This window comes from Pseudomonas sp. GW821-FHT10C09, assembly GCF_059415465.1.
In genome coordinates, this window is sequence record NZ_JBWKNG010000019.1 from 57,672 (window position 1) to 150,250 (window position 92,579).

General features: G+C 60.0%; 87 protein-coding genes and 4 pseudogenes (1 of these 91 only partly in view). 47 read left to right on the forward strand and 44 right to left on the reverse strand.

All coding sequences use genetic code 11. The features are described 5' to 3' along the window. A protein-coding gene (locus tag AC07N8_RS20255; RefSeq protein ID WP_493145770.1) for an ArsR/SmtB family transcription factor crosses the window boundary here: on the reverse strand, nucleotides 1-666 show its 5' portion. The gene continues 90 nt to the left of window position 1, outside the view; 666 of the gene's 756 nt are visible here — the first part of the coding sequence; it begins with the start codon at nucleotides 664-666; its stop codon lies beyond the left edge, outside the window. 82 nt (nucleotides 667-748) lie between these two features. Between AC07N8_RS20255 and AC07N8_RS20260 the strand changes: the two genes are divergently transcribed. After that, complete coding sequence (locus AC07N8_RS20260) at nucleotides 749-1,855, forward strand: cytochrome P450 (protein WP_493145769.1); 1,107 nt, start codon at nucleotides 749-751, stop codon at nucleotides 1,853-1,855. Here the strand turns inward: AC07N8_RS20260 and AC07N8_RS20265 are convergent. Then, nucleotides 1,814-2,677, reverse strand: coding sequence for a LysR family transcriptional regulator (locus AC07N8_RS20265; RefSeq protein WP_493145768.1), 864 nt, complete (start codon nucleotides 2,675-2,677; stop codon nucleotides 1,814-1,816). The genes AC07N8_RS20260 and AC07N8_RS20265 overlap by 42 nt on opposite strands. Nucleotides 2,678-2,794: 117 nt before the next feature. Here AC07N8_RS20265 and AC07N8_RS20270 point away from each other — a divergent pair, with 117 nt between their 5' ends. Both AC07N8_RS20270 and AC07N8_RS20275 read left to right on the forward strand, forming a co-directional pair. Further along, nucleotides 2,795-3,826 carry a D-cysteine desulfhydrase family protein gene (locus AC07N8_RS20270; RefSeq protein WP_493145767.1) on the forward strand — a complete coding sequence of 344 codons (1,032 nt, stop codon included), beginning with the start codon at nucleotides 2,795-2,797 and terminating at the stop codon, nucleotides 3,824-3,826. Between the two features lie 103 nt (nucleotides 3,827-3,929). Beyond that, nucleotides 3,930-4,232, forward strand: coding sequence for a pyocin S6 family toxin immunity protein (locus AC07N8_RS20275; RefSeq protein WP_483839642.1), 303 nt, complete (start codon nucleotides 3,930-3,932; stop codon nucleotides 4,230-4,232). Nucleotides 4,233-4,240: 8 nt separating this feature from the next. On the opposite strand, the gene AC07N8_RS20280 is transcribed toward AC07N8_RS20275, so the two are convergent. The 3 genes from AC07N8_RS20280 to AC07N8_RS20290 form a co-directional block, all read right to left on the reverse strand. Next, a complete protein-coding gene (locus tag AC07N8_RS20280; protein ID WP_483839643.1) occupies nucleotides 4,241-4,579 on the reverse strand; it encodes an FKBP-type peptidyl-prolyl cis-trans isomerase in 339 nt (112 codons plus the stop codon). A gap of 70 nt (nucleotides 4,580-4,649) precedes the next feature. Further along, complete coding sequence (locus AC07N8_RS20285) at nucleotides 4,650-5,168, reverse strand: hypothetical protein (protein ID WP_483839644.1); 519 nt, start codon at nucleotides 5,166-5,168, stop codon at nucleotides 4,650-4,652. 35 nt (nucleotides 5,169-5,203) lie between these two features. After that, nucleotides 5,204-5,938 (reverse strand): hypothetical protein, encoded by a 735-nt coding sequence (locus AC07N8_RS20290; RefSeq protein WP_493145766.1) that lies wholly within the window; start codon nucleotides 5,936-5,938, stop codon nucleotides 5,204-5,206. A 157-nt stretch (nucleotides 5,939-6,095) separates the two neighbouring features. On the opposite strand from AC07N8_RS20290, the gene AC07N8_RS20295 reads away from it, so the two are divergent. Further along, complete coding sequence (locus tag AC07N8_RS20295) at nucleotides 6,096-7,169, forward strand: diguanylate cyclase domain-containing protein (protein WP_493145765.1); 1,074 nt, start codon at nucleotides 6,096-6,098, stop codon at nucleotides 7,167-7,169. A gap of 3 nt (nucleotides 7,170-7,172) precedes the next feature. On the opposite strand, the gene AC07N8_RS20300 is transcribed toward AC07N8_RS20295, so the two are convergent. Further along, nucleotides 7,173-7,481 (reverse strand): RcnB family protein, encoded by a 309-nt coding sequence (locus tag AC07N8_RS20300; RefSeq protein ID WP_493145764.1) that lies wholly within the window; start codon nucleotides 7,479-7,481, stop codon nucleotides 7,173-7,175. Between the two features lie 152 nt (nucleotides 7,482-7,633). Between AC07N8_RS20300 and AC07N8_RS20305 the strand changes: the two genes are divergently transcribed. Continuing rightward, the gene (locus AC07N8_RS20305) at nucleotides 7,634-8,239 is read left to right on the forward strand and encodes a DJ-1/PfpI family protein (protein ID WP_483839649.1); all 606 of its coding nucleotides are present in this window, start codon (nucleotides 7,634-7,636) and stop codon (nucleotides 8,237-8,239) included. Between the two features lie 203 nt (nucleotides 8,240-8,442). Beyond that, nucleotides 8,443-10,254, forward strand: a complete 1,812-nt coding sequence (locus tag AC07N8_RS20310) for a monovalent cation:proton antiporter-2 (CPA2) family protein (protein WP_483839650.1) — start codon at nucleotides 8,443-8,445, stop codon at nucleotides 10,252-10,254. 130 nt (nucleotides 10,255-10,384) lie between these two features. Here the strand turns inward: AC07N8_RS20310 and AC07N8_RS20315 are convergent, their stop codons facing one another. Next, nucleotides 10,385-10,924: a hypothetical protein gene (locus AC07N8_RS20315; RefSeq protein ID WP_493145763.1), complete on the reverse strand. Its 540-nt coding sequence runs from the start codon at nucleotides 10,922-10,924 to the stop codon at nucleotides 10,385-10,387. A gap of 217 nt (nucleotides 10,925-11,141) precedes the next feature. Beyond that, complete coding sequence (locus AC07N8_RS20320; RefSeq protein WP_493145762.1) at nucleotides 11,142-12,071, reverse strand: hypothetical protein; 930 nt, start codon at nucleotides 12,069-12,071, stop codon at nucleotides 11,142-11,144. 278 nt (nucleotides 12,072-12,349) lie between these two features. Here AC07N8_RS20320 and AC07N8_RS20325 point away from each other — a divergent pair, with 278 nt between their 5' ends. Further along, nucleotides 12,350-13,033, forward strand: a complete 684-nt coding sequence (locus AC07N8_RS20325; RefSeq protein WP_140669879.1) for a response regulator transcription factor — start codon at nucleotides 12,350-12,352, stop codon at nucleotides 13,031-13,033. Further along, nucleotides 13,011-14,405: a sensor histidine kinase gene (locus tag AC07N8_RS20330; protein ID WP_493145761.1), complete on the forward strand. Its 1,395-nt coding sequence runs from the start codon at nucleotides 13,011-13,013 to the stop codon at nucleotides 14,403-14,405. The genes AC07N8_RS20325 and AC07N8_RS20330 overlap by 23 nt, the downstream gene beginning before the upstream one ends. Before the next feature lie 137 nt (nucleotides 14,406-14,542). Here AC07N8_RS20330 and AC07N8_RS20335 read toward each other — a convergent pair whose 3' ends face one another. The 3 genes from AC07N8_RS20335 to AC07N8_RS20345 are packed head-to-tail and all read right to left on the reverse strand — an operon-like array spanning nucleotide 14,543 to nucleotide 16,796. Next, complete coding sequence (locus AC07N8_RS20335) at nucleotides 14,543-14,953, reverse strand: SRPBCC family protein (protein WP_493145760.1); 411 nt, start codon at nucleotides 14,951-14,953, stop codon at nucleotides 14,543-14,545. Nucleotides 14,954-14,979: 26 nt separating this feature from the next. Then, nucleotides 14,980-15,777, reverse strand: a complete 798-nt coding sequence (locus AC07N8_RS20340) for an SDR family NAD(P)-dependent oxidoreductase (protein ID WP_483839655.1) — start codon at nucleotides 15,775-15,777, stop codon at nucleotides 14,980-14,982. 2 nt (nucleotides 15,778-15,779) lie between these two features. Continuing rightward, the gene (locus AC07N8_RS20345) at nucleotides 15,780-16,796 is read right to left on the reverse strand and encodes an aldo/keto reductase (protein WP_483839656.1); all 1,017 of its coding nucleotides are present in this window, start codon (nucleotides 16,794-16,796) and stop codon (nucleotides 15,780-15,782) included. Between the two features lie 218 nt (nucleotides 16,797-17,014). Here AC07N8_RS20345 and AC07N8_RS20350 point away from each other — a divergent pair, with 218 nt between their 5' ends. Then, entirely contained in the window at nucleotides 17,015-17,920 is a 906-nt protein-coding gene (locus AC07N8_RS20350) for a LysR substrate-binding domain-containing protein (protein WP_493145759.1), read from the forward strand. 404 nt (nucleotides 17,921-18,324) lie between these two features. Here AC07N8_RS20350 and AC07N8_RS20355 read toward each other — a convergent pair whose 3' ends face one another. Both AC07N8_RS20355 and AC07N8_RS20360 read right to left on the reverse strand, forming a co-directional pair. After that, on the reverse strand, nucleotides 18,325-18,639 hold the full coding sequence (locus AC07N8_RS20355) for a hypothetical protein (RefSeq protein WP_493145758.1): 315 nt from the start codon (nucleotides 18,637-18,639) through the stop codon (nucleotides 18,325-18,327). A gap of 416 nt (nucleotides 18,640-19,055) precedes the next feature. Then, a pseudogene (locus AC07N8_RS20360) lies at nucleotides 19,056-19,331 on the reverse strand (DUF6124 family protein). A gap of 23 nt (nucleotides 19,332-19,354) precedes the next feature. Here AC07N8_RS20360 and AC07N8_RS20365 point away from each other — a divergent pair. Continuing rightward, nucleotides 19,355-19,585 (forward strand): annotated as a pseudogene (locus tag AC07N8_RS20365) (LysR family transcriptional regulator); the annotation flags it as partial. Here AC07N8_RS20365 and AC07N8_RS20370 read toward each other — a convergent pair. The 3 genes and pseudogenes from AC07N8_RS20370 to AC07N8_RS20380 form a co-directional block, all read right to left on the reverse strand. Then, entirely contained in the window at nucleotides 19,497-20,093 is a 597-nt protein-coding gene (locus tag AC07N8_RS20370) for a DinB family protein (RefSeq protein WP_493145757.1), read from the reverse strand. The pseudogene AC07N8_RS20365 and the gene AC07N8_RS20370 overlap by 89 nt on opposite strands. A 92-nt stretch (nucleotides 20,094-20,185) precedes the next feature. Next, nucleotides 20,186-20,384: pseudogene (locus AC07N8_RS20375) on the reverse strand (FAD-dependent oxidoreductase); the annotation flags it as partial. After that, complete coding sequence (locus AC07N8_RS20380; protein ID WP_493145756.1) at nucleotides 20,377-20,505, reverse strand: hypothetical protein; 129 nt, start codon at nucleotides 20,503-20,505, stop codon at nucleotides 20,377-20,379. The gene AC07N8_RS20380 and the pseudogene AC07N8_RS20375, both read right to left, overlap by 8 nt. A gap of 361 nt (nucleotides 20,506-20,866) precedes the next feature. On the opposite strand from AC07N8_RS20380, the gene AC07N8_RS20385 reads away from it, so the two are divergent. From AC07N8_RS20385 to AC07N8_RS20405, 5 genes and pseudogenes are all read left to right on the forward strand, one after another. Then, complete coding sequence (locus tag AC07N8_RS20385; RefSeq protein ID WP_493145755.1) at nucleotides 20,867-21,130, forward strand: hypothetical protein; 264 nt, start codon at nucleotides 20,867-20,869, stop codon at nucleotides 21,128-21,130. Nucleotides 21,131-21,433: 303 nt separating this feature from the next. Then, nucleotides 21,434-24,154: a magnesium-translocating P-type ATPase gene (mgtA, locus tag AC07N8_RS20390; protein WP_493145754.1), complete on the forward strand. Its 2,721-nt coding sequence runs from the start codon at nucleotides 21,434-21,436 to the stop codon at nucleotides 24,152-24,154. 149 nt (nucleotides 24,155-24,303) lie between these two features. After that, nucleotides 24,304-25,959 carry a Na/Pi cotransporter family protein gene (locus tag AC07N8_RS20395; protein WP_493145753.1) on the forward strand — a complete coding sequence of 552 codons (1,656 nt, stop codon included), beginning with the start codon at nucleotides 24,304-24,306 and terminating at the stop codon, nucleotides 25,957-25,959. A 32-nt stretch (nucleotides 25,960-25,991) separates the two neighbouring features. After that, nucleotides 25,992-26,165: pseudogene (locus tag AC07N8_RS20400) on the forward strand (PA4824 family protein); the annotation flags it as partial. Between the two features lie 95 nt (nucleotides 26,166-26,260). Beyond that, the gene (locus AC07N8_RS20405) at nucleotides 26,261-26,563 is read left to right on the forward strand and encodes a DUF2388 domain-containing protein (RefSeq protein ID WP_483839665.1); all 303 of its coding nucleotides are present in this window, start codon (nucleotides 26,261-26,263) and stop codon (nucleotides 26,561-26,563) included. Between the two features lie 43 nt (nucleotides 26,564-26,606). Here AC07N8_RS20405 and AC07N8_RS20410 read toward each other — a convergent pair whose 3' ends face one another. Continuing rightward, nucleotides 26,607-27,536, reverse strand: a complete 930-nt coding sequence (locus AC07N8_RS20410) for a pyridoxal-phosphate dependent enzyme (RefSeq protein WP_493145752.1) — start codon at nucleotides 27,534-27,536, stop codon at nucleotides 26,607-26,609. A 216-nt stretch (nucleotides 27,537-27,752) separates the two neighbouring features. After that, a complete protein-coding gene (locus AC07N8_RS20415) occupies nucleotides 27,753-28,544 on the reverse strand; it encodes an SDR family NAD(P)-dependent oxidoreductase (protein ID WP_493145751.1) in 792 nt (263 codons plus the stop codon). Nucleotides 28,545-28,668: 124 nt separating this feature from the next. Here AC07N8_RS20415 and AC07N8_RS20420 point away from each other — a divergent pair, with 124 nt between their 5' ends. Beyond that, the gene (locus AC07N8_RS20420; protein ID WP_493145750.1) at nucleotides 28,669-29,616 is read left to right on the forward strand and encodes a GlxA family transcriptional regulator; all 948 of its coding nucleotides are present in this window, start codon (nucleotides 28,669-28,671) and stop codon (nucleotides 29,614-29,616) included. Here the strand turns inward: AC07N8_RS20420 and AC07N8_RS20425 are convergent. Further along, nucleotides 29,551-30,453 (reverse strand): MBL fold metallo-hydrolase, encoded by a 903-nt coding sequence (locus AC07N8_RS20425; RefSeq protein WP_493145749.1) that lies wholly within the window; start codon nucleotides 30,451-30,453, stop codon nucleotides 29,551-29,553. The genes AC07N8_RS20420 and AC07N8_RS20425 overlap by 66 nt on opposite strands. A gap of 307 nt (nucleotides 30,454-30,760) precedes the next feature. On the opposite strand from AC07N8_RS20425, the gene AC07N8_RS20430 reads away from it, so the two are divergent. Then, nucleotides 30,761-31,420, forward strand: a complete 660-nt coding sequence (locus tag AC07N8_RS20430; protein ID WP_483839669.1) for a methyltransferase family protein — start codon at nucleotides 30,761-30,763, stop codon at nucleotides 31,418-31,420. A 107-nt stretch (nucleotides 31,421-31,527) separates the two neighbouring features. Here AC07N8_RS20430 and AC07N8_RS20435 read toward each other — a convergent pair whose 3' ends face one another. The 7 genes from AC07N8_RS20435 to AC07N8_RS20465 form a co-directional block, all read right to left on the reverse strand. Next, nucleotides 31,528-32,196 (reverse strand): HAD-IA family hydrolase, encoded by a 669-nt coding sequence (locus tag AC07N8_RS20435; RefSeq protein WP_493145748.1) that lies wholly within the window; start codon nucleotides 32,194-32,196, stop codon nucleotides 31,528-31,530. An 88-nt stretch (nucleotides 32,197-32,284) separates the two neighbouring features. Next, the gene (locus AC07N8_RS20440) at nucleotides 32,285-32,692 is read right to left on the reverse strand and encodes a response regulator (protein WP_493145747.1); all 408 of its coding nucleotides are present in this window, start codon (nucleotides 32,690-32,692) and stop codon (nucleotides 32,285-32,287) included. 113 nt (nucleotides 32,693-32,805) lie between these two features. Further along, a complete protein-coding gene (locus AC07N8_RS20445) occupies nucleotides 32,806-34,413 on the reverse strand; it encodes a GMC family oxidoreductase (protein WP_493145746.1) in 1,608 nt (535 codons plus the stop codon). A gap of 190 nt (nucleotides 34,414-34,603) precedes the next feature. Continuing rightward, a complete protein-coding gene (locus AC07N8_RS20450; RefSeq protein WP_483839673.1) occupies nucleotides 34,604-35,821 on the reverse strand; it encodes a mandelate racemase/muconate lactonizing enzyme family protein in 1,218 nt (405 codons plus the stop codon). A 1-nt stretch (nucleotide 35,822) separates the two neighbouring features. After that, nucleotides 35,823-37,142, reverse strand: coding sequence for an MFS transporter (locus tag AC07N8_RS20455; protein WP_493145745.1), 1,320 nt, complete (start codon nucleotides 37,140-37,142; stop codon nucleotides 35,823-35,825). 84 nt (nucleotides 37,143-37,226) lie between these two features. Then, nucleotides 37,227-38,651: an aldehyde dehydrogenase gene (aldA, locus tag AC07N8_RS20460; protein ID WP_493145744.1), complete on the reverse strand. Its 1,425-nt coding sequence runs from the start codon at nucleotides 38,649-38,651 to the stop codon at nucleotides 37,227-37,229. A 232-nt stretch (nucleotides 38,652-38,883) separates the two neighbouring features. Beyond that, a complete protein-coding gene (locus AC07N8_RS20465; RefSeq protein ID WP_493145743.1) occupies nucleotides 38,884-39,816 on the reverse strand; it encodes a LysR substrate-binding domain-containing protein in 933 nt (310 codons plus the stop codon). Nucleotides 39,817-40,001: 185 nt separating this feature from the next. On the opposite strand from AC07N8_RS20465, the gene AC07N8_RS20470 reads away from it, so the two are divergent. Beyond that, complete coding sequence (locus AC07N8_RS20470) at nucleotides 40,002-41,180, forward strand: hypothetical protein (protein WP_493145742.1); 1,179 nt, start codon at nucleotides 40,002-40,004, stop codon at nucleotides 41,178-41,180. Nucleotides 41,181-41,323: 143 nt separating this feature from the next. Further along, complete coding sequence (locus AC07N8_RS20475) at nucleotides 41,324-42,199, forward strand: LysR substrate-binding domain-containing protein (RefSeq protein ID WP_493145741.1); 876 nt, start codon at nucleotides 41,324-41,326, stop codon at nucleotides 42,197-42,199. Nucleotides 42,200-42,324: 125 nt separating this feature from the next. Here AC07N8_RS20475 and AC07N8_RS20480 read toward each other — a convergent pair whose 3' ends face one another. The 7 genes from AC07N8_RS20480 to AC07N8_RS20510 all read right to left on the reverse strand — a co-directional run bounded on the left by AC07N8_RS20480 (nucleotide 42,325) and on the right by AC07N8_RS20510 (nucleotide 48,834). Beyond that, nucleotides 42,325-43,689 carry an MFS transporter gene (locus tag AC07N8_RS20480; protein ID WP_027924704.1) on the reverse strand — a complete coding sequence of 455 codons (1,365 nt, stop codon included), beginning with the start codon at nucleotides 43,687-43,689 and terminating at the stop codon, nucleotides 42,325-42,327. Between the two features lie 72 nt (nucleotides 43,690-43,761). Beyond that, on the reverse strand, nucleotides 43,762-45,195 hold the full coding sequence (locus tag AC07N8_RS20485) for an NAD-dependent succinate-semialdehyde dehydrogenase (RefSeq protein WP_493145740.1): 1,434 nt from the start codon (nucleotides 45,193-45,195) through the stop codon (nucleotides 43,762-43,764). Then, on the reverse strand, nucleotides 45,192-46,226 hold the full coding sequence (locus AC07N8_RS20490; protein WP_493145739.1) for an aldo/keto reductase: 1,035 nt from the start codon (nucleotides 46,224-46,226) through the stop codon (nucleotides 45,192-45,194). The genes AC07N8_RS20485 and AC07N8_RS20490 overlap by 4 nt, the downstream gene beginning before the upstream one ends. Nucleotides 46,227-46,236: 10 nt before the next feature. Next, nucleotides 46,237-46,749: a formaldehyde-activating enzyme gene (gene fae / locus AC07N8_RS20495; RefSeq protein WP_008043405.1), complete on the reverse strand. Its 513-nt coding sequence runs from the start codon at nucleotides 46,747-46,749 to the stop codon at nucleotides 46,237-46,239. Between the two features lie 366 nt (nucleotides 46,750-47,115). Next, a complete protein-coding gene (locus AC07N8_RS20500) occupies nucleotides 47,116-47,385 on the reverse strand; it encodes a pentapeptide MXKDX repeat protein (protein ID WP_483839680.1) in 270 nt (89 codons plus the stop codon). Between the two features lie 46 nt (nucleotides 47,386-47,431). After that, entirely contained in the window at nucleotides 47,432-48,217 is a 786-nt protein-coding gene (locus tag AC07N8_RS20505) for a molybdopterin-dependent oxidoreductase (RefSeq protein ID WP_493145738.1), read from the reverse strand. Next, nucleotides 48,214-48,834 (reverse strand): cytochrome b/b6 domain-containing protein, encoded by a 621-nt coding sequence (locus AC07N8_RS20510; protein ID WP_483839682.1) that lies wholly within the window; start codon nucleotides 48,832-48,834, stop codon nucleotides 48,214-48,216. The genes AC07N8_RS20505 and AC07N8_RS20510 overlap by 4 nt, the downstream gene beginning before the upstream one ends. 165 nt (nucleotides 48,835-48,999) lie before the next feature. Between AC07N8_RS20510 and AC07N8_RS20515 the strand changes: the two genes are divergently transcribed. After that, entirely contained in the window at nucleotides 49,000-49,941 is a 942-nt protein-coding gene (locus tag AC07N8_RS20515; protein ID WP_493145737.1) for a class I SAM-dependent methyltransferase, read from the forward strand. Nucleotides 49,942-50,008: 67 nt separating this feature from the next. On the opposite strand, the gene AC07N8_RS20520 is transcribed toward AC07N8_RS20515, so the two are convergent. Further along, a complete protein-coding gene (locus AC07N8_RS20520) occupies nucleotides 50,009-50,782 on the reverse strand; it encodes a helix-turn-helix transcriptional regulator (protein WP_483839684.1) in 774 nt (257 codons plus the stop codon). A 111-nt stretch (nucleotides 50,783-50,893) separates the two neighbouring features. On the opposite strand from AC07N8_RS20520, the gene AC07N8_RS20525 reads away from it, so the two are divergent. Beyond that, complete coding sequence (locus AC07N8_RS20525) at nucleotides 50,894-51,997, forward strand: polyamine ABC transporter substrate-binding protein (protein WP_493145736.1); 1,104 nt, start codon at nucleotides 50,894-50,896, stop codon at nucleotides 51,995-51,997. Between the two features lie 177 nt (nucleotides 51,998-52,174). Further along, nucleotides 52,175-53,293: a DmpA family aminopeptidase gene (locus AC07N8_RS20530; RefSeq protein ID WP_493145735.1), complete on the forward strand. Its 1,119-nt coding sequence runs from the start codon at nucleotides 52,175-52,177 to the stop codon at nucleotides 53,291-53,293. Between the two features lie 37 nt (nucleotides 53,294-53,330). Here the strand turns inward: AC07N8_RS20530 and AC07N8_RS20535 are convergent, their stop codons facing one another. Both AC07N8_RS20535 and AC07N8_RS20540 read right to left on the reverse strand, forming a co-directional pair. Then, nucleotides 53,331-53,786, reverse strand: a complete 456-nt coding sequence (locus tag AC07N8_RS20535) for a cupin domain-containing protein (RefSeq protein ID WP_493145734.1) — start codon at nucleotides 53,784-53,786, stop codon at nucleotides 53,331-53,333. A gap of 220 nt (nucleotides 53,787-54,006) precedes the next feature. Further along, complete coding sequence (locus AC07N8_RS20540) at nucleotides 54,007-54,540, reverse strand: winged helix-turn-helix transcriptional regulator (protein WP_493145733.1); 534 nt, start codon at nucleotides 54,538-54,540, stop codon at nucleotides 54,007-54,009. A gap of 100 nt (nucleotides 54,541-54,640) precedes the next feature. Here AC07N8_RS20540 and AC07N8_RS20545 point away from each other — a divergent pair, with 100 nt between their 5' ends. Together AC07N8_RS20545 and AC07N8_RS20550 are read left to right on the forward strand one after the other, a co-directional pair. Further along, nucleotides 54,641-55,276 carry a cysteine hydrolase family protein gene (locus AC07N8_RS20545; RefSeq protein WP_493145732.1) on the forward strand — a complete coding sequence of 212 codons (636 nt, stop codon included), beginning with the start codon at nucleotides 54,641-54,643 and terminating at the stop codon, nucleotides 55,274-55,276. Next, nucleotides 55,273-56,838, forward strand: coding sequence for an aldehyde dehydrogenase (NADP(+)) (locus AC07N8_RS20550; protein WP_493145731.1), 1,566 nt, complete (start codon nucleotides 55,273-55,275; stop codon nucleotides 56,836-56,838). Before AC07N8_RS20545 ends, AC07N8_RS20550 begins: the two co-directional genes overlap by 4 nt. Nucleotides 56,839-56,854: 16 nt before the next feature. Here AC07N8_RS20550 and AC07N8_RS20555 read toward each other — a convergent pair whose 3' ends face one another. After that, nucleotides 56,855-57,790, reverse strand: coding sequence for a Ppx/GppA family phosphatase (locus AC07N8_RS20555; RefSeq protein ID WP_027924718.1), 936 nt, complete (start codon nucleotides 57,788-57,790; stop codon nucleotides 56,855-56,857). 197 nt (nucleotides 57,791-57,987) lie between these two features. Between AC07N8_RS20555 and ppk2 the strand changes: the two genes are divergently transcribed. Further along, entirely contained in the window at nucleotides 57,988-58,905 is a 918-nt protein-coding gene (ppk2, locus tag AC07N8_RS20560) for a polyphosphate kinase 2 (RefSeq protein WP_483839691.1), read from the forward strand. A gap of 312 nt (nucleotides 58,906-59,217) precedes the next feature. Here the strand turns inward: ppk2 and AC07N8_RS20565 are convergent, their stop codons facing one another. Then, the gene (locus AC07N8_RS20565) at nucleotides 59,218-59,652 is read right to left on the reverse strand and encodes a GNAT family N-acetyltransferase (RefSeq protein WP_483839729.1); all 435 of its coding nucleotides are present in this window, start codon (nucleotides 59,650-59,652) and stop codon (nucleotides 59,218-59,220) included. A gap of 233 nt (nucleotides 59,653-59,885) precedes the next feature. Between AC07N8_RS20565 and AC07N8_RS20570 the strand changes: the two genes are divergently transcribed. Both AC07N8_RS20570 and msrA read left to right on the forward strand, forming a co-directional pair. Next, the gene (locus AC07N8_RS20570; protein ID WP_483839730.1) at nucleotides 59,886-60,305 is read left to right on the forward strand and encodes an organic hydroperoxide resistance protein; all 420 of its coding nucleotides are present in this window, start codon (nucleotides 59,886-59,888) and stop codon (nucleotides 60,303-60,305) included. Nucleotides 60,306-60,799: 494 nt separating this feature from the next. Next, a complete protein-coding gene (gene msrA / locus AC07N8_RS20575) occupies nucleotides 60,800-61,309 on the forward strand; it encodes a peptide-methionine (S)-S-oxide reductase MsrA (protein WP_483839731.1) in 510 nt (169 codons plus the stop codon). Between the two features lie 39 nt (nucleotides 61,310-61,348). Here the strand turns inward: msrA and AC07N8_RS20580 are convergent, their stop codons facing one another. Both AC07N8_RS20580 and AC07N8_RS20585 read right to left on the reverse strand, forming a co-directional pair. After that, nucleotides 61,349-62,437, reverse strand: coding sequence for a polyamine ABC transporter substrate-binding protein (locus AC07N8_RS20580; protein WP_493145730.1), 1,089 nt, complete (start codon nucleotides 62,435-62,437; stop codon nucleotides 61,349-61,351). 39 nt (nucleotides 62,438-62,476) lie between these two features. Then, entirely contained in the window at nucleotides 62,477-63,778 is a 1,302-nt protein-coding gene (locus AC07N8_RS20585; protein ID WP_493145729.1) for an NAD(P)/FAD-dependent oxidoreductase, read from the reverse strand. A gap of 147 nt (nucleotides 63,779-63,925) precedes the next feature. Between AC07N8_RS20585 and AC07N8_RS20590 the strand changes: the two genes are divergently transcribed. Beyond that, on the forward strand, nucleotides 63,926-64,837 hold the full coding sequence (locus AC07N8_RS20590; protein ID WP_493145728.1) for a LysR substrate-binding domain-containing protein: 912 nt from the start codon (nucleotides 63,926-63,928) through the stop codon (nucleotides 64,835-64,837). 167 nt (nucleotides 64,838-65,004) lie between these two features. Here AC07N8_RS20590 and ptrR read toward each other — a convergent pair whose 3' ends face one another. After that, a complete protein-coding gene (gene ptrR / locus AC07N8_RS20595; RefSeq protein WP_493145727.1) occupies nucleotides 65,005-65,883 on the reverse strand; it encodes a putrescine utilization regulator PtrR in 879 nt (292 codons plus the stop codon). Nucleotides 65,884-65,983: 100 nt separating this feature from the next. Here ptrR and AC07N8_RS20600 point away from each other — a divergent pair, with 100 nt between their 5' ends. Together AC07N8_RS20600 and AC07N8_RS20605 are read left to right on the forward strand one after the other, a co-directional pair. Continuing rightward, complete coding sequence (locus AC07N8_RS20600; protein WP_493145726.1) at nucleotides 65,984-67,375, forward strand: aldehyde dehydrogenase family protein; 1,392 nt, start codon at nucleotides 65,984-65,986, stop codon at nucleotides 67,373-67,375. Nucleotides 67,376-67,474: 99 nt separating this feature from the next. Next, nucleotides 67,475-68,146, forward strand: a complete 672-nt coding sequence (locus tag AC07N8_RS20605) for a glutathione S-transferase family protein (RefSeq protein WP_493145725.1) — start codon at nucleotides 67,475-67,477, stop codon at nucleotides 68,144-68,146. Here the strand turns inward: AC07N8_RS20605 and AC07N8_RS20610 are convergent. Next, nucleotides 68,143-69,087, reverse strand: a complete 945-nt coding sequence (locus tag AC07N8_RS20610; RefSeq protein ID WP_493145724.1) for an aldo/keto reductase — start codon at nucleotides 69,085-69,087, stop codon at nucleotides 68,143-68,145. The genes AC07N8_RS20605 and AC07N8_RS20610 overlap by 4 nt on opposite strands. Nucleotides 69,088-69,185: 98 nt before the next feature. On the opposite strand from AC07N8_RS20610, the gene AC07N8_RS20615 reads away from it, so the two are divergent. Further along, nucleotides 69,186-69,974: an alpha/beta hydrolase gene (locus AC07N8_RS20615; RefSeq protein ID WP_493145723.1), complete on the forward strand. Its 789-nt coding sequence runs from the start codon at nucleotides 69,186-69,188 to the stop codon at nucleotides 69,972-69,974. Nucleotides 69,975-70,087: 113 nt separating this feature from the next. Beyond that, entirely contained in the window at nucleotides 70,088-70,987 is a 900-nt protein-coding gene (locus AC07N8_RS20620; RefSeq protein WP_493145722.1) for a bestrophin family protein, read from the forward strand. A gap of 2 nt (nucleotides 70,988-70,989) precedes the next feature. Here the strand turns inward: AC07N8_RS20620 and AC07N8_RS20625 are convergent, their stop codons facing one another. After that, nucleotides 70,990-71,967 (reverse strand): NAD-dependent epimerase, encoded by a 978-nt coding sequence (locus AC07N8_RS20625; RefSeq protein WP_493145721.1) that lies wholly within the window; start codon nucleotides 71,965-71,967, stop codon nucleotides 70,990-70,992. 614 nt (nucleotides 71,968-72,581) lie between these two features. Between AC07N8_RS20625 and rfaH the strand changes: the two genes are divergently transcribed. The 14 genes from rfaH to AC07N8_RS20695 all read left to right on the forward strand — a co-directional run bounded on the left by rfaH (nucleotide 72,582) and on the right by AC07N8_RS20695 (nucleotide 89,274). After that, nucleotides 72,582-73,118 (forward strand): transcription/translation regulatory transformer protein RfaH, encoded by a 537-nt coding sequence (gene rfaH / locus AC07N8_RS20630; RefSeq protein ID WP_493145720.1) that lies wholly within the window; start codon nucleotides 72,582-72,584, stop codon nucleotides 73,116-73,118. Between the two features lie 94 nt (nucleotides 73,119-73,212). Then, the gene (locus AC07N8_RS20635; RefSeq protein WP_483840302.1) at nucleotides 73,213-74,316 is read left to right on the forward strand and encodes an outer membrane beta-barrel protein; all 1,104 of its coding nucleotides are present in this window, start codon (nucleotides 73,213-73,215) and stop codon (nucleotides 74,314-74,316) included. A gap of 12 nt (nucleotides 74,317-74,328) precedes the next feature. Next, nucleotides 74,329-74,862 carry a polysaccharide biosynthesis/export family protein gene (locus AC07N8_RS20640; RefSeq protein WP_483839743.1) on the forward strand — a complete coding sequence of 178 codons (534 nt, stop codon included), beginning with the start codon at nucleotides 74,329-74,331 and terminating at the stop codon, nucleotides 74,860-74,862. A gap of 2 nt (nucleotides 74,863-74,864) precedes the next feature. Then, the gene (locus tag AC07N8_RS20645) at nucleotides 74,865-77,177 is read left to right on the forward strand and encodes a GumC family protein (protein ID WP_493145718.1); all 2,313 of its coding nucleotides are present in this window, start codon (nucleotides 74,865-74,867) and stop codon (nucleotides 77,175-77,177) included. 146 nt (nucleotides 77,178-77,323) lie between these two features. After that, a complete protein-coding gene (locus AC07N8_RS20650) occupies nucleotides 77,324-78,715 on the forward strand; it encodes an undecaprenyl-phosphate glucose phosphotransferase (RefSeq protein ID WP_483840303.1) in 1,392 nt (463 codons plus the stop codon). Nucleotides 78,716-78,745: 30 nt separating this feature from the next. Beyond that, complete coding sequence (locus tag AC07N8_RS20655) at nucleotides 78,746-80,086, forward strand: UDP-glucose dehydrogenase family protein (RefSeq protein WP_493145717.1); 1,341 nt, start codon at nucleotides 78,746-78,748, stop codon at nucleotides 80,084-80,086. A 13-nt stretch (nucleotides 80,087-80,099) separates the two neighbouring features. After that, a complete protein-coding gene (locus AC07N8_RS20660) occupies nucleotides 80,100-80,804 on the forward strand; it encodes a WecB/TagA/CpsF family glycosyltransferase (RefSeq protein WP_483839746.1) in 705 nt (234 codons plus the stop codon). A 2-nt stretch (nucleotides 80,805-80,806) separates the two neighbouring features. Beyond that, nucleotides 80,807-81,889 (forward strand): glycosyltransferase, encoded by a 1,083-nt coding sequence (locus tag AC07N8_RS20665; RefSeq protein WP_493145716.1) that lies wholly within the window; start codon nucleotides 80,807-80,809, stop codon nucleotides 81,887-81,889. After that, nucleotides 81,886-82,998 carry a glycosyltransferase gene (locus AC07N8_RS20670; RefSeq protein ID WP_483839748.1) on the forward strand — a complete coding sequence of 371 codons (1,113 nt, stop codon included), beginning with the start codon at nucleotides 81,886-81,888 and terminating at the stop codon, nucleotides 82,996-82,998. Before AC07N8_RS20665 ends, AC07N8_RS20670 begins: the two co-directional genes overlap by 4 nt. Then, nucleotides 82,995-84,332, forward strand: a complete 1,338-nt coding sequence (locus tag AC07N8_RS20675; protein WP_483839749.1) for an O-antigen ligase family protein — start codon at nucleotides 82,995-82,997, stop codon at nucleotides 84,330-84,332. Before AC07N8_RS20670 ends, AC07N8_RS20675 begins: the two co-directional genes overlap by 4 nt. Continuing rightward, the gene (locus AC07N8_RS20680; protein WP_493145715.1) at nucleotides 84,326-85,279 is read left to right on the forward strand and encodes a glycosyltransferase family 2 protein; all 954 of its coding nucleotides are present in this window, start codon (nucleotides 84,326-84,328) and stop codon (nucleotides 85,277-85,279) included. The genes AC07N8_RS20675 and AC07N8_RS20680 overlap by 7 nt, the downstream gene beginning before the upstream one ends. A 15-nt stretch (nucleotides 85,280-85,294) precedes the next feature. Next, nucleotides 85,295-86,713, forward strand: coding sequence for an oligosaccharide flippase family protein (locus AC07N8_RS20685; protein WP_493145714.1), 1,419 nt, complete (start codon nucleotides 85,295-85,297; stop codon nucleotides 86,711-86,713). Between the two features lie 30 nt (nucleotides 86,714-86,743). Beyond that, entirely contained in the window at nucleotides 86,744-87,799 is a 1,056-nt protein-coding gene (galE, locus tag AC07N8_RS20690) for a UDP-glucose 4-epimerase GalE (protein WP_493145713.1), read from the forward strand. Between the two features lie 29 nt (nucleotides 87,800-87,828). After that, a complete protein-coding gene (locus tag AC07N8_RS20695) occupies nucleotides 87,829-89,274 on the forward strand; it encodes a family 16 glycosylhydrolase (protein WP_493145795.1) in 1,446 nt (481 codons plus the stop codon). A 23-nt stretch (nucleotides 89,275-89,297) separates the two neighbouring features. Here AC07N8_RS20695 and treS read toward each other — a convergent pair whose 3' ends face one another. Further along, nucleotides 89,298-91,364 (reverse strand): maltose alpha-D-glucosyltransferase, encoded by a 2,067-nt coding sequence (treS, locus tag AC07N8_RS20700; protein WP_483839753.1) that lies wholly within the window; start codon nucleotides 91,362-91,364, stop codon nucleotides 89,298-89,300. 230 nt (nucleotides 91,365-91,594) lie between these two features. On the opposite strand from treS, the gene AC07N8_RS20705 reads away from it, so the two are divergent. Next, nucleotides 91,595-92,446 carry a hypothetical protein gene (locus tag AC07N8_RS20705; protein WP_493145712.1) on the forward strand — a complete coding sequence of 284 codons (852 nt, stop codon included), beginning with the start codon at nucleotides 91,595-91,597 and terminating at the stop codon, nucleotides 92,444-92,446. The last annotated feature ends 133 nt before the right edge of the window (nucleotides 92,447-92,579 follow it).

The window sequence follows — 92,579 nt, forward strand, 5'->3', positions numbered from 1 at the left end:
TAACGCCTTGCGCCCCGCCGCCGTCAACGTCAGCGCCCGGCTATCCAGATCCTGCGTCACCCATTTGCGCTTGATCACAGATTGCAGCAACGCCGCCCCCAGCGAACCACCCAGATGTGGCCGACGCATGCTCCAGTCCAGACACGGGCAGGCGAAGCGGCGGCGCAGCGTGCTCAGGTCCTTGACCTCGATACCCAGCCCTTCAAACAGCGCCTCGCCGCTGTCGCTCAGCCGATATGCCTGCTCATCGGTTTCCAGCAACCAGCCTTTTTCCAGCATCCGGTCATGCAGTATCACCGCCAGCGTGCCGGCCATGTGGTCGTAGCAGGTGCGGGCGAATTGCAGGCGATCCGGCGTGCGCGAGTGGTACGCCGGTGCGCTGTTCTGGCCAAGCACCATCAGCGCTTCCAGCGCCTGGGCCACGCGCTTGTCCGCCAGGCTGTAATAACGATGGCGGCCCTGCACGTGCAGCCGCACCAGCGCCTGTTCCTTGAGTTTGGCCAGGTGTGCGCTGGCGGTGGAGGCGCTGACTTCGGCAATCGCTGCCAGCTCGGTGCTGGTACGGGCGTGGCCGTCCATCAGCGAACAGAGGATTTTCGTCCGGGCCGGCTCCGCGATGGCGGCCGCGACCTGAGAGACGCCGATGTCGTGTTGTTCTGCGTTCATATTTCGCTCCCGGACGAATCAAGGGTCTTTGGGACTGGAGATAGTAGCAACACTTTCCCCACCCCGAACAAGGCTGCGACCCATGGACCCGATCATCGCTGCGACTCATGTCGACCCTTATCCCTATTACGCGCAACTGCGTGCCGAAGGAGGACTGATTTTTCACGCGGGACTGAACCTGTGGGTGGCCAGCAGCGCCCGAGCGGTCGCCGCCGTGCTGGCCCATCCTGATTGCCATGTTCGCCCGGCCGCGGAACCGGTGCCCAAGGCGATTGCCGGCGGCATGGCGGGCATGGTGTTCGGGCAGTTGATGCGGATGAATGAAGGCGAACGGCAGCGTTGCCCGAGGTCGGCGATTGAGCCGGGCCTGGGGCTGATTGACGCGAATGAAGTCAATGCACTGGTGGCTGCGCGGCTGATCACGCCGGATGCCGACGGTTTGTACAACGCCATGTTTCGCGGGCCGGTGTGCGTGGTCGCAGCGTTGTTGGGGTTCACGCCGGCTCAGGGGCGGACGATCAGTGCGCTGACGGCGGAGTTCGTGGCGTGCCTGTCGCCGCTGAGCAACCAGGCGCAACTCGACGCTGCAGAGGCTGCGGCTGAACATTTGCGGGGTTACTTCGTTGAATTGCTGGATGACCCGGACAACAAAAGCGCGCTGCTCGCCAGGATTCGTGGGCGCTTCAGCGGTGACCAAGAAACGCTCACCGCCAATCTGATTGGCTTGTTTTCCCAGACTTTCGAGGCCACTGCGGGACTGATCGGTAATGCACTGCTGGCGGTGATGAGAAATCCATTGCTGCACGAGGCTCGGGTGGAGGATTTGATTGCCGAAACCCAGCGCTTTGATCCGTCGGTGCAGAACACTCGGCGGTTTGTGGCTGAACCGTGTGAAATCGAGGGGGTGAATGTCCAGTCGGGCGATGTGATTTTGCTGCTGTTGGCGTCGGCCAATCGTGATCCACTGCTGAATGACAGCCCTGATGTTTTTTTGGTGGATCGCCCGCAGCGCCGCAGTTTTACCTTCGGCGCGGGGCGGCATCAGTGTCCGGGGCAAGTGTTGGCGTTGGGGATTGCCAGTGCAACGTTGCGGGAGATTCTGGTGCATCGGTCTGCGCTGGAGCGGCTGACCTGGGAATATCGGCCTTCACTGAATGGGCGGATTCCGGTGTTTCGTGACCAGGCTTGAGACCGAGTTATCGTTCATCGCGAGCAGGCTCGCTCCCACATTGGATCTGCGTTGTTCACAAATCCCCTGTGGGAGCGAGCCTGCTCGCGAAAGCGTCTTCACATTCGCTACATCACCAACCGCCCCACCACAAAATCCACAAACGCCTTCAACTTGGGCATTGCTCTTCAACACCGCACTTTCAGGCCAAGGCACCTCGCTGGCGCCGTTGCGCAGCGGCCAGGCAAACCGGTTATTCCACGAGGTGTGCGTGAGAATCCGATGCCGATGCAGGTCTTCGGGGGACGTGGGCTCCTGCCATTTCTGCAGGTAAGCGGGCGATGCACAGATCACCATGCGATACGGCGGCAATGGCTTGGCCAGCAGATTGACGCCAATCAGCTCGGAAATCCTGAAAGCCAGGTCGAACGACGTTTCGTACAGATCCACCACTTCATTGCTCAAGATCAGCTCAACCTGAATCTGCGGATAAAGCTGCATGAACTCCGCCACCAACGGGCCGACCAACGACACGCCCAGGCTCATCGGCGCGGTAATTCGCAACAGGCCACTGGGCTCCGGGTTCGATGCTTCGACCCGACTAAACGCGTACTTCACCTGTTCCAGCGCCAGCTTGGCCTCTTCATAAAACAATCGGCCCTCGGTCGTGATCGATTGCCGCCGTGTGGTGCGCTGTATCAGCTTGGTCTTGAGGGTTTTCTCCAGGCTCTGGATATGCCGCCCGACCATCACCGCCGACATGCCGACTGCATGGGCCGCATCGGCGAAGCTGCCCGCCTCGACCACCGCGACGAAGACTTCCATTTGCCTGAGTTTGCTCATGAACATGCCTTGCATTAAATACATCAGGTTAAAGGAGTAATAACCGGCGATGCGTTTATCCGCCGGGGCTTTCTCCCTAGAGTCACGGTAATAACACTGAACAACGAGGCGTCATTGATGCAAACCCTACTGGACACGTCACTGAGTTCTTTTGCCCGGGCCGACCTTTTGCAAGGCCCGACACCGATCCAGCGCGCCGAACGCCTCGAACAGCAACTGGGTTTGAAAGCGCAAGGCATCGGCCTGTTCCTCAAGCGCGATGATCACATGCTGATCGGCGGCGGTGGCAACAAACTGCGCAAACTCGAATTTCATCTCGGCGCAGCGCTGGCAGCCGGGATCGATACGATCATCACCATCGGCGGCCTCCAATCCAACCATGCGCGCCTGACCGCTGCCGTGTGCGCCCGCCTCGGGATTGCCTGCGAATTGATCCTGACCCGTTCGGTGCCCAAAACGGAAGTGGACTACGAACTCAACGGCAACATCCTGCTCGACCAGTTGTTCGGCGCAACCCTTCGCGTGCTGGCCGGCGGCAGCGATTCGCTGGCCGAAGCCGAGAAACGTGCCGAACACCTTCGGCTTGAAGGGCACAAGGTGCTGGTAATTCCCACGGGGGGCTCGACACCGCTGGGCAGTCTTGGCTATGCGCGTTGCGCGGCGGAGATCGCGCAACAGGAAAGCGAACTGTGCCTCACCTTCAACCAGGTCGTGGTGCCCAACGGCAGCGCCGGCACCCACGCCGGGCTTGCGGCGGGGTTTGAGTTGCTGGATAGGGGGACTTCACTGGTGAAGTCGTATTCGGTGTTGTCTGACAGAGAGTCGTCAGCGGCCCGAACCCGGCAATTGACTCAGGATGTACTGGCGTTGTTGGGCAGCAGTGCGGTTGTTCAGCCTTCGGGGATCGCTATCGACGGCAGTCAGTTGGGCAACGGTTACGGCCTGCCGACGCCGGCCATGCAGGAGGCGGTGCGCTTAATGGCTCGGGCTGAAGGGTTGCTGATTGACCCGGTGTATTCCGGCAAGGCGTTTGCCGGGTTAGTGGCCGACCTCCGGGACGGGCGTTTCCAGCGCGGGGACAATGTGTTGTTTGTGATGACTGGGGGTACGCCGGGGTTGTATGCGTATCGGGAGGCGTTTCAGGATTGAGCCCTCTGAAATAACAGCCGCAAATTCAGAACTCTCCTACATCTATCAAACGCCCATTGAGATAGCGTTCGCATCGCTTTTATAGGATGAGAGAAGAACGCTAATGGCTCGTATAGCAGAGACACCTTTGGTTCAAAACCTGACGTCGGTCGATGGGCACCCTGCTCATTTTTTTTGGATCAGCGGATTTTTAAAAGGTGATCAGGCAGGTGACTTTCTAAAATACGAACTCACCGTTCCGCCCGAGTCAGAAGCCGTGATACTGGGTGTACTGGGCTGGGAAAACCTTGATCAAAGCGAGGACGGGGACTGTTTATTGACGGCCGGGCAGGTCCAACAAATCGCAATAGCGCTCAATGAGCCGCTACCGACTGAGTTGGACCTTTTCATAGGGCTACGGGGGTAGGTTTTCAGTCAATCATCCCGCGTCAGTACTTCCAGCAATTCAATCTCGAAGATCAGGTTCGAATTCGGCGTGATCGCGCCCATCGAACGTTCGCCATACGCCAGATGCGCAGGCACCAGCAGCTTGCGCTTGCCGCCGACTTGCATGCCGACGATGCCCTGATCCCACCCTTTGATTACCCGGCCAGTGCCAATCACGCACTGAAAAGGTTTGCCACGGCTATAGGAAGAGTCGAATTCGGTGCCGTCTTCCAGCCAGCCACGGTATTGGGTGGTGATCAGCGCGCCTTTGACGGCGGCTTTGCCGTCGCCTGGCTGGAGGTCGATGATTTGCAGTTCGTTATTCATGACGGTGTTTATCTGTTTGCAGAATTCGAGGGGCGTGGTTTTCCCAGAAAATCAGCTTGATGGCAACTATTCAGGTGCCTTTATCGGGGTGGGACAACATTTCCACGACTTTTTTGTCTTCCTTCTGCTTCGCATCGACCGCGAAGTCCTTGCCGAAGATCGCCTCAGGAAGGATCCATTTGCCCGTACTGTTTTTCTGGTCGGTCACAATCCCGATCTGGTCTCCTTTGGTGAAATCAAACCAATGCAGGTCCGGGAACTGTTTCAAGTCGAGGGTTTGGACTGTATTGCCCTCCATCACTTCGATTTTTTTAGTCGTAGGGTCCACGCTGACCACCTCTAGCGGTGATCGAGTAATCAACGATGGCGCCCCGACAACGATGACGTTGTTGTTACACCGTTGGCTCGTCGGCTGGATCTTGCCGTCCGCCGAACTATGGGGTTTGTTTGCGCAATCAACAAAAATGCCTGAGTGGTCCACGGTTTCGTTGCCAAGGTACTGGTCGCCGTTGGGCATCTTCAATATCTGTTCGCCCTGCGCCGCACTCACGAACAGAGCGAGGGTCAGGGCAATCGTCAGTCTGGTCATAGCGCACCTGCCATTAGTCCAGTCCCGCGTGGTGACTATAGGAACTCGTCTAAAAACAATGTTCGGGTCACACGCGGCATATTGGGCACATCCATTTCAACGTAAATCACCTGTTTCTTCGGCACTTGGTACACCGTGCCAAATGAGTCGTAACGTTGCGGCTGCTTATCGGTTTTCATCAGTACCTTTTGAACCAGCACGTAATACGTCTCGTCCGTTTCAATCAGCAGCACGGCTTCTTTAATTCCACCATCCTTGATGACGGTCGCCGTCGACAATTCAGTCGGAAAGTTTTTCGCCTGTTTGTCGTCGAAGTGCAGGCGAATCGGGTGCAATACACCACCGTCGCGGACTTGCTGGGCCTGTAACGTACCGAGGTACTCGGCCAGGACGGACGTGCCCCAGAGACCCAAGACCAAAAAAAGCGCGAATAACACTTTGTGCAGAAAGTGCGCAAACAGCTTGTGGTCCGAAGACCAGCCTCCGTTAAGCGCGACATAGAGGATGGCACCGCCGCCCAGAATGAGAGGGATCCAGCCCCCGAACTGTTTCACAGCCGTCCAGGCAAATGCCAAATAGAAATACAGCGAGATATCCAGCGATACCAGCGGTATGCCGAACGTTTTGAAGTAATAAAACAAATGCAGCCACGAATAGAAAAACAGATAAGCCGCAAACAGCAGCGTCGGCCCACCAAAGTGCGCCGACAACTGTGAGCTCTCCGGCGCAGGTGGTGGGGGCGTCGGGCCAGACGGGGTGACCTGAGTCATGCTGAGGATCTCCTGCCAGACGGACGATCACGAAGCAGATGGCGTGCACGGAAAGTCTAGCGCTCGTCAGGCAGAAAGCGACTGCGACCAAACAGTCCGGTGAACTAACATAAGCACCAACGTTTCCTTCGGTTTAATACTCAATGACTATCCCTGAATGAATCTGGCCTGGACCAGCGCAGCCATCGGCTCAGTTATGCTTGCCCTGCTCATCGCGATGATCTATCGCGTGCGCTCGCTGAAACAGCAATTGGTCGAATGTCGTGCGCTGATTGCCAGCCTGTCCGAGGGCCCGTCCGTGCGCCAGGACGGCGATATCGAACGTTTCAAACGCAGCCAATACTTCGCCCGCATCGGCACGTGGGACTGGGACGTCGACACCGACAAGCTCTACTGGTCGGATGCGATCTACGGCATGTTCGGCTTCAAGATCGGCGAAGTGACACCCTCCTACGCCCTGTTTTGCGCCTGCGTACACCCGGAAGACCGAGCCAGCGTACGGGCCGGGGAACTGCGCTGCCTGGAAACCGGCGAAAACCATGACGAGGAATACCGCGTCGTCTGGCCCGACGGCAGCATTCACTGGCTGCGAGAGACCGGCAACGTGGTCAAGAACGACCACGACGCCACCATCAAGATGATGGGCGTGGTGCGCGACATCACTGAGGAAAAAGCCTCCGCCAGTTACCTCCAGCACCTGGCTCACTTCGACCCGTTGACCGGCCTCCCCAATCGCCTGGTGCTGGAAGAGCGGTTGTCCGAAGCGCTGGAACAAGCGCGCATCGGCGCTACACGGGTGGCGCTGGTGTTCGTCGACCTCAACGGTTTCAAGGCCATCAACGATCACTACGGCCATGCGGCCGGCGACCGTGTCCTGATCACCACCGCCACACGGCTGAAGAAAATCCTGCGTTCAACCGACACCGTCGCCCGCATCGGTGGTGACGAATTCGTAGTCATCCTCCAGGGACTGCCCCAAGGCATCAGCCTGCAGGATGAAGCGCGCAGCATCTGCCAGAAAATCTTCGTCGAACTGTCACCGCCCATCACCATCGGCAACGACCAGCGCCACATCGGCACCAGCCTCGGTGTCGCGGTGTACCCCGACCACGCACCGAGCATGGACCGGCTGATTCATATTGCGGACCTGGCGATGTATGAGGCCAAGCGCAGTGGCAATAATCAGTATCGGTTGGGTAGCGAAAGCCCGGTGCGGGCTCACAGCCAATAGGTCCTAACGCTCCACCGGCGTGATGTCCACAATCGTCCCGTTGGTGATCATCACCATCATGTACTTGTCATTGATTTGCACCCACTGCGCCTGATCCTTCGGGGCTTTCAGGCCTTTGGCCTGCCAGTTGGCGAGGGCTTTTTCGCTGCGTTGGTAGATGTCCGGAGCGCGGTCGCCGATCACCAGTTCGCGGGAGTTGTTGACGCCGGGCTGGACGGTTTTCTGAGGGGACTCCGCCGCCTGAACGACGGGATTGATACCGGCTACGCCAGCGGCAATCGCCAGGGCGGCGATGAGGGTTTTGCAGTTCATGGGTGATCCTCCAGTAATGTCATGGCACCTGAACTCCGACTGTGCTCGCGGTGAATCATTCCTTACTGTTGCGATGAATCTGTGCGGGACTGTACCGGGAATCGCGCCTCGGGTCGGCGTAGGCTGCGTGAATTCACTCAGGATCAACCGCCATGCACATTGCCATTCTGACCTTCGACGGTTTCAACGAGCTCGATTCCCTGATCGCCTACGGCATGCTCAGCCGCGTGTCGCTGCTGGGTGACAAGGACTGGCGCGTGAGCATTGCCTCGCCGACGCCGCGCGTCACGTCCATGAATGGTTTGACCATTGATGCGCACATTGATCTGGCCGAAGCCTGCCAGGCGGATGCGGTGCTGGTCGGCAGTGGCCGCAAGACCCGTGAAGTGGCTGAGGATCCGACGATCATGGATCAGTTGCGCTTTGACCCTAGCCGCCAGTTACTGGCCGCGCAGTGTTCGGGGACCTTTTTGCTGGCCAGGCTCGGCTTGCTCGGTGATGCCCCTGCTTGCACCGATGCCATCAGCAAGCCCTGGGTGCAGGCGGCTGGGGTCAATGTGGTGAATCAGGCTTTCTATGCCAATGGGAATATCGCCACGGCGGGTGGATGTTTGTCGGCGCAGTATTTGGCGGTGTGGTTTCTGGCTCGGTTGAAAAGCACTGAAGCGGCGCGGGAGGTGTTGCACAACTTCGCGCCGGTGGGTGAGAAGGAAGAATATGTGGCTCGGGGGATGGCGCATATCGAGGCGTTTATCTGAGTGATGGGTTGCCCGTCCGGGCGTCTTCGCGAGCAGGCTCGCTCCCACACTGGATCTGAGTCGGGCACAACATTTGTGTTCACTGAAGATCAAATGTGGGACTGAGCCTGCTCGCGATTGCGGTTTGTCAGTCAACTTGGCTGACGCATCCGGCCGCAGCCTTTATCCTTGGCGCTCCGCCGTATCGAGTGTTGGAGTAAGCCATGCCCCATGAAGGCAACCTGTTGCAAGCCGCTGTCGTGTTTCTGTTCGCGGCGGTGCTCACCGTGCCCTTGGCCAAGCGCCTGCAATTGGGAGCCGTGCTGGGTTATCTGTTTGCCGGCGTCCTCATCGGGCCGTCGGTGCTGGGGCTGATCGGCAATCCGCAAAGCGTCAGCCATATTTCCGAACTCGGCGTGGTGTTGCTGCTGTTCATCATTGGCCTGGAGCTGTCGCCACGACGCCTGTGGGTGATGCGCAAATCGGTGTTCGGCGTGGGCCTGGCGCAGGTGCTGCTGACCGGCTCGGTGATTGGTGTACTTGCGCTGCTCGTCTTCGGCCAGCCGCTGAACAGTGCCATCGTGCTCGGTCTTGGCCTTGCCCTGTCGTCCACTGCGTTTGGCTTGCAAAGCCTGGCCGAGCGCAAGGAACTGACCAGCCCCCACGGTCGATTGGCGTTTGCGATCCTGCTGTTTCAGGACATCGCTGCCATCCCGCTGATTGCCATGGTCCCCCTGCTGGCCGGTGGTGACCACACCTCCACCGCTGCTGAAGACTTGAATCACGGTTTGCGGGTACTGGGCAGCATTGCGGTGGTGGTCATCGGCGGACGCTATCTGCTGCGTCCGGTGTTTCGCATCGTCGCCAAAACCAGCCTGCCCGAGGTGTCCACCGCCACGGCATTGCTGGTAGTGATCGGCACGGCGTGGCTGATGGACCTGGTCGGCGTGTCCATGGCGCTCGGCGCGTTCCTCGCCGGGCTGCTGCTGGCGGACTCTGAATACCGGCATGAACTGGAAGCGCAGATCGAGCCGTTCAAAGGCCTGCTGCTGGGTCTGTTCTTCATCAGCGTCGGCATGGGCGCCAACCTCAGTCTGCTGCTCAGTGCCCCGCTTGCGGTACTCGGGCTGACCCTGTTGTTGATCGCAATCAAATTGCCGCTGCTGTTTGTGGTCGGCCGATTGGCCGGTGGCCTGGGTAAAGTCAGTGCGCTGCGTCTGGGTATCGTGCTGGCGGCCGGTGGTGAATTCGCGTTTGTGGTGTTCAAGATCGGCCGTGATCAAGGCCTGTTCGAGCCGCACCTGTACGATTTGCTGGTGCTGACCATCACCCTGTCCATGGCGGTGACGCCACTGTTGCTGCTGCTGTGCGCCCGGTTGTATACACCCAAGGTGCAACCGGTGGTGGTGCCGGAGAAATTCCGCGACATCGACACCGATGCGCCGCGCGTAGTGATCGCCGGCATGGGCCGGATGGGGCAGATCGTTGCGCGGATTCTACGGGCGCAAAACATCAAATTCGTGGCGCTCGATACGTCGGTGGAAACCATCGAGCTGTCCCGCAGTTTCGGCGGCGTGCCGGTGTTCTATGGCGACCCGATGCGCCCGGAGATCCTCAGCGCGGCCAAGGTCGAACAGGCGGAATATTTCATCATCGCCACCGATGACCCAGACACCAACATCAAGACCGCCGAGGTGGTGCATCGGCTGTACCCGCACATCAAAATCATCGCCCGCGCACGTAACCGCCAGCATGTGCATCGCCTGGTGGACCTGGGTGCCGAGGCGATTCGTGAAACCTATTATTCGAGCCTGGAAATGAGCCGGCGCACGCTGGTTGGCCTGGGACTCACCCAAGCGCAGGCGGATGCGCGGATCAAGCGCTTCAAACATCACGATGAGCAGGTGTTGGAGGCCCAGCACGCGGTGTATGACGATGCGGCGAAGGTGTTGCAGACGGCGCAGGAAGCGCGGGCGGAATTGGCTAAGTTGTTTGAGTCGGATCAGTTGGAGGAGCAGGAAGCGGGCAAGATTTAAGTGCTGTGGCGGCAGGTATGCCGCCATCGCGAGCAAGCTCGCTCCCACAGTAGACCGCATTCTCCTGTGGGAGCGTGGCTTGCCCGCGATGAACGATAACGCGGTGCAATGCCAGGCCCCCACCCGAGCATCAGTTGGAAAACACAAACTGCCCCTTGACCTTTTTCGAACCGACAAACCCCAGGTCCGGGAACAGCAACGCCTTCACCCAGGCCACATAAAACACCATGGCCAACGTGATCACCACACCGACCACTGTCATCACCGGATCTTCCTCATACCCCTGAAACATCCGCCCGATCTGGCTGACGGTCAGAATCATGTAAAGGGTGTAGGCCTGCGCCGAGTTCTTGTAGAACCCCCAGGCAAACGCCAGCGGCACCAGCGCCGCAAACAAAGTGAAAAACACCACGGCACCGGGGCCGATCATCGAGCCCAGATAAAATCCGGTGACGGCTCCCAGCAAGGCTTGAAGGCAGGTCAGTGCGAGCAGGATGTTGACCTTGAGCGAGTGTTTTTCCCGCAGCGCCGGATCCGGCCTGGCGCCGATCCAGTAAGCGAGTACCCGGTCCTTGACCGTTCCGCCAGAGAACGCCTTGAACGTCGCGGTTTTGGAGTTCCCGGCGTCGAGTGCCGCCATCAGTTGCCGCTTGATTTCCTTTTTGTCCAACGCCCTGCTCTCCTTTCAAAAACAACCCAGATCAAACCTGTGAGGCATCTTCGCTTTATTGGGGGCCACAAAGCAAAACGCCGCTTCCACCAGAGGTGGAAGCGGCAGAGGCATGAGCCTCAGCGGATCAATGCATGAACAGGGCGATCAGGATAATGATCGGGATCGGCACGCCAAGAAAGAACAGCAGTAATGAGCGCATGATGATTCTCCTGGGTTAGCGGACTGGGGTAGTGGTGACGTAAGTGTCGGTTTCCACGTACACAACGGCGTCCCGACGACGACCGCCAAAGGTAGCGGCAAGGCTGGCGAAAAACGCGCCGATCAGCAGTGCGATGAACATCCACAGCGACGTCCAGGCAGCGACTTTCGCGGCGGTGTCAGCGGCTTGCTGGGCAGCCACCTTGGCGTCGGCCACAGCTTTTTGTGTACGGGCATAGACTTCATCGACACGACGCTCGGCGTCTGCCTGGGTCAGGTTGGTGCGTTGGGCGACCATTTGTGCGAGGTAGGTCCGGTCTTCGGCGCTCAGGCCGTTGTTGCCCAGGCTGCGCACAAAGATGCGCGTCACGGTGCCTCGCGCGGCGTCATCGCTGACGGCGGCCGGACGATCGTCACGGAACAGGCTGTCGACGAAATAGCCGTACTGATCGCTATTGGTATTGGCAGCCGCGGTGCCGGCGGCTTGAGTGGCCGCACTGGCTGCGCCGCCGACCATATTGGCCCCGGCCTGCATGCCACCACTGACAACACTGCTGACCGAGCCGACCACCAGGGTCGCGGTCACCAGCGTCGCCACGCACCAAGCGAGGAAGCCATGGGCGGTATCACGGAAATACACTTCATCCCCGTGCATGTTGGCCCACTTGACCCGCAAGCGACCGGCAATGTAACCACCGGCCCCGGCCGCCAAAATTTGCGTCACCGCCAGCCACACGATGGTTGAAATGCCCAGACCCTTGGCACTCACACCTTCATTGGCCCACGGCGACACCGCCGAAAAACCCAGGCCGAAACCTAGCAGCACCAGGATCAGCGACAACGCTGCCGCCGCAGCGGCCCCGGCGAAGATCGCCCCCCAGGACACACCCGAGAGCGTGCTCGTTTCTTCTGCGACGTTATAGAAACCATCAGAAGATCTATTCATTGTTATATCGCTCCAGGCAGGAAAGATGGTGTTACAACTCTTCAAATGCACCATTGCAGTCAGCGTGCCAGTCGCGTCTTTTAAATATTTCTATGTTTTTCAAAAGCTTATAAAGATTGAACTTCCTTTTCTCATGCAATTTGCAAGGAATGCCTCAACGCAGCGGGTTTTCTGCATTGATCAAAATAATCAGCGCATGAAGTTTTATTTAGAAAGACTGCGATCATTTCTTGGCAAAATGCTGCACATCATTGAGAACCGCTAATCAGGCCAGCCCTATGACCCGCATCTTGACCATCGAAGACGACGCCGTGACCGCCCGGGAAATCGTCGCCGAACTGAGCAGCCACGGCCTCGATGTCGACTGGGTCGACAATGGCCGCGAAGGCCTGGAGCGTGCGGTCAGTGGTGACTACGACCTGATCACCCTCGACCGCATGCTGCCGGAGCTCGATGGCCTGGCGATTGTCACCACGCTGCGAACGATGGGCGTGGCCACGCCGATCCTGATGATCAGCGCCCTCTCCGACGTCGATGAGCGCGTGCGCGGGTTGCGCGCCGGTGGTGACGATTATCTGACCAAGCCATTTGCCACCGATGAAATGGCCGCCCGCGTTGAAGTGCTGCTGCGCCGCCAGAACACCGTGACCGCCCAGGCCACGACGTTGAAAGTAGCTGATCTGGAACTCAACCTGATCAGCCATGAAGCCAGCCGTGCCGGCCTGTTGCTGACGCTGCTGCCGACCGAATACAAACTGCTCGAATTCCTGATGCGCAACACCGGGCAGATTCTGTCGCGCATGATGATTTTCGAAGAAGTCTGGGGTTACCACTTCGACCCCGGCACCAACCTGATCGACGTGCACATCGGCCGTCTGCGCAAGAAAATCGACCCACAAGGCCAGGCCCCACTGATTCGGACCGTGCGAGGCTCGGGTTATGTCATTGCCGAACCCGTCTAAAGGCTGGCGCTCTTCCAGCAGCCGCTTGCTGGCGCTCTACAGTTCGCTGTTCGTGATCTGGAGCGCGATCCTGATGGGCGTCATGTACTACGAGGTGTCCGCTTACCTCGACAACCTGGCCAAGCACTCGCTGATGCAACGCCAGCATCTGTTTTCGCGCTTCCAGGGCGAGCAACTGGTGGACGCCCTCGCCGTCAGCATGACCTTCGACATTCGTGGCATCGATGCCTATGGCCTGTTCGATCACCAGCATCGCTACCTCAGTGGCGCCCTGCGTTTTATCCCCGAAGGCCTGCCGCTGGACGGCAAGATCCACATGCTCCGCGATTGCACCGACTCCGACGACCCGATCCTGCCCGCCGACAGCTGCGATGCGGTAGCGACCCAGACCCGCGACGGTCGCTGGCTGGTGCTGGTGCGCGACAACGGTTCGTTGTTCGCCGTCACCCGGATCATCCTTCATGCGTTGTTCTGGGGCGTGACCTTGACCATCATTCCGGGCATCGCCGGTTGGCACCTGTTGCGCCGTCGGCCCCTGCGGCGCATCCGCGCGATCCAGGCCAGCGCCGAAGCCATCGTCGCCGGGGATTTGACCCGGCGCCTGCCCTTGTCCAACCGGCGCGATGAACTGGACATGCTCGCCACCATCGTCAACGCCATGCTTGAGCGCATCGAGCGCTTGATGCACGAGGTCAAGGGTGTCTGCGACAACATCGCCCATGACCTGCGCACCCCGCTGACACGCCTGCGGGCGCAGCTGTACCGGATTCAGCAGCAGGCCGGAGATGACTCGACGCTCGGCGTACAACTGGATTCTGTGCTCGGTGAAGCCGACACCTTGATGGCGCGTTTTCGCGGGTTGCTGCGGATTTCCGAGCTGGAAGATCGCCAGCGCCGCTCGGGTTTTGTGCAACTGGACCCGGTGCCGTTGCTCCAGGAGCTGCATGACTTCTACCTGCCGCTGGCGGAAGAAGGCGAACTGGTTTTCAAGCTGCAACTGCCAGTGTCGTTGCCAGCGCTTAACGGGGACCGGGCGTTGTTGTTCGAAGCGGTGGCGAATCTGCTGAGCAACTCGATCAAGTTCACGCCGCCGGGGGGCGAGGTGATTTTGCGTGGGGTCAGTGAGGGCGGGTTTACGCGGATCGAAGTGCTGGATTCCGGACCCGGGATTGCGGAGGCCGAGCGCGAAGCGGTGTTTCAGCGGTTCTATCGGGCTGAGGGTGGCAATCAAAAAAGCGGGTTTGGTTTGGGATTGTCGATTGTTGCGGCGATTGCCAGCCTGCATGGGTTTGCGCTGGAGGTCGGCAGCAGCGAACTCGGTGGCGCGCGGTTGGTGCTGGATTGCCGGGAGAGCCTGATCCCGCAGTCCTGACCCGAATCTCCCTGACAAAACAAAAACCCTGTGGGAGCGAGCCTGCTCGCGAAAGCGGACTTACATTCAACAGTGATGTCGACTGTTAGACCGCCTTCGCGAGCAGGCTCGCTCCCACAGGGGGAATTGGGTTTTCGTCAGGCCGGGTAGTTGGCCCGTAAAGCCTGAAGCCCACCCTGATAAATCCCGTCGAACAACGCCACCACTTCTTCCTCACTCACCCCCACAGGCGTGAACCGACCCGACCACGTCACCCGAGCCCCTTGCCCTTGCGCTTCAACCTTGATCGTCGCCAAATACTCAGTCGCCGGAAATGGTGCCTGCGCAATCGAATAGCTGTACGTCTTCCCGGCGTTATCAAACGCCTCAAGCCGCTCGCCGATCACCGCGCCATCCGCGGTTTGCAGGCTGCGCACCCGCCCGCCTTCGCTCAGTTCGCTTTTCGGAATAAACGGCAGCCAGTCCGGCAACGAGTTGAAGCCGCCGATCAATTGCCACACGTCATCGGCCGAAGCCGGGATATCAACAAACGCTGATGCAGTTGCCATGTAACCCTCTCTGTTAATCAAAAAATTCAAATCGCCATGCTGTCGACAACACCGCCATCAACCCGCAATGCAGCGCCGGTCGTGGCCGAGGACAGCGGCGAAGCGATGTACGCCACCAGGTTCGCCACCTCTTCGACATCCGCCACGCGCTGGATGATCGACGTCGGCCGCGCTTTCAGCACAAACGCATCGGCTTCTTCGCGAACGCTGCGACCGGAGGCGGCGGTGGTGTCCTTGAGCATCTGCTCCAGGCCATCGGTCAGTGTCGGGCCGGGCAGGATCGCATTGACCGTCACGCCAGTGCCCGCCAGCCGTTTGGCCAGGCCATGGGACACCGCCAGGTTGGCGCTTTTGGTCACGCCATAGTTGAGCATGTCGGCCGGGATCGAGATGCCGGATTCCGAGGACACGAAGATCACCCGGCCCCAACCCTGCTTGACCATGTCCGGCACGTAATGCCGGGACAGGCGCACGCCGGAGATCACGTTGACCTCATAGAAGCGCGTCCACTCGCTGTCCGGTGTATCGAAGAAATCGACGTCGTTGAAAATCCCGAGATTGTTCACCAGGATGTCCGCGCGCGGCTCGGCGGCGAACAGCACTTCGGCGCCTTCGGCAGTGCCCAGGTCGGCGGTCAGGCCACGCAACTGCGCGTCCGGTACGCTTTGACGAATGCTCGCCAGCGCCTGTTCGACCTTGGCCGTCTCGCGGCCGATCACCACCACCGTAGCGCCGGACTCGGCCAACGCCTTGCTGATGCCCAGGCCAATGCCGGCGGTGCTGCCGCTGACAATGGCGAGTTTTCCACTCAGATCAATCTTCATGCTCAAACTCCTGTGATCGGCAATGGCGCGCGGTCGGAGACCAGTTTTGCCTCACGCATTGCCTGCCAGAATGCGGCGGGAATGACCGCCGACAGCGCGGCAACGTCTTCGGCAATACGCTCCGGACGGCTGGAACCTGGAATCACCGCCGCCACCGCCGGGTTGGCTAACGAGAACTGCAAGGCCGCCGCTTTGATGTCGACACCGTGCGCGGCGGCGATGCGTTTGATGTGCTCGACTTTGTTGATGATCGCCGGGCTGGCTTGCTGGTACTCGAAGTGCGCACCACCGGCCAGAATGCCCGAGCTGTAAGGACCACCGACCACGATCTCGACGTTCTGCGCCAGGGCTGCGTCCATCAAACGTTGCAACGCGCGGTCGTGGTCGAGAAGAGTGTAGCGACCCGCCAACAGAAAGCCGTCCGGTTGCGCTTCGGTCAGATCAAGGGTCAGTTCGCACGGCTCGACCTTGTTCACGCCCAGGCCCCAGCCCTTGATCACGCCTTCTTCGCGCAAACGGGTCAGCACTTTGAACGCGCCGGTGCGGGCCTGGTTGAAGTATTCCAGCCATTGATCGCCGTAGAAATCCTGCGCGATGTCATGCACCCAGACGATGTCCAGACGGTCGGTTTGCAGACGCTTGAGGCTGTCTTCGATGGAGCGCATCGTCGCGTCGGCACTGTAGTCATTGACGATCTTGTTCGGGAGGCCGTGTTCGAATACCCCGCTTTTCTCGCCCAAATCACGGGCCGCAGTGTCTTCGACTTCATCCAGAATGACCCGGCCGACTTTGCTGCTCAGCACGTAGTCGTCGCGGTTGTATCGGGACAACGCGGCGCCCAGACGGATTTCCGACAGGCCCGAACCGTAGAACGGCGCGGTGTCGAAGTAGCGCACGCCGGCATCCCAGGCGGCGTGCACGGTGGCGAGCGCTTCGTCTTCAGGAATCGCGCGGAACATGTTGCCCAAGGGTGCGGTACCAAAACCCAGCGCGCCGGGCAGTTTGTCTTTCAAGCTCATGGGTAATTCCTCTTGAATGTCTCGTGAACCTGTAGGAGCCGGCTTGCTGGCGATGGCGTTGAAACAGTCAACACAGTTATCGCTTGATTAACCGCCATCGCCAGCAAGCCGCCTCCTACAAAGCGCGGTTTTTGCTTTACCGTTGAGCAGATCCTAGATTGCGACGGTCGGACCGTCCAAGACATAATACGCAGCACTTGAGTCCCCAGAGGTCTGACATGATCGACATCCGCCAGCTGCGCTACTTCGTCGCCGTCGCCGAAGAAGAACACGTCGGTCGCGCCGCCGAACGCCTGCACATTTCCCAGTCGCCGTTGAGCCGGCAGATCGCCCAGCTCGAAGAACGCCTGGGGTTGACCCTGTTCGAACGCAGCCAACAACGCATCCGCCTGACCCGCGACGGCCAGACCTTCCTCGCCGAAACCCGCGCCCTGCTGACCCACGCCAGTCGCCTGGAATCCCTCGGCAAACGCCTCGGTCGCGGCGAAGAAGGCGGTTTGTGCATCGGCTACATCGAAAACGCCATGCACGCTGGCGTGTTGCCGAATGCCCTGCGCGTGTTGCGCGTCGAGCGGCCGAACGTGCATGTCGCGCTGTACAACCTGCGCTCCACTGAACAGCTTGAAGGCCTGCGCCAACGCAGCCTCGACATCGCATTGGTCAGCGAACCACCGGCCAAAAATGATCCGGATCTGCTGGGCTTTCAAGTGCTGGACGACCCGATGCTGCTGGCATTGCCTGAGCATCATCCACTGGCCAATCAGACCACATTGACCCCGGCCGACCTCGCCGACCAAGAGTGGATCGGCGTGCAGCACCACCAGAATGTCACCAACCGCGAAGACTTCGTCAGCGCCTGCATCCGCGCCGGCTTCACCCCGGACATCCGCATGGAAGCCACCGGTCCCTTCACAGCCATGGCTCTGGTGGCTTCGGGACTGGGCATCGCGATGATTCAGAAAGGCCTGAGCCGCAACGCTCCGCCGGGTGTGGTGCTACGGGAAGTGCCGTGGATTGCCTTCACCCGACCATTGTGGGCGGCGTGGCACCGGATCAATTTGCGGCCGTTGGTGGAGACGTTCCGCAAAGTGCTGACGGAATCGGAGCCGGTTCATAGCGGCTAAAATGTGCGCCGGCCCGCACATACACCAGATGCCCGAAAGCTTCTTGCCATGGCTCAGGATGCCATCAGCCGATTGAACACCGTTGGTGACCTACTTCACCGGTGGCGCATTGGGATCGGCCGGGGGGGCAGCGCCGCCAAAAACCATGCTTGGTCGGGCTGCAATGGGACGAGTTGTTTGGGGTGTGCGGATTGATTTCGTTCTTTTATTCAAGACGTGCTGAAAACGCCCACGTAAAAAAGAGCGGATCATCCGGCCCTTCTTATTGAAACAGTTCAACGTACTCTATGTGGGAGCAATCTTTCTCAGAACGGCGGAGTATCAGGTGAATTATCTTTGCCTGATACTCCGCTATCGCGATCTCCACAAGTTATGCAACTTGGCTGACTGAAATTGCAGCCCAATCAGAGATCTATTGTTTCGTCTGAAAAAACAATACCACCCGAGACTGATGGCTGCATTGCATGCGCCGCGTGATAGTCTTTCTTAACCTGCTCAAACTTTTCAGCAGTAATAAACCCCCCATTTCCATCGTAATACCACCCCACCTCACAGTCCGCAGCGCACTGCACTGCGAGACCTTTTTCATACATTGCTTCCACCCCAACTAGCGCACCCTCCTCTGCGACTCTATGTATGCGAAAATACCCATACTCCCCTGCATTAGATTCAGACCCAGGAACACCCGAACCGTGATAATAAGCAAGAAGTTTTTTCATCTTAGACTCTCCATATGAAAGGTGATGTATTCTCCAGAAGACAAACCAGACACGACCCACCTATAAACACCGCTCTTATTGCCCAGCCTTCGTGAATAAAGTTAGGGTTTCCAATCTAGGTTGTCACCTGTAACAAATGACAGTTCTTTATAAAATTTTGCAATAACGATTAAACTCATCCGCACAAAAAATATCAGAGAACCGAAATCGGAGTTTTTTCATTTTTATATCCGCCCCCATAACCGAAATCGCTCAACATGACGTGCGCTGACGCCAATGTCTCAAAGGCGTTGACCAGCAGGAATTTAAAAAAAAGGTGACAGACCTATTTACTAAATAGATCTGTCACCTTTACACAATTGTGGCGAGGGGGCTTGCCCCCTCACCACAAGACTTCGCCTCACCACAGATAAGCGTTAGCTATGCGGATCGACGTTATCCAGCATCCGGTTCACCGCCAGTTCACCCAACATCACGGAGTTTTGAATGCCCAGCAGGGTTTCGTGATCGGTGTCGGGGCCGACGAAGTAAATGGTGCTGGGTTTACGCGGGGTGTCTTTGGGAATGACCGGTTTGAGGTAGTAGTCGAGGGCGCGGTCGGCGGCAGTGTTGAGTTTTTTGGAATCGGTGGATTAGTAGGGGGAAACATCGTCGGTGTCGGTTTCTGGCGGGTTGGGTGTGATCTTGAACATAGTGTAGCTCCTTGATTGATGGCTCGTTACTGGCCGGCACCGATATGCTCGCCTCGGTGCCGGATTATGCCGCGTGTGCGTTGATCGAAGGCAGCAACCAGTTGCGTGCCGACGACCCGCCGTTTGACATCGTGCTGTCCGAACTGTCCATGGTCTGGAACGGCGTCAACGATAACGATCCGGCAGAACGCTGGTTGCGCTCGAAAATTGCACAGCACATGGCGGCTCCACTGCCGGGGCATGCAGCGACTTGAAAGCCGTCGGCTGAGTTTCGCGCAGGTACACCGGCAAGTCCGTAACCGGTGGCATGGCCGGGATCTCGAAGTACATCTGGATCACCCAGCCACGGTGATAGCTGGCGTGGTTGACCACATGCATCAGTATCGCGCCAGCACTCATGGTGCCGCTTTCACCGGAGACAAACGTGAATTCGACGGGTTTATCCAGCGACGCTTCGGTCTGGCTTTCGCTCCAGTCGCAATACCAGTGATCAATCTCCCGCTGCGCCATGCGCAGTTCGGCAAGGTCGGCGTGCAACAGATCATGCGAAGTTTTGAAGCCGTGCCCTCGGCCTTCGAGGTGGGCCTGCCAGATGCAGTCCACGACGTAGATGTGGTTCAGGGTGCCTATCATGTTCTTGAACACCGACACGCGATCTTTGCTGACCTCACCCGCCGGCAATGCCGCCAGGCTGTCAAAGAGGCGCTGGTCGGCCCAGTTCTTGTAATCGGCAAGCATGCGGGCCGTACGTACGTTGATCATCAGAGGTCTCCCATGGTGATGGGCGCACTGCAAAGCATAGCCCTCATGGCTCACGGCATCGCAACGACTGATAACCGGCAACTGCTACGGGGTTACGTAAGTTGCTGCACCACCCGCTCGGCCAGTGCCAGGCAACTGGTCAGCCCCCGGTGATTCGATGCCGAACAGGTTCACCAGCCCTGGCACGCCGTGTTCGGTCGGGCCGCTGATGATGAAGTCGGCTGCGGGCTCGTTCGGGCCGGTGATTTTCGGGCGGATGCCGCTGTAGGCCGGTTGCAGGCTGTTATCGGGACAGTGCCGGTTCAAACGCTCGGGCTTGCGCGGCATCCAGCCACTGCAAGTCATCGACGCCAACCACGCCGGCCCCGACCACCACGCAGTCGATATCGATGTTCGATTGTCCTGTGCTCATTTTCAAACCGGCCCTCGCTGCACTCCGTCACCGGAAAGACAACTTACTGTCATTTGGCTGAACTCAATAATCAAATGTGCAACTTTTCCATTTAATACACTATTAATCGGGCTTTTAAGGTTGACGTACTCCACCTCGCTGAGTAAATTGCCCGGGCCTTCGACGAAGGACTTTTTTCAACTCACTACGGAATCCAATGGACACAGTATCTAGTCGCTGTCGGGTTACTGCGAAACTGCAGAATCTGGCACATAACCCAGAAAATGACGGGACTCGACTTTTCGGTCGGGTGAGCTGCGCTAGAGCTTGATGCTCCACCGTAACTTGCCTCACCGGCGTCCGTCCGGTCCAGAGGCATGTTATGAACTTCAACACCACCGTAATGCCCGGCGTACGCGCCTTTGCTTCGACCATGCGGGTCAAGCCCTGCCGTGAGCCTACGCTTGCGAACCGCGCCATTGCGCCGTTTTCCAGCCTTTCTTCCCCTGCCAGGGCACACCCGCGTGCCAACTGGCGCGTCTGCCCGATGACGGGTCGACTTCAGCAACGCTGGAGCCTGGATGACAGCCAGGAACCACCGAGTCGACGCATCGCGCGTCGCTTCCGGTTGCGAAGCCGAGCCTGACGGGCCGCACATTCAATTGATCTGAAGGCACTTTAAAGTCCTTCCCTCAACGGTTTTCTGACATTGGAAACCGACAACTTCTTATTGCCTTTTAAAACATCAGTTAATTGGAGTTAGTTATGGACGAAGCCAGTAGACGGTTCGCTGCCTGTCACTTTCCTATTGATAGCCAGCGAACGTTAAAACAACAAAACATTACTTCTGACATCGATCGCTTGTTTGCGGCTCGACATACATTCGCTCGCCTGTAGTTGGCTGAGCCGGCTGTGTGTCGTGCCGCAAGCAGCGGCAGGAGCACACGCGATGACCACAGTAAAAACCCCCGATTCCCGCACCAAAGGCACCCGCAGCGACAACGCCAAACTGTCGATGCGCGCCGCACGAGAAGCCCAAAACGGCCTGGCCGTCACCCTCGCCAACCTCAATGCAACCCCGGACGGCCTCACCGAACTGGAAGCCGAGGGCCGTCTGGCCCGTGGCGGCTACAACGAAGTCGCCCACGACAAGCCGCCTCACGCCTTCGTCCAACTGCTCAAAGCCCTGAACAATCCCTTCATCTATGTATTGCTGACCCTGGCCGGCATCAGTTTCTTCACCGACTACTGGCTGCCGATCAGCCAGGGTGAAAGCGACGACGCCGACCTGACCAAGGTCATTATCATCATGACCATGGTCACCTTGAGCAGCCTGCTGCGGTTCTGGCAGGAATACCGCTCGGCCAAATCAGCCGAAACCCTCAAGGCCATGGTGCGTACCACCGCCACCGTGCTGCGGCGCGGACAACGCGGCCAGGAGGCGACCCTTCGCGAAGTACCGATGCGCGAGCTGGTGGCCGGCGACATCGTGCAACTCAGTGCGGGTGACATGATCCCGGCGGACATTCGCCTGATCGAATCCCGCGACCTGTTCATCAGCCAGGCCGTGCTCACCGGTGAAGCCTTGCCCGTCGAGAAATACGACACCCTGGGCAACGTCGCCCAGAAGTCGGCCACCGGCAGCGCCGCCGATCAGTCGAACCTGCTCGACCTGCCGAACATCTGCTTCATGGGCACCAACGTGGTCAGCGGCACCGCCAAAGCCGTAGTGGTCGCGACCGGCTCGCGCACCTACTTCGGCTCGCTGGCCAAAGCCATTGTCGGCTCGCGCGTGCAAACGGCGTTCGACCGTGGGGTGAGCAGCGTCAGCTGGCTGCTGATCCGCTTCATGCTGGTGATGGTGCCGATCGTGTTCTTGCTCAACGGTTTTTCCAAGGGCGACTGGAGCGACGCGTTGCTGTTTGCACTGGCCGTGGCGGTCGGGCTGACCCCGGAAATGCTGCCGATGATTGTCAGCGCCAACCTGGCCAAAGGCGCGATGGCCATGGCCAAGCGCAAAGTGGTGGTCAAGCGCCTCAATGCGATCCAGAACTTCGGTTCGATGGACGTGCTGTGCACGGACAAGACCGGCACCCTGACCCAGGACAAGATCATTCTCGAGCACCACGTCGACAGCCATGGCCGGCGCGACGACTCGATCCTCGAACTGGCGTGGCTCAACAGCCATCACCAGAGCGGTTTGAAGAATCTGATGGATCAGGCGGTGGTGCAATTTGCCAACGCGAATCCAAAGTTTAAAGTGCCGTTCGCCTACAGCAAGGTCGATGAACTGCCATTCGATTTCGTCCGCCGGCGCCTGTCGATCATCGTCAAGGACAGCCGCGACGATCATCTGATGGTGTGCAAAGGCGCGGTCGAGGAAATGCTGTCCATCGCCAGTCACTTCCATGAAAACGGCAGCGTTGTCGCCCTCGATGATCAGCGCCGCAAAGACTTGCTGGCCCTGGCCAACGAATACAACGAGGACGGCTTCCGGGTGCTGCTGGTCGCCACCCGCGAGATCCCGAAAGCGCAGAGCAAAAACCAGTACACCACCGAAGATGAACGCGAGCTGGTGATTCGCGGCTTCCTGACCTTCCTCGATCCACCGAAGGAAACCGCAGGCCCGGCGATTGCTGCGCTGCGGGACATGGGCGTGACGGTCAAGGTGCTGACCGGCGACAACGCGGTCGTCACCTGCAAGATCTGCCGCGACGTCGGCCTGGAACCGGGCACCCCGCTGCTTGGCCAGGACATCGAGAACATGGACGACACCACCCTCAAGCTGCGTGTCGAAGAACGCACGGTGTTCGCCAAACTGACACCGCTGCAAAAGTCGCGGGTGCTGAAGGCGTTGCAGGCCAATGGTCACACCGTGGGTTTCCTTGGCGACGGCATCAACGATGCCCCTGCCCTGCGCGATGCCGACGTCGGTATTTCGGTGGACAGCGGCACCGACATTGCCAAGGAATCGGCCGACATCATCCTGTTGGAAAAGAGCCTGATGGTGCTCGAAGAAGGCGTGCTCAAGGGCCGCGAAACCTTCGGCAATATCATGAAGTACCTGAACATGACCGCCAGTTCCAACTTCGGCAACGTGTTCTCGGTGCTGGTGGCCAGTGCGTTTATTCCGTTTTTGCCGATGCTGTCGATCCACCTGCTGCTGCAAAACCTCATGTACGACATCTCTCAGCTGGCGCTGCCGTGGGACAAGATGGACAAGGAATTCCTCAGCAAACCGCGCAAGTGGGACGCGAAAAACATCGGCCGTTTCATGCTGTGGATCGGGCCGACCTCGTCGGTGTTCGACATCACCACGTTTGCGTTGATGTGGTACGTGTTCGCCGCCAACAGCGTGGAAATGCAGGGCCTGTTCCAGTCCGGCTGGTTCATCGAAGGGCTGCTGTCGCAGACGCTTGTGGTGCACATGTTGCGCACACAGAAGATCCCGTTCTTCCAGAGCACGGCGGCGTTGCCGGTGATTCTGATGACCGGGTTGGTGATGGTGCTGGGCATCTACATTCCGTTCTCGCCGCTGGGCACGCTGGTCGGTTTGCAGCCATTGCCGTGGGCGTACTTCCCTTGGCTGGTGGGCACCTTGCTCAGCTACTGCGTCTTCGCGCAGGTCATGAAAATCCTCTACATCCGCCGCTTCAAGCAGTGGTTCTGATGACCTGAACACCCCAACCCCTGTGGGAGCGAGCCTGCTCGCGAAGGCAGAGTGTCAGGCAACATCATCGTTGGCTGATACGCCGCTTTCGCGAGCAGGCTCGCTCCCACATGAACCGCGCTTAACCCTACTGAAAAAGGAGGGTTCTCATGTCGGGAACGACTCTACTGATCAACCTCGCAGGCGCCATCGCATTGTTGCTGTGGGGCACTCACATGATTTCTTCGGCGCTGCTGCGCGGCTTTGGATCGCCATTGCGCCAGTGGCTGGGCCACAACCTGAACAACCGCTGGATGGCGTTGCTGTCGGGGATCGGCATCACCGGCCTCCTGCAAAGCAGCACCGCCGTCAGCCTGATGGCGACCTCGTTCACCGCCGCCGGCACCCTCGCGCTGGCCCCGGCGCTGGCGATGATGCTGGGCGCCAATATCGGTTCGACCCTGGTGGTACAACTGCTCAGCCTCGACATGTCGATGCTCATGCCGCTGATGCTACTGACGGGGTTGATCGTCTTTCGCCTGCGCGATGACTCCCGTTTTGAAAGTGTCGGCTGTGCGCTGATCGGCCTGGGGCTGATGCTGCTGGCCCTGCACATGCTCGGTTCAACCCTGGCGCAGGTCGAAAGTACGCCGGTGTTTCAATTGATCATGCAAAGCCTGGACGGTGACCTGCTGATTGCACTGTTAGTGGCGCTGCTGCTCACCTGGCTCTGCCATTCCAGCGTGGCCGTGGTGTTGCTGATCGTCTCGCTGGCCGCGACCGGCATGCTCTCGGCGACCACCCTGGTGGCGTTGGTCCTGGGCGTGAACATTGGCGGGACCTTGCCGTCACTGATCAACGCTGGATCGAATGTCGGTCGACGTTTGCCGCTGGGTAATCTGCTGGTGCGGGTGGTCGGTGCGCTGGCGGTGTTGCCGTTTGCCGGGTGGCTGGCCGAGACGAACCTGAATCCGTCGACGCTGGTCGTGGTCCTGCACAGCGGTTTCAATCTGGTGTTGGCGCTGGTGTTCATCGGTTTGACCGACGTACTCGCCAATGCCCTGACCCGGCTGCTGCCGAATCCGGTGCGGGAAGTCGATCCCGGAATGCCGCACTACCTGGACGAGGCCGGTCTGGAAGTGGCCAACATCGGTTTGTCCAACGCGGCCCGGGAAGCCCTGCGCATGGCCGATATGTTCTCGGCGATGCTCGGGCGCCTGTTGCAGCTGTTCCACACCTCGGCGCCGACCTGTGTCGACGACGTACGACGCATCGATCGGTCCCTGGACCTGCTCAGCGCAGCGATTCGTGCTTATCTGGCCGACATTGGCAAGGAAGGCATCAGCGACGACGATGCCGATCGCGCCCAGGAAATCCTCTTGTTCGTGATCAACCTCGAACACGCGGCGGACATTCTCTGCAGCAGCCTCGCGCAATTGGCCATGCGCCGGGTGCGCCGTGGCGAACAGTTCTCGGCATTCGAGCTGGGCAACATCGCCCCGCTGCACGACGCCTTGCTGGAAAGCCTGAGCCTGGCGATCAGCGTGTTCCTGCGCGAAGACATTGCCATCGCCCATCAACTGATCAGTCGCAAGGAAACCGTCAGGCAGCTGGAAGCGCACGCCAGCCGTGAGCACTTTCGCCAATTGCAGGAGGACAAAAACACCTGGGCCGAATCCGGTGACCTCTTCCAGCGCGTGCTGCGCGATTACCGCCGCGTGCACCACCACATCGCCGCCCTCGCCTATCCACTGCTCGAGCGTGCCGGAGAGCGAGTGATCGAGAACAACGACCCGGCGAAGGAAACCCCGCAATGCGCCTGCTGATAGCTGTGGAGCGGCGCAATGTGTTGTTCGTCAGTCTCACCCTGAGGATTGCCGAACGTTATGGCCAACAAGGTGCTGAACAGGCATGGCAGGCCGGGCCACGGTTTCACCTCGGCGAGCGTATCGACGTTGATGTGGTGGCGGGCCGCTACCTGACAGGAGAGCGTGATCGGTGGTTGACCACTGGAGCAACCCTGCGGTTTTGAACGAAATCGCGCGGTCAAGGAACTCCTGGCGATCGCCGCGCATCCTAAGCTATGAGGTACTTCCTATTTGCTTCACGCTTTCAGAGGACACCGTCATGCGCCGTCTGATTATCATCTCTTCCCTGATGCTGTGTTTACCCTTCGGCTCGGCTATGGCCAAAGTGGATGCGGGCGATGTTGCCACGTCGGCCGGGGTCTCGGCTTCGCTGTACTCGACGTTCAAGGACCATAAACTGATGATTCCCGCCCGGGATGACGCCTCCAGCTTCGTCGCCAGTGGTGGTGCGATTCGCGGGGTTTATCTGGAATCGGTGCTGAAAAAAATCCGTCAGGACAATCCCGGCCTTAACGCCACTGATGAAGACCTGGCTCGGGCCATTCTGATTCAGGGGGAATGAAGGCAGCGGTGGGGCTTGTGACACCTGGATAGCGTTTCCAGCCCTACTTCGCTTTCCCTGCGGATAAACGTGCCCACCCGGCGACTAATTGCGCACTGACACTCACCCCGCCACAGACCACGATCACCACGTCGTGCGCATCGGCTATGGCGGGATGGTCGAGGTACGCCACCGCCAATGACACACCGCACGCAGGCTCCACCAGCTGACGCAGGTCGCTGGCGAAACGCACGACGCCCATGATCGCGTCCTCATCGCTGAGCACGACGCATTGGTGAGGGAAATCGCGCAGGTGCTGCACCGGCCAGGGCGCAACTTTTGCCGCGCCCAGCGAGGTCGCCACAGTGTCGATGCGCGGCAACCGGACCGGATGCCCAGCTTTCATGGCCGCCGTGAAAGAAGCCGCCCCCTCGGTTTCGCAAGCGATGATCCGGCAATCCGTGCGCCCATGGCGCATCAACCCCGTGAGGATTCCCGCCAATAATCCGCCCCCGCCCACCGACGTCACCATCGCATCCATTTGAGGACACACTTCCAGCACTTCATCGACCAGAGTGCTGTGCCCTTCCCACAACACCGGGTGATCGAAGGCCGGTACGTATTCGGTGTCAGCATCCTGTGAACTTTCTTTGGCGCGTTGATTGGCCTCGTCCCAGACCTTGCCGTGCACGATCACTTCAGCACCGGTTTTGCGGATCCTCGCGCGGGTCGATTCAGGGGTGGTGTGCGGCACCACAATACAGGCGCTCAACCCCAGGCTCGCGGCAGCAATGGCGGTGGCAAACCCGGCATTGCCGCCCGAAGGACACACCACTCGGCGTTTGCCCTGCGCCTTGGCCTGACTGCACAGAAACCCCATGCCACGCAGCTTGAACGAACCGCTGGGTTGCAGGTTTTCCATCTTCAACCAGATCCGTCGGGTCGGTGTCGACAGGCCCAAGTGCAGGATCAACGGTGTCTTGATGTGAAGCATCGCGGGTGTCCCAAAGGTGAACCCTTCTTATTCAAGCTTAGTTCACCCTGCCCAGCTCACGGCCCTGCGCTGAACACTGTGGCGAGGGAGCTTGCTCCCGCTGGGCAGCGAAGCGGCCCCAAAGATGGGCCTGCTGCGCAGTCCAGCGGGAGCAAGCTCCCTCGCCACAGGTTTTGTGTCATGGCCGAAATTACTGGCGACGCCCTGACCCCTTGTTTAGCGATAACGCGGTGCGGCGCTGGAGTTGCCGAACAACCCGGAAAGGGTCTGGCGCTGGCCTTCGAAACGGTCCCATTGCTCGCCATCGTGCAGGCTCGGAATGGTCACCACTTCGCCGTTTGCCAAACCCGCCAGCGCGGCATCGACCATGTCTTGCGCCGACATCACGATCTCTTGCGGCAGGTTTTCCACCGGGTTGCCGGCCTCGTTCCAGAAATCGGTTGCGGTCGCACCGGGCAATACCGCCTGGATACGAATGCCTTTATCCGCCAGTTCGTGGTGCATCGACTGGCTCAAGCCCAGGACAAAGGCCTTGGTCCCGCCGTATACGCCGTTGAGGATTTCTGGCGCGACGGCAACGATCGACGAAATGTTAACCACGGTGCCAGTGCCACGGGCGACGAAGCCTGGCACCACGGCGTATGCCAGACGCATCAGCGCGGTAACGTTAAGGGTGATCATGTCCTCCATCTCATCCACCGGGCTGCCCAGCAATGGCATGACAGCACCGACGCCGGCGTTGTTGACCAACAAGGTGATGCTGGCGTCGTTACGCAGGATTTCCTCGACCCGCAGCACATCGGCTTTGACTTTCAAATCGGCAGCGACCACTTCCACCGCGCGCCCGGTTTCGTTGCTCAGGTGGTTCGCCAGCGCGTTCAGTTTGGTCTGGCTGCGGGCGACTAGAATCAGGTCGTAACCCTGACGTGCGAGACGGTCGGCGTACACCGCGCCGATGCCCGAAGAGGCGCCTGTGATCAGTGCGGTGCCTTTGGATGAGAGAGCCATGTCGAGTTTCCTTCACAGTGAGGCGATCAGTTCGCCGGGTGTGAACAGTTATAGAGACTCTTACACTTGTCTCAAATGACGTTTAAAGTACGTTTTCAGGACATGTCCTTTTGAGGGTCTGGCAATGACTAGCGTGGCATTTGTGGTATTCGAGGGCTTCCAGTCCATGGCGCTGGCCGCGATGCCGGTGTTCGAGTACGCCAATTTCAGCGCCGGCGAGACGCTGTATGACGTCAACGTGATCTCCGAGGATGGCAGCACGCTGCGCGCCTCCGGGGGATTAAGCGTCGGGACCCAGGCGTTCGGTGAGCGGGTATTCGATACGGTCATCGTGGTCGGTGGCGACTGCATCGTCGAACAGGCGCCCGACAGCGTGCTGACCTACCTGCGCGACAACGTGAGCACTGCACGGCGGATGGCATCGATTTGTTCCGGGGCGTTCGTGCTGGCCCAGGCGGGTTTACTCGACGGACGGCGGGCCACCACGCACTGGGCTTATGCCCGGGACCTGCAAGCGCGGTTTCCCTCGATCAAGGTGGAAGAAGACCGCATCTACGTGGTCGACGGCTCGATCTGGACCTCGGCCGGCATGACCGCCGGCATTGACTTGGCGCTGGCCATGGTCGAGAAGGATCACGGTGCCGAACTGGCGCGCTCCGTGGCGCAGAAGCTGGTGATGTACCAACGTCGTGCGGGAGGCCAGTCCCAGCATTCGGCATTGCTGGAACTGGCACCAAAATCCGACCGTATTCAGACCGTTCTTGGCTACGCCCGGGAGCATTTGGCTTCGCCGCTGTCGGTGGAGCAACTGGCCGACGTGGCGCGCCTGAGCCCGCGCCAATTCAGCCGCAGCTTTCGCGCAGAGACCGGGCAGACGCCGGCCAAAGCCATCGAAAACCTGCGGCTGGAAGCGGCGCGGCAGATGCTCGAACGCGGGCGCCTGACCCTCGATCAGATCGCCACCGAAGCCGGATTCACGGATAGACGCCGCATGCGCGAAGCCTTTCTAAGGGCATTCGGCCAACCGCCGCAGGTGATCCGGCGCAATGCCAGGGCCGACATCAACACCTGAACGCGAGTGCGCCGCCAGCGCTGCCCGCACATCGACCGGGTCAAACAGCGGCATCAATCGCAAGCTCACGCCATCGGCCAGGGCCATCGGCATCAGTCGCTGCATCGCAACATCGAAAGGGTCCATCCACTCAGGCATCGGTTGCAATCCCTTGTCGAGTGATTCGAAAAAATCATCCCAGTGAATCGGAATCACCAACCGCGCGCCGGTGGTTTGCACCACTTCATGCCAGTAGTCCTGCGCGAACCGCAGGTCTTGCTTGCCGAGGGTGCCGATGCCCAGAAACACGATGTCTGCCTTGACGCCCTTGAACAGGCCCGGGGTGAAGTTGGCACTGGGATGGATGAGAATCCGCAAACCGTTGTGGTCGATCAGATAGGAGTAATTGCCCCCCTCCTTGTACGCGCTGGCTCTGGCGGGAGCGGTCAGCGGCGCAGTGATGGTCCCGGGGAATTTCGCGTCAGGAGAGTGTGGCGACTGGAACGCTTGCACCTTGAAGTCGCCGAACCTGAAAGGACCTTGAGTGTCGACGGACTTGATTCGTTCTGGCGCCAGGCCCGCCCCCAGGCCGATATTGGCCACTGATGCCGATCCCACCAACACGGCCCCGGTACGCGATGCGACCACCGCCGAGTCGAGCGCATGATCGAAATGGGAGTGCGCCACCATCACTGCGGCCAATCGCGGATTGCAAAGGGTGTGCAACGCCGCATCGATGCGTTCGTTGTCCGGCCCGATCCGACCGAGCAATACCTTGAACAGCTCCGGCCGGGAAAAAAAACCGTCGGTCATGATTGATGTCTGTCCATCGCTGAGCATCAGGGTCGACACGCCCATGAATCGCACACTCAGCTCACCTGGCGATGACGATGTCCGCGGGAGAACGATCACTGAATAAGGTGAAAGCGAGGATGGCGGACGTGAAGCGCACGCGACGATGCCTGCGCCAATGACGGCAAGCAGTATCGCCAGCACCATGGAATGTCTGGTGATGCCATCGTTTCGGGTCTTCTCGCTCGCTCGCTTGTAAGGCCACATTGTCCCTCCTTCGCTTGACCCGACCGTCAGATGAGGCTAGCTCAATCCGGCGGAACAGCTTGAGCATCTACACTCAACGTATCGGTCCAGACCTGGAACCTGCGCCATGAAAATCTCGGCCAAACTGGCGTTCTTCGCCATCGTCGGCACCCTCGCCTACCTCGGTCTTGCCGTGTGGGGCATGGGCGGGTTTGCGGCGTTTTTTGCGCATGGGTCGCTGGTGGTGGTTGCCCTCGTAACCGTAGTGATGACCGTGTTGTCGTTGTTCACCGAGGTCAATCTGAGTTCCGGTGAACGTGAAGACCGGGCCAATCGCTGGGTGCTTCCGGCGTTCGGGGTGATCGGGTTGCTCAGCGGATTCCTGCCGGCCTACACCGACCGGATCGACTTCTGGACCTTTGGCGGTGAAGGCCTGCGCTGGATCGGCGCATTGCTGTTCTGCCTCGGTGGCGCACTTCGCTTGTGGCCAGTGTTTGTATTGGGCAAACGTTTCAGTGGATTGGTGGCGATTCAGCCTGGGCACACGCTGGTTACCGACGGGATTTATCGGCGCCTGCGCAACCCCAGTTACCTGGGGATGCTGGTAATTGCCGTGGGCTGGGCGCTGGCCTTTCGTTCGGGTGTCGGGTTGCTGCTGGCGGCGTTGACGGTGATTCCGCTGATTGCGCGGATTCACTCGGAAGAAGCGTTGTTGAGGGCGCAATTTGGCGGGGAATACGACAGTTATTGCGCCAGCACATGGCGGCTGATACCCGGACTCTATTAGCGAGTACAAAGAACCATTGTGGGAGCGAGCCTGCTCGCGAATGCGGTGGGTCAGTCACATCAATATCGACTGATCCACCGCTTTCGCGAGCAGGCTCGCTCCCACATTTAGATTTGTTTGAGGCGCAGAGAGTGGTCGGGATCGACGGATGCGGTGACCGACTGATAGTTAGCCAACGTCGCATGTTGCGTCTGGATCGGATGCTCATGCGTCTCGGTGATGATCACCAAATCCGCCCCCGCCGCTTCTGCCGCGAGAATGCCTACGGTGGCGTCTTCGAAGATCAGGCAGTCCGTCACCTCGACACCCAGCCGCTTGGCCGCCAACCGGTAACCTGCAGGATCCGGTTTCCCGGCGCTGACCTCCTCGGCAGTCACCATGACCTCAGGCTCGGGTATTCCCGCCGCCGCCATCCGGCGCAACGCCAGCGCTCTGGGTGCGGACGTGACGATCGCCCATTGACCGGCCGGCAAGGTCCGAAGAAATGCCGCGGCCCCACGCACCTCGACAACCCCTTCCACGTCCTCGATTTCCGCCGCGGTAATCCACGCGGCTTCAGCTTCGGCATCCACGCCCGGCAAACCCTGGCGGTTCACCGTATCAATGGCGCGGGCGCCGTGAATGGTTGGCAGGAACGACGCGACCTCCACCCCATGGCGCACGGCCCAGATCGTCCAGATCCGCTCGGCGGCGGCAATGGAGTTGAGCACGGTGCCGTCCATGTCGAACAGGAACGCGCGGTACGGTGTGTTGAAAACGGATCGATGAGCAGACAAGGATGAGCTTCCTCTCGCAAGGCCTGGCGGGTGTGCCGGGCAATGTAGCATTTACTTGCGAGATGGACTCATGCAGCGCAACAACGTTTCAGCCAAGGGGCTTGGACTTCAAGGCACCCTCGACACAGTCGAGCAATTGGCCGAGCGCCCAGGGCTTCTTGATGAACGAGACGGCATGCCGGACACCGGAGCTTTGCGGGGTTTCGAAACCGGACATGATCATGATCGGCTTCTCGGGCCAGCGGTCGCCAAACTGATTGGCCAAGTCAGCGCCATTGAGCTTGCCCGGCATGGTGATGTCGGTGAGCAACAGGCGGACGTTGTCCGAGTGCTGCTCCAGATACACAGAAGCGGCGTCCGCGCTGGTTTGTGGCTGAACCACGAACCCCTCTTCCTGAAGAATTTCGCAGAGAAATTCCAGGATCAGCGGGTCATCCTCGACCACAAGAATCAACCCGCCAGTTACGTTCGTGCCCACCGTCGATACTGGCCCCATGATTTCAACACTCCCTGAATACACCCATGATTTCGCGCAATAAATCCGCTGCCTATCAAGTATGAGCAGCGGACTTGGCGGAAATTCATTTTTGATACACAGAGGTTGTGAAATCAGGCGTCCTGCAAAATCAGGTCGGCGCCCTTCTCGGCCACCATCAACACCGCCGCGTGGGTATTCCCCGACGTCACGTTAGGAAAAATCGACGCATCGACGATGCGCAATCCCTCAAGACCATGGACTTTCAAGCGCTGGTCGACCACGGACTTCTGCTCGTCCGAACCCATGGCGCAGGAGCCGCACAGGTGGTAGATCGAACCACTGTTTTCGCGGAAATACTGCAGCATCTGCTCGTCGGTTTCGACGACCGGCCCCGGCAACACTTCTTCAACAGTGATGCCCTTGAGCGCCGGTGCCTGCATGATCTTGCGCATCAAGCGGCTGCCCTGAATGACCTCGTCGATGTCTTTTTGCGTACTCAAGTAGTTGGGGTCAATCAGCGCCGCGTCCCGTGGGTTTTTCGAGGCAATCTCGATGTGCCCGCGACTGGTCGGCCGGCACGGGTTGAAGCACAACAGGAAACCCGAGTACGGCTCCGGCTTGAGACTGGCCTTGTTGTTTTTCGGGATCTGGTACGACAGCGGGTTGAAGTACAACTGCAGGTTCGGGTTGGTTTGCTGCTCATTGCCACGGAAGAATCCGCCGGCCTGATTGACGCTCATCGCCAGCGCGCCCTTGCGGGTGAACAGGTACTTCAAACCGAGTTTGAACTGACCGAACAGCGAACTCAGTTCATCGTTGAGCGTCGGGATATTGGCCTTGTAGTAATAGCTGGCACACAGGTGATCCTGCAGGTTCTGCCCCACCGCTGGCAGGTGCTTGACCATCGGGATCTTGTGTTTGGCCAGCAGCGCCTGATCCGCGACACCGGACAGTTGCAGGATCTTCGGCGTGTCCACCGCGCCGGCGCAAAGAATCACTTCCTTGTTGGCGGTGAAGGTTCGCACCACGCCATGCTGGGTGATCGAAATCCCGGTCGCGCGGCCATTGTCGAACAGCACTCGGTCGACCAGCGCGTAATGCTCGACGGTCAGGTTTGGTCGGCTCAAGGCCGGGTGCAAATGCGCAAAGCTGCTGGAGCAACGCTGGCCATTTTTGGTGTTGACGTCATAGATACCCGAGCCTTCGAATTTCGGCCCGTTGAAATCGTCGCTGTGGGGGTAGCCGAGTTCATCGCAGCCTTTGAGGAACACATCGCAGATCGGATGGGTCTGGCCCTTCATCGGCGTGATGCTGATCGGACCGCTGCCGCCGTGGTATTCGCTGTCGCCCAGCGGATGGTTTTCCAGCTTGCGGAAATACGGCAGTACATCTTTAAAGCCCCAGCCTTCATTGCCGTTGGCTGCCCAATCGTCAAAGTCGTGGGCCTGGCCACGGACGTAGATCATCGCGTTGATCGAGCCCGAACCGCCCTGCACTTTGCCGCGTGGTGCGTATATTTCGCGGTTGCCCAGTTGCTTTTGTGGCTGGCTGTAATACATCCAGTTGAAGGTCGGGTTGTAGTACATTTTGGCGAAGCCGACCGGGATCTTGAACCACAAGGAACTGTCCTTGCCGCCCGCTTCCAGCAGCAACACCGAATGTTTGCCACTGGCCGAGAGCCGGTTGGCCAGGATGCAGCCTGCGGCGCCAGCGCCAGCGATGATGTAGTCGTAAGTCATGCAGGGTTACCGCGTAAGTCGTTGTACAAAAAAACCACCCATCCATCAGTCAAAACGCGAACCCTGTGGGAGCGAGCCTGCTCGCGAAGGCAGCAGCACATTCAACATCAATGTTGACTGACCTGACGCTTTCGCGAGCAGGCTCGCTCCCACAAGGGCACTGCGCCATGTCCGTAAAGGAGGTATCCCATCAGCCTCTGGCTGGCGATGTGTCTTTGACGTCCGCCGGGGTCGGCGCCATTTGCAGGTGCAGGCGCTCACCGGTATACGGCGAATGCTTGCGCACCACATCCATATTCAGTTCCACGCCCAGGCCCGGTTCGGTGGACGGGATGATGTAGCCGTCCTCCCATTGCAGCGGCTTGGTCAGGACTTCCGCATGGAAACCGCCCCAGGTCATGATGCTTTCCTGGATCAGGAAGTTCGGTGTGCAGGTCGCCAACTGGAAACTCGCAGCCGCGCCAATCGGCCCGTTGTAAAGGTGTGGGGCGATCTGCGCGTAATAGGCTTCAGCCATGCTGGCGATCTTTTTCGCTTCCAGCAGACCGCCGCAACGGGCGACGTTCATCTGCAGAATCGACGCGCCGCCGGCTTGCAGCAGCTTGAAGAATTCGTACTTGGTGGTCAGGCGCTCACCGGTGGCAATCGGAATCGAAGTCTTGGCCGCGACCTGCGCCATGGCTTCTTCCTGACCTGGCGGCACCGGCTCTTCGAACCACAGCGGATCGTACTTCTCCAGGCGCTTGGCCAGGCGAATCGCCGAGGACGGCACCATTTGCCCGTGCGTGCCGAACAGCAGGTCGCACTTGTCGCCGACCGCTTCGCGGATCTTGCGGCAGAAGGTTTCGCAGCGCTCCAGCACTTCCAGGGAAATCTGATGCCCGGAGTACGCGGTGTACGGCCCGGCCGGGTCGAATTTCACCGCGGTGAAGCCTTTGTTCATGTTCTCGATGGCGCACTCGGCGGCCAGGTCCGGGTCGTCGTAGTCATACTCGCCCTGGCTGTTCACCGGGTAGAGGTAGGTGTAGGAACGCAGGCGCTCGTTGACCTTGCCGCCGAGCAATTCGTAGACCGGTTTGTTCGCCGCTTTGCCAATGATGTCCCAGCAGGCCATTTCCAGGCCGCTGACCACGCCCATCATGGTCAGGTCCGGACGCTGGGTGAAACCGCTCGAATAAGCCTGACGGAAGAAGCGTTCGATGTGGTGTGGGTCGTGGTTGAGCAAGTAGCGTTCGAACACGTCTTCGATGATCGGCAACATGGCTTTGGGGCCGAAGGTCGCGGCGTAGATCTCGCCCACGCCTTCGATGCCGCAATCGGTTTTGATCTTGACGAACAGCCAGTACATCCCGCCGATGTGCGGTGGCGGTACGGCAACGATATGGGTTTCAAGGGCGACGATTTTCATCTCAGGCACCTGTCTTGATCAGGGATTTACGATTGATACGAGCACGCAAGGTCAGCGCCGCGAGAGTGCCCAGCAGGCCGACGAAAGCGATGTAGCCGAAATACAGCTTGTAACCAAAGGCACCCGGGAAATGCTCGGTGAGGTAGCCGTTGATCAAAGGAATGAAGGCGTCCGGCAGGTAACCGACCACCGAGACAATGCCGATGGCCAGCCCCGTGATGCGCAGCGGAATGTTGCAGGTGTCGAGGATCGCCCAGTACAAACCGCGAATCGCATAGGTCATCAGGCCGATGAAAATCACTGTGCCGACCAGCAGGCCCATGCTGTTAAGCGCCGGGAACACGATCAGGCCGACCATCGCCAACGTCGCGCAGAACAGCGCCACGATCAGCACCGAGATGTTCGAAAACTTGTCACCCAGCCAGCCGCCGCCGATGCCGCCAATCGGGCGCATCCACAGCTTGATCGTGGTGATCGTGCCGGCCATGACCGCGGTCATGCCGCCGCCCTGCAGGTAATCGGAGAAGCTGTAGGTGGCCCAGAAGATGTGATAACCGCAGAACACAATGGCGGTGACCAGCCACAGCTCCGGGATTTTCACCAGGGTGGTCAGGTCGCTGAGCAGGTTGTATTTGCCCTTCTCCACCGCCGCCGTGTCTTCCATCGACTTCGGGTCCTTGATCAACACCAGCACACAGCCGATGGCGATACAGGTGAAGGCATACAGGTAGACCACGTGCTTGAAGCCTTCAGCCGCCGACTCGCCGCGCGTCTCGGTGGCGAAGGCAAACAGCCCCAGCGCAACCGTTGCCAGCAAGGCTTCGACCAGCCCGCGACCGCCATCGAGGATGCCGAAGAAGCGGCCCTGCTCGGTGTGATGGGCAATCATCTTCACGCGCTTGAGCACCGAGGCCCAAAACGTCAGGCCGGTGGTCAGGCCCCAGCAACCGAAGATGATCATCAAACCGGTCATCGACGGCGCGGTGGAGTACCACAGGCCCAAGGCACCGGTGGCCACCAGCGAGAAGAAAATCAGGAAGCGTGGGGCGATGCGATCCGCCAGCCAACCGCTCGGCAAATAGCTCAAAAGGAAAATCGTACCGAGCATCGAATACAGATAACCCAGCTCGCTGTGGTTGATCTGGAACACTTCGAGCATGGTGGTCTGGTAGACCTGGCGCAGGTACAGGATCGGGTAGATCGCACCGGCGGCCAGCACCAATAACATCAGTTGGACATAGCGACTGCCCTTGTCGCTCTGGCTGATTGAACCCGCATTCGAACCCTGAACAGCGGCAGCAGTGGATGCTTGCTTGGACATCTAGGTGACCTCTGGTCGCCCGGTGGTCCGGGTGGCCCTGTTAATTGTTTTTATGGGTGTTGCGTGAGGCGTGTGGCCGGTGGATCAGTACTTCATCACTACGAGACGGGTCTGGGTGAATTCGAGCATGCCGTGCTTGCCGTCATCGCCGCCCAGGCCGGAGCGTTTCCAGCCGGCGTGGAAGCCCTGGTACGGGTCGGCCGGAGTGCGATTGACGTACAGCTCGCCGGCTTCGATGGCGTTGGCGACTTTCATCGTGGTGCGGTAGTTCTCGGTGTAGAGCACCGAGGACAGCCCGAACTGATGGTCGTTGGCCATCGCCAGCGCTTCGTCGATATCGCGGTACTTGAGCACCGGCAGCACCGGGCCGAAGATTTCTTCCTGGATGATTTCCATGTCCTGGCGGCAGCTGCTGAGCAGGGTCGGCGGATAGAAATGGCCGTTGCCTTGCGGGATAAAACCACCGGTTTCCAGGACCGCGCCGTCCGCGATGGCGCGCTCGACCATGGCGTGGATGTTCTGCTGCGAACTGGCGTTGACCAACGGGCCCATCAGGCTGGCGTCGGTGGCACGGTCGCCGAACTTCACGGCGCTGATTTTCGCTTTCAGCAGCGCGAGAAATTGTTCATAGACGCTTTCCTGCACGTAGACCCGCTCCACCGCCGTGCACAACTGGCCGCAGTGGGTGGTTTTCGAGGCGACGATGGCCGTCGCGGCGGCTTCAAGGTCGGCGTCGGCTTCGATGATCGCCGGGGTTTTACCACCCAGCTCCAGCGATGGCTTGGCGATATTGGCCTTGCAGTAATCGAGCACGATGCGCCCGGCGTTGACGCTGCCGGTCAAGGTAATGAGGCCCACAGCCTTGTGCGTGCACACGGCGGCCGCGGTGGCGTGATCCATGGTCAGGATGTTCACCACACCCGCCGGCAGTCCGGATTGCGCGACGGCCTTGGCGATTTCAAAGGCCGAGGTCGGTGTGTTGTTGCTCGGGCGCACCACCACGGTGTTGCCGGCAATCAGCGCCGGGGCGATTTTGCGCAGCAGCGTATAGACCGGGTAGTTGAACGGAATCAGGCACGCGACCACACCAATCGCTTCGCGGTGCAGGAACAGGTTTTCGTTCGGGCTGTCGCTGGGAATGATCTCGCCTTCAATGCGGCGGGCCCACTCGGCGTGATACCGAGTGATCTGCGCGGCGTAACGGGCTTCGTTGCTGGCATCGGCCACGCTTTTGCCGGATTCGGCCGCCAGCGCGGCGCCGATGTTTTCAGCACAGGCGTCCAAGGCATCGGCGAAGGAACGCAGGTGCTCGGCGCGTTCGATGCTGGTGAGTTTGCCCCAGACCTTTTGCGCAGCGGCAGCCGCTTCTACCGCGTTGACCGCTTCGACAGCGGTGGCTGCCGAGACGTGGCCGACCAGTGCTTCGGTCGCCGGGTTATAGACTGCGATCAGCGCGTCGCTGGCAGGTTCGATGAAGTGGCCGTTAACAAAATTTCGCTCGAGTCGCATGTGCATCGCCCATCGTTGTTTTTATCCAGTTCGAGCAGTCTTGGCATCCTGAGCGGGTTGAACAAACGATTTATTGAGCGGGCAAACATTCGAAAAACGCAGGTTACTTCGAAAGAACGCAGTCTCATGTGGGAGCGAGCCTGCTCGCGAAGGGGGTGGATCCGCTGCATTGATAGTGCATGACACTCCGCATTCGCGAGCAAGCCCGCTCCCACAGGGGGATTTGTGTGGGTTAGAGAGCGGCGGTTGAGGGTTCGAGCTGCCGTTGTGCCAACCAGATTTCTTCCTGCAACCACTGGCTGAACACCTGCAATTGCGGCATCAGGGTCTGCTCCGGCCGGGTCACCAGCCAATAGGACTGGTGCCCTTCCACATGCACATTGAGCACCTGGGTCAGATACCCGCTGGCCAGTTCCGGGGCGACCATGTGCCAGTCGGCGATGGTGATGCCCAAGCCGTCTACGGCCGCACGAATGGCCAGGTCCAGCAGGTCGAATTCATACCCGCCCTGGGTATCGACCCCGGTGATGCGTGCGGCGTCCAGCCAGTGTTTCCAGGTCAGGTAGCGCTGGTCCTCCCGAGCCAGCACATGCAGCAATGTCAGGCGATTGAGGTCGATGCCCTGCTCGCTCCACTCCCGCGCATACAAGGTCGGCGCGCACACCGCGATGTGCCGTTCCTGAATCAGCATCGAGCTGTCCAGGCCATCCCATTCGCCGTCGCCGAAACGGATCGCACAGTCGAGGGTGCTGGTTTCCGCAAGGCTGTCCTGCAAGCGCGTGGTGATGCTCAGTTCCAGCTCGGGATGCTTCTCGCGCAACCGCCCCAGACGTGGCATCAGCCAGCGGTTGGTAAAGGTGGGCGGCGCGTTGATGTGCAGGCGATTGGAATGGGTTTTCTGCTGGATGCTGCGCACCGTCAGCTCGATCTTGTCGAAGGATTGATGCAACGCCCGCAGCAGCACTTTGCCGGCGCTGGTCAGTTCGAGGTGATGGTGGCGGCGCTCCAGCAGGCTCTCGCCCAACTGTTCCTCCAACTGACGCACCTGGCGACTGACCGCACTCTGGGTCACGTTCAACAACTCGGCGGCGCGGGTAAAACTACCGGTGCTGCCGGCCACTTCAAACGCCTTGAGGGCATTAAGACCGGGCATTTTGCGTTTCATGAAAAGCACTCGAGGACGTTAGCTGATCGGCCAAGCATCCCATGGCCGCCACGCATTGTCCTACAGGATTTTCCAAGTAACATGCATCGAAGGAAGGTTCCCGTGCATTTTTAATCGTTTGTTCAACCCACCGTTCATCGCAAGACTTGCCGGCATCTCATATAAAAATAACCGAGAGCTGCCCCATGCCCTTCTCTGCTTCCCTGCGCCTCAGTCCTCTGTACATCGCTCTGTTCTGCACCTTTGCGGCCCCTGCCATGGCCGTGCAAGTGACCGATAATCTTGACCTCGGCGGCGCAGTTCGGGCGCGCTGGGACTACGACCCGGATCGCGACATCCAGAAATTTGGCCTGGACACCATGTTCCTCAGCGCCAAATACAACTCCGACACCTGGATCGGTGAGGCCCAATATCGTTTTTATGGCCGGTCCTATCCGTATCAGTACACCAGGAATTACGGCGATATCCAGTTCGCCAAGTTCGCGTGGGCCGGCTACAAGTTCAATCCCGACCAGCAAGTGCAAGTGGGCCTGAACACGGTGCCGTTCGGTTTGCAGCCGTATTTCGGCAGCACCTTCTACGAAACCCTCGGCAACGTCATCGGCCTGGAAGATGTGCAACAGGTCGGCGCCAAATACATCCAGCAATCGGGCGACTGGAACCTCCAGGCCGGTTACTACTTGCGCCCGGCGTGGCAAGGCAAAGGCACCAGCAACGGGGTCACCTATTCCAGCGTGGTGTCCGAAGCCGACAGCTACGTCGCCGACGGCAGCAACAATCAGGAGCGCAACACCGTGGTGCTTCGGGTGGCCAAGGCACTGGACCTGGGACCGTGGAAATCGGAAGTCGGCCTCTCGGGCCTGAGCTCATCGCTGGAGAACAAGGACACCAATGATGATGGCCGGCGCAACGCCGTGGCCATTCACTACCTGGGCAAGAACGGCCCATGGGGCGTGCAATTGCAGGCGGCGCGGCAACAGATGTCGCCGCGCAATCCTGGCACTGATGAGTTGGTGACTCTTGGCGGTTATGACGGCACGTACAACGTCGCCAGCCGCGGCAATCTCTATGTGGCGGATCTCAGCTACGACGTGGCCGGGAAATACCTGTTCGATCAGGTCAGCGGGGTCAAGCTGTACGCCAACTACAGCGCCTTCGATAAATCCGCCAGCGAGTTCAAGACGTCGGAGCGGATGATTCTGGGCAGTTCGTTTTCGGTGAGTAAATTGTGGGTCGCTGCAGAGTGGTTGTTTGGCAAGAATGATCCGTATATCGGGGGTAGCAGCTATACCCAGAGTCTGGGGGCTGGCGGGAGTGATCAGTGGGAGAATCAGTTGTATGTGAACGTTGGGTATTACTTCTGATTCCATTTATTTAGCGTCCTTTAGGACGAATCAACACTTGCATCAACCTTTGGCAAATAGTCAGATAGGCACCACAGAGACCGCCACCAAAACAATAAACCGGCCCGACGCAACACCTGAGGCCGGTACGGAGTCCACCTTCGATGCGTCAACTGCCCTCGCTCAACATGCTGCGCGTCTTCGAAGAGGTCGCGCGTCATCGCAGTTTCAGCCAGGCAGCGCTCGGCCTGAACGTCACTCAAGGCGCAGTCAGCCGCCAGATCAAGCAACTGGAAGACTACCTCGGCGTCGCGCTGTTCGTGCGCACGCCCCAGGGCTTGTCGCTGACCGAATCCGGCATCGCCCTCTCCCCGCACCTCGCGGAAGCTTTCGATCACATTGAACGGGCCCTGCAAGCCGTGCGCGTGCCCAACCTGCGCCAGCGCCTGCGAATCCTCGCGCCACCGACCTGGGCGACGCGCTGGTTGTCGGCGCATTTGCGCGTGTTCTGTCAGCGTTATCCCGACATCAGCCTGAGTGTGACCAACCAGGCCAGCCACGACAGCCTCGCCGAAATCGACTGCCACATCCGCTTCGGCCTCGAAGCCAACAGCCATTGCAGCAGCCAATTGTTGGTGATGGAACGGCACATCGCCGTGGCCAGCCCGGAGCTGTTCAGCGACGGTCAGCCACCGGATCTGCGGGGCTTTCCGCTGCTGCACATCCTGCACGATGGCAAACGCCTGAAGGTCTGGGAAAACTGGCTGACGGCCATGGGGCGCGACGATGTCGATGCGGGGCAAGGGCTGGAGTTCAGCACGCTGGATCAGGTGATCCACACTACGCTGGCGGGAGGTGGGCTGGCGGTGATTGACCGGCAGATGATCGAAAAGGAACTGGCCAATGGCAGCCTGCTGCCGATTACCCCGGTGGAGGTGATCGGTCCGTATGGCTATTGGCTGGATGTGGCGAATGACAAGCAGGGGTTGTCGAAAGTGCGGTTGTTTACCGATTGGCTGGGATTGGTCAGTAATCCCTAAAGCCACCGACAATCCCAGTGGGAGCGAGCCTGCTCGCGAAAGCGGTGGATCAGTCAATATTGAGGGTGACTGACACTCCGTCTTCGCGAGCAGGCTCGCTCCCACAGTGGAACTTTGGCAGTCAGTTAGATCGGGGCTGGGACTTTCACCGCCACCGCAGCACCACCCTCCACCGGGCTCTGCGCCTTGCACGCCTGGCTCAGTGTCAGCGATTTGGTCTCTGGCGCCCACGCCCAGGACAGCCAGGCGCCGATGGCCAGGATCGCCGCCAGAATCCCCATTGTCGGGCTCAAGCCAATACCCGCCACACTCACCGGCAACAGGAACGTGCTGATCGCCGAGCCCAAACGGCTGACCGCCGTGGCCAGGCCGATCCCGCTGGCCCGCACTTCAGTCGGGAAGCTCTCGGCCGGGAACACGCCCACCAGGTTACTCACCGCTGACAACACCAGCGTGAACAGCCCGAACACCAGCACCATCAGGAACGCTGCACTGCTCGGCAACACCGCCAACATGAACAACGCGACCGCCAGGATGATGAACGAGTTGATCAAGAACCCGCGGCGCGAGAATTTGATCGTGCACCAGATCCCGATCAACGCGCCGAGGATCAGCAGCATGTTCAGCATCAGCTCGGTGCCGAAACCTTCCGCCAGGCCCATTTTCTGCAGAATCGACGGCAGAAAGGTGTAGATGGCGAAGTACGGCATGACAATGCAGACGAAGAACAGGCAGTTGAACGCGGTACGTTTGCGGTACTCACGGCTGAACAACACCGCGTAGCCGGAACGGGTTTCGGTGGATTGGGTTTCGTCGAGTTCGACGTTGGCGCCCAGGTGCTTCTTGACGATCGCCCGTGCTTCGGCAATCCGGCCCTGGTTCACCAGCCAGCGCGGCGACTCTGGCGTGCCGATGCGCGCAATCAGAATCAACGCCGCCGGGATCGCCGAAGACGCCAGCATCCAGCGCCAGGCGTCATCGCCGAGGCTGAGCATGGCGGTACCGACAAACGTCGCGGCAACGTAGCCGAACGTCCAGATCACGCTGAACGAACCGAGCAGCACGCCGCGATGTTTTTTCGGCGCGAACTCGGCCAGCATGGCGTGGCCGACACTGAAATCACCGCCCAGCCCGATGCCGATCAATACCCGGCACAGGAACAGGCCCATCGCGGTTTCGGCGTAGAACTGCATCACCGAGGCGATAGTGATCAGCACGAAGCTGACCAGGAAGATTTTCTGGCGGCCGACCTTGTCGGAGATCCAGCCGAAAAACAGGCTGCCGAGGAACAGACCGATCAGGGCCGAAGCGCCAATCAGGCCTTGCCAGAACGCATCGAGGTGCATCTGCGGGCTCAGCAAGGTGAACGCGATGCCGATCAGGCCGAGGATGTAGCCGTCGGTGAAGTGTGCGCCGAAGGTCAGGCCGGCGATTTTCAGGTGAAAGCGCCCGATGGGCAGGTCGTCGATTTTTACCGGTTGTACGGACATGTAAATCTCCAATTGTTGTTATTGACGGAGAAATGAAACCGATCGCTGTTTTTGTAGGAGTGGTGGTGGGGGTTAGAGGCCGCCCATCAACAGGTATTTGATTTCCAGGTAGTCATCCAGACCGTACTTCGAACCTTCGCGACCGAGGCCCGATTCCTTGATGCCGCCGAACGGTGCCACTTCCGTGGAAATGATTCCTTCGTTGATCCCGACCATGCCGGCCTCCAGGCCTTCGGCCATGCGCCATACGCGGCCGATGTCGCGGCTGTAGAAGTAAGCCGACAAGCCAAACGGCGTGTCGTTGGCCTTTTGCAGCACTTCGGCTTCGTCCTTGAAGCGGAAGCAGGCCGCCACCGGGCCGAAGGTTTCTTCCTGGGCGATGAGCATTTCGCTGCTGGCTTCGGCGAGGATGGTCGGCTCGTAGAACGTGCCGCCGAGCGCATGACGACGGCCGCCACACAACAGCTTGGCGCCCTTCTCCAGCGCATCGCCGACGTGCAGTTCAACCTTGGCCAGCGCCGTCGCGTTGATCAGCGGGCCTTGCTCGGTTTCCCCGTCCAGCGCACTGCCGACGCGCATCGCCGCAACGGCTTCCGCGAATTTGCCGGTGAAGGCTTCGTAGACGCCGTCCTGAATGAAGAAGCGGTTTACACAGACGCAGGTCTGCCCGGTGTTACGGAATTTCGAGGCCATCGCGCCTTTGACGGCGGCATCCAGATCGGCGTCGTCGAAGACAATGAACGGCGCGTTGCCACCCAGTTCCAGCGAGACCTTTTTCAGGGTTTCAGCCGCCTGACGCATCAGCAGTTTGCCGGTGCGCGTTGAGCCGGTGAACGACAGTTTGCGCACGATGCTCGACGCTTGCAGCGCCCCGCCAATGGCCACCGCATCGCCAGACACAATGTTGAACACCCCCGCCGGAATACCGGCCTGTTCTGCCAACACCGCCAGGGCGAAGGCCGACAGCGGCGTCTCTTCCGAAGGCTTGAGGATCATCGTACAACCGGCCGCCAGTGCCGGGCCGACCTTGCGCGTGACCATGGCCAACGGGAAGTTCCACGGAGTGATCGCGGCGACCACACCGATGGCTTCCTTGACCACGATGATCCGCGCATCAGCCTTGTGGCTCGGGATCACGTCGCCATAAGCACGCTTGGCTTCTTCGGCAAACCACTCCAGAAAACTCGCGGCGTAGACAACCTCGCCCATGGCTTCGGCCAACGGTTTGCCTTGTTCGCGGCTAAGCAGGGTCGCCAGATCCTTCTGGTTACTCAGCATCAGCTCGCTCCAGCGCTTGAGCTTCTGGCTGCGCTCCTTGGCGGTGAGCTTGCGCCACGCCGGTAATGCGCGGTTGGCGGCGTCAATGGCCCGATTGGTTTCTTCGGCACCAGCCTTCTGTACATCGATGATCAACTCACCGTTGGCCGGGTTGAACACCGGGTAAGTCGGGCTGCCGGACGACCATTGGCCGTCGATGAAATTACCCGTGCGGATCAGCGCGCTCATGCCACAGCCTCAGTCAGGGTAAAGCGTTCCAGGGCCGGACGGGACGAACGCAAGATACGTTTGCCGGCGGTGTAATCGTTGATCACGTCGCACGGGGTGTAATTGCGTTCCAGTTCGTGCAGTTCTTCGGCGTCGAGCCTGGTATCGAGCGCGGCCAGTGCACTGTCGAACTGTTCGGTGGTGTCAGCACCCACCAGCATGCAATCCACACCCGGATGATTGGCCACCCAGGCCTGGGCGATTTGTGCGTTGGACACGCCACGGGCACGGGCTACACGTTGCACCGAATGGGCGATTTCGAACGAGGCTTCGTCGCTGTACATCTGCTGCGTGAAGAAGTCGGTCTGGTTGCGGGTCGACTGCACGTCGCCGGTCAGCAAGCCACGGGCCAGCGGGCTGAACACCGAGACGCCGAGGCCTTGGTCGCGGCAGAACGGGATCATCTCGCGCTCTTCTTCGCGGTAGGCGCAGTTCAATTGCAGCTGCATGTTGATCGGCTTGACCCAACCGTTGCGCTCGCAGGCCATGAGGATTTTCGCCAATTGCCCGGTGAGCATGGTCGAGACGCCGATGTAACGAGCCTTGCCGGAGCGCACGATGTCGTTCATGGCGCTCATGGTTTCTTCGACCGGTGTGTTCACATCGAAGTAATGCAGCATGAACACGTCGACGTAATCCATGCTCAGGCGCTTCAGCGAAGCGTCGATGCTGTCCATGATGTGCTTGCGCGAATGACCGCTGGCGTTGATGCCATTGCGAGTGCCGTAGCCGACTTTGGTGGTGATGACCAAGTCTTCACGACGGGCCAGGCGCTTGACGATACGCCCCACCACTTCTTCGCCGACGCCGGCAGAATAGAAATCCGCGAGGTCGATGAAATTCACGCCGTTGTCGAGGGCGTGCGCGACGATTGGCTCGCTTTTCTTCTCGTCGAAGATCCACGGTTTCCAGTCCGGGGTGCCCATGTTCATGGTGCCCAGGCACAGGCGGGAGACTTGCAGGCCGGAGTTGCCCAAACGAATGTATTGCATGGCGCGGACCTCAGGCTTTTGGCGTGTAGAAAGGGTTGCTGATGTGATTGACCACATCCGCCAGTTGCGCGGTTTCCGGCTTGCCGGTCAGCGCGGCACGGATCGCCGTGCGGCAGGCGTTGTAGTTATTCAGGTAGACCGCATCGAGGTCATCGCAGGCCGGGTTGACCCAGTTGGCGGTGACGATGGCCCATTCGTCTTCGGCTTCCGGCGGCAAGGTGCCGTCCAGCAGCGCTTCGAGTACAGCCTTGGCGATACCGGCCTGGGACGCGCCCCAGGTGGCATTGCCGTGCAGGTCGCTGCTGATCGCGGCTTTGTTGACGTAAAGGGTCATTGGCTTGACCGGAATGTTCGGCTGGGCGATCACCATGAACGGGCAATGTCCCTGGCTTGGCGACGCCAGGCTGTTGGCAAACGCCTGGCCGGCCGGGCCGTTGCGCGGGCCGATCAGGATGTTGATGTGCGCGGCGTTCACGCCCGGGCCTTCGAAACCTTCACCGATGTACAGGTCGAGTTCTTTCATGAGTCGTTACTCTTCAGGGAGTTGAGGTTGATCAGAAACGCACGCAGGCAGCGGGCCTGGCGTGGCAAATGTCGGGGTTCGAAGAGCGCAGCAGGTCGCTGGCGAAGACGCGGCAGTGATGATGAGTCATGGTTGCAAACGCTCTTTTTTGTTGTTGGTTTGCGATTTTTTAACACCGGGGGTTGGCGGGGCTGTAACCATTAAAAGTCATGAGGGTATGAGTTCAGGTCATACCCTTGGGCGTAATGGCGGGGAACTGTGGGAGCGAGCTTGCTCGCGATTGCGCAGTGTCAGGCAATACAATTCTGGCTGATCAACCGCAATCGCGAGCAGGCTCACTCCTACAGGGGGGTGAGCTGTATTGAATTACTGCGACGTGGCATCTTTTTTCATGGCGTCTTTGCTCATGCTGTCCTTGGACATTGCATCCTTGGACATGCTGTCTTTTTTCATCGTGTCCTTGGCCATGGAATCCTTTTTCATCGTCGTGTCTTTTTTCATCGTGTCTTTGGACATTGCATCCTTGGACATCGAGTCTTTGCTCATGCTGTCGCTGCTGGTGGTATCGGCAGCAAAAACGCTGGCGGCGCCCAGTGCGATGCACATGGACAGTACGGCGGTCGCTAACTTTTTCATGATGTAACTCCTTGAAGCTCAGGTTGCGGACGAGTGAAGTTGCCTGTCAGCTGCCACCGAACCAGTTGTAACCCTGGTCTTCCCAGTAGCCACCGCTGTAGGTGTTGCTGACGAAAATCGCCTGGATGTGTTTGGGGTTTTTGTAGCCCAGCTTGGTGGGCATGCGCAGCTTCATGGGGAAGCCGTACTGGCGAGGCAACACCGCGCCGTCATAGGTCAGCGTCAGCAAGGTTTGCGCATGCAACGCCGTGGCCATGTCGATGCTGGTGTAGTAATCGTCTGCACATTTGAAACCGACATATTTGGCACCGGTGTCGGCGCCAACGCGCTTGAGGAAGTCGCTGAACCGCACGCCTCCCCAGCGCCCGATGGCACTCCAGCCTTCAACGCAAATGTGCCGGGTGATCTGTTCGGTCTGCGCCATGGCGCGCAGTTCTTCGAGGCGCCAGCTGTGTTTGTCACCGACCAGCCCGGTCACTTCCAGCCGGTAACTCTCCTCCTCCACCGTCGGCGCTTCGTCGATGCCGTAGAAAGCGTTGAACGGAAACGGCCGGGTGATCATGGATTCCGGGTAGGTCGGTGCCATGGCGTTGGGGTTGAACAACCAGCCTTGCACCCGATCGTTGAAGCGGGACATGGACGACAATGCGGTGTCTACGCTTTCGTTGTCGGTGATGTTGCAGCCGGACAACATCGCCACGCCGCCGAGGGTCAGGCCACGCAGCAGGAACGCACGACGCGAGCGGTCAGTGATTTGCGGGGCGAGGATTTTTCGGGCGTCTGTCAGGATCGATGACTCGTCCAGGCCGGAACTTTCGTTACGCTTTTTCATACCCGCTCCTTGCGACCGGCAATCATGGCCCACAACGTTTTTGGAACCAGTGCGACCATCACCAGATGCACCGCAACGAACGCCACCAACAGCGACATCGCGAAGAAGTGCACCCGTCGTGCACCTTCGTAGCCCGCCAGCAGTTCACGCAACAGCGGGAACTGGACCGATTTCCAAAGCACCAGTCCGGACATCACCAACAGCGCGATGTCCACCATCACGAACAGGTACGCCACCCGTTGCACCTGGTTGTAATGACTCAGGTCGGCATGGCTCAACCGCCCGCGCAATGCGGCCCACAGGTCATGCAGGACACCTTTGGGCGAGACCGGTAGAAAACGGCGTTTCAGACGACCGCTGAACAGGTTGATAGCGAGATAGACAAGGCCATTGATGGCCAGAAACCACATCGCCGCGAAGTGCCATTGCAATGCGCCGCCGAGCCAGCCGCCCAGCGTGATCGATTTGGGGAAGCTGAAGTCATAAATCGGCGAGGCGTTATAGATACGCCAACCGCTGGTGACCATGACCAGCACGGCCAAGGCGTTCAGCCAATGGGTCAGTCGTAACCAGCGAGGATGGCTACTGACAGCGGGTGTAGCAGATAACTGCGACATGTCCGGCTCCCTGCGATTGATCATTGGAGCCGAGTATGGGAGCCGATTGATCGCCAAATCCTCACGTAGAGTTAAATTAAACGTGATAACTCCCGACGCGTTGAAACACGCCTCACCCGCAATTGTGGTTAAAATGCCGCCCCCTCAAATTGCCGACCCAGCCCGATGAACTCAGACGCACTTGCCACCCTCCACGCCCACCTGCTGACAGCCCTGGCAACGGCCCCTGCGGAAACCCGCCGGCTGTTTCACGGCCGTGGCCGCTGCTGGCCGGGGCTGGAGCAGTTGACCGTCGACTGGTTGCAGGGCGTGGTGCTGGTCGCGCTGTTCAAAGAACCGGAAGCGTCGCAGCTGGAAGATTTGAAACGACTGTTGATACAGATCACCGAGTCACCCGAGTGGGCACAATCCGGCGCGCACACCTTGCTGTTGCAACATCGTTACCTGCTGCAAAGCACGACTGAATGGCTGCTGGGCGAGGTGATCGACGAGATGACCATCACCGAGGGCGGCTTGCGTTATCGCGTGGACCTGGGCCGCAAGCAGAACACCGGGCTGTTCCTCGACATGCGCTACGGCCGTGATTGGGTACGGGCCAATGCCCAGGGCAAGCGCGTGTTGAACCTGTTTGCCTACACCTGCGGCTTTTCGGTCGCCGCCATTGAGGGTGGCGCCGAGCACGTGGTCAATCTGGACATGTCCAGCCCGGCCCTGAGCCGTGGGCGCGACAATCACCGGCTCAATGGACACGACTTGAGCCAGGTCAGTTTTCTTGGCCATGACCTGTTCAAGTCCTGGGGCAAGGTGATTGGCAAGGGGCCCTATGACCTGGTGATCATCGACCCGCCGTCCTTTCAGAAAGGCAGCTTTTTGCTGACCAAGGATTACCAGCGTGTGTTGCGCCGGTTGCCGGAATTACTCAACCCTGCGGGCACGGTGCTGGCCTGCATGAATGACCCGGCGTTTGGGTCTGATTTCCTGATTGACGGGGTGATGCGTGAAGCGCCGAGTTTGCGTTTTGAGCAGCGGCTGGAGAATCCGCCGGAGTTTGCGGATGCGGATGTTGAGTGCGGATTGAAGGCGTTGGTGTTCAAACTGGGCGATTGAGTCTTGCTTTACCTGTGGGAGCGAGCAGGCTCGCTCCCACAAGGGGATCTGGTGAGTGCAGCCGTGTTCAACGCGGCTGCAGCACCAACGCAAACAACTCCCCATGCCCAGTCACATTGAGCTTGTGATAGACATTGCGCCGATGCACTTTCACCGTCTCCGGTGAGATGCCCATGTGCTGGGCGATGGCTTTGCTGGAGAAGCCCTGAAGGATCAGCCTGGCGGTTTCGATTTCCCGTACCGACAGGCGCGCGTCGAAGCGATCCAGCAACGTCGCGAGATCGCCGGCCACCGGTTCCGCGGTCGCGCCTTCCGGTGGCATCAATTGCAGATGCCGGCGCATCGCCGACAGCACCCAGTCGCGCACGCACAGCAGGCGGCCCTGCTCTTCCAGACTGAATCGCGTCGAACGTCCCAGCGACAAACCCAGCACCGCGCCATCCACATTAACCATGAACTGCAACTCGTCCGCCCCCACCACCGAGCGAAAGTAGCTCAGGTAGTACTCGCTCTGCTGGAACTGGTCGGGGGCCACCGATTCGAGGCTGTGCAGGCCCTCGGCAATACCGGCGCAAGCGGCCTGGTAAAAGGGGTCGAGCAGGTACATGCCAGCGCTGTAGTCCGCCAGTTCTTCGTGCTCGGCGGCACCGCCCTTCGAGTCGAAATCAATCAGCAAACGCGGGACTCGCCCCGAGCGCATCACCGCGACCAACGCATTGTCCAGCGGGACCAGCAGCCGCAACGTGTCGACCAGCGCCCGCCAGAAACCGTCCTGCCCCAACGCGCCAAACACCCGCGCCAGCGACTGGTGCACCGGCAGCTCTTTCAACAATGCGTCCACGCACTACCCCTTTCGAGTAACCCATGATGGGAATGGGTGAGTCCCCCGCCTGCCAGTACGCTGCAAGCACCTGTTCATCACCGGCCTGCAGCAGGCCAGGAGTGCCGCATCATGAGTCGTCACCGCTCGCATATCAATCTTGGACTGGGCGCCTGTTTGTGCGTCTCGTTGTCGGCCATGGCCACCGATGCCCCGACGGTGCATGTCTACAACTGGTATGACTACATCGGTCCCAACACACTGCACGACTTCAAGCGCGACACCGGGATCGAACCGGTCTACGACACCTTCGACAGCGCCGAAGTGCTGGAAGGCAAACTGCTGACCAGCCGCAGCGGCTACGACGTGGTGGTGGCGAGCAACTTCAGTCTGCCGACGCTGATCAAGGCCGGCGCCCTCGCCCCGTTGCCCCACGCGCAAATGCCCGACTTCAAAAACATGGACAGCGACCTGCTGGCGAAACTGGCCAACAACGATCCGGGCAACCAATACGCGGTGCCGTACCTGTGGGGCACCAACGGGATTGGCTACAACATCGACAAGGTCCGCGCGGCGCTAGGCGACAAGGCGCCGGTGAATTCCTGGGACCTGGTGTTCAAGGAAGAGAACCTGGCCAAGCTCGGTCAATGTGGCGTGGCGATGCTCGACTCGCCGTCGGAAATGCTCCCGGTCGCCCTGCACTACCTCGGCTTGCCACCGAACAGCACCAACCCCGAAGACTACAAGAAGGCCGAGGCGCTGCTGCTGAAGTTGCGCCCGCACATTGCCTACTTCAACTCGTCCAAGTTCATCAGCGACCTGGCCAACGGCAACATCTGCGTGGCGGTGGGCTGGTCCGGCGCGATGCTGGAAGCCAAGACCAACGCCGAGCAGGCCAACAACGGCGTGAAGATCGCCTACAGCCTGCCAAAGGAAGGCGCGCCGGTCTGGTTCGACACGCTGGTGCTGCTCAAGGACGCACCGCATCCGCAACAAGGCCTGGCCTTTATCGACTACCTGATGCGCCCCGAAGTCATCGCCCCGGTCAGCGATCACCTGAACTACCCCAACGGCAATCGCAGCGCGACGCCGCTGGTGGCCGAAGCGACCCGCACCAACCCGGCGGTGTATCCGTCGGCTGAAGCGCTGGCCACGTTGTTCACCCTTCAACCGCTGCCGGCGGCGACTGAACGAGTGCGCACGCGGGTCTGGAGCAAGGTCAAGAACGGTCAGTAAGTGGACGTGCGTCGAACACCTGTGGCGAGGGAGCTTGCTCCCGCTGGACTGCGCAGCAGGCCCGGCTTTTTAGGGGCGCTTCGCACCCAGCGGGAGCAAGCTCCCTCGCCACAACAGCGCCCTGATCACAACCCGGTCACATTAATTTTCTGCCACGAATTGAAGATGAGAAACCCCATGAAACCACGTGCCCGTGACCTGAACATTCAGTTCGGCCAACTGCAACCCGGCCCTCTCAACGCCATCACCGATGTGCCCGGCGTGCGCGTCGGCCACAGTGAAGTGCGTGGTCGCACCGACAGCGGTCGCGACATCCATACCGGCGTCACCCTGATCGAACCGCGTGCAGGCTCTACAAACCAGCAACCGTGCTTTGCCGGTGTCCATGTGCTCAACGGCAACGGTGACGCCACCGGTCTTGAGTGGATTCGCGAAGCCGGCCTGCTGACCAGCCCGATCGCCTTCACCAACACCCACAGCCTCGGCGTGGTGCGCGATGCGCTGATTGCGCTGGACCGACAAGCCCAGCCCGATGACGGCCGTCTGTACTGGAACATGCCAGTCGTGCTGGAGACGTTCGATGGCTTGCTCAGCGATATCAATGGCTTCCACGTCAAACCCGAGCATGTGGCCCAAGCCCAACGCAATGCCGTCGACGGACCCGTGATTGAAGGCGCCGTTGGAGGTGGCAGCGGAATGATCTGTCATGAATTCAAAGGTGGGATCGGCACGTCCTCGCGGCGATTGAGCCCAGCGCAAGGCGGCTGGACGGTCGGCGCCATCGTCCAGGCTAACCACGGCATTCGCAACGAGTTGCGCGTCGATGGTTACCCGGTCGGACGCTACATGGAACAGGTCGACTCGCCGTTCCTCAAAGCCTCGCTGCCGTATCCGGGCATGGGTTCGATTGTCGTGTGCCTGGCCACGGACGCGCCGTTGTTGCCGCACCAATGCACACGCCTCGCACAGCGCGCCAGCCTGGGACTGGCCCGCACCGGTGGCGGTAACGAGGACCACAGCGGTGACATCTTCATCGCCTTCGCCACCGGCAACCAGCACGTGCCGCCCGCCGCCTATGAAGGCAAAGGCGCGCCCACCTGCGACAACCTGCGCATGGTCAACAACGATCACATCAGCGAGTTGTTTCTGGCCACCACCGAGGCCGTGGAAGAAGCCATCATCAATGCGCTGCTGGCGTCTGACACGGTGGAAGGCAACGGCCATACGGTGAAGGGACTGGATGCGGATACGCTGCTCAAGGCATTGCGCCAGGCGGGTTGGCCGGGGCAGCGCTGACGGAATCGCCCGATGCAACGCATCGGGCAAACACGGCTTACTCTTCCAGCACCAGCAGCGGCGTGCCTTTCTTCACGATGTACGTCGCCAGCTCCGACGCTTTGCCGCCACCCACGTTCTTCGCGACATGCGCCGTGCCTTCCGGGATGTACAGCGAATCGCCCGTCTTGAGCGTGACCGGTGGCTGGCCCTCCAGTTGATACTCAAACGAACCTTCGATGACATAAGCCACTTCCACGCCCGGATGCGAGTGTTTAGGCGAGGCCACGCCAGCGTCGAAATCGACACGCACCTGAATCACTTCACGCTCGGCGGCACCCAGGTCCTTGCGCACCAGATCGGTACGGTGGATGCCGGCCTGCCAGTTTTTCGCAGGCTGTGTTTCGTGGTTTGCATCGCCAGCCTGCGAAAAGCTCGCGAAGGCTGCCAATGAAAGTACGGCAAGGGCGATGCCTGACCGGCCAACAGTGTTGCGGGAAGTGATACGGGACATCGCGATTCTCCAATGATTGCCGCCAATGCGGTTGAGCCCATTTAGAGGGTGCGGTGTATCCCGCTCGTGTCACGCAGGCCATGGTTTTGTATGCGAAGTTGGCTGCCGGCACCGGGGATACGTAGCGATACAAACAGGCGTCCGTGAAGACCGACTATCTGAAGAAATGCCCACCGTCACCAGACAGCTAACATTCACCGGGGATCTCACTTCAATGCGCTCATTGATCCTGAACCACTGTGACCGGATCCGCCCCGCGCCCACCCTTGAAGGCGTCACGTCGAGCTTTGCGTTCGGCTGCGTAGGCTTCGCTGGGCGTGCTGATCAGTTCGCCACGGCGCAACGGTTCGCCGCAATGTGCGCACACCGGACCCAGCCCGGCGGGATGGCGACAGGTGGCGTGGGTGTAAACGACCGCCAGCCCCTCCTCCTCTGACTTGCACCAGGTTTCCCCCCAGGCGCGCAGTGCCAGCACCACCGAATAGAACGCATCGCCTTTGGGTGTCAGGTGGTACTCGTAGCGCGGGGGCCGCTCGCTGTAGGCGCGGCGCGCGACCAGCCCGTCAGCCTCCAGACGCTTGAGACGGGTGGCGATCATTTGCGGGGTCCCGGCGGTTTGCGCCTGGATCTCGTCGAATCGATGACTGCCCATGAACAACTCGCGCAGCACCAGAACCGTCCAGCGGTCGCCGACGACGGCTTCGGCCCGTGAAATCGGGCACAGGGTTTCAGGAACAGGTGTATTTACCGACATGCGGTCTTGCCTCTTTTGCAGTTACTATGATTATCATATCAACATGATGTCCGGGCAAGCGCCGGGCATCGGTCACTCAACTTTCCTGGAGAACATCGCCATGTCAAAAGCCCTCTATCCCCTCGACAGAACCGCTTATCTGTTGGTCGATCCCTATAACGACTTCCTCTCCGAAGGCGGCAAAGTCTATCCGCTGATCGAACCGATCGCCGCGCAAGTCGGCCTGCTCGACAACTTGCGCGCACTCGATCGCACCGTCCGCGCCCTCGACATTCCGGTGGTCATCGTACCGCACCACCGCTGGGAAAAAGGCGACTACGAAAACTGGGATCACCCAAGCCCCAGCCAGTGCAAGATCATGCACATGCATCACTTCGCTCGCGGCGAATGGGGCGGCGAATGGCACCCGGATTTCGCGCCCAAAGAAGGCGATATCGTCGTTCAGGAGCACTGGGGCTCGAGCGGTTTTGCCAACACCGACCTGGATTTCCGCCTTAAGCAGAACGGCATCACCCACGTGATCATCGTCGGCTTGCTGGCCAATACCTGCATCGAGGCCACCGCCCGTTACGCCCAGGAACTTGGCTATCACGTCACCCTGGTGCGCGACGCCACGGCCGCCTTCAAGCCAGAAATGATGCACGCGGCCCATGAACTGAACGGTCCGACGTTCGCCCATGCCATTGTGACCACGCCAGAGCTCATCGCCACCCTGACCCAAGGTGACCGCCCATGACTTTGACAGGCAAACTCCTGATCGGCGCCCGTGATGTTCCCGGTTCTGAAGGAACGATGAAGGCGCTCAACCCTGCCACGAACCAGTTGATCGGACCGGATTTCGCCTTGGGTGGCGTGGCCGACGTCGACCGGGCCGCGACCCTCGCCGATGAGGCGTTCGATGTCTACAGCCACACCTCGCTCAAGCGCCGCGCCGCGTTCCTCGAGAGCATTGCCGACAATCTCGATGCAGTCCGCCGGGCGCTGGCGGCCCGAGCCGCACTCGAAACCGGCATCCCAGAGGCACAACTGGAGGGCGAAGCGATAAAAGCCGCCACCCAGTTCCGCCAGTTCGCCGATGTCGTGCGCAGAGGACGCTTCCTGCAACTGGCCATCGATCCGGCACAACCTGATCGTCAGCCGCGTCCGCGCATGGACCATCGCTTGCAGAAGATCGCCCTCGGCCCGGTGGCGATTTTCGGCGCGAGCAACTTTCCCATCGCCTATTCGGTCGCCGGCGGCGACACCGCTTCGGCACTGGCCGCCGGCGCGACCGTGATCCTCAAGGCGCATAACGCGCATCCCGGGGCTTCGGAAATTCAGGCGCGGGCCATCCGCGACGCCGTGCAAGCGCACGATCTGCCTGAAGGTGTGTTCTCGATGGTGCGCGGTGGCGGAAACGCCATCGGTGAAGCGCTGGTCGATCACCCGCTGATTAAAGCGGTGACATTCACCGGCTCGGAACGTGGCGGCATGGCGCTGTATCGCCGTGCGCAATTGCGTCCGGATCCGATTCCAGTGTTCACCGAGATGACCAGCATCAACCCGACGTTCATCCTGCCTCATGCTCAGGCTGAAAAAGGTGCGTTGATCGGCGACGGCTTTGTCGAGCGCATGCTGGTCAACGTCGGGCAAGCCTGCCTGAAACCTGCACTGCTGATTGCCATCGACGGGCCTGGTTTTGAGGCGATGCGCGCCGCGATGATCAAACGCGTCAACGAGACATTGGCGCGACCAATGCTGACACCCGGCATTCACGCAGCCTATCTCAACGGTCTTGGCCAGATAGAGGACGCAGGGGCACGGCGTATTGCCGAGGGTTCACCGGCCAGTGCGGCGCTGGATGGCGCCTCTGCGTTGCTGGAAGTCGACGGCGCGCAGTTCCTGAGCGAAACGCTGCTGGCCGAAGAAGTATTCGGCCCGGCAGCGCTGTTGGTGAAAGTCAGGAATGAGGCAGAAATGCTCGCCGTTGCGCGTTCGTTGCGCGGCCAGTTGTCGGCGGCCATGCACCTTGAGGTCGAGGATTTGCCCTTGGCACAGCGCTTGTTGCCCGTACTGGAACGCCGCACCGGGCGCATCGTCGTCAATGCCTTCGCGCATCCGCAGGAAGTGACGTTTGCCACCGTTCACGGCGGCCCGTTTCCAGCCACGTCGGACAGCCGCTTTACCTCGGTTGGCATGACCTCGATTGAACGTTTCCTGCGCCCGGTGGCTTACCAGGGCTTTCCGCAAGCGCTACTGCCTGAGGTGCTGCGAGACGCAAACCCGTTGGCGTTGCCTCGCCTGATTGACGGTGTCTAGAACGGGGGTTCGGGGTTTAATGCCTGGCCATCAGGCCATGCAGGACCCCAAACCTCAACCCGCCCTCTGAAGGCGTCATCTGCGAGATACCAAAGACCTTGAATGCCGCCAGCATCACCACCAGTCCACCCGGCAAGGTGCTCAAGCGATGGTTTTGCAGGCCGGCCAGTTTTAGCTGTTTCACATGGCCCACTTCCAGCAGGCGCAACGACAGGCGCAGAAGACCGCTGTAAGTGATGCCGCTCTCGCCGTCGTCGTTCATGCCGTTGGCCTTCAGCACTTTGGCGAGCATGCGTGCCGTCCCCGATGAGCCGATGGCCTGCTGCCAACCCAGGGCACGGTAACGTCGCGCGACTTTTTCAAACTGCAGCGTGGCCACCCGCTCCGCCTCCAGCAGCGCCGGGGCAGTGATGCAACCACCGGAAAAATAACGCGCGCCAAAGGTGCCGCTGCCAATCGCAATGCTTTCGGTCAACAGCGGTTGAGTGCCCTGGCCCAGAATCAGCTCGGTGGAGCCGCCGCCGATGTCCACCACCAATCGCATGCTTAACGGACTGGGAATCGAATGGGCCACACCGGCGTACACCAGATGCGCCTCTTCGTGCCCGGAAATCACATCAATCCGAAACCCGAGATGACGTTCGGCACTGGCCAAAAACAGTTGTGCGTTGTCAGCCTCGCGCACCGCGCTGGTCGCCACCGCCCGCACCCGGCCGGGTTCAAAGCCACGTAATTTTTTGCCGAATCGCGAAAGCGCCTGCCAGCCACGGTCCAGTGCCATTTCATCCAGCGCACCGCCCTGGAAACCCTCCGACAAACGGACCGGTTCACGCAGGGTTTTCACCTCGTGGATCATCCACTTCTGGTTCCGTTTGACCGGCTGGCCAATCATCATGCGAAACGCATTGGAGCCCAGGTCAATGGCTGCAAACAGGGAAGCGTCTCCTTTCATGGGGCGGATTCCTGGCAATTTCATCAGCCCGCGGACGGAGTTCCGCTGAGCGTTCAAGACAGTTTGCGAGGATCCTGCCATGGGTTAGGTGACACCAAGATGACACCACGGTTTTTTTCGCCATGGCCTCATCGTCATTTGTCCGTCACATCCCCAGGCCTAGCATGGCCACTTCCACCTCTGTCGGGACTCGGACCATGCTTTTAGACAACGACACCCTGATTCAACGTATCCATCGTGAGCTGCTCGACCACAGCGACGAAGAGCTGGAACTGGAGTTGATGGAGGACGGACACGATCTGAGCGCGCTGTTCGATGAGCACGTAGGTGACAGCAGCGAGAAAGAACAACGTCGCCGCTATTTCAGCGAGCTGTTCCGCCTGCAGGGCGAACTGGTCAAGCTGCAAAGCTGGGTGGTGAAAACCGGGCATAAAGTGGTGATCCTGTTTGAAGGACGCGACGCGGCGGGTAAAGGCGGCGTAATCAAGCGCATCACCCAGCGGCTCAATCCACGGGTCTGCCGGGTCGCCGCCCTGCCCGCACCCAACGACCGCGAACGCACCCAGTGGTATTTCCAGCGTTACGTCTCGCACCTGCCGGCCGCTGGCGAAATCGTGCTGTTTGACCGCAGCTGGTACAACCGTGCGGGCGTCGAGAAGGTCATGGGATTCTGCAACGACGACCAATACGAAGAATTCTTCCGCACCGTGCCGGAGTTCGAACGGATGCTCGCCCGCTCCGGCATCCAGCTGATCAAATACTGGTTCTCGATCTCCGACCAGGAACAGCACCTGCGCTTCCTCAGTCGCATTCATGACCCGCTCAAGCAGTGGAAACTCAGCCCGATGGACCTGGAGTCCCGCCGGCGCTGGGAGGCCTACACCAAGGCCAAGGAAATCATGCTGGATCGCACCCACATCGCCGAAGCGCCATGGTGGGTGGTGCAGGCCAACGACAAGAAACAGGCCCGACTCAACTGCATCCACCACCTGTTGGGGCAGATGCCGTATGAAGAAGTGCAAGCCCCGGTAATCGAGCTCCCGGAACGCGTGCGCCAGGAACATTACACGCGCAGCCCGACGCCACCGGAACTGATCGTGCCGCAGGTGTATTGAGGCCGACGGGGGCGCAAACGCCCCCAACCGTCATCATTCTGTAACCTTGCGACAACAATACTGACGCCATACACCGCGTGCTTTTTTTGGGCTGCCTTTTTGGGCGGCTTTTTTTTGTCTGGTGGTTTTGGGCATGCCAGTTGAGTAATGCAGGTTTTGTAGCAGCTGGCGAAGCCTGCGTCCGGCTGCGCAGCAGTCGTGAAATCAGACCACGCGGTGTTTCAGAGAGACCGCAAACTCAGGTTTTACGACTGCTGCGCAGCCGGACGCAGGCTGCGCCAGCTGCTACAGGACCGTGTTGTTCTTGCTTGGTCAGGCGTTTGCATTGCCCGACCGGGTGAACGAGTACCGATCGATATCGGTCCTGAGCGTCCAGCCCTGACGCTGCCAATAGCGGGCCGCCGCCTCATTGGTCTTGAACACATCGAGATGGCATTTAAGGATGCCAAGTGACTCCAGACTCGACAGGCAACGCTCCACCAACCCACTCGCGATGCCCTGACGCCGAAACACCGGTTCAACGATCAGGTGCTGCAAATAACCTCGACGCCCGTCGTGGCCAGACATGATGCAAGCGCACACCGCCCCGCCGACTTCAGCCACGAAGCTCAACCCGGGGTTTCGTTGCAGATAACGGGCGGTGGATTCACGCGAGTCTGCGTCACGCAACGAGACGCCTGGCGTGCGCCGCATCAGTTCGATAACCGTCTCGTAATCGTCCAGGGTCATGACACGAATGTTGAACATTGAGGGCGCCTGAAGGTGGGAGTTATCTGGCGCAGAAGCCTACCAGATGCGATTCCGGCGGGCAGAATTGTATCGATCTGTATGTTCACCGGTGATCTTACACAGCGATACACAACGACCGGTTCCAGACACATACGCACGACATGAGGGTGCAAAAGTGCGCCACGTCGCAAGGACTTCCCTGAACCCGCGACCTGAACTCACAAGCCCTCAACCCTCAGCAGGAACTTGCCATGATCAATCAAATCGACACCGTGCTGTACACCGGCAAAACCCACACCACCGGCGGCCGTGATGGTCAGTCCAAAAGTTCGGATGCACGCCTGGACATCAAGCTGTCCCCGCCCGGTTCTTCGGGCAGCGGCACCAATCCGGAACAGTTGCTGGCGGCGGGTTGGTCGGCGTGTTTCATCGGCGCCATGGGTAAGGCGGCGGTGGCATTGAAAGTGACCCTGCCGAGCGATGTCGCGGTGGATACCGAAATCGACCTGGGCAAAACCGAGAATGCGTTTTTCCTTCAAGCACGCCTGAATGTCAGCCTGCCGGGCCTGGATCCAGCCGTTGCTCGGGCCGTCGTGGACGCCGCTCATCAAACCTGCCCGTACTCCAAAGCGACCCGTGGCAACATCGATGTCGAGATCAATCTGGCTTGATCCGGCCCGCTGGATCAGCCTGCCTTGCGGGGTGGGCTGTGCCGATAGCAGTTTTCCGTCCTGCGGTGTTTTTCACAGGACGAAATCGGTCTAAAAACGGCGCTGTACACAGCGCATGCTTTGCTATTCTCAAGGTGTAGGTGAAGACGCAGACTGATGCGCAAGCGGATAGCAAGGAGACGTGGGGCACGTCCCGAAGGGTACACGGTTAGAAAGGTCTCCGCGCTGAGACCCAGCCCTTACGCCGTGTGAAGCAGAAGTACATAACACTGTTCTGTCAGAGTCCTGATAAACCTTGTAAGCCAGAAACCAGCACTGGCCACCTACTCGAAATCCGAAGCCCGCCTTGTGCGGGCTTTTTCGTTGTTCGTTCCGCAGCCCAGGCCATTGCCCTCCTCCACGTGCCTCCCGGATGAATTCACAAAGAAGCAGAAAGTAGTCGCGAGGCTGCGCAATAATCGGGTCAAATCGATCAACACTGAGGAGTGAGTTTTATGACCACGCAATCCGAAACCGCCATTCTGGCCGGCGGCTGCTTCTGGGGCATGCAGGATTTGATCAGGCGAATGCCCGGCGTGCTGTCTACCCGGGTCGGTTACTCGGGCGGCGATGTGCCCAACGCCACTTACCGCAATCATGGCACCCATGCGGAAGCCATCGAGATCGAGTTCAATCCGACGGTGATCAGCTATCGCCAGATCCTCGAGTTTTTCTTCCAGATTCATGACCCTTCCACGGCCAATCGTCAGGGTAACGACATCGGCCTCAGCTACCGTTCGGCGATCTTCTATCGCAACGAAGATCAACGCGATATCGCCGAGGACACCGTGGCCGATGTCGATGCCTCCGGCCTGTGGCCTGGCAAGGCAGTGACCGAAATCGCCCCCGCCGGCCCGTTCTGGCAGGCCGAGCCGGAGCATCAGGATTACCTCGAAAAAGTGCCCAATGGCTACACCTGCCATTTCATTCGGCCGAACTGGAGACTGCCGAAACGCGCACTCTGAAGCGGTGACTTGGGTCCCGATAACGGGACCCAACGTTCATCAGGTATTGGTCTTCAACTTGGTCCACAACCGAGTACTCAGCCGTGCGATAGCCGCTGGCAGTTCCTCTACGGTGAACAGTTTATCCAGCACACTTTTCGGCGGGTAAATCGCGGCATCTTCTTTCACCGCCGGTACGACGTAGGCATCGGCAGCACTGTTAGGGTTGGCGTAATGGATGCTATTGCTGATGTTGGCAATCACTTGCGGCGTCAGCAGGTAGTTCATGTAGGCGTAGCCGTTCTTCTCGTGGGGCGCGCTCTTGGGCATGACCACCATGTCGAACCACAGCGTCGAACCTTCGTCCGGAATCGAATACGCGATGTCGATGCCGTTATTGGCTTCCTTGGCACTGGCGGCGGCTTGCACAATGTCGCCGTTGAACCCGATCACCGCGCAGACATTGCCGTTAGCCAGGTCGCTGATGTACTTGGAGGCATGGAAGTACTGCACGTAGGGCCTGATTTTGAATAATGCCTGTTCGGCTTTTTTGTAGTCCGCCGGTTCGTGACTGTGCGGTGGCAGGCCCAGGTAATTAAGGGTGATCGGCAGCACCTGCGTCGGGTTATCGATAATCGCCACCCCGCACGCACTCAACTTTTTGATGTTGTCTTCATCAAAAAACATTTTCCAGGAATGGGTGATGTCGGTGTTGCCGAAGATCGCTTTGATCTTCTCGACGTTGTAGCCAATGCCCGCCGTGCCCCACATGTACGGATAGCCATACTGGTTGCCGGGGTCGTTGACTTCGAGCTTTTTCATCAATGCCGGGTCAAGGTTTTTCCAGTTCGGCAGTTGGCTCTTGTCGAGTTTCTGGATTGCCCCGGCCTTGATCAGTAGGGACAGGAAATGGTTCGACGGGCTGACCACGTCATAACCGGTGTTGCCGGTCATTAACTTGGATTCCAGCACTTCGTTACTGTCGTGAATATCGTAAGTGGCCTTGATCCCGGTTGCCTTGGTGAAGTTGACCAGGGTGTCGTCGGCGATGTAGCCGTTCCAGTTGGAAATATTGACCTGTTCGTCGGCAAACGTGGCGCCCGAAAACGTCGTGAGCAAGGCCATCAGGGAGATCGTTTTAACGCGCATGTTCAATCACCTTTTTGTTCTTTTGTGATAAGCAGATGTCTAGATTTCTGTCTTTGCCCGGATGGCCTCAACGCGCATCCGAAGCATGGCACCGATGTCGAGCAAGGGTTTGGGCGGCAGCCAGCCGGGCTGTGCCCTGCGCATCACTGAATCGAGCATCGGTGAGTCAACACCCGACGCCAGTTCGGCTAGCAGCCGCCCCCACAACGTGCCGCGCGCCACGCCGGAACCGTTGCAGCCGGCCACGGCAAACACGCCCTCTTCCACCTGCGAAAAAAACGGCTGCCCGGAGCGCGAGGCGCTCAGGTGACCGGTCCAGGTGTAGTGGATGTCTTGCTCGCCCAGCCAGGGGAAGCGCCGTTGCAGGCCGAGCACATGGTGTTGGCGGCGGATCGACAGCTCGCTGGTGGATAAATCCCGGGAGCGGTATTCCGCGGTGTTGCGGATCATCACGCGACGGTCCGGGGTCAGCCGCACCGTGGCGCCTAGCGGTCGGGTGGATAAAACACCCCACGGTTCGACGTTGCCCATGTCGCGAAACTCGGCGTCAGTCAGCGGCCGCGTGAGGCTGGCGCTGAGTTCCATGGCAAACGTGCCGCTGTCCTGAATGCCCGCGCGCGGCACAAAGGCGTTGAGGCAGACCAGCACCTGTTTCGCCTCGATGCTGCCATCGACGCCGTTGGCCCGCAGCCGTCCTGTGCCCAGACGCTCAAGGCTGGTGATGTCGGTGTTTTCGTAAACAGTGACCGACTGGGGCAGCGCATCGAGCAAGCCCTTCACGTACTTCGCCGGTTGCAGCAGCGCGTTGCCTTTGCCACACCAGATCGCCGCGCGGTAATGCCGGGTGCCGAGTTTCTGCACCAGCTGCTCACCTTCCAGAAACTGCGCAGCAGCACCCAGAACCCGCAGTGTTTTCAGCTTTTCCTCGACGTGGGTCAATTTGCGCGGATCACTGACAGCAAAGAAATAGCCGGAGTCCTTGAAGTCGCACTCAATGCCATGACGGGCAATCATCTCGCGCACTTCAGCGCTGGCGGCGCGTGAAATCGTCGTGTCCACTTCAAATTCGGTGAACCCGGCGCTGCCAAGCAACTCTTCGTTGCCCGGATGTTCATGAGCCACTACAAAGCCGGAATTGCGTGCCGAAGCGCCTTGCGCGGCGCGCTGGCGGTCGACCACCACGATGCGCGCCTGCGGGTGCAATTGTGCGAGGGCATGGGCGGCGCTCAAGCCCGTAATGCCGGCGCCGATTATCAGCCAGTCAGCTTTTTGCGCACCGCTCAGACGATCACGCGCCGGGGCGCTTTGAACCTGGGCGATCCAGCCACATTCATTTTTCATGCATCACCTGCCTGGAGTATCGTTCCCCGGCCTGCGCATGCAGTAATCGCATAGGCGATGTCTGATGGCGGCCGTCAGGGCTAGAATCTATTAGGTCTTCGGTGATACAACCAACGTTATAAAATCATTGAGCCATTCTGAAAACGCATGGATAAAATCCGCCACGTTCCCAATCTCCAGGCCATGCAGGCGCTGGTGGAAGTCGCCGAAGCCGGCAGCTTCACGCAAGCGGCACACACGCTGTGCCTCACACAAAGCGCCGTCAGCCGGCAGATCCAGCAATTGGAAAGTCACTTTGGTGTGGCGCTGTTTGTGCGCAGCAGTCGCCACCTGCAACTGACGCCGGAGGGTGAGTGGGTGCTGGCCAGTGCGCGCACTATTCTCGAGCAACTGAAGACCCTTGAAGATCGGCTGTCCCCGCAAAAACGCACGTTCCGCATTCGCATGCATGTGTCGCTGGCGGTGCGTTGGTTGCTGCCGAAACTCAGCGATTTCTATCGCCATCACCCGGATGTTTCCCTGTCGATCGAAACGGTGGCCACCGAGATCGTCGAGCCGGCCAGCGACAGTGACGCGTACATCCTCTATCTGCCCGAGCCGTCCAGCGATCCGACGTGCCTGACCTTGTTCGAGGAATCACTGATCCCGGTGTGCGCTCCCGGTCTCGGCAATCCGAGCCGGCCACTGAACTCGGTGGAGGACCTGAGCGGGTTTGCGTTGCTGCATCGTTCGGCGGACAAACAAGCGTGGATCGACTGGCTGGCGGCCAATGGCGGCCAGTCGCTGGAGCACTACCGGCACATCCCCTTCAACCTCGACGAGTTGGCGCTGGACGCCGCCGCACGCGGACTTGGGGTGGCGATGACGGACCTGACCCTGGCCGAGGAATCGATCGAGCGAGGGGTGCTCGTCGTCCCGTTCGGCCATCCGTTGAAGACCCGCGGATGTTATTCACTGTGCCTGCAACCCTCGGCCGCCTCGCATCCGGCGTGCGCGCTGATCCTGCAGTGGTTTGCCGGCCAGGCTGAGGGAATTGCAAGCCCCAGCAAATCCCCCTGACCACCCCGTCCCCCCGTGGGAGCGAGCCTGCTCGCGAAGGCGGACTGACCTGCTACAACGATGTTGCCTGACCCACCGCTTTCGCGAGCAGGCTCGCTCCCACAGGGGAGTTTTGTCAGTTAAACAATTTGTGATCAGTGGAGATCAATTGTGGGAGCGGGATGGGCTCAGACCTGCTGCTGCACCACCCCACGCTCCTCCAGCAACCGCACAAACATGGTCAAGCTCTGGGACACCGTCCCCCGCCGCCACACCAGCCACGTGCGCAAATAGCGGAACGATTCCGACAGCGGCCAGATACTCACCGTGGTGCACCCCGGCATGCTTTCCAGCATGCTGCGCGGCATCAGCGCCAAGCCGGCACCGGCGCTGACGCAGGCGAGCATGCCGTGATAGGACTCCATTTCGAAAATCTTGCCGGGCACCGCCGCGTCCTTGCTGAACCAGCTCTCGAAGTGGTGCCGGTACGAGCAATTGGAGCGGAAGGCGTAGATGTTTTCGCCGTTCACATCCTGCGCGCGGTGGATCGGCGAATGGTTGAGCGGCGCGATCAGCACCATCTCTTCCTCGAACGCCGGCACGCCTTCCAGTGCCGGGTGCAGCACCGGCCCGTCGACAAACGCGGCGGCCAACCGGCCCGACAACACGCCATCGATCATCGTCCCCGAAGGACCGGTCGACAGGTCAAGCTCAACCTTGGCGTGTTTCTGGTTGTAGGCCGCCAGCAACTCGGGAATACGCACCGCCGCCGTGCTCTCCAGCGACCCTAGGGGAAACGAGCCTTGCGGTTCTTCCCCGGCCACGGTGGCGCGGGCTTCCTGCACCAGGTCGAGGATACGCCGGGCATAGTCGAGAAAACTCCACCCTGCCGGCGACAGGCGCAGGCGGCTTTTCTCGCGGATAAACAGGTCCACGCCCAGGTCCAGTTCCAGCTGCTTGATCCGCGTGGTCAGGTTGGAGGGCACCCGATGGATGTGCTGCGCGGCGACGCTGATGCTGCCGTGCTCGGCAACGGCCTTGAAGATTTCCAGCTGAACCAGATCCAAGTCATTCTCCAAACGTGAACGATACGCTCAGTATTATTCAGTTTCCGAAAAACAAACGCCACCGTAACCTGAGCGCATTCCCACCTAGCAGGACGGTGCCATGACCAGCGTTTCCAGCCTTACCCACGCCATTTCGATCAACCCGACCACCGGCGAGCAAATCGGCCACTACCCTTTCGAGTCCGAAGTAGCACTGCAAGCCGCGTTGTCGCGCGCCGCTACTGGTTTCCGCGTCTGGCGCAAAACCGCTGTCGAACAACGCTCGCAATTGCTGATCGCCCTCGCCCAGGCACTGCGCAACAGCGCCGACAAAATGACCACCATGATCACCCTGGAGATGGGTAAGCCAATCTCCCAGGCGCGTGGCGAAATCGAAAAGTGCGCACAACTCTGCGAGTGGTACGCCGAACACGGTCCGGCCATGCTCAACGCCGAATCAACGCTGGTTGAAGGCGGCAAGGCGCGCATCGAATACCGCCCGCTCGGGCCAATTCTGGCGGTGATGCCGTGGAACTTCCCGATCTGGCAAGTGCTGCGCGGCGCCGTTCCTGCGTTGATCGCCGGCAACACCTACGTGCTCAAACATGCCCCCAACGTCATGGGCAGCGCTTACCTGCTGCTGGAAGCCTTCAAGAACGCCGATTTCCCTGAAGGGGTTTTCGAAGTGCTGAACGTCACGCCGGATGGCGTTTCCACTGCCATTGCCGACCCGCGCATCGCCGCAGTGACCCTCACTGGCAGCGTGCGCGCCGGCATGGCCATCGGCGCTCAGGCCGGTGCGGCGTTGAAGAAATGCGTGCTGGAACTGGGCGGTTCCGATCCGTTTATCGTGCTCAATGATGCCGACCTCGACGAAGCGGTCAAAGCAGCCGTCATCGGTCGTTATCAGAACACCGGGCAAGTCTGCGCGGCGGCCAAGCGCTTGATCGTCGAACAAGGCATCGTCGAGGAATTCACGCGTAAATTCGTCGAGGCCACGGGCAAATTGGTGGTCGGCGATCCACTGGCCACCGACACCTACCTCGGCCCGATGGCGCGGTTTGATTTGCGTGATGAACTGGATCAACAAGTGCGTGCCACCCTGGAAGAAGGCGCGACCTTGTTGATGGGCGGCAAAAAGGCGCAAGGCCCGGGTAACTTCTACGAGCCGACCGTGTTCGCCAATGTCACCGACCAGATGACCTCGTTCAAGCAGGAACTGTTTGGCCCGGTAGCCTCGATCATCACCGCACGCGACGCCGCGCATGCGCTGGAACTGGCGAATGACAGCGAGTTCGGCCTGGCTGCCACGGTCTTCACGGCCAACGTCGCGCTCGCCCATCAGATGGCCGACGAACTGGAAACCGGTGGCGTGTTCATCAACGGCTACAGCGCTTCCGACCCCCGCGTAACCTTTGGCGGCGTGAAGAAAAGCGGGTTTGGCCGCGAACTGTCGCACTTCGGTGTGCGCGAGTTCTGCAACGCCCAGACCGTGTGGCTGGACCGCCGCTAAGCGAAAAACGCAGCCAGGGCGTCGATGGCACCCAGGCTGCGGTTTTACTCGCGGGCGGCGACTATGCTGTTGTTGGTCACTTCCCGGGAGGCGCTGAAGATGTCCCTGACGCTTTATTACCATCCGCTGTCGTCGTACTGCCACAAAGTGCTGATCGCGCTCTATGAGCACGCGGTCGACTTCGACAAGCGGATCATTGATCTGGGTAACGCCGCTGAGAAAGCAGAGTTGCAGGCGCTCTGGCCGATCGGCAAATTCCCGGTCATTCATGATCACACCGGCCAGTGCGACGTGGCGGAGTCGACGATCATCATTGAATACCTGGATCACTATTTTGCCGGGCAAAACCGACTGATTCCGGGCAATTGGGACACCGCGCTGGAGGTTCGTCTGTGGGACCGGGTCTGCGACAACTACCTTCAGACGCCACTGCAACAGATTGTCCTGGATCGCATCCTCGGCGCGAATGGCAATCTGACCCAACAGCGCGCCACGCTACAGACCGTCTACAGCATGTTCGACCGCCAGTTGGCGAGCAATTCCTGGCTGGCCAGCGCGGAGTTCAGCCTGGCCGATTGTTCAGCGGCGCCGGCGCTTTTCTATGCCAGTACGCTTGAGCGGATACCTGATGAACTCGGCCACTTAAACGCCTATTTCGAGCGGCTGACGAACCGGCCGTCCGTTCAGCGGGTGATTGAAGAAGCGAGGCCTTACTTCTCGTTCTACCCGTTTGAACAAGACATCCCGCAACGGTTTTACCCGCGTCCCTAACCCACGATGTCGATCAATTGCTCGCGCTGCGCATTCGTGAGCATCGGCCCGAAACCGGCGCCGGCATTGTCCGCCATGTAACGCGGATTACCGGTGCCGGGGATCACGCAAGTCACCGCCGAATGGGACAACAGGAATTTCAACGCCAGTTGCGCCCAACTGGTGACGCCCACTTGCGCAGCCCACCCGGGCAGTGGCTTGCCTTTCAAGCGTTCGAGCAGACCGCCGCCGCCGAAGGGCCGATTGCAGATCACCGCCACCCCGCGTTCGCGACACAGCGGCAAGATGCGTTGCTCGACACCACGATCATCCAGCGCATAGTTGATCTGCAAGAAATCCACGGCCTCGGCCTTGAGCACCGCCTCCACTTCTTCATAGGCCGTCGGCGTGTAATGGGTGATGCCAATGTAGCGAATCCGCCCCTGCTCCTTCCATTCGCGCAAGGTCGGCAAATGGGTTTGCCAGTCAAGCAAGTTGTGGATCTGCATCAGGTCGATGCGGTCGGTTTGCAGCAGGCTGAAGGACTGCTCCATCTGTGCGATACCTTCCTCGCGGCCACGGGTCCACACCTTGGTGGCGAGAAAGGCCGGCGAGCGCGGTTCATGGATCGACAGCAATTCACCGGTGGTCTGTTCCGCGCGGCCATACATCGGCGAGCTGTCGATGACCGTCCCGCCCTTCTTGAACAAAGCGCTGAGCACCTCCGGCAATTGTTTGTACGCGGGGCTGGAAGGCTCGACATCAAAACCGCGATACGTGCCCAACCCGACGATGGGTAATGGCTCGTTGCTGGAGGGAATGGCGCGGGTCAGCATGGTCTTGCCTCCTGTTTCCGTCGACGGCGCCGAGGTTGCAAAAGCCCGATCGAAGGTGAAAACCGCCGAAACACCGGCGGCCAGCGTGAGAAATCGTCGACGCGTGTATTCGTCAGTGTGGCTCATCGTATTGCCCGTGTGGCCCAACCCGGCGTGCCCCGCTACCGTTGAACTAAACTCTGGCACCGATCCTGTGTTACCGGACCTCGACCCCAGAGCCGTCAATGTCGCCCCCTAAAGTTAGTCGAATGTTCAGAACCCTGACGCTTCTCGTTGTCATCATCGCTGCGTTGTACCTGGCGCTGTGTGCGGCGTTGTTCGTGTTTCAGCGCGCGCTGATCTTCTACCCGCAACCCGTCGCGGTCACCACACCCGCGTCGCTGCTGACGTTGACCGTCGAGGACGCGCAGGTGCAAGTGTCGGTCAGGCCTCATGACGGCCCGAACGCCTTGATCTATTTCGGTGGCAATGCCGAGGATGTGTCTCGCAGCCTGTCCGGGTTTTCCCAGGCGTTCCCCGAGCATGCGCTGTACTTGATGCACTATCGCGGGTTCGGCGGCAGTAGCGGCTCGCCGTCCGAAGAGGCGATTGCGCGGGATGCGCTGACCCTGTTCGACAAGGTCTACAGCACCCATCCGAATGTGGCCGTGGTCGGACGCAGTCTCGGCTCGGGCGTCGCCGTGCGCCTGGCCAGCCAGCGCCCGGCTTCGCGGCTGATCCTGATCACGCCCTACAACAGCCTGGAAAGCCTCGCCCGGCGCCAGTTCCGCTGGTTCCCGGTGAAGTGGCTGTTGCAGGACCGCTTCGACTCCTGGCGATACGCTGCGCACATCACGGTGCCAACGTTGTTGATCGCCGCGAGCCACGATGAGGTCATCCCGCGTTCCAGCACACAGCAGCTCTACACTCATTTCGCCCCCGGTGTAGCGACGTTGAAGGTGATACCGGACACCGGACATAACTCCATTTCCGACAGTCCCGAATACCTCAAATTGATGCGTGACGGATTATGAGCACGCGCGCATTCATAGACAGCATCGATCACGCAGTCATCGAGAGTGATTGGACTCACCGCTCGCAAGCTCTTAGCCTGCGCGCGACGCGAAACACCTGAAGGCAGAACTCCATGATCGTCAGATCCAAACCGAATTTCATCAACATCCTCAGCGCGATCAAGGGATCCATCGCTAAACGGATTGCCCTGCGCAGTTTGATGGTGACGCTGCTGGCGTCGGTCATCGTGCTGGTCGAGACCTTACACCCGAGCTACTTTTCCAAAGTCAGCGCTACGCCGTTCACGCTGCTCGGTTTGTCGCTGTCGATCTTCATGAGTTTTCGCAACAACGCCTGTTATGACCGCTGGTATGAAGGCCGCAAAGCCTGGGGCGATGTGATCGTGGCGATTCGTTCGATGATTCGCGAAACCGTGATCATCAGGGACGCCGACACGCGCAACACCCTGCTGAGTCACTTGTGCGGGTTCGCCCATGCGCTCAACGCCAAACTGCGTCAGGAAAACGAACTGGCGGCGAGTGGCCGCTGGCTCGACCCGATCCCCAAGGACAACGCGCCGGACTTCAGCGGACGCATTTTGCTGCAGGTAGGCCAGCAGTGTTCGGCGCTCAGCGAGTCCGGGCTGATCAACGAATGGCGCTACACGATCATGACCAATCATCTGGCGCACCTGACCCAGGCGCAGGCCGCCTGCGAACGGATCAAACACACGCCATTGCCGTTTGCCTACACCCTGTTGCTGCACCGCACCAGCTACCTGTTCTGCTTCCTGCTGCCCTTCGCCATGGCCGAACCCCTGGGCTGGCTGACCCCGATTTTCACGGCGATTGTCAGCTACACCTTTTTTGGCCTGGACGCGATTGGCGACGAACTGGAGGACCCGTTTGGCCGCGACGAAAACGATCTGCCCCTAGACGCGATCGTGCGCACCATCGAACGGGAAATCCTCACCGCAATGGGGGAAACACAGCTTCCACCGGCGCTGGAACCGGTGGACTTTGTGTTGAAGTGATTTCACACCTGATAGAAATCCCGGTACCACTCGACAAACTGCGCCACACCGGTTTCAACGCCCACTTGCGGGCGGAAGTCGACCCAGTCCGCCAGCGCCGACACATCGGCCCAGGTCTTGATCACGTCGCCCGCTTGCATCGGCAGGTTGTTGCGCTGCGCTTTGATCCCCAATGCCGCCTCCAGGCACTCGATAAAATCCAGCAACGCGACCGGTTGGCCACGGCCGATGTTGAAGAGGCGATTAACGCCCCCGCTCTCATGGGTCGCCAGTGGCGGCTTTGTGCGCAAGCGGGCGATGCCTTCGACGATGTCGTCGACATAGGTGAAGTCACGCGCCATCTGGCCATGGTTGAACACCTCGATCGGCTGGCCCTTGAGGATCGCTTCGGTGAACTTGAACAGCGCCATGTCCGGGCGACCCCAAGGCCCGTACACGGTGAAGAAGCGCAAGCCGCTGGCCTTCAGGCCGTAGAGATGGCAGTAACTGTCGGCGAGTAATTCATTGGCACGTTTGCTTGCGGCGTATAGCGAAACCGGATGGTCCACTGGATCATCGACGCTGAACGGCAGCTTGTTGTTGGCGCCGTACACCGAACTGCTCGATGCGTAGATCAGGTGCGCAGGCGGAGAGTGTCGACAGGCTTCCAGCACATTCAGGAAACCCACCAGGTTGGATTGCGCATAGGCGTCCGGGTTGTCCAGCGAATAACGAACCCCCGCTTGCGCCGCCAAGTGCACCACTTCGGTGAATTGATGTTCGTCGCACAACGCCATCAACGCAGGCTTGTCGACAATGTCCATTTTCAGAAAACGGAAGCCTTGCAGCACGCTCAATTGTTTGAGCCGCGCCTGTTTGAGTTCGACGCTGTAATAGTCATTGAGGTTATCGATGCCTATCACTTCGAGGCCTTGCAGGCACAACCGTTTGACCGTGTGATACCCGATGAACCCTGCGGCGCCAGTCACAAGAACGCTCATAGTGTCTTGCTCCGCTGTCTGCACATGAAGGTGATAGTTATAGCTTTGCAATTGCATTGGGTCCAGATTCGGCGCTAACTACTTAATATCCCCCACAGTTGGGGGGGGGGGGGTTATATCCATATCGCATGACTACCAGTAACAGCAAAAGTTTAATTGGCCCGACGAAATAAAAATCTTCCTTAAAAACAACTGCTTGTGCAGTAGCAAAATGACCAGCGGATAAAAGGCATATTTTTTGACAAGGAACGTTTGACAGCTCGCTTAGAGTGGTCGATAAATACACCGGTCTATTGGAACAGCACGCGAGTGCGGACTATCTGTTTAGCGACTGTTCCTCAGGCCCCCTTCCGAACTATTTTTTTATGCGGGTCCGATGTGCAGACCGTGCGGTAGCTTTGCCCAAGACAAAGTTAAGTCAGGCTTATGCCGAATGCACTGCACGGTATAGCGTCACGTCATTGGCTTGTGCCCTTTCGTGAGGCGTTTTGTGATTCATTATTGATACACAACTGCATAACTCTATAAAAAAACATATCTGCTCGACTAACACTTCCTAGGCCTCAATAGAGCCACTGCCTGCCTAAACTTCTCTATTCACAGAGTTTACCAGCATGCCAGCACATAGCTCCGAACGGTCTAATTGGTACCTGTTGCAATGTAAACCACGTCAGGATGAACGTGCCCACCTCAACCTGCTGCAACAAAACTATGTGATCTTCCACCCCCAGCTGGTGACTGAACGCGTGATACGCGGAAAGCGGCGCAGGGTGCTGGAATCGCTCTTCCCTGGGTATCTGTTTATCCACCTCAGCCGTAACGACAATTGGGCGCCCCTACGCTCCACCCGCGGCGTCAGTCGTATTGTCGAATTCAATCATGGTCCTGCGACGGTGGCAGAGCACGTCATCGAGCATTTGCGCGCGCGCTGTTTTGAATCGGCGCAGGCACACGTCGACCGAGACCTGAAACCCGGCGAACACTTGCAAATCATCCGAGGGCCACTGTCGACACTGGAAGGCATCTTCGTGTCCTCGCAGGGGGATGAGCGCGTGATGATCCTGATGCAGTTTCTTAATCGCGATCAAACCATTTGCGTCCCACTGCGTGATCTCGGACGTCAGAGCACACCCATACAACTTAATAACTAATTGCTTGCCTTATATGCTTTTCTTCAGGAGCTATGATATGGCCTTGATGTCACGCTGCCCTGTTGCACTGCTCATAGCCTCTCTTTATCCAGGGATGGCCTGGAGTATTAATCCACAAAATATCGATGTTTACGGCTTTAACTTCACCCCAACTTTCCTATTCTCAGAAAGTTACGATGACAACTTTCGCGAACTGGAAAACAATACGCAATCTTCCATGATCACCCGGCTGGCGCCTTCCTTCGAACTCAAGGCGGAAGACCGTAACAGTGCCACTCGCTTGATCTGGCAGCCCACTCAGTACATTTACCACGACGAGTCGGATGCTTCGTATACGGCACAACGGGTGCGAGCCGACAGCATCATGGAGTTCACCGACCGGCACCGTTTGAAACTTGAAGCCGAATACCGCAAATGGGAGCGCACGGAATCGACAGCAGTCCCGGACGAGAATGACAAACTCAACAACAAACGCGTGGGCGGCTTGTACACCTACGGCGCAAAAAGTGCGGATAACCAGATTGATGTCGGCGCCAACTACGCAGAGCTTCGCTACACCAATGGCGATGGCGTCAACGACGACAAAGAACGTAATACCACCGGCGTGACCACCACTTGGTATCACCGCATTGGCAGCAATACCCGTGGTTTGCTGGAGTACGACCATACGGACTTCGATTATTTGCAAGCCAACAGCCCGCGCAGCAGTAAATCCGACGCAGTTCTGGGCGGTGCCACATGGGACTTCACCGCACGCACCTCGGGCAAAGTACGCATTGGTTACGAGAAAAAGAATTTCGACAACAGCGAATCCAAAGACCTCGACAACCCCACTTGGCAAGTGGATCTGCAATACAAGCCGCGCACCTATTCGACCTTTACCTTCGTCGCCCGCCAGGCCCTCGCCGAGGGTGACGATGGCGCCGACGCGGTGAAATCGACCTTCACCCAGGTCGGTTGGCGCCATGGCTGGACCGAACGCATCACCACCGTGGCCCAGGCCGGTTACGGCCAATATGTCTACGAAGGCCAAAGCCGCAAGGACGATCTTCAGGACTACAACCTGGCCCTGATATACGCCATGCGCCGCTGGCTGGATATCGAACTCGGCTATCGCTACCGGGATAACAACTCGGATGCCGAAGATGAAAGCTACACCCGCAACGTTGTTTCGATCAGCTTCAACGTAAGCCTATAGGAGGGTTTTGCCATGAACTCACACACTCTTGGCTTGTTGTTCGTATTGGCATTTGTCCCCACTACGTACGCAGCGGACCCCGGCACCCAGTACAAACTGGCCGCGGGCGATGTCTTGCGCATCACCGTGTTCGGCGAGCCGGAACTGAGCATTAAAAGGGTCCGCCTCAACGATGCGGGAACGTTTTCCTACCCATTCCTGGGTGAAATTTCCGCCAAGGGTCTCACCCCCAGCCAACTTGAAAAGGTCATCGTCGATGGGCTCAAGCAGGGCTACCTGACCGATCCGAAAGTCAGCCTGAGTCAGATCGAATACCGCTCGTTCTACATCAACGGCGAGGTCACCAAGCCTGGCAGCTACCCGTTCGTGCCCGGCCTGACGCTTGAAAAAGCCATCGCCCTGGGCGGTGGCCTGACCGAGCGCGCCTCGATCAAACGCGTGACGATTGTGCGCGGCGACAGCGGCCAGACCCTCACCGATGAAGTAACACGCGGCACCACGATTGCCCCCGGCGACACCATTTCCATTGCACAAGGCTTTTTCTAATCATGGACAACAGCCCTAGCACCTACGTCGAACGGCCTCTGCAAACGCACCTGCATCAGCAGCACAGCGAAGACAGGGACACCATTGATCTGCTCAAACTGTGGAGGGTGATCTGGCGCGCGAAATGGAAAATCGGCTGGCTGGTGGTACTCAGCATTGCCTTGGCGGTGGCGGCGGTCTCTTTGATCACCCCGCAATACGTCGGCAGTACCACGTTGCTGTTCAACGACAAGACGCCGCCGCTGATGTCCTTCCAGCAAGTGAAGGATTCAAGCAGCAATGCCACCGACTACTTGCAGACCCAACAGGCACTCCTGGAATCCCGGGACCTGGCCGAGCGAGCGGTGAAAAAACTCGGCCTTACCACCAACCCGATCACGGACCCGCGCCAGCAACCGGCGCCGTGGTTCACCCCGCGCCAATGGCTGGCGGACCTCAACCTGGATCAATGGATACCCGGACTGGGCATGCTGTTGCCGGTGAAGGACGCGCCAACCGAGGAAGACGTGTTCAATCAGGTCACGCAAAACCTGATGCTGCACACCACCGTCAAGTTTGTCGGCAAAAGCCAACTGCTGAACATCGAGGTCGAGCTGCCGGACCCTGATCTCGCCGCCGCCGCGGCCAACGCATTGGCCCAAGGCTTTACCGACAGCCAGATCGACACCAGCGAAAAGTCTTCGCAGACCACCACCGCGTGGATGAACACCCGACTGGTCGAGCTGCGCAATAACCTGCGCGTGGCCGAGAAAAAACTCCAGGGTTACCGCGAAGAGCAAGGGCTGGTCGATGTCGGCGGTGTCTCCACCATCAGCGCCAACGAACTGGAGGCGACCGGCAGCCGCATGGTCGACGCCCGCCGCACCCGTGCCGAAGCCGAGAGCGAATACCGTCAGGCCAAAGCCTTGAGCACTGGCGACTTGAGTCGGCTCTCCAGCGTTCCCGCGGTGCTGGCCAACCCGCTGGTCCAGCAATTCCAGGCGGACCGGGCCAAAGCGCAAGCCAAGGTCGATGAGCTGTCGGGGCGCTATGGGCCTAAACACCCGAGCCTGATTTCCGCGCAGTCCGAATTGCGCGCCGCCACCACCAGCCTGCAATTGCAGGTGCAACAGGTGGTCGCCGGGATCGAGCGGCAATACCAGCTCGCCTCGGCCAGCGAAGCCTCGATCCGCCAATCGTTCAACAGCAACAAGGCGCAGATCCAGGACATCGCGCGCAAAGAGTTTCAGTTGCGCGAGTTCCAGCGTGAGGTCGACAGCACCCGTGCCTTGTACGAAACCTTCGTCACTCGCTTGAAGGAAACCGCCGCCACCGCCGACATGGACTCGACCAAAGTGCGCATCGTCGACCCGGCGATTGTGCCGATGGAAGCCAGCAAGCCACGCAAAACGCTGATCGTGGGCATTGTCGGGTTGCTGGCCGCACTCGTTGGCGTTGCGCTGGCCCTGCTGTTCGACAGCCTGAGCAACACCTTCAAGACCGACGATGCGGTCGAAAGCACGCTCAATATTCCATTGCTCAGCGTCGTGCCGTTGGTGATGAAGAAAAGCCGCCGGCAACTGGCGCGGTTGTTCGAGGACAACGACAACCCGCGTTTTTCCGAGACCATTCGCAACCTGCGCACCTGGTTGATGTTGCAAAGCAGCGAGATGCCGTCGCAGGTGGTGCTGGTGACCTCGACCGTGGCCGGTGAGGGCAAAAGCACCATCGCCAACAACCTCGCCAGCTCGCTCACGTCACTTGAGCGGGTGCTGCTGATCGATGCCGACATGCGTCAGCCGACCCTTTCGCTGAACTTCGACTTCCCGCCGGATGCTCCCGGGTTGGCGAATGTCATCGCGGGCACGGCGCGGCTCGAAGACTGCATCGTCTCGGTGGGCAACCTGGATTTACTGCCGGCCGGCAGAATGTTGCAGCCCTCGGTGGACCTGTTCACCGCTCCGCGCCTGCCGTCCCCCGCCGACGCACTCAACCCGGCGCGCCAGCCACCGCCGCAGGACTTGCTCAGCTCGCCGCGCATGGCGCGGATGCTCGAAGCACTGAAGTCGCGGTACCGCCACATCATCATCGATTCGCCGCCGGCGGAGATGATCAGCGACGCCTTGCTGCTGGCCCAGCATTCGGACGCCGTGATCTACGTGGTCAAGGCCGACAGCACGCCGATCAGCCAGGTGCAAAGGGGCATCGCGATGCTGCAACAAAGCCACGTGCCGGTGTTCGGCACCGTGCTCAACCAGGTCGACCTGCGCAAGGCGCGCAAGTACGGCTACAACCACTCCCGCACTTTCTATAACTACGACTTCGCGCCCCGGTAACACCGGGGCGACCCAGTCGACGCGGCACCTCTGCCAAAACAAAAACAGCTGCTTCACCTCTGCCGAGCTACGGAAAAGCCTGCGGGAGCCACGCCGTGTCCGCCCGTTTTGTGCTGGTGCATCACTTCTGCCTTGAGGTTAAGCCCATGACACCGCTCTATACCGCTCACTTGACCCACCGCCGGGGCCTGACCTTCTGGGGCCAGTGGCTGTGCGCGATGACGCTGACCACCGCACTGTTAATGGTGCTCGTGTGGTGGCGCGTCGGCAGCCTGACCAGCGATTACCGCATCCTGCTGATCCTGACCGTGCTCGGCTCGGTGCCGATCTACAGCCTGATGCAGGTCTACCACAAGCGTCATGGCCTGTTGGTCGGGCTCGGCCGATTGCTCGCCGGCTGGCTGATCCTGCTGGCCGTGCTGGCGGCCATTGCCTTCATCACCCAGACCAGTGCGACGTACTCGCGCCAGGTCATCATGGTCTGGGCGGTGCTGGGGTTCCTGGTCCAGGCGTTGAGCTTTTTGCCCCTGCATTACTTCGCCCGGTTGCACTCGCGCATGGTCTGCAAGGAACGCCGTTCGGTGATCATCGGCACCTGCCCTACCGCCCATGAACTGGCGAAAAAGCTGTCCCGTCCGAACCGCGCGCTGGTCCTGGGTTTCATCGCCGCCGCCGACGACAGCGGCCCGGCGCCGAGCATTCTGCCGCTGCTGGGCAAGGTCGACGGCATTCGCGAAATCATCACCCGCCTGGCCGTGCGGCGCGTCTACATCGTCCTGACGATGGCGCATGCCGCGACCATCGAAGCGCTGTACATCGACCTGCTGGACATGAACGTCGACGTGGTCTGGATCCCGGATTTCGGCAGCATGGTGCTGCTCAACCATTCGATCTCGGAAATCGAGCGGATGCCGGCGATCTACCTCAACGAAAGCCTGATCAGCTCGCACCCCGCCAGCCTGTTTTGCAAGGACCTGTTCGAACGCAGCCTGGCGGCCATGGCCCTGATTGTGATCAGCCCGTTGCTGTTGTTGGTCGCGGCGGCCGTCAAGTTGAGCTCCCCGGGCCCGGTGCTGTTCAAGCAAAACCGCCACGGCTGCAACGGCGAAGTGATCAAGGTCTGGAAGTTTCGCTCAATGCGCGTCCACGACGACCGCGAGGTGCGCCAGGCCACCCGCGAAGACGACCGCGTCACGCCGGTCGGGCGCTTCCTGCGCCGCAGTTCCATCGACGAATTGCCGCAACTGTTCAACGTGCTGTTCGGCCAAATGGCCTTGGTCGGCCCCCGCCCTCACGCCGTCACCCACAACATTTACTACACCGGCAAAGTCCGCGCCTACATGGCCCGACATCGCCTCAAGCCGGGCATTACCGGGCTGGCGCAGGTCACCGGGCATCGCGGCGAAACCGAGACGGTTGAAAAGATGCAGCTACGCGTCGCCCAAGACCTCAACTACATCAACCAATGGTCGCTGTGGCTGGACATCAAGATTCTGATCAAGACGCCCTTCACGTTGTTCTCGAAAAACATCTACTGACCCCCTGCTTCGACTACCCGAGGTTTGATCATGAATGTGAGCGTATTCGGTATTGGTTATGTGGGCCTGGTCCAGGGCGCCGCGCTGGCAGAAGTCGGCCATAACGTGATGTGCGTGGATGTCGACGCCGCCAAGGTCGAGGCCCTCAAGGACGGCACCTTGCCGATCTACGAGCCGGGCCTGAAAACCCTGGTGCGCGACAACTACCAGAGCGGCCGCCTGCAGTTCAGCACCGACCTGGCCAGCGCCGTGCGGCATGGCGATGTGTTGTTGATCGCCGTCGGCACACCGCCCGACGAGGACGGTTCGGCCGACCTTCAGTACGTGTTGAGCGTGGCGCAAACCATCGCGCAGAACATGGATCGCCACCAGATCATCGTCGACAAATCCACCGTCCCCGTCGGCACGGGCGACCTGGTCCGCGCACGCATCGAACAGGTGCTGGCGGACAACGATCGCGGTCATCTGACCTTCGACGTGGTCTCCAACCCGGAATTTCTCAAGGAAGGCTGCGCGGTCGAAGACTGCATGCGCCCGGACCGGATCGTCATCGGCACCGACAGCCCGCGCGCTGAAGAGGTCATGCGCGAACTGTACGAACCGTTCAATCGCAACCGCGAAAAAATCATCGTCATGGACATTCGCAGCGCCGAGCTGACCAAGTACGCGGCCAACTGCATGCTGGCGACCAAGATCAGCTTCATGAACGAAATGGCCAACATCGCCGAAAAGCTCGGCGCCGACATCGAAATGGTCCGCCACGGCATCGGGTCCGACCCGCGCATTGGTTATCAATTTATCTACCCCGGCCTCGGTTACGGCGGCTCGTGTTTTCCCAAGGACGTAAAGGCGCTGATTCACGCCGCCACCAGCGTCGACATCGATGCGCGGGTGCTCAAGGCCGTGGAGTCACGCAACAACGACCAGAAAACCACCCTCTACAGCAAGATTTTCAATCACTTCGACGGTGCCCTGCGGGGCAAGACCTTCGCCTTGTGGGGCTTGAGCTTCAAACCCAACACCGACGACATGCGCGAAGCCCCGAGCCGGGTCTTGATGGAAGCCCTGTGGCACGCCGGTGCCAACGTCCAGGCCTACGACCCGAAAGCCATGGAAGAAACCCAGCGCATTTACGGCTCGCGGGATGACCTGACCTTGGCGGGCACCAAAGAAGCGGCGCTGAAAAATGCCGACGCCTTGATCATCGTCACCGAGTGGCAAGCGTTCCGCGCACCGGACTTCGACCTGATCAGCCAGCGGCTCAAGCAACCGCTGATTTTCGACGGACGCAACCTGTTCGACCCACAGCGCTTGAGCAAACGTGGCTTTACCTACGTGTCCGTGGGTCGGCCGACCCATGCCGCGATTTGAAGGGGGCCGGGCCATGATCACGCTGAAAATCGTCAGGCATTACTCACCGACCTTGCTCGACGCCAACCAGGCGTACTCCTTCATCAACTTCGCCTCCATCAGCAGTTTTTTCAAACACACCCCGGGCACCGTCGCCTACTTTTGCGACGGCATGCTGATGTCAGCGTTCATGTCGCGGGTCACCGGGCGCAACGTCGGCCGGGTCAGCTTCGACTTCACTTCCATCGCTCACCCGGTGCTCGGCAGCGCCGAGCAACAGGGCAAACGGGTGTATTTCGTCGGCGCCCGGCAAGACGAACTGGAGTTGTTCATCGGCAAGATCAAGGCGCGCTATCCACAGCTGATCATCGCCGGCTACCACAATGGCTACTTCGATGCGGCTCAGGCCGAAGGGATTCAGGCCGAGATCTGTCGCAGCGAAGCGAACATCCTGATCGTCGGTCTCGGCGCCGGATTGCAGGAACAGTTCGAGCAGGACGCGCAGCGATCCGGGTTTCGCGGCGTGGCCTTTACCTGTGGCGGGTTCATTCGCCAGGAGGCCATGGCCACGCGTCAGTACTACCCGGCGGCGATCAATCGCCTGCACCTGCGCGCGTTCTATCGCATGTACCGCGAGCCGCACACCATCAAGCGCTACCTCGTCGACTACCCAAGCAATTTCCTGCAACTGCTGGCGATGGTCGTTCGGCGCGAAGTCACCATCAGTGTCGGGGAATGACCATGCACATTCTGTTCATCCTCAAGGATTTCAAATCGGGCGGTGGCGTCGAGCGCGTTCAACAGCGCTTGTCCGAGCAGTTTCTCAAGGACGGCCAACGGGTGAGCTTCTTCGTCATCAATGGCGACACGCCAGACACTGAAGGCGTGCAGAGCCTCAATGACGGCGGTGGCAGCGGCCTGTGGGGGATGCTCAAATCGATCGTCCAGTTGCGCCGGTTGATTCGCCGCGAGGGCGTCACCCACCTGATTTCCGCCAAGGAGCAGGCCAACCTGTGTACGTGGTTCGCCACCCTCGGCAGCCCGTGCAAGGTCATCTATAGCCGCCACACCACCCTCGATTGCACCGAACAGAAAACCGGCCCCGCCAGCCTGCGCCTGCTCTACGCGCTGTACCTGTGTGGCAGCGGCAAGGTGGTGGCGGTGTCCACTGTGTTGCGCCAGTCGTTGGTCGACATGATGCCGTGGGGGCAGCAGCGCATCCGCTATTGCCCGAACGCGGTTATCACCGAACAACTGCTGCGCGCCGCCAAGGGCCCGTTACCCACCGAAGTCCCCCGCAATTACTGGTTGGGGCTGGGCCGGTTGGTCGAGCCCAAGGGCTTTAACCTGCTGCTCGACGCCTATGCCATGGCCCTGCATAGCGAAGCCGTGCCGGATCTGGTGATCGCCGGTGACGGTCCACTGCGCGAAGCCCTGCTCATTCAGGCAAACCGCCTGGGGATCGCGCACCGGGTGCATTTCACCGGGTTCCTGAGCAACCCCTATCCGCTGCTTAAGAACGCGCGGTTGTTCATTCTCAGCTCGGTGCACGAAGGCATGCCGACCGTGCTGATCGAGGCCCTGGCGCTGGGTACGCCGGTGCTGGCGTGCGACTGCGAGACCGGGCCTCGGGAATTGCTGGACCACGGTCGACTCGGCCAACTGGTCAAGGTCAACGACGTGCCGGCGCTGGCCGAAGGCATGCTGCAAAGCCTGTTTTTGCAGGGCCAGGTGGCGATCAACGAGGACATGATCTGCGACGCGATCCGCCAGTACACCAGCCAGGACGCCGCACAAGCGTATTACCAGGTGTGGAATCAATGAAAAAGCTACTGATTATCCTCCACGACCTCAGCGCAGGCGGGGCGGAAAAAATGATGACGCGCCTGGCCGGTGCGCTGGTGGACGCGGGCAATGACGTGACCCTGCTGATGCTCACCGGCGGCGGCCTCAACGTGGCTAACCTCGACCCCCGGGTGAAAAAGGTTGAACTGGGTAGCCCGCGCAGTTCACGGGCGGTGCCGGCGCTGGCGCGTTTCCTTCGGCAAAACCGTTTCGACGCGCAACTGGCGGCGCTGACTCACGTCAACGTGGTCGCCATCGTTGCCGCCGCGCTGTCGGGGACGCTGGCCCGGTTGCACGTCAGCGAGCGCAATGCGTTTTCCCACGACAAGCACGTCAACCCCGACCTCATGGTGCGGATCGCTTACCGGGTGGCGCCGCTGCTGTATCGGCTGATTCCCAACCCGGTGATTTGCGTGTCACGCGGCGTCGCCCAGGATTTGATCGACACCACCATTGCCCGTCGCCAGGACGTGACCATTGCCGACAACCCGGTGCTCGACAACGATTTTCGCGACAAGCCGCCACGCCCGCCCAGCCATCGCTGGCTGCTGGAAGCGTCCAGCCCGGTGATTGTCGCCGTGGGTCGCCTGGCGCCGCAAAAAGGTTTCGACACCTTGATCACCGCGTTCGCCGCACTGCCCAATCGCAACGCGCGCCTGATCATTTTTGGCGAAGGCGGATTGCGCGATCGTTTGCTGGCGCAGGCACGTAAACTGGGCGTGGAGGATCGGATCGACCTGCCGGGGTACACCCATGACCCGTTGGCGGAAGTGGCCGCCGCCGATTGCTTCGTGTTGTCGTCGCGTTTCGAAGGCAGCCCCAACGCGCTGGTCGAAGCGCTCTCCACCGGCACGCGGGTAGTGTCGACCCGTTGCCCCCATGGCCCGCAAGACATCCTGATCAATGGCGTCGTAGCCCCTCTGGTGGCGGTCGACGACCCGATTGCACTGTCGCAGGCAATTGCCCTGCAACTCACCACCCCACGCGATGTACACCGCCAGGCCCGCCTCGATGCGGCGGCCCGGTTCATGAACGCCAGCGCGGTAAAAACCTACCTCACCGCCCTGCTCGGGAGCCCCTCGCCATGAACAGACTGGAGATCCGCTATTCCACCCTGCGTGACGGCTTCACATTGTTCGGTGTGCTGTTTTACATCCAGGTGATTTCGTTTGTCCTTGGTTTGGGTGGCGCTTCGAGTTTCGACGACATCGACAAAGACCTCGAAGGCAACGTGACCAACCAGGTCTGCGGCTTGATCACGTTGCTGGTGCCGTTGTTTTTCTTCATTCGCAACAAGGTGTTCCTCAGTAAAAGTTTCTACCGTGGCAACTTCTTTCTGCTGCTGTTCCTGCTCTGTGTGATCGCCTCCATCGGCTGGTCGTTCGACCCGATGCTCAGCCTCAAACGCTTTGTCGCGATGATCAGCGTGGTGTTTTTTGCCGGTTTCATCGCCTACAACTACAGCCTTGAAAAAATCACCTTCATGCTCGGCTGTGCCATTGGCGTGGCGGCGTTGATCGGCTTGATTCTGGCGTTGGTGATGCCCAGTGCGGCGTTCATTTCCGGGGGGATTCGCGACGGCGCGTTCAAAGGGATCTTCATGGAGAAGAACGCCGGCGCACGGATCAATGCCATCGCGATCCTGCTGTTGCTGCCGATGATTCGCCAGCGCAACCGCTGGGCGCTGTTCTGCTCGTTTTTCTCGCTGATCGCGATCCTGCTCGCGCAGTCAGCGACCGGGGTGGTGCTGATCATTGCCGGCACCATCAGCTACGGCTATTTCCTGACGCTGATCCGGTTGCGCATGAACCGATCGCAGCTGATGTTCCTCGGTTGCACCCTGCTCTACCTGCTGGTCTGTCTTTTTCTCTACAGCAACTTCGCGGTGCTGCTGGAGATGGCGGGGCGTGACCCGTCACTCACCGACCGAACGATGATCTGGGAGCTGCTGGCACCCTTTGTCGACAGTCAATTCCTCAAGGGCTACGGCTACGGCGCCTTCTGGTCGAGCCCGGACGCGGACGCCTTCATTACCCGTTGGGGCTATATCGGCAACGCCCACAGCGGCTACATGGAAACGCTGCTCAACGGCGGCATCATCCAGCTGACCGCGCTGGGCCTGCTGCTCGCTGAAGCGCTGATCAAGCAATACCGCGCCGTGACGGCTAATCAATCCGCGCAGTTTCGCGCCAGCGCCCTGGTGATTATCGGTCTGTTCGCCGTCACCAACTACGTGGCGTATGTGATCCCCAACTACCGCTCCGCCGAGTTTCTGGTGTTCTGCACCCTGGCATTGTCATTCCGGCACCACCACGCCAAAGCGTTTGAACACTCACCGGCCACCGTGCACCACGTCCCCGCTGACGCCGCACGCCATGGCGCAGCGGCCCAGGTCATCCACAAGGAGCAACGCCCGTGCTGAATCCAGTCTCCCCAGCACCGTGTACGGTGTGCGTGGTCATCCCGATGTACAACGCCGCCGTCAGCATCCGCCAGACCCTGGACTCGCTGTGCGAGCAAACCCGGCGGCCTGATCACGTCATCGTCATCGACGACGGCTCTGGCGACGCCGGGCCGCAGATCGTTTACGACTATGTCGCGCCATTCCCCTTGACCCTGTTGCGCCAGGCCAACGAAGGCCCCGCCAGCGCGCGCAACCGCGGCGTGTTCCGCTCCGAAGAAACCTTTATTGCATTCCTCGATGCCGATGATCAGTGGCACCCGCAAAAGCTGGAAAAACAGTTGGCGCTGTATGAAGAGCTCTGCCGCCTCGGGCACTCGGTGGGGCTGATTGATTGCGACGTGTTGATCGAGTACAGCGACGGCACCCGGCAAGTCGAAGAGCGGCACAAATGCGGCCGGCACTTCGACGATTTCATTCACGCCAACATCGTCAACGGCACCTCGGCAGTGCTGGTGCTACGCGAAGTGGTGACTGCACTCGGCGGGTTCGACCCGTCGCTGCACTTTGCCGAGGACCGCTTGCTGTGGACGCGGATCGCCGAGTACTGGGAAATCCGCACGGTGCCGCAGGTGCTGGTCCGGCGCGAGATCAACAGCAACAACATCACCGCCCAGCCGAAAAAGTACTACCCGCACAAGGTCAAGTTCATCGAGCTGTACCTGGCGCGTTATGGCGCCGTACTGAGCCGCCAGCAGCGCATCGATTTCGTGCTGGCCAACCATGCGGAATTTCTCGACTCGTTTTCTCGACAAGGTCTGCATTCGCAGGTGATCCGCGTATACCGCAGCATGTTTGAACATTCCTGGCAGACGCTGTTTTTCTGCCGTGGCAAACAGACCCTGCGCTACCTCTATGCGCGGGCAAAAACCTTGCGCAAGGCAGCCGAGTCGACCACCGCTCATTGATCCGGTCCCGCTCCCATGGCCAATCATCGTCTGGTTACATTGATCTGGATCTTCACCGAGAAATTCGGCCTGATCTTCCTGTCCATGATCACGTTTGTCGTGTACGCCCGATTGCTGTCCCCGGCAGAACTGGGGGTGGGCACGGTCATCATCGCCATCGTCGAATTGATCGGACTGATTTACTCCTCGGTGCTGGAAGATCCGCTGGTGCGGCTTGAGCGACTGGAGGACAAACACATCGCCACGGCGTTCTGGGCTGCGGTGCTGGTGAGCCTGGCGTCCATCGTCGTCATCACCGGCGCGGCCCTGCTGTACACGCCCTCCCCGCTGCTGCAATGGATGATGGCCATCGCCTCGGTGAAGATCCTGTTCACCATGATGGCCCGGGTCTATGTGGCGCAAATGCGCCGCAGCGGCAACTTCAAGATGCTCGCCTCCCGTACGTTGCTGGGCAAGGTCGTGGGCGGCGTTGCCGGTGTGGCGGTGGCGCTTCTGGGGTTGGGTGCCTGGGCGGTGATTGCCCAGGCCGTGATCATGGAATTGGTCTCGATCATCGTGTTGATGCTCGGCGAGCGACGGCGCATACCGTTCCTCATCGACGGTCCGTTCCTGCGTGAACTGTTGAAGGCTGGCACGCCGGTGGCGATCAACGCACTGAGTTCACAAACGCTGCAACGCGGGGTCACCGTGGTCCTCGGCATGACCGCCGGCGCCAATGCGGTGGGCATGTTCAACATGGCGATGCGCATCATCGACCTGCCGCGTAGCGCGATCTATAACGGCCTGATGAGCTACGCGCTGCCGGTGTTTGCCCGGCGCAGCGCCGAACCAACGCGGCTGCTGGGGATCATCGGTGACTCGACCGCCGTCAGCGGCTTCCTGCTGACGCCACTGTTCATCGGCATCGCCCTCACGGCGCAGGACTTGATCCTGCTGATCTTCGGCGCCAAGTGGGCCGAGGCCATTCCGATGCTGCAAGTGCTGGCCTGCACCGCCGCCATCGGCAACACCGCCATGTATGCAACCACCGCGCTGGTGGCGGTCAACCGCAGCCACCTGACGATCAAGGCCGAAGTGGCAACCACTTTGCTCGCGCTGGCGCTGGTCTACGGTTTCGGCAATCTCTACGGCGGCATGGCCGCGGCGCTGGCGCTGCTGGCGCGGATGCTGGTGATCACGCCGCTGCAAATCCGTGGGCTGAACACCGCCATCGGTTATGGCTGGCGGCGCTTCCTCGACTCCAATTACCGCAGCGTGATCGCCTCGCTGGTCATGGCCGCGACCGTCCTGTTCGTGTCACCACGGCTGGGTTTCCAAGGTTACCTGCACCTGATCTGCACCATCGTTGTCGGCGCACTGAGCTACGCCGTGGCCTATAGCGTGTTGCACCCGCGCTGGCCGCAAGAATTCAAAACGGTTTTCACCGCTCGCTGAATTCAGTCCCTGAGACAGGAAGACCTCACCATGCGCAAAACTACGCTGATCACTGGCGGGGCCGGCTACATTGGCTCCCATACCGCCCTGGCGCTCATCAATGCCGGGCACCACGTGGTGGTGCTCGACAACCTGTGCAACAGTTGTCGAGAGTCCATCGCGCGCCTTGAGTTGTTAACCCATACCCGGGTCGACTTCATCAATGGCGATATCCGCGACTCGATCCTGCTCGACGACCTCTTCAGCCGCTACGACATCGACGCCGTGGTGCATTTCGCCAGCCTCAAATCCGTCGAGGAAAGCGTGCGCAAGCCGCTGGACTACTACGCCAACAACGTTGCCGGCACGCTCAACCTGTGCCGGGCGATGGGCCGCAACAACGTATTCAAACTGGTGTTCAGCTCCTCGGCCACGGTGTACGGCGAGCCCACACGCTCACCGATTGCCGAAGATTTCGGCACCGGGAAACCGGTCAATCCTTACGGTCGAACCAAGCTGATGATCGAAGAATTGCTCGGTGACCTGTGCCACTCCGATCCGCGCTGGAGCATCGCCCTGCTGCGCTACTTCAACCCGATTGGCGCCCACGAAAGTGGCATGATCGGTGAAGACCCGAACGGTCGCCCCAACAATTTGTTGCCATGCCTGACCCAAGTCGCGATTGGCCGCCTACCGGAATTGACGGTGTATGGCTGCGATTACCCCACCGTCGATGGCACCTGCGTGCGCGACTACATTCATGTGGTCGACCTTGCCAATGGCCATCTCAAAGCGCTGCAGGTGCTGGAGAATCAAGGCGGGGTCAATTCCTGGAACCTCGGCACCGGGATTGGCTACAGCGTGCTGCAGATCATTCACAGTTTCGAGGACATTACCGGCATCACCATTCCCTACCGCTTCGCTCCACGCCGCGAAGGCGACATTGCCAAATTCTGGGCCGACCCGAGCAAGGCCGTGCGTGATTTGGGCTGGAGCGCGGAGCGTGATCTGGAGCAAATGATCGTCGACACGTGGCGCTGGCAGTCGTGCAACCCGCAGGGCTATCAGTCGGACTTCGGAAGGCCAGCCCTGTCTGCGGTGAAGTGATGCGGGGGCTCAAGGAAGGCTTATTGCTCGTGCTGTTGTCGGTTTCGCTGGCGTGCAACGCGGCGCCGGCTCCACCCACCACCGGGTTGGTACTGTGGCTGGATGCAGATGACGCGTCGACAGTGATCGCCGATGCGCAGAACCGTGTTCAGCGCTGGCGGGACAAGTCCGGCAAAGCCAATGACGCGGCAGTGGACGGTGCGGCCGTCGCCGCTCGACCGCTGCGGGTGGCCGACGGCATCAATGGCCATCCGGTGGTTCGGTTCAATGGCGGCTCCGCGTTTCTGGGCAAAGGCCTGCGCACCGCCAAAGGCCCGGTGACGCTGCTGATTGTCTCCCGTCGCTTGCCTGAACACGCCGGGGCCGACCCGTGGCAGCGACTGTTCAGCTCGCGGCCGATCAGCGCCGACAACGATAACGTGCTGCCGAACTTCGCCATCAGCCTGTCGCAACCCAGCGCCTACGAACCGACGGTTTCAGTGCTGGAGCTCAACGACGTGCCGATTGGCCCGTATGGGGTCGGGCGTAATGCGCTGGGCAGTGACGAAAACTTCCACGGCGACATTGCCGAAGTGCTGGTCTATGACCGTCCGTTTGCCTCCCTCGCCGAACGTCAGCGAGCCTTCCAATACCTGGCGACCAAATGGTCTGTCGCCATCCCCAAGTCGGCTGATACCTGGACGCGAGTCGGCCCGCTGGGGGCATTGCCCGTTCTCACCAACGCCAACCTGCCGTTGTCGGACCAGGCCAACGCCGGCCGCTGGGTGTTCGACCCTAAACTCTCCGACGACTTCAACGGCACCAGCCTCGACCCCGCGCGCTGGCACGTCAACGATGCCAGCGGTACCGATTCGCTCGGGCGCAAACCGGCGCTGTTCACCCCGCAAAATGCGTCGCTGGGCAACGGCAACCTGAACATCGTTTTTCGCAAGGAAACCTTGCCGCAGAAATACGTCCAGCTGGGCTATAAGGACTACAGCTCCGCCATGGTCCGCACGATTGATCGCGGGTTCTACGGCTACTACGAATCACGCGCAAAACCCATGAACTCAGCCGGCTCCAGCGCCTTCTGGCTGGCCTGGACGGGCATTCCCGATAACGCCACGGAAATCGATATCTTCGAAATCGGTGGCAAAACCAAGAACGGTACTTTCGACCGTTTGTACAACATGAACGCCCATCTCTGGGCCACGCCGCAAAGCACCGAACATATCGCCAACGGCAGCACCTGGATCAGCCCGTGGCGTTTGGCGAGTGCCTTTCATGTCTACGGCTTCGACTGGCAATCCGACACCTTGCGCTGGTACGTCGACGGCGTGCTGGTCAGGGAATCGAAGAACACGAATTTCTTCTTTCCGATGCAGATCGTCTTCGACAGCGAAGCGTTTTGGGAGTGGTTCGGCGTGGTCGACGATGCCGACTTGCCGTCCACGTTCCGGGTCGATTACGTCAGGGTCTGGCAACGCAGCCAATAATGACGGCGCGGCCTGACCGCTCCCTAAATCATCGGCGAAGCGCTGACCACCCGCAGTGCCAATCCTTCGAACGCATCCAGCGTGATGGTAAATTCACCCTCAGGCGTGAGATCCCCTTCCACCCGCTCATTGATGATGTCGACCACCGGTCCCGGCGCAATGTTGGGCAGGTGCAAGGTTTCCGTGATCGGCGTGGAACCGAAGTTCAGCGCAGTGATTTGCGTGCCTTTACCAGCCGGTAATTCGTGAACCATGACCAGCAGCCCCGGATGCTCGACATCCGGAATCAGGATCTGCCGACTGGCGGCAATGTCGTAGGCGCGGCGTGCGGCGAGGATCCGCTTGAGTTGCGAGACGAACGAATCCGGGTCCTTCAATTGGCTGGTCAGGCTGCCGTACAAGGTTTTCGGTCGCGGCATCTGCCCGGCTGAAAACTCTGTTTCAGGATTGAGGTCGACCAGATCGTAGGCACCGCGATGAATCCAGCGGGTGTCGCCGTCGTGCATCAAATGCGCGACCTGCTCGGCCGGCAATGGCAGCGCACCGACCAAGTCCCACCCAGACAATGCGAACACACCGGGCTGCATGGCGTTGTACATCACCAACAGTAAATGCACCTGACGAATCTGCTGGATGTCCGCCGCGGTGATCGCGTCGAGATCACGAATCCCCAGCGCCGCCGTGATGATGCTGGCGGTGGTGCAGGACACGCCGTTGGTGACGAACTTCAGATTGTACGGTGCGTGCTCCCCGGCCAGGCGTTCGTACATCTGTTCGCGGATGTGCTCGCGCAGGATGTTGCCGGGGAAGGTCTGGCCCTGATAGAGGAAGTTGTCGTGGGCGTGCAGCGTCCAGAAATGCACCAGCTCGAGGGTCAGTTCGTCGTGGTTTTGCAAGGCGTGGATCAACGAACCGGGGTCGATGCCGAGGCTGTGCATCTGCCGCAGCATCAGGCGCAGGAACTCGGTATCGCCCATCAGCAACGCGTGCTGGTAGGCCGGTCGGGTGATGAAATCGTATGAGAGATCCGCACCGCCGTGGGACATGGCGGCGATGTCGTCGACGGTCAGGTTGAGTTCCTGGAAGCTGAAACCGCCGGCCTTGCGGATCGCCCCGGCCAGCAACTGGTTGCCGGTGATCGACAGCGGATGGCTTTCCGACCAGGCGGTGCCGTCGAGTTTGCGTTCGACGCCGAGAAAACCGTTGGCATCCAGACGCAGGATTTTTGCGCCCATCACGTCGATGGCATGCAGCGCGTCGCCGATGATCATCTGCTGCGCAGCGAAGGTCGGGTCCAGCCAATTCAGCGAGGGCTGCCCTTCCTTGAAGTAATGCAAATAGACCCAGCGGCGCGGCTTCCCGTCGACGCCCACCACAACCGGTGTCGCGCTCCAATCGGTTTCCTTCACGCCGGGCTCGAAGAAGATCACCCGCTGTAATTGGCCGACGATGTAGTGCTTGTCGCGCAGCACATCGACCTGCGCAGGGCTGAGGTTTTGCGCATCGCGGCCCTCAGCGATGTCGGGCAGCAACAGCCAGTCTTCTTCGCGGATTTCCACCATGTGGTAGAGGCCGGGATAGTCCTCATACGCCATCTCGGCCAGGCGAAAATCCGCGCCTTTGCCGGTGTGCGACGGGATCACGTCATCGATGATCACCGCGTTGTGCGCGGCGGCCATGCGCACCAGCGCCTGCAACTGTGCCTCGGTGCCCAACTGCGGGTCGATGTCGAAGCTGATACGGTCGAAATTGCCGTCAATTGTCGGCGTGCGTTCGGTGCCCGTCAGGCCACCGGACATTTTCAGCGGGCCATTGTGGATGCCCTGGATGCCGATTCTCGACAGCGCATGCCACAGGGTTTCATCGCCCAGGGCTTCCAGCACGGTGCCGTTTTCCCGGGTGACGATGGACGCCGGGTACGCGGTGAACCACACCGACGCCAGCGCCGACGCATCGCGCGGCCGGGTATGCGCATACGGTTGCTGCCACAAACGGCCCTGCCCCGAATAGAGCCTGGCCCGCTGCCGGGCGGCGTGCAGCATGGATTGTTCAACCAGCCAGATCACATGGTTCTTGTCCGCTGCGGTCATAAAAACAATCACCTGTCATTGAAGTCAGTGGCGCGAGGCCCGTGTTCGTATGGCGTCGCTGGTTTTTATATGAGGCCCTGTGGTGCGATTCGTTGCATTGACCGGCGAACGCTATCAAGTAGAAGGTATCGTCGCCGATACAATGAAAGCGTCATGGATACGGCGTACGGTGTCCGGCATCGAGCGTCTTATCGCTCTCACTTGCGAGCGTCCCTCGCCAAGGAAGCACAATGATCAATGTTTCAACTTCAACGAATGCGGCGATGTCGGCCTACGCGGCTGCCGTCGATTCGAAGTCTGCCAATGCCCGGCAGCAGGTCGCTCAAGACGACACGGCGCAGGCCAAGGCCTCGAACACCGATTCGGTGAGTCTCTCCAGCACCTCCACCGATTACAGCAGCTCGATCGTCGGCAATGCGCCGTACTTTCCGGTGCGCGCGGGAATGAATGCCGATGCGCTGGTGCTGGGCGCGTCCAAGCCCGGTGCGGTCTCCAGTTCCAAGGACAAGACCTTCCCGGAAGTGGCCGCCGATGCGCGCAAGCGCATGGATGAAAAATACGCGCAGATGACCGCCAGCGGCAAGCCGTACGCCAAGACCGATGAAGACCGTAATGCGCTGTTCGGCGACCTTGATCGCCGCTCGCTGAACGCCGTCGCCACCAACGAAGGCGGCAAGTTCAGCGCTGACGAACAAGCCTCGGCCCAGGCCTTGATGCGCCAGCAGGGCCGTCTCGCCACCGGTTATTACAGCGGCCCGGCGGACCAGGAAAAAAACTGGAAAGACCCGTTCGCCAACGACCCGGTCGCCCGCGCCCATGCGGCCCTGGATTTTCTCGACAACATGAGCCCCGAGGAAAAGAACACGCCGCAATGGCTGACCCAGCATTTGTCGCTGGAAGCGGTATTGAACCAGGGTGGTGGTTCGGATCCGACGGAGAAAAAGTCCGGGCATTTTCACAACCTGGCTGAAATCCTCGCGGGTGTGGTGACGGATGGGTCGGACCAGGAAAAGGCCGACGATGCCAAGACTGACGATCCGGCCGCTGTCATCCTGGCCAAGCTTCAATCGCAGGTTTCCTGATCCCGCCCTCCCTCAGGACTGTATCTGTTGATGTAAAAACCAACTGACACACCACAATCCACTGTGGGAGATTCTATGGTTGAGGGGAAGCCCTCAACTGGTTTTCGATTGGTATTCGCTCTGCCCGTTCAGC

Bases quoted from the DNA above. Each gene is read 5' to 3' on its own strand.
- AC07N8_RS20260 (WP_493145769.1), top strand. From the start codon at position 749: ATGGACCCGATCATCGCTGCGACTCATGTCGACCCTTATCCCTATTAC.
- AC07N8_RS20265 (WP_493145768.1), bottom strand. From the start codon at position 2,677: ATGAGCAAACTCAGGCAAATGGAAGTCTTCGTCGCGGTGGTCGAGGCG.
- AC07N8_RS20270 (WP_493145767.1), top strand. From the start codon at position 2,795: ATGCAAACCCTACTGGACACGTCACTGAGTTCTTTTGCCCGGGCCGAC.
- AC07N8_RS20275 (WP_483839642.1), top strand. From the start codon at position 3,930: ATGGCTCGTATAGCAGAGACACCTTTGGTTCAAAACCTGACGTCGGTC.
- AC07N8_RS20280 (WP_483839643.1), bottom strand. From the start codon at position 4,579: ATGAATAACGAACTGCAAATCATCGACCTCCAGCCAGGCGACGGCAAA.
- AC07N8_RS20285 (WP_483839644.1), bottom strand. From the start codon at position 5,168: ATGACCAGACTGACGATTGCCCTGACCCTCGCTCTGTTCGTGAGTGCG.
- AC07N8_RS20290 (WP_493145766.1), bottom strand. From the start codon at position 5,938: ATGACTCAGGTCACCCCGTCTGGCCCGACGCCCCCACCACCTGCGCCG.
- AC07N8_RS20295 (WP_493145765.1), top strand. From the start codon at position 6,096: ATGAATCTGGCCTGGACCAGCGCAGCCATCGGCTCAGTTATGCTTGCC.
- AC07N8_RS20300 (WP_493145764.1), bottom strand. From the start codon at position 7,481: ATGAACTGCAAAACCCTCATCGCCGCCCTGGCGATTGCCGCTGGCGTA.
- AC07N8_RS20305 (WP_483839649.1), top strand. From the start codon at position 7,634: ATGCACATTGCCATTCTGACCTTCGACGGTTTCAACGAGCTCGATTCC.
- AC07N8_RS20310 (WP_483839650.1), top strand. From the start codon at position 8,443: ATGCCCCATGAAGGCAACCTGTTGCAAGCCGCTGTCGTGTTTCTGTTC.
- AC07N8_RS20320 (WP_493145762.1), bottom strand. From the start codon at position 12,071: ATGAATAGATCTTCTGATGGTTTCTATAACGTCGCAGAAGAAACGAGC.
- AC07N8_RS20325 (WP_140669879.1), top strand. From the start codon at position 12,350: ATGACCCGCATCTTGACCATCGAAGACGACGCCGTGACCGCCCGGGAA.
- AC07N8_RS20330 (WP_493145761.1), top strand. From the start codon at position 13,011: ATGTCATTGCCGAACCCGTCTAAAGGCTGGCGCTCTTCCAGCAGCCGC.
- AC07N8_RS20335 (WP_493145760.1), bottom strand. From the start codon at position 14,953: ATGGCAACTGCATCAGCGTTTGTTGATATCCCGGCTTCGGCCGATGAC.
- AC07N8_RS20340 (WP_483839655.1), bottom strand. From the start codon at position 15,777: ATGAAGATTGATCTGAGTGGAAAACTCGCCATTGTCAGCGGCAGCACC.
- AC07N8_RS20345 (WP_483839656.1), bottom strand. From the start codon at position 16,796: ATGAGCTTGAAAGACAAACTGCCCGGCGCGCTGGGTTTTGGTACCGCA.
- AC07N8_RS20350 (WP_493145759.1), top strand. From the start codon at position 17,015: ATGATCGACATCCGCCAGCTGCGCTACTTCGTCGCCGTCGCCGAAGAA.
- AC07N8_RS20355 (WP_493145758.1), bottom strand. From the start codon at position 18,639: ATGAAAAAACTTCTTGCTTATTATCACGGTTCGGGTGTTCCTGGGTCT.
- AC07N8_RS20370 (WP_493145757.1), bottom strand. From the start codon at position 20,093: ATGATCAACGTACGTACGGCCCGCATGCTTGCCGATTACAAGAACTGG.
- AC07N8_RS20380 (WP_493145756.1), bottom strand. From the start codon at position 20,505: ATGAGCACAGGACAATCGAACATCGATATCGACTGCGTGGTGGTCGGG.
- AC07N8_RS20385 (WP_493145755.1), top strand. From the start codon at position 20,867: ATGAACTTCAACACCACCGTAATGCCCGGCGTACGCGCCTTTGCTTCG.
- mgtA (WP_493145754.1), top strand. From the start codon at position 21,434: ATGACCACAGTAAAAACCCCCGATTCCCGCACCAAAGGCACCCGCAGC.
- AC07N8_RS20395 (WP_493145753.1), top strand. From the start codon at position 24,304: ATGTCGGGAACGACTCTACTGATCAACCTCGCAGGCGCCATCGCATTG.
- AC07N8_RS20405 (WP_483839665.1), top strand. From the start codon at position 26,261: ATGCGCCGTCTGATTATCATCTCTTCCCTGATGCTGTGTTTACCCTTC.
- AC07N8_RS20410 (WP_493145752.1), bottom strand. From the start codon at position 27,536: ATGCTTCACATCAAGACACCGTTGATCCTGCACTTGGGCCTGTCGACA.
- AC07N8_RS20415 (WP_493145751.1), bottom strand. From the start codon at position 28,544: ATGGCTCTCTCATCCAAAGGCACCGCACTGATCACAGGCGCCTCTTCG.
- AC07N8_RS20420 (WP_493145750.1), top strand. From the start codon at position 28,669: ATGACTAGCGTGGCATTTGTGGTATTCGAGGGCTTCCAGTCCATGGCG.
- AC07N8_RS20425 (WP_493145749.1), bottom strand. From the start codon at position 30,453: ATGGGCGTGTCGACCCTGATGCTCAGCGATGGACAGACATCAATCATG.
- AC07N8_RS20430 (WP_483839669.1), top strand. From the start codon at position 30,761: ATGAAAATCTCGGCCAAACTGGCGTTCTTCGCCATCGTCGGCACCCTC.
- AC07N8_RS20440 (WP_493145747.1), bottom strand. From the start codon at position 32,692: ATGGGGCCAGTATCGACGGTGGGCACGAACGTAACTGGCGGGTTGATT.
- AC07N8_RS20445 (WP_493145746.1), bottom strand. From the start codon at position 34,413: ATGACTTACGACTACATCATCGCTGGCGCTGGCGCCGCAGGCTGCATC.
- AC07N8_RS20450 (WP_483839673.1), bottom strand. From the start codon at position 35,821: ATGAAAATCGTCGCCCTTGAAACCCATATCGTTGCCGTACCGCCACCG.
- AC07N8_RS20455 (WP_493145745.1), bottom strand. From the start codon at position 37,142: ATGTCCAAGCAAGCATCCACTGCTGCCGCTGTTCAGGGTTCGAATGCG.
- aldA (WP_493145744.1), bottom strand. From the start codon at position 38,651: ATGCGACTCGAGCGAAATTTTGTTAACGGCCACTTCATCGAACCTGCC.
- AC07N8_RS20465 (WP_493145743.1), bottom strand. From the start codon at position 39,816: ATGAAACGCAAAATGCCCGGTCTTAATGCCCTCAAGGCGTTTGAAGTG.
- AC07N8_RS20470 (WP_493145742.1), top strand. From the start codon at position 40,002: ATGCCCTTCTCTGCTTCCCTGCGCCTCAGTCCTCTGTACATCGCTCTG.
- AC07N8_RS20475 (WP_493145741.1), top strand. From the start codon at position 41,324: ATGCGTCAACTGCCCTCGCTCAACATGCTGCGCGTCTTCGAAGAGGTC.
- AC07N8_RS20480 (WP_027924704.1), bottom strand. From the start codon at position 43,689: ATGTCCGTACAACCGGTAAAAATCGACGACCTGCCCATCGGGCGCTTT.
- AC07N8_RS20485 (WP_493145740.1), bottom strand. From the start codon at position 45,195: ATGAGCGCGCTGATCCGCACGGGTAATTTCATCGACGGCCAATGGTCG.
- AC07N8_RS20490 (WP_493145739.1), bottom strand. From the start codon at position 46,226: ATGCAATACATTCGTTTGGGCAACTCCGGCCTGCAAGTCTCCCGCCTG.
- fae (WP_008043405.1), bottom strand. From the start codon at position 46,749: ATGAAAGAACTCGACCTGTACATCGGTGAAGGTTTCGAAGGCCCGGGC.
- AC07N8_RS20500 (WP_483839680.1), bottom strand. From the start codon at position 47,385: ATGAAAAAGTTAGCGACCGCCGTACTGTCCATGTGCATCGCACTGGGC.
- AC07N8_RS20505 (WP_493145738.1), bottom strand. From the start codon at position 48,217: ATGAAAAAGCGTAACGAAAGTTCCGGCCTGGACGAGTCATCGATCCTG.
- AC07N8_RS20510 (WP_483839682.1), bottom strand. From the start codon at position 48,834: ATGTCGCAGTTATCTGCTACACCCGCTGTCAGTAGCCATCCTCGCTGG.
- AC07N8_RS20515 (WP_493145737.1), top strand. From the start codon at position 49,000: ATGAACTCAGACGCACTTGCCACCCTCCACGCCCACCTGCTGACAGCC.
- AC07N8_RS20525 (WP_493145736.1), top strand. From the start codon at position 50,894: ATGAGTCGTCACCGCTCGCATATCAATCTTGGACTGGGCGCCTGTTTG.
- AC07N8_RS20530 (WP_493145735.1), top strand. From the start codon at position 52,175: ATGAAACCACGTGCCCGTGACCTGAACATTCAGTTCGGCCAACTGCAA.
- AC07N8_RS20535 (WP_493145734.1), bottom strand. From the start codon at position 53,786: ATGTCCCGTATCACTTCCCGCAACACTGTTGGCCGGTCAGGCATCGCC.
- AC07N8_RS20540 (WP_493145733.1), bottom strand. From the start codon at position 54,540: ATGTCGGTAAATACACCTGTTCCTGAAACCCTGTGCCCGATTTCACGG.
- AC07N8_RS20545 (WP_493145732.1), top strand. From the start codon at position 54,641: ATGTCAAAAGCCCTCTATCCCCTCGACAGAACCGCTTATCTGTTGGTC.
- AC07N8_RS20550 (WP_493145731.1), top strand. From the start codon at position 55,273: ATGACTTTGACAGGCAAACTCCTGATCGGCGCCCGTGATGTTCCCGGT.
- AC07N8_RS20555 (WP_027924718.1), bottom strand. From the start codon at position 57,790: ATGAAAGGAGACGCTTCCCTGTTTGCAGCCATTGACCTGGGCTCCAAT.
- ppk2 (WP_483839691.1), top strand. From the start codon at position 57,988: ATGCTTTTAGACAACGACACCCTGATTCAACGTATCCATCGTGAGCTG.
- AC07N8_RS20565 (WP_483839729.1), bottom strand. From the start codon at position 59,652: ATGTTCAACATTCGTGTCATGACCCTGGACGATTACGAGACGGTTATC.
- AC07N8_RS20570 (WP_483839730.1), top strand. From the start codon at position 59,886: ATGATCAATCAAATCGACACCGTGCTGTACACCGGCAAAACCCACACC.
- msrA (WP_483839731.1), top strand. From the start codon at position 60,800: ATGACCACGCAATCCGAAACCGCCATTCTGGCCGGCGGCTGCTTCTGG.
- AC07N8_RS20580 (WP_493145730.1), bottom strand. From the start codon at position 62,437: ATGCGCGTTAAAACGATCTCCCTGATGGCCTTGCTCACGACGTTTTCG.
- AC07N8_RS20585 (WP_493145729.1), bottom strand. From the start codon at position 63,778: ATGAAAAATGAATGTGGCTGGATCGCCCAGGTTCAAAGCGCCCCGGCG.
- AC07N8_RS20590 (WP_493145728.1), top strand. From the start codon at position 63,926: ATGGATAAAATCCGCCACGTTCCCAATCTCCAGGCCATGCAGGCGCTG.
- AC07N8_RS20600 (WP_493145726.1), top strand. From the start codon at position 65,984: ATGACCAGCGTTTCCAGCCTTACCCACGCCATTTCGATCAACCCGACC.
- AC07N8_RS20605 (WP_493145725.1), top strand. From the start codon at position 67,475: ATGTCCCTGACGCTTTATTACCATCCGCTGTCGTCGTACTGCCACAAA.
- AC07N8_RS20610 (WP_493145724.1), bottom strand. From the start codon at position 69,087: ATGAGCCACACTGACGAATACACGCGTCGACGATTTCTCACGCTGGCC.
- AC07N8_RS20615 (WP_493145723.1), top strand. From the start codon at position 69,186: ATGTCGCCCCCTAAAGTTAGTCGAATGTTCAGAACCCTGACGCTTCTC.
- AC07N8_RS20620 (WP_493145722.1), top strand. From the start codon at position 70,088: ATGATCGTCAGATCCAAACCGAATTTCATCAACATCCTCAGCGCGATC.
- AC07N8_RS20625 (WP_493145721.1), bottom strand. From the start codon at position 71,967: ATGAGCGTTCTTGTGACTGGCGCCGCAGGGTTCATCGGGTATCACACG.
- rfaH (WP_493145720.1), top strand. From the start codon at position 72,582: ATGCCAGCACATAGCTCCGAACGGTCTAATTGGTACCTGTTGCAATGT.
- AC07N8_RS20635 (WP_483840302.1), top strand. From the start codon at position 73,213: ATGGCCTGGAGTATTAATCCACAAAATATCGATGTTTACGGCTTTAAC.
- AC07N8_RS20640 (WP_483839743.1), top strand. From the start codon at position 74,329: ATGAACTCACACACTCTTGGCTTGTTGTTCGTATTGGCATTTGTCCCC.
- AC07N8_RS20645 (WP_493145718.1), top strand. From the start codon at position 74,865: ATGGACAACAGCCCTAGCACCTACGTCGAACGGCCTCTGCAAACGCAC.
- AC07N8_RS20650 (WP_483840303.1), top strand. From the start codon at position 77,324: ATGACACCGCTCTATACCGCTCACTTGACCCACCGCCGGGGCCTGACC.
- AC07N8_RS20655 (WP_493145717.1), top strand. From the start codon at position 78,746: ATGAATGTGAGCGTATTCGGTATTGGTTATGTGGGCCTGGTCCAGGGC.
- AC07N8_RS20660 (WP_483839746.1), top strand. From the start codon at position 80,100: ATGATCACGCTGAAAATCGTCAGGCATTACTCACCGACCTTGCTCGAC.
- AC07N8_RS20665 (WP_493145716.1), top strand. From the start codon at position 80,807: ATGCACATTCTGTTCATCCTCAAGGATTTCAAATCGGGCGGTGGCGTC.
- AC07N8_RS20670 (WP_483839748.1), top strand. From the start codon at position 81,886: ATGAAAAAGCTACTGATTATCCTCCACGACCTCAGCGCAGGCGGGGCG.
- AC07N8_RS20675 (WP_483839749.1), top strand. From the start codon at position 82,995: ATGAACAGACTGGAGATCCGCTATTCCACCCTGCGTGACGGCTTCACA.
- AC07N8_RS20685 (WP_493145714.1), top strand. From the start codon at position 85,295: ATGGCCAATCATCGTCTGGTTACATTGATCTGGATCTTCACCGAGAAA.
- galE (WP_493145713.1), top strand. From the start codon at position 86,744: ATGCGCAAAACTACGCTGATCACTGGCGGGGCCGGCTACATTGGCTCC.
- treS (WP_483839753.1), bottom strand. From the start codon at position 91,364: ATGACCGCAGCGGACAAGAACCATGTGATCTGGCTGGTTGAACAATCC.
- AC07N8_RS20705 (WP_493145712.1), top strand. From the start codon at position 91,595: ATGATCAATGTTTCAACTTCAACGAATGCGGCGATGTCGGCCTACGCG.